Raw genomic sequence first — 115,343 nt, 5'->3', positions numbered from 1 at the left:
CGAAGACGCTCTTATGCGTGAACGCGCTCTGGGTGAGGTAGCCACCGCTGGTGTGCAGAATGCCCTTGGGCTTGCCGGTGGTGCCGGAGGTGTAGAGGATGAAGAGGGGGTTCTCGGCCGGGAACGGCTGGGCGACGTGCTCGTCCGGGGCCGCGGCGAGTTCGTCGTGCCACCACAGGTCGCGCTCGTTCCACTCGACGTCGCCGCCGGTGCGCTTGACGACGAGAACGTTGGTGACCGACGAGTCACCGCTGGCCAGTGCCGCGTCGACGGCCGGCTTGAGGGCGGATGCCTTGCCCTTGCGGAATCCTCCGTCGGCCGTGATGACCAGAGCAGCGTTGGCGTCGTCGATGCGCGAGCGCAGGCTCTCGGCGCTGAACCCGCCGAAGATGACCGAGTGCACGGCGCCGAGGCGGGCCACGGCGAGCATGGCAATGACGGCCTCGGGAATCATCGGCAGGTAGATGGCGACACGATCGCCGGCCTTCACTCCCAATTTAATGAGCACGTTTGCGGCGCGTTTGACCTCGGCGGTCAGCTCGGCATAGGTGATCGAGCGGGAGTCACCCGGTTCGCCTTCCCAGTGGAGGGCGACACGGTCGCCGTTGCCGGCCAGCACGTGGCGGTCGAGACAGTTGTAGGCGACGTTGAGCGCACCGTCTTCGAACCAGGTGGCGAACGGCGGGTTCGTCCAGTCGAGGGTTTTGGTGAACGGGGTGTCCCAGTGCAGCAGGTCGCGGGCCTGGTCGGCCCAGAATTTAAGGCGGTCGGCTGCGGCATCCTCATAGAGCTCGGGCCGTGCAGTGGCCTGCGCGGCGAATTCGGGGGACGGGGCGAATCGCCGGGACTCAGTGAGCAGGTGATCGATTTGGACGCTCATTGTTCTTGGGTCGCTCCTTCGCGATGCGTAAATCCGGGAGTGTGGCCAGCCACAAAAGAACCCTACTCTGCTTGGATTGGGCATTTTTTCACGGTGGTTGCGCATCGTTTCGAACCGAGTCTGAGAAGACAAACAGAATGTCCCCATTTATGAGGACTCAGAAGTTGCGATTTCCGTCAGTACGCGTACACTGGGATTCGTCCGAACGTAAAGTTTTGACCAGTGATGCGTATGGTTCCCCCCAATCTGCGCGTCACCGAGGCGGCACCTGTTCCCCCCAATAGGTGCCGCCCCCCTTTTTTTAACGACTCGGTGGTCGAGCGAGTGCCGTTGGTCGAGCGAGTCGAGACCCGGTCACCGCGAGCGGCGTTTCGCTCCCTCCCGTCGGTCGAGCGTGTCGAGCCTTGGGGGCGCTTCGCGCCAGCACGGGATATGAATATCCAGATCAGGGCGAATTGCGAGTTTCGGGCGTTTTGCATATCCCGAGTAGACCCGGTGAGTCAGTCCCGAAATCCTTGCGCTTCACCGTCGACTTCCCTCCACACCAGCGCGGGTGGCCACGTTATGCACCGGCATGGTTCCTGCGGATGCTGCTCCGCATCGGCCGCGTAGCGTCGCCCCATGATTACGCCGTATGTCGCTTTTCCGTCCTACGCCGATACCGCCGCAGTGCCGCGGCATGCCGTTCCCGATGTTCTCGACCAACCGGAACCGGGGTCGCGGCTGATTGTGTCGTCGCGTGAGCAGCAGTCTGAGGCTCTGCACGTCGGCGTGTCAGCGCCGATACCGCTCAGCGACCACTCCGCGCTTGGGCCGCTGGCTCTGTTCGCCTCCGGCACCGACGTGACCGATCTGCTGGTCAATGGTGAAGCAGGACTCTGGGTCGACGCCGGGCACGGCCTCATCCACGAGCCGACCTGGCGATTCTCCGAAGCCGAGCTCCGCGCTCTCGCGGTGAGATTGATTGCACTCGGCGGTCGACATGTCGACGAGGCTAGCCCGTGCGTCGACGTGAGGCTGGCCGATGGCATTCGGGTGCATGTCGTGCTTCCGCCCGCGTCGAGTTGCGGAACGCTGATCTCGATCAGGCTGCCGCGCGCGCACCGCTTCACCCTCGATGAACTGGCGCGCGCGGGGCTCTGCGGCAGCGGGGTCGAGGGCCACGCGCTGACCGAGAGACTGCGCGACGTGGTTCTCACCCGAATCAATCTGCTGATCACGGGCGCGGCGGGCAGCGGCAAGACCACTCTTCTCGCGGCGATGCTCGCGGAGGCGCCCGGCGATGAACGCATCATCGCGATCGAAGACGTCGCCGAGTTGCGCATCGCGCATCCGCACGTGGTCGGGCTCGAATCACGCCAGGCCAATCTCGAGGGCGCCGGTCGAATCGGGTTGGAGATTCTGTTGCGCGAAGCGCTGCGGATGCGGCCAGACCGTCTGGTGCTGGGCGAATGTCGCGGGGCCGAGATTCGAGAGCTGCTGGCGGCGCTGAACACGGGTCATAGCGGTGGGGCCGGAACTCTTCATGCCAACTCGCTGCACGACGTTCCGGCTCGCCTCGAGGCGCTCGGTGCTCTGGCGGGGATGCCGCCCGAAGCGGTCGCGAGGCAGGCGGTCAGCGCCATTGGCTTGATCCTGCACCTGGAGCGTCGAGCGGGGCAGCGCCGTCTTGCCGAGGTCGGCAGGTTCGCTCTCGACGGCAACGACAGGCTGAGAGTTGTGGCCGCATGATCGGGCGTCGTCGCAGGAAGCCTGGCGGAGTGTCTGCGTTAGAAGAGGTCGCGCAGGTCGCCGAGCGGGTGGCCGTCTTGCTCTCGGCCGGGGTATCGCCAGCGCGCGCGTGGGGTTACCTGCTTCCTGTCGATCACGTCGGGGGCCACCAGGCTGTGGGTGAGTCGAATGAGGGCGAGCGGGATGCGGGTAATCCGGGTATTGGTGAACCGGGCGTGGGCGAATTCGCTGTGGGCGAGCTAGACCTGAGGATGCCGAGTTCCCGCATTCCGGGCCGGCCGCATCGGCAGCGACCGAGTGCGCAGGCCGAAGCCCGCACGGAACGGATCATTCGTGCGGCGGCCTTCGCCGGGCTGCGGGGTGAGAGCGCTGCCGATGCCATCGCCTTCGAGGCTCGCTCACGCGACAACCGCGAGAGGGAAGCCTGGCTGTGCTTGGCCGCGGCCTGGTCGGTGGCAACCGAGGCCGGTGCTCCCTTGGCGGGATGTCTGCGCGATCTGGCTCAGGCCTTTCGGCACATCGGCCAGTTGCACCGCGATCTGGATGTGGCAGTGGCGGGGCCGGCCGCGACGGCGCGCATGGTGATGGTGCTGCCGATCATCGGCATTCTTTTCGGCACGGTGATGGGCTTTGACACCCTGCGCACGCTCTTTCTCACCGTGCCCGGTGTGCTCTGTCTGGGGGTGGGGGCGTTGCTCCTCGTGCTCGCTGCTCGGTGGAACCGCAGGCTACTGCGGTCGGCCCGAGCACAATCTGTCGCTCCCGGCCTGGAACTGGATCTGACCGCGATCGCCCTCGCGGGCGGAGGCTCGATCGACGGCGCTCGCGCGCTCGTCGCGGTGGCCCAACGCCGCTTCCTTTCAGGGAACGATGAGCCGCCGTCGACAGCCACCACCACTACCGACGCTGTCGCGGTGGCGCGCTCCGGCACCGGATCCCGCATCGAGTCCGATTCCGAGCCCGGTTCGGAGTCCGATGGCCTGCGTGACTCAGTTCTTGACCTGGCGGAACGAGCGGGGGTTCCGGCTGCAGAGCTCCTCCGCAGCGAGGCAGAGCAACTGCGCCGGCAGGCGCGCAGCGAGGGGCAGCAGAGGGCCGAAGCTCTCGCCGTGACGCTCATGATTCCGCTTGGAGTCTGCGTGCTTCCGGCGTTCATGCTGGTGGGCGTCATGCCATTGCTGCTGGGGGTTCTCTCCTCCACTCTCTCGACACTCTGAGATTCTGCACGGCTTGCAGGTCTTCTCGCTCTGCGGCGGTTGCTCGCGACACGCTGGAGTCACTCGTGCCACCACCAATCGCGCCAGACGGCGCAGAAGGAGAAGACCGATGTATCGACAACGGCACACAGCATCCGTGCAGACAGCGTCCGTGCAGAGAGCGTCCGCGCACACCGGGGCTGGGCAGGCAGCGCCTGAGCACGCGGCGGTACGGCTTTCCACGGAAGACAGCGAGGCAGCGCTGCGCGGGGCTGCGCAGCTCGCGGCCGACCGAACTGCTGGCGATTCACGCACAGCGTCCCGAATAGCGAGGGCGTGGTGGGAACGCACCGGCATCCGACGGGTGCGGCGTGGCGACGACGCCGGCGCGGCGACCGCTGAATACGCCGTCGCCACGATGGCCGCGGTGGGTTTTGCCGGACTGCTCATCATCATTCTGCGGGGCGACGAGGTGCGCGGCATTCTCACCGAGCTGGTGCGCAATGCACTCACGGTGGGGTGAACGAGCGGGGGAGTCTGACCGCGGGAGGTGCCTGACGCAGCCACACGAGCGAGGCAGCATTACCGCCGAATTCGCGGTGGTCCTTCCCGCCGTCGTGCTCGTGCTCGCCTGCTGTTTGGCTGCGATCCAGGTGGTCGGTCAGCAGGTGCGACTCACCGATGCCGCGGTGGTTGCCGCACGGATGCTCGGTCGTGGTGAGAGTCTCGACAGCGCGGCCGCTGCGGTGCAAGCGTCGATCGCCGGTGCGGAGCTCCGCACCGAGCACCAGGGGGATCTAGTCTGCGCACTCCTGCAGAAGCCGAGCGGTTTTGGTCCCTTCGCCCGTGCCGGCGTGACCGTGACAGCGCGCTCCTGCGCGCCGAGCGGGGGACTCTGATGCGCAGAGCGAGAAAGTCGCGCCGGGACAGGTCGGTTGAGGGTGAGGGAGGATCCGGCTCGCTTCTGGCCGTGGGGGTGCTTGGCGCGACCCTCGCGCTCACCGTGGCGGTCATTCCTCTGTATGCGGTGCTCGCGGTCACGCAGCAGGTGCAGGGCGCCGCGGCTGCGGCGGCGCTTGCTGCCGCCGACACGGCATCCGGACTTCTTCCGGGGATTCCGTGCTCGGTGGCCGCGCGGGTTGCGACGGCCAATGGGGCATCGATCGACTCCTGCGCGATGGATGGCCTGATCGCCTCGGTCGTGGTGAGCCGCGGCTACCTTGGCTTCACCCTCGAGGGACGGGCGCGGGCCGGACCGCCGCCCTCACCACAGTGACGACACGCGGGGTGGCACAAAATGAAGACTACTTAAAGACGGCCTCAAGGTAGCGATAATCCACAGCGGTCGGCCGGTTGGCCTGGCCGCCGGCGTCGAACTCGATTCCGCTGCTGCGCTGATAGATGTAGTGCTTTCCGGAGTCGGCCGGAATCTCGAGGCGCGCCCGGGGATCGCCCGACTCGAGAAACTCGGTTCGAATGGTCTTTCCTTCGAGAGGACCGTCCGTCAGCTTGGCCGTATACGTACCCATCGCTTCAGTAGACATGTCTCAATTCTCACCATCCGAGCAGAACTGACAAGCCCTCAATTCGGCAAGCACCCGTTTCCTGTGTGTATGGTGTGCCATGGCCCACACGACGGGTCCCTACCTATAAGAGGAGTCTGGTGCCAGGCACTAAGAAGCTGGTCATTGTTGAGTCGCCGACCAAGATGAAGTCGATTGCGGGCTATCTGGGCGACGGCTATGAGGTGTTGTCCTCTGTCGGACACATTCGCGACCTGATCGAGCCCAAGAACTTGCCCCCCGAGCTCAAGAAGGGGCCGCTGGGTAAGTTCTCTGTCGACGTCGACAACGGGTTTGAGCCGTATTACGTCGTCTCCGACGCCAAGAAGAAGACCGTCGCCGAGCTCAAGCGGGCGTTGAAGAACGCCGACGAACTCCTCCTCGCAACTGATGAGGACCGCGAGGGCGAGGCCATCGCGTGGCACCTCCTGCAGGTCTTGCAGCCCAAGGTGCCGGTCAAGCGCATGGTGTTCCACGAGATCACCAAAGACGCCATCCTTGCCGCAAAAGACAACACCCGCGACCTCGACACCGCCCTTGTTGACGCGCAGGAAACCCGTCGCATTCTCGACCGGATTTACGGATACGAAATTTCTCCCGTGCTCTGGCGCAAGGTCGGCCCCGGTCTGTCCGCCGGGCGCGTGCAGTCCGCAGCCACCCGTCTCGTGGTCGAGCGTGAGCGGGAACGCCTCGCGTTTGTCGCAGCAGGTTACTGGGACCTGATCGCACAGCTGGCACCGTCGGGCGCGGAGCGCGACAAAGAATTTGCTGCGAAACTCGTGCGTCTGAACGGCGAACGCATCGCCTCCGGCAGCGATTTCGACGACACCGGCACTCTCAAGCCCGGCGTGAAGGCGGCGACCCTCGACGAGGCATCCGCCGTTGCGCTCGCCGCAGCGCTGCGCGAACCGGGCGTTCCGCTCACGGTCAGCAAAGTCGCTTCGAAGCCGTACCGCCGCAGCCCGGCCGCCCCGTTCACGACCTCGACCCTGCAGCAGGAGGCGGCGCGCAAGTTGCGCTTCACCGCACGCCAGACCATGAGCGTCGCGCAGTCGCTGTACGAAAACGGGTACATCACCTATATGCGTACCGACTCGCCGTCGCTCTCACAGCAGGCGATCACCGCTGCGCGCACCCAGGCCACGGCGCTCTACGGCGCCGAAACGATTCCGGACAAACCTCGTGTCTACAAGGGCAAGAGCAAGAACGCCCAGGAAGCCCACGAAGCCATTCGCCCCTCGGGCGATACGTTCCGCACCCCCGCGTCGCTTTCCGGCAGCCTGCGCGGCAACGACTTCAAGCTCTACGACCTCATCTGGAAGCGCACAGTCGCTTCACAAATGGCGGATGCGACGGGTTCGACGGCGTCTGTCACCATCGAGGCCGGCCCGACCGGGCAGGCCGCGCACCCCGCGGCATCCGGTGCCCGGGCCGAATTCTCGGCCAGCGGTACGGTCATCACGTTCCGGGGCTTCCTGCTCGCCTACGAGGAAGGCCGGGACGAGGAGCGCAACGCGCCCACCGATGCGACCGAATCGAAGCTGCCGCCGCTGACCGAAGGCCAGACGCTCACGCTGGCCGATGTCGAGGCCAAGGGCCACGAGACCACCCCGCCGGCGCGTTTCACCGAGGCCAGCCTGGTCAAGAAGCTCGAGGAGCTCGGCATTGGCCGCCCCTCGACCTACGCGTCGATCATCTCGACCATCACCGACCGCGGTTATGTCACGCCGCGCGGCCAGTCGCTCATTCCGAACTGGATCGCGTTCTCGGTGGTGCGCCTGCTCGAAGACTTCTTCGGGGATCTGGTCGAATACGACTTCACCGCTGAAATGGAAAACGACCTCGACCGCATCGCCGACGGCGAGGCCGACCGGGTTGACTGGCTGAACAGCTTCTACTTCGGCTCGGACAAGCACCGCGGCCTCCGCCAGGTCGTCGACAACCTCGGCGAGATCGACCCGCGCGTCATTAACTCGGTGCGGATCTCCGATGACATCACGTTGCGCATCGGCAAGTACGGCCCCTACCTCGAAGTGATCGAGCCGGATGCCGACCCTGATGTGACGCCGCGCCGCGTCAACATTCCGCCGGATCTGGCCCCCGACGAGCTCACCGCGGCGAAGGCCCGCGAGCTCATCGACGCTCCTGTCGTGACCGATCGTGTGATCGGTGTCAATCCGGTCAACGGCAAGAACGTCGTTGCCAAAGATGGCCGCTTCGGACCGTACGTCACCGAGGTCGACCCCGAGCCGGCAGCCGATGCAACGGCGGCAACGGATGCCGCGGCTGCAGCCGCTACGACTGCGACCACGCTCGCCGATGGCAGTGTCGTCGACCCCGCCACCGGCGAAGTGTCAGAGGCTGCCGCGAAACCCAAGAAGAAGGCCCCGGCGAAGAAGGCGGCTACGGCTAAAGCGCGCACGGCATCCATCTTCAAGTCGATGGACCTCGCGACCATTGACCTCGACACCGCGCTGCGCCTGCTCGATCTGCCGCGCGTTGTCGGCAGTGATCCCGAAACCGGCACCGAGATTTTGGCGCAGAACGGTAAATTCGGCCCGTATCTGAAAAAGGGCGTCGACACCCGCTCGCTCACGAGCGAAGACCAGATCTTCGACATCGACCTGGCCGGTGCGATCGAACTCTACGCGCAGCCGAAGTACGGCGCCCGCCGGGCCTCGAGTGCGCTGAAGGAGTTCGAGGCGCCAGACCCCGAGAGCGGCAAGGCCATCAAGATCAAGGACGGCCGGTTCGGCGCCTATGTGACTGACGGCGTGACGAACGCGACGATCCCGAAGGCCGAGACGGTCGAAGACGTCGACTTCGACCGAGCCGTGCAGCTTCTTGCCGATAAGCGAGCCAAGGGCCCGGCGAAGAAGGCGCCGGCGAAGAAGGCCGCTGCGAAGAAGCCGGCCGCCAAGAAGGCACCGGCCAAGAAGGCACCGGCCAAGAAGGCACCGGCCAAGAAGGCTGCTGCAGGGAAGGCAGCGGTGACACGCGCGGCCGTCGTCAAGACTCCGGAAGAGAAGGCGGCGATCGCGGCGAAAGCGGCCGCGACCCGTGCGCGGAACGCCGCGACCAAGGCAGCGGAGGCCGGCGCCGCATCGTGACCGGTTTTTTCATCACTATTGAGGGCGGCGACGGGTCAGGCAAGTCGACCCAGGCTCAGCTGCTGACCGACTGGTTGGAGCAGCACGGGCATACCGTGATGCGCACCCGTGAGCCGGGCGGCACCGAGGTGGGCGTCGAGATCCGTGAGATCGTGCTGCACCACCCCGGCGAAATCGCGCCGCGCGCCGAGGCGTTGCTTTATGCAGCCGACCGCGCTCACCACATCGCGACAAAGGTCCGCCCGGCGCTGGCGCGTGGGGAGATCGTGATTCAAGATCGCTACATCGACTCGTCGGTTGCCTATCAGGGGGCCGGGCGCGTGCTCGGCGCCACCGAGGTGCGCGAGCTCTCGCTCTGGGCGACCGATGGGCTGTTGCCCGATCTGACGATCCTGCTCGACCTGGACGAAACTGTCGCGCGCGCCCGGCTGAACGCTGCGAATAAGCGTTTCGACCGGCTTGAGGCCGAGAAGAATGAGTTCCACGCCCGGGTGCGGGCCGCGTTCCTCGAACTCGCAGCGGCTGAGCCCACCCGGTTTCTGGTCACGGATGCCGCTGCCCCTGTTGACACGATCGCCGCGATTCTGCGGGCTCGCGTCGCCGAACTACTGTCCTAGACCTCGCGGCCCGCGTTGAAGACGCAGGACCATGGTTAATCGTGGGCCTTCTTCCCAAACGCGGGCCGGAGCAGACTGTCGGCGGCGAACGGTAGCCTTGACTCATGGCAGTTTGGGACGACCTGACAGGGCAGGCCGAGGCGATCGCCATTTTTCGTGCCGCAGCGGCTCGCACGACGACCGGCGACGGCGCATCCGGTGCGACGACCGAGTCCGCATCGATGACGCACGCCTGGCTGATTACGGGGCCGCCCGGATCTGGCCGCTCGAACCTCGCGTTTGCATTCGCGACGGCACTGCTCAGCCCCGGCACGCCCGAGGGCGATGAGGCCGCCCGCCGCCAAGTCGACGCCCGCACGCATCCGGACCTCACGATCTTGTCAACCGAGGGCGTCATCATCAAGATGGAGACCGTCAAAGAGGTCGTCGCTCGCTCGCAGTATTCGCCGTCGCTCTCGCGCTACCGGGTGATTGTGGTCGAAGATGCCGACCGCATGGTGGAACGCACATCGAACGTGCTTTTGAAGGCGCTTGAAGAGCCGCCCGAGCGTACCGTGTGGATTCTCTGTGCGCCGAGCGAAGCAGATTTGCTGCCCACAATTCGTTCACGCGTGCGGTCGGTTCGCCTTGGAGTTCCGAGCATCGAGGAGGTCGCCGCCCTGCTGTCGAAGCGCACCGGGGTCGACGCCGACACTGCCGAGCGCTGTGCACGGCAGGCGCAGAGCCACATCGGTATGGCCGTGCGCCTCGCCACCAATGCCGAGGCGCGAGCCCGGCGTGAAGAGACGTTGCGGGCGGCTCTCGGTATTCGGGGGGTGTCGAGCGCGGTCGTGACCGCTGCGCGTCTGCTGGCGATCGCCGGAGACGACGCCAAGTCGTTCACCGCCGAGCAGGATGCCGCCGAGCGTGCCGGCGTGCTGCGTTCGCTGGGCGTCGAGCCGGGTCAGGCCGTTCCACCCGGGCTCCGCGGGCAGTTGAAGGCGCTGGAAGACGATCAGAAACGGCGAGCGACACGCAGCCTACGCGATGGAATCGACCGCATCCTCGTCGATCTCGCCTCGCTCTATCGCGACGTGATGATGGTGCAGCTCGGGCGTGAGAGCACCATCATCAATCGGGAGCTTGCCGCGGAGTTGCGTGTGGCAAGTAGCGCGACCGAGCCGGCCGGAACTTTGGCCACGCTTGACGCGATCGCACTCGCCCGCCACCGAATCGAATCGAATGTTGCCCCGGCACTCGCGTTGGAGGCCATGCTGGTGACGGCGATCCGTCGCTAGAGAAGCGTGTTGGAACAGAGGGTTGGCCGATCGATCGTGCTCACAAGCGCGCAGAAGAAGGAAACGCAATGATCAGACGCCGTCGTGCACTCGTCGCACTGGCCGCAGCCGTGGCTCTCACCGCGGGACTCAGCGGCTGTGTGTCGCTGTTCATGCCCAAACCACCCCCCGCCACCTCGAACCCGACGAGTGAGAACGTCGACCCGGCGCTTCAGCCGTTCTACAGCCAGATACTCCGCTGGAAGGCGTGCGGTTCCGGCATGCAGTGCTCCACCGCGAAAGCGCCCCTGAACTGGAAAGAACCGGCAGCGGGCACCATCGACCTCGCTCTCGTGCGCCACGTGACCACCGATGGCAGCCGGGTCGGCTCACTGCTGGTGAACCCGGGCGGTCCGGGCGGGTCGGGCTACGACTTCGTCAAGGACTCGCTCAGCTACGCCGTCGATAAGCGGCTCGAGAAGAGTTTCGACATCGTCGGTTTCGACCCGCGCGGTGTCGGTCGGTCGTCGGCGGTGGCCTGTTACGACCCGGCGCAGATGGACCAGTACCTGTATTCGCTGACAACCGCGGCGCGCGGGTCGGATGCCTGGATCGCCGAGATGGAGGCGGACGCCACCAAGTTCGGTGCGGCCTGTGACGCGCAAACAGGCCCCCTACTCGGCGAGGTCGACACCGTGAGCGCCGCTCGCGACCTGGACCTACTGCGCGCCGTTCTCGGCGACGCCAAGCTTTACTACCTCGGCTACTCGTACGGCACCTACCTCGGCGCGACCTACGCCGAGCTCTACCCCGAAAAAGTTGGCCGTCTCGCGCTCGATGGCGCGCTTGATCCGGCGGCCAGCAACTTTGACGTGACGCGGGTGCAAGCGCAGGGCTTCGAAAGCGCGCTTCGGGCCTACTTGAAAGAGTGTTTGTCGGGGTCGAGCTGCCCGTTCACGGGCACCGTCGACGACGCGATGGTGACGATCAGGGCGCTGCTGGCATCCGTCGATGTGAGCCCTCTGAACAATGAGGATGGGCGGCAGCTCGGTGCCAGCACTCTGCTCACCGCCATAATTTATCCGCTCTACCAAGCCTCGGCCTGGCCCGCGCTCAGCCAGATGTTTGAGAGCGTGATGCACGGCGATGCGAGCATCGCGTTCGAGTTCGCCGACGCTTATAACGGCCGAAACGCCGACGGAACCTACGCCGACAACTCGACCGAGGCCTTCAACGCCATCAACTGCCTCGACTACAGCTACGACGACGATCCGGCGTCGATGCGCGCACAGGCCGCAGAAATCGAAGCCGCTGCGCCGACGATCGGTACGTATATGAGTTTCGGCGATATCAGCTGTGCCAATTGGCCGTTCACGTCAACAGTAAAGCGCGGTGAAATCCATGCGCCGGGGGCGGCGCCGATCCTCGTGATCGGCACGACGAATGACCCGGCAACCCCGTACAAATGGGCTCAGAGTCTCGCGAAGCAGCTCGACAGCGGGCATCTGGTCACCTATCAGGGCGAGGGCCACACGGCCTACAACAAATCAAATTCCTGCGTCAATGACGCCGTTGATGATTACCTGATCCGGGGCATAGTTCCCGCGAAGGACCCCCTCTGTTGAGCAGTTTTTGAGCCGGGATTCTCGGTTTCACGGTCCCTGTCGGGGCGGAGTGTACAAAACCAGTCGCCGGAGCCGGTAAGCTTTGATGCTGTGTCACCGAGTTCTTCCTCGCGAGGAGCTCGTGGATCAAGCCGCCTTAGCTCAGTCGGTAGAGCGATTCACTCGTAATGAATAGGTCATCAGTTCGATTCTGATAGGCGGCCCCGACAAAACACTGGCCACCAGCCCGATTGGGTTGGTGGCCAATGTTGTCTCAGCCGATTCTCGGCTGCCGCATCGGAGCGTCGGCTCCGGCTTTCGTGAGGATCCAGACATGACGCACACACTTCGCTGGGGGATACTGGCCACCGGTTGGATCGCCCACCTGTTCGCAAGTGACCTGCGTGAGAGTGGCTTCGCGGTTCAGGCCGTCGGGTCCCGCACGCAGGAGGCCGCCGATATCTTTGCGGCCGAGTTTGATATTCCGACGGCTCACAGCAGCTATGACGCACTCGTGGCCGACCCTGAAGTCGACATCATCTACGTGTCGACGCCGCATCCGTTTCACCTGGCGAATGCCAGACTCGCCCTCAACGCGGGCAAGCACGTTCTAATCGAGAAGCCGATCACTCTTAACGCTGCCGAGGCCCGCGAGCTCGTCGACCTGGCCGCAGCCAACGGCGTCGTCATCATGGAAGCGATGTGGACGCGTTTTCTGCCGCACATGGTGCGCATCCGCGAAATTATTGCTGCTGGAACCCTCGGCGACGTGCACAGCCTCATCGTCGATCACACACAGAACCTCTCCGACGACCCGGAACACCGAATCAACTCGTTGGAGCTCGGCGGCGGGGCACTACTCGACCTCGGAATCTACCCGATCTCATTCGCTCACGAGCTCTTCGGACGCCCCGAAACGATTCTGGCCAGCGCCAGCTTCAAGCAGACCGGGGCCGACGCGCAGGTCGCAACAATCTTCCGATACCCGGATGGCCAGATCGCGTCGACCCTGTCGGCCAGCGATACCGCGGGTCCGAACACCGCAATGATTCTGGGCACCGACGGTCGGATCGAAATCGACACGGTGTGGTACTCGCCCACCACCATGCGGGTTCTCGACAGCGACGGCACCGTGCTTGAGACGTTCTCGGCCGACGTGAACGGTCGAGGCATGCAATTCCAGGCTGACGAGATCGAGCAGGTGATTGCGCGCGGCGACCTCGCGAGCACGATCATGTCACCGGAGGAATCCGTCTCGATCATGGAAACGCTTGACACCATTCGCGAGCAGATCGGTCTGCGCTATCCGGGTGAGTAGGCGCGGGCAGTCGGCGGCACGGTGAGTCCGTGCGCTGGGCGCTCTCTCACATGGGTTGGGTAAAGTATGCGGGTGGAAGAATCTGATGCTGAGCTGAACCGTCGTGCCGACTCCGAGAGCCCCGATGCGGGCACCACGGACCACTCCGGCGCAGTGGGATTTGTAAAGCGTCACCGCGTTGCAAGCCTGATCGGCGCTAGCGCCGTGGCATTCGCGCTGCTCGGCACCGGGGCCGTCTTCGCAGGTGCGTCGACTGGATCGACACCGGAACCCGTCGCGATCTCCACGGCCACGGCCTCGGCCACGCCGACCCCGACTCCGACCGCCACGGTTCCGCCGCGAACTGTGCCCGGAACCGAGAGTGTGGCCAGCCGCCTACGCACCTGCAGCGTCGCAGAGCTCGCGACAGACCCGCGGCTCGGCAGTTTTCAGGCTCAAGTCGTCAACGCCAACACCGGCGAGATTCTCTTCGATCGCGGGGGCAGCACGCCGTCGCGCACCGCGAGCGTGCTCAAGGTACTGACCTCGGCTGCGGCGCTGGCCGTACTCGGACCCGACTACCGAGCCACGACGTCAGTCGTCAGGGGAACGGAACCAGGCCAGATCGTTCTCGTCGGCGGGGGAGACCTCACCCTGTCGCGCACGAGCACTGGCGAGGAATCCACGTATGCCGGAGCGGCCCACCTCGACGCACTGGCCGCGCAGGCTCTCGCAGCATGGCAGGCCGACCCGGCCAACGCCGACCAGCGTATCTCGTCGCTCGTGCTTGATTCGTCGATGTTCGGTGACCCCGGCTGGGAGCCGAGTTGGAACCGCAAGGAACTCACCGACGGCTACATGCCAGAGATCACGGCCCTGCAGGTCGACGGCGACCGCGACAACCCTTTCCGCAGCACCTCGGAGCGGAGCGATGACCCAATCGGCCGCGCCGGCGAGGCCTTCCAACGGCTTCTCCCCGGGTCAATCGAGGTCTCGCGCGGCACAGCACCGGCCGGAGCGGCCGTGCTGGCCAGTGTGGAATCACAGCCCGTGTCCACCCTGATTCAGCAGTCCTTGATCGTCTCCGACAACGCACTCGCCGAAATGCTGGCCCGCCTCGTGGCTGTGAAGTCGGGCGCTGGCAACACCTTTGCGGCGCTGAACCAATCGACCATCGCCGGCTTGGCCGGCTACGGCATTGACACCACGGGCATCGTCATAGCCGACGGCTCTGGCCTGAGCGACAACAACGCGGTGCCGCCGAGCTACCTCACGCAGCTGTTCCGCAAGATCAACGCGCGGGAAGGCAACCTGGGCGTCATCTTCGACGGTCTGCCGGTGGCTGGCCGATCAGGTTCACTGTCGTACAGCGACAGGTTCAGCGGCGCCAGTTCGGTCGCCGACGGTGCTGTGTTCGCCAAAACCGGCTGGATCGACACCGGATACACGCTGTCAGGAATCATTCACGCCGCCGACGGCACACCGCTCACCTTCGCCGTTTACGCGCTTGGCGATGTGAGCGACAATGCCAAGCAGGCCATCGACACCATCACCGCCGCATTCTTCACCTGCGGCGACAATCTCTCGAACAACTAGCGCAGCACGCACGAACAGGGCAGTACCGAACCCGAAGGAGTGGACCGTGACTCGAGCACTGTTCATCATTGACGTTCAGAATGACTTCACCGAGGGCGGCGCTCTCGGGGTCGACGGCGGGTCTGCCGTCGCGGCCGGGGTGACCGGCCTGCTGGCGCGGCATCCGGAGCTCTATAGCTCAGTCTTCGCCTCGCGCGACTGGCACGACATCGGCAACGACAACGGCGGTCATTTCGCTCGGGATGCCGCGCCCGACTACGTGTCGACCTGGCCGGTGCATTGCGTGGCCGGTACGTCCGGTGCCGAATATCACCCGGCCTTGGCGACGGATGCCGTGACATTCCACATTCGTAAAGGGCAGGGCAAGCCCGCCTACTCGATCTTCGAGGGAACGACCGAGGCTGGCGAGACGGTGGGTGCGCTGCTCGCCGCGCGGGGTGTGACCGACATCGACATTGTGGGCCTGGCGACGGATCACTGCGTGCGGGCCTCGACGCTTGACGCGCTCGAACACGGCCAGCATGTGCGTGTGTTGACCGATCTCATCGCTGGCGTCGCTGCCGGGCCGAGCGAGGCGGCTCTGGCCGAGATGGCGCACGCCGGCGCGGTGCTGGCGACCTCGCATGCCGTCGCAACGGATGCCGAACGTGCCGATGCCGGCACTGGCACCGATTCGTAGACTGAAATCATGGCAATCACGTTCAACTTCATCGGCCTCGTCGTGGCCGACCTGGGTCGCTCGCTCGACTTCTATCGCCGGCTCGGGCTGGAGATTCCCGAGATTTCGGATGACGAGGGTCACGTTGAGGCCGCATTGCCCGGCGGTCTGCGCCTCGGCTGGGACACGATCGAGACCGTCAGAACCTTCGACCCGACCTGGACGGCGCCGACGGGCAGCCACCGGGTGGCGCTGGCCTTCGACTGCGAGACGCCGGCCGAGGTCGACCGGGTTTTCGCCGAGATGACCGAAGCCGGGTTCGCCGTCCACGTGCAGCCGTGGGATGCCTTCTGGGGTCAGCGCTACGCGACGCTCCTCGACCCCGACGGCAACGCGGTCGACCTGTACGCGCCGCTGCCGGCCTGACACGTACTCCTCGGTTCGGGCGCTGGCACTCTGTGCGCTGTCCCCCGATTCGGAGATTGGCGCGACACGCCATGTTCCGGCGCGGCGACACGCGGCTATGTGCTTGATTCTCCGAATCGGGGGACAGAGAGGACGACACGGGACAGGCACACGGAGGGGGCCTGGGACCGAGGCAGGAACTGGGACGAGGATCGGGAACGCGCTCAGGCGCGCGCCAGGGACGGACGACGCATCCGTTTGCGAGGCGAGGGCTCCGCCACAGACACGGGATGAACCAGTTTCCCACCGAATGAGCGCACTGCCGCGACTCGGAGTGGGGCTCGGGGAGTCTGAGCTCATGACGAATGTCGCGAGTGGATTGCGCCGGATCGGTGGGGTGGCAAGCACCTCGGAGTTGAGACGCCGAGGAATCACCAAACGCATGTTGGCCGAGGCCGTGTTCGGGGGCGAGATCGTGCGACAGCGCATCGGGCACTATTGCCTTCCGGGGACCGCAGAGTTGATTGTCGAGGCGTTACGTGTCGGCGGGCGCGTGTGTTGTGTGAGCGCGGCGCCGTTGCACGGCCTGCGTGTGTTGCACGGCGCCGAACGTCTGCATGTTTCGGTCGATCCTCACGATTCCCGGTTCCGTAGCCGAGTGGATCCGCGGGTGCAATTTGAACCGACTGCGACTGCGCTGCGCCCCGGCGCTCGCGAGCGGGGGACCCGAATCCACCTTCACTGGGATTCCCCGCGCCTCGACCAATCCTCGCGGCACATCGTCTCGATCGAAGACTGCGTGGTGCAGCTCATCAGATGCCTTCCCCCGATCGATGCGATCTGCGCGCTCGATTCAGCCCTCGAGATTCCCCGCATCGGTCGGGAGACGGGCTTGCCGCTGCTTGACGGCGCTGGACTCACTCGAATTCGGGCGAGGGTGTCGAGAGAGCAGGCCGCGATGGTCGTGGACCGCTCGTGCGGGCTCTCGCAAGCAGTGGGAGAATCAGTTGCGCGATGCAATTTTGAGGATGCGGGCATCCCCTCGCAGCCTCAAGCTCCGCTGCCCGGCGGATTCTTCGCGGACCTCCTGATTGGGCGCTGGCTCGTGTTCGAGTGTCTCGGCGAGGGAGTGCACACCGCTCCGGGTGCGTTTGATCGTGACCACGCACGCACTGCCTGGCTGCAGACCCAGGGTTTTCACGTGGTGCAGTTCTCCCACCACCAGATTCTGGGCGACTGGCCGATGGTGCTCGGCACCATGCAGCTGCTGATGCGCCGGGGGCAGCACACGCATCCGTTCTGAGTCGGTGGCTGCCAGGGAAGAGTTGGAGGGCACTCGCGGCATCATTGTGCACGCGACTGCAGCCCCCGGATTCGGAGAATGTGAGCGGATGCCGCGTGTCGCGACGGCGACACGCCGACAAGCTGCCCGATCTCCGAATCCGGGGACAGAAGCGGTGGGGGTAACAGCGGGTGGTGGTAGAGGTGGCGCGTGGGCGGCGTGGGCGGCGTGGGCGGCGTGGGCGGCGTGGCGGTGAGGCGGCGCGGGCGGCAGCAGACGGCAGCAGACGGCGACTGACGGCGGCAGACGGCGACTGACGGCGGCGCGGGCGGCGCGGGCGGCAGCAGACGGCGACGGGCCCGGATGCCGGAGCATCCGGGCCCGTCTGGCAGTCCAGCCGATCAGGCAGGTACCGCGCGTCTGAACAACTGGCCTAGAGTGTGTGGCCGAGCTTGAAGCCCTTCTCGTTGTCGCCCTCACGGGTATACGAGAAGCCGTCCGCGCCGACGGTCACCTCCATCTCGGAGTCGTCGGTGCGCGCGATGAGCGGCTGCGGGTTGCCGTCCAGGTCGAGCACGAGCGAGGCATCCGTGTACCAGCTCGGCACGACGGCATTGCCCCACCAGTCGCGGCGCTGATTGTCGTGCACGTCCCAGGTGACGACGGGGTTGTCGGGGTCGCCGGTGTAGTAGTCCTGCGTGTAGACCTCGACGCGGTGACCGTCGGGGTCGCGCAGGTACAGGTAGAACGCGTTTGAGACACCGTGGCGGCCGGGGCCACGTTCGATGGTGTCACTCTTCCGCAGCGCGCCGAGCTTGTCGCAGATCGCGATGATGTTGTGCTTCTCGTGGGTTGCGAATGCGACGTGGTGCATGCGGGGGCCGTCACCACCGGTCATGGCGGTGTCGTGCACGGTGGGCTTACGGCGCATCCACGCGGCGTAGGTGGTGCCCGCCTCATCCTGAATGTCTTCGGTCACACGGAAGCCGAGGTCCTCCATGTACGCCACGGCGCGGGGAACGTCGGGAGTGACCTGGTTGAAGTGGTCGAGGCGCACGAGGCAGCCCGGAGTCTGCAGGTGGTACGCCCAGGCGAGGCGCTCGACGTGCTCGACGTCGTAGAAGAACTCGTACGGGAATCCCAGCGGGTCTTCGACGCGCACCGAGTCGCCGATGCCCTTCGTGTAGCCCTGGCTGTTGCGTTCGACGCGGCAGCCGAGCTCGGTGTAAAAGGCCACGGCCTTGTCGAGGTCTTCGGGGCTACGCACGCGGTAGGAGAACGCGGCGACCGCGGCGATGGGGCCCTTGCGCAGCACGAGATTGTGGTGGATGAACTCCTCGAACGAACGCAGATAGATCGCGTTCTCGTCCTCTTCGGTGACGACGAGGCCGAGGATGTCGACATAGAACTCACGCGACGCGGCGAGGTCGGTGACGACGATCTCCATGTAGGCGCAGCGCAGGATGTCGGGGGCCGGCGCGGTGGGGGTTGCAATACGGTTCACGGGCACGGCGATGGGGCTGCCGGAGGTGACGACGGGTTCAGTCATGGTGATGCTTTCTCTTCCTTGAAAAATCGGGCTCAATTGCAGGAACGGCCAAGGCCGGGGGGAAACGGGCTACTTCGATGTGCCAAAGCGCGGGGAGTGCGCCTCGCCCAGCGTGATGTGCACAGCCTGCTGGTCGGTGTAGAAGTCGATCGATCGGTAGCCGCCCTCATGGCCCAGACCGGATGCCTTGACTCCGCCGAACGGAGTACGCAGGTCGCGCACGTTGTTGGAGTTGAGCCAGACCATGCCGGCCTCAACGGACTGCGAGAAGTTGTGTGCGCGCTTCAGGTTGTTGGTCCAGATGTAGGCCGCCAGTCCGTAGCGGGTGTTGTTAGCCAGCTCGAGCGCTTCCTCGTCGGTGTCGAACGGGGTGATCGCCACGACCGGGCCGAAGATCTCTTCCTGGAAGATGCGGGCATCCGGTGACACATCGGCGAAGACCGTGGGGGAGACGTAGTTGCCGGTCTCCAGGCCCTCGGGGCGGCCGCCGCCGGCGACGAGACGGGCTTCGGTTTTGCCGATCTCGACGTAACTCATGACCTTGTCGTAGTGCTCGGGGTGTACCAGGGCGCCGACCTCGGTGGCAGGATCGTGCGGGTCGCCGACCACGATGTTCTTCGCACGCTCGGCGTAGCGGGCAACGAAGTCGTCGTAGATCGAACGCTCGACCAAGATACGGCTGCCCGCGGTGCAGCGCTCGCCGTTCAGCGAGAACACGCCGAACACCGTCGCGTCGAGAGCGGCCTCGATGTCGGCGTCGGCGAAGACCACGGCGGGCGACTTGCCGCCGAGCTCCATCGACAGGCCCTTGAGGAAGGGAGCCGCGTTGCCGAAGATGATCTGTCCGGTGCGGCTCTCGCCGGTGAACGAGATGAGGGGAACATCGGGGTGCTTGACGAGCGCGTCCCCGGCTTCCTCGCCGAGGCCGTTCACAAGGTTGAACACGCCGTCGGGCACGCCGGCCTCACGGAAGATCTCGGCCCATAGCGAGGCGGACAGCGGGGTGAATTCGGCCGGCTTCAGCACGACGGTGTTGCCGGTGGCGAGTGCGGGAGCGAGCTTCCACGACTCGAGCATGAACGGGGTGTTCCACGGCGTGATCAGGCCGGCGACGCCGATCGGCTTGCGGTTGACGTAGTTGACCTGGCGGCCGGGCACCTTGTACGTGTCGTCACTCTGGGCGACGATGAGGTCCGCGAAGAAGCGGAAGTTCTCGGCCGCACGATTGGCTTGGCCCAGCGACTGCGTGATCGGCAGGCCGGTGTCGAACGTCTCGAGTTCGGCGAGGCGCTGACCGCGGCTCTCGACGAGGTCAGCGATTGTGTGCAGCACGCGCGAGCGCTGACGCGGCATCATGCGCGGCCAGGGACCGTGCTGGAAGGCGTGCTTGGCCGCGGCGACGGCCAGGTCGATGTCGGCCTTCTGCCCGGCTGCGGCTGTGACGTAGCTCGTGTTCGACACCGGGTCGAGCACATCGAAGGTCTCGCCGCCGACCGAGTCGACGAATTTACCGTTGATGAAGTGCTGGATCGAGGACGGCAGGTCCTCGGGAATGTAATGCGTCATAGTTCTCTGTCCTCCGTTGGTCGAGCGTGTCGAGACCCGGTGATCGTCGCCGGGCTGTCTGATCGGAATGCTGGGGTGGGTGGGGTTAGTAGGCCAACGCGGGGTCGGCATCCGTGACCGCCGGGGTTCGGTCGGACTGCAGGCTGACCGCGCCCGGCTCGCCAAGCGGATGCTTGTGCTCAGCCTGGTAGGCCAGCATCGCGTCGAGCGTCGCAGTGCGGTGAGCCCGCGCCCCCAGCTCGATCTGCAGCGCCGACGCGCGGGCCTCGATCAGTCGCAGCAGTTCTTCATGCTCCAGCACCGAGGCGTGCGAGCGGCCGGGCACGAAGCTGAAGGTGGAGTCGCGCAGCACATTCATGCGGTTCCAGCCACGGTGCACGAGATCGAGGATGTGCGGGTTCGGGCATTCCTCGAACAGGATCGCGTGGAATTCGAGGTTGAGCTCGGTGAAGCGATGCGGGTTGAAATTGTCGAGACAGGCGATCATCTGGGCGTTGACGGCGCGTGCCCGCGCAATGTGCTCGGCCGTGAGGAACGGAGCGGAGAGCGCTGTTGCGGCGCCTTCGACGATGCTCAGTGTCTGCATGGTGTGCAGGTACTCGATCTCTTCGAGCATCGCGACCTGCGCGCCGATGTTGCGCTCGAAGGTGACCAAGCCCTCGGCTTCGAGCAGGCGGATGGCCTCGCGGACGGGCACCACGCTCATGTCGAGTTCCTTGGCGATCTGGCCGAGCACGAGCCGGAATCCGGGCACATAACGACCGTCGTTGATGCGCTCACCGATCCAGCGGTGCGCGATTTGGGCCTTACTCAGAGTGGTCATCAGGCGCCGGTCGATTCGAGGTAGCGCTTCTTCCAGCTGGCGTTCATGGGGAACAATCCGTCGACAGCCTCGCCGTTCGCGACCTGTTCGGCCACGTAGGCGTCCTGCCGTTCCTGTTCGGCAGCCTCGGCCACCACCTCGGCGAGCAACTGCGGCGGAATCACGATCACGCCGTCGCCATCGCCCACGAGAATGTCACCGGGCTGCACGGCAGCGCCGCCGCAGGAGATGGTCACGTCGACCTCCCAGGGCACGTGCTTGCGGCCGAGAACGCTGGGGTGGGCGCCCTGCGAGAAGACGGGAATGTCGAACTGGGCGACAGCGTCGAAGTCGCGCACGCCGCCATCGGTCACGATGCCGGCCGCGCCGCGAACCTGAGCGCGCAGGGCCAGCACATCCCCGACGGTTCCGGTGCCGCGCTCGCCGCGGGCCTCGACCACGAGCACCTCGCCCGGGTTAACGGTGTCGAAGGCGAGCTTCTGGGCGTTGAAGCCGCCGCCGTGACTGGCGAAGAGGTCGGGACGGAACGGGATGAAGCGCAGGGTCTTCGCGGTGCCGATCATGCGGTCGCCCGGGTGGTTGGACGAGACGCCCTCGATGAAGATGTCGTGGTAGCCACGCTTGCGCAGTGCGACCGAGAGGGTTGCGACGGCGACGCCGTTGAGCTGCTGTCTGATCTCGTCGGTCAAGACCGAGGTGACGGATGCCGCGCGCTCGGCGTTCACGCTGCCCGTACCGTCGCTCCCACCCGGGACGCCGTCCAACGTGCTGGCGCGGCCGGCGGCCACAGCGGCTGTGTATTCGGCCTCACTGCCCCAGGCCTCGATGCGCTGCAGGTCGTCGACGGCCGGTGTGCTGCCGAAGTCGCCGAACGGCGTGGTTCCCTGGGCGATCGTGGTGACGAGGCGGCCGGTGCTCGGCGCATCCGGGTGGGTGGGGGCATCCACTTCGACCTCGACGACGTCGCCGGGGAGCACGACCGACGAGCCGGCCGGGGTACCGGTGAGGATCACGTCGCCGGGCTCGAGGGTCATCAGTTGGGAGAGATCGGCGATGAGCTGGCCGAACGGGAAGAGCAGGTCCGCGGTGGTGTCGTCTTGCACGAGCGCGCCGTTGACCCAGGTGCGCACGCGCAGTGCGGCCGGGTCGAGGTCGGCGGCGGGAATGACGATCGGGCCGAGGGGTGTGAAGCCGTCGCCGCCTTTGGAGCGCAGGTTCGAGCCCTTGTCGGCGGTGCGCATGTCGTAGATGCCGAAGTCGTTCGCGGCGGTCACGCCCGAGACGGCCGCCCATCCGTCGGCGGGGGAGACCCGGCGGGTGCTGCGACCGATGATGAGAGCGATCTCACCTTCGAAGGCGAGAAGTTCGGTGCCGGCGGGGCGCTCGAGTGTGCTGCCGGTCGCCGAGACGGATGTCGGGGGCTTCAAAAAGTAGGACGGCTGAGCCGGAACGCGGCCACGCTGCGCGGCGCGAGACGGGTAGTTCAGGTGCACGGCGATGATCGTGCCGGGTGTGTTCAGGGCATCGTTGCTCATTGAGGTCCTCGTCGTCGGTGTTATCTCAAATAATATACGATCCACTCGGCGGCGCAACTGTGAGTATGCGTCCCACCCGGGACAGGCCGCGCTCATCTTCGTAGGCTGGGGAGTATGGACTATCGCTTCTTGGGCGCTTCGGGCCTCAAAATATCTGAAATCACCTACGGCAACTGGCTCACTCACGGCTCTCAGGTGGAGAGCGACACGGCAACCGCGTGCGTCAGAGCCGCCCTGGAGAGCGGAATCAGCACATTTGATACCGCCGATGCCTATGCCAATGGCGCTGCAGAGGAGGTGCTCGGTGCGGCGTTGACCGGCGAGCGCCGGGAATCTCTTGAGATTTTCACCAAGGTGTATTGGCCGATTGGCCCCGCGGGCCCCAACGACACCGGGCTCTCACGCAAGCACATCATGGAGGGCATCAACGGCTCGTTGCGCCGACTTCAGATGGATTACGTCGACCTGTATCAGGCGCACCGCTATGACCACCACACTCCGCTTGAAGAGACAATTCAGGCCTTTGCGGATGTCGTGCGCTCGGGCAAGGCCCTCTACATCGGAGTGTCGGAGTGGAACGCCGAGCAGTTGCGGGCCGGCCAGGCGCTGGCCAAACAGGCGGGGTTCTCAATCGTGTCGAATCAGCCCCAATATTCGGCGCTGTGGCGGGTGATCGAAGTCGAGGTGATTCCGGCGTCGAAGGAACTCGGCATCTCGCAGATCGTCTGGTCGCCGATGGCTCAGGGCGTGCTGTCGGGCAAGTATCAGCCCGGCCAGCCGGCCCCGGAAGGAAGTCGCGCCACCGACGAAAAGGGCGGCAAGAACTTCATCTCGCGGCTGATGGAAGAGCCTGTTCTGACCGCGGTGCAGAGGCTGCGACCGATCGCCGACGAGCTCGGGTTGAAGATGTCGCAACTCGCGATTGCGTGGGTGCTGCAAAACGACAACATTTCGGCCGCGCTCGTCGGAGCATCACGGCCGGAGCAGATCACCGAAAACGTCGCCGCCGGTGGAGTACGGATTCCGGCCGAGCAGATGGCAGAGATCGACGCGGCGCTCGGCGCGGTTGTTGTGCGCGACCCGGCGTTGACGGAGAGCCCGGCGACTCGGGTCGCGTAGCGGGCGGCGGTTCAAGCCCCACCGTTGATCGTGCGAACCCCGCAGGTCGTGCGAACCCCGTTGATCGAGCGTGTCGAGATCTCGTGAGCCAGCGTCGGGACGTCGTTGGAGGGTCTCGACGAGCTCGACCGACGGTGGGGGGCTCTTGCGCATCCGGCTGATCGAGCGGAACCCGCTGATCGAGCGGAACCCGTTGATCGAGCGGAACCCGTTGATCGAGCGTGTCGAGATCTCGTGAGCCAGCGTCGGGACGTCGTTGGAGGGTCTCGACGGGCTCGACCAGCGGTGGGGCGACCAGCGGTGGGGCTCGACCGACGAGCTAGTGCTGGCCCGTCGCGAAGGCGTAGATCTCTTTCTGGTACGGCGCCATGATGCTGCTCGAGATGCGGCAATCCAGCAGGTACACGCCGTCGGCGCCATCCGCCAACCACTGTTCGAACGACGCAAGGTCGTCGAGCGTGTCGATCACATCGCCGCGTCCGCCGAGGGCCCGCGAGAGTGCGGCGAAGTCGGCCTGCTCGATGAGCATCGGGCGCGTGTCGAGGCCCATCAGGCCGTACATGTGTACCTCGGCGCCGTAGGCCGCGTCGTTCCAGACCACGATCACGCCGCGACGGGTGGTGCGGATGACACTGTCCAAATCGGCGAGGGCCATCAGCCCGCCGCCGTCGCCCGTCGTGACCACGAGCAGGGGCTCCGGCAGGGCGACCGTCGCGCCCACAGCGCTCGGGAAACCGAGGCCGATGCTCTGGAATGCCGTGCCGACCATCATCATGCGGTTGGGAGCGGCAACCGGCCAATAGGTGTTGGCCCAACCGATGAAGTGACCGCCGTCGGAGACGACCAGGCGGTCGTCGGGCAGCAGCTCGGCCAAGCGGGCGGCAACCCGGCGCGGGTCGAGCAGGCCGTCGGGCAGGTTCGCCTCGCCGGCATCTCGGGTGCGGAATGCGCCCTCGGTGAGGCCCGGCAACGATTCACGCCAGCCGGATGCCGTTGCGCCCGAGGCCGCCAGGCTCGAAGTCAGCGCTTCCACCGTGAGGCGGGCGTCGCCCACGAGCAGGCTGATCACGGCAGGGTGCGCGGCCGAGGCGACGTCATCGATGCGGATGAGCGTCGTGCCCGGTGCGATGAGGCCGCCAAAGCTCATCGTGAACTGGTTCATGCTGGCGCCGACCACGAGCACGACGTCGGCGGTCTTGACGAGTGCCATGGCGTTGTCCTGGCCGAATCCGCCGGTGACTCCGAGGTCGAACTGCTGCTTCGGGAAGATGCCCCGGCCGAGTGCCGACGTGGCCGTGACGGCACCGAGCGCATCGGCGAGGGCGCCGAGGGCGTCGGCGGCGCCGGCATCCCAGGCGCCGCGGCCGGCCAAGATGAACGGGCGCTCGGCTCCCGCGAGAACGGATGCCGCGGCATCCGTTGCGGTGGAATCCGCGGCGACCGGGGCGGTCAGGCTCAGTTCGGTCGGCAGCGTCTCGTCGGCGGCATCGGCCGCTGCGAGGTCGTAGGGAATTGCGAGGATTACTGCGGTGCGGTTGTTGAGGGCGTGCTCGAGCGCATCGAGGACGGTGCGCCCGGCGTCATCGGCGGCGACGGTGAATGTGGGCGCACCGACCGAGGCGGCGAGTGCGACCTGATCAATGTCCCAGGCGCGCAGGCCGCTGGTGGGGGCTTCACCGGCGACGACGAGCAGAGGGATCTGCGCCCGCACCGCTTCGGCGAGCGAGGTGACCATGTTGGTGAAGCCCGCGCCGTAGGTGACGGTGGCGGCGGCGACCCGGCCCGACGCCCGATAGTACGCGTCGGCCGCGGCGACCGCGGCGGTTTCGTGGCGCACCGCGGTGTAGCTGATCGGGCCAACAGAATCGCCGTAGAGCGCGTTGATGAAGTGGGCATTTCCGTTGCCCATGACGCCGAAGACGTCGGTCACATGGGCAGAAATGGCGTCGGCGACGCGCGTCGAGACAGAGGTCACGAGATGTTCCTTAACAAGTCATATAGCGGTGAGTTTCCGTATATGTCTCGCGAAGCATGCACTTGATCGGTGCGAATGTCGCTCAGCGCCCCTTTTCCGGACGCGACGGCCAAGCCGTCAGACCTGACCACTCTAGGGGATTGGTGCCGTCGTCGTCACTTCAGCACCCCTGGGCGGGTCCGGCGGCGCATTGCCGAGGGGCGACGGGTGTGCGACCACTGCTCGTGTCAGTGGCCGCATACCCGTCGTCCCGATCGTGGGTTAGCGAATACTGCGGGTGCGCCGCGCGGCGACTGCGACGGTTCCGAAGCCGGCGAGCACGAGCAATGCGCAGAGCCACAGGTTTGCGGCGAGCTCGAAGCCTGTGCTGGCCAGCGCGGATTCACTGCCACCTGCCGGCGAGCCGCTTCCCGTGCCCACGGCGGGGGTGACGGTGAACGGCACCTCGGTGACACGCCCTGAGGTCACGCCAACCGCGACGATTCTGTGGCTTCCCGGTGTCACAGTCGGAACGACGAAGGTGAGTGTGCCGGATCCGATGCCATCGGTCTTGATGGTTCCGAGAGAGATGGGATCGGAGTGAAGCGTCACTGCGACATCCTCCCAGGGAAGGAACCCCGAGACAGAAACGCGTGCGGGCCCACCGACAGCGCCCGATTCGGTCGGTGTCGTTGCATCGGGCACTCGCGCTGTCACGACGAGATTCTGGGCCTCAGAATCTGACGCGCTGTAGCTGGCATCGCCGGCGAAATGCGCGACGAGGGAGGTAGTCCCTGCCGGGGGAGCCTGGAACGTTGCCGTTGCCTTCCCGTCGGTGAGCGTGCCGGAGGCGAGTACGTCGCCGGCCGCGGTGGTGAAAGTGTACGGTCCTGTCGCGCCGACTCCTGCGTTTCCTGTCACCGTGAGCGTCGCAGTTGCCGAGCCGCCCTCGATGACCGAGGCTGCACTCAATGCGAATGCCGTGGTGGATGCAGCTGTGGTCGTCGTCTCTGAGCCGGTGGCTGAAATACGGGTTCCGCGCAATGGAGTGAACGATGCAGTGAAGCTGCGCGACCCGACGGGCTGCGCGGTCAGAGTGACGCTGGCTGAGCCCGCTGCGTCCACTGGAGCAGAACCGAGCACGGCGGTCGAGGAATCAGCGAATTCGACGAAACCGGTGATTTTCCTGGCATCCGATCGCGTCAGCGAGGCCTGCATGCTGCTCGGTGAACCAAGCTCAGACGTCGTGGCGTAGGCCGAGAGTGTGACGTCGCTGATCTCAGAGACCGTGCCCTGGCTACCGTTGGGAACATAGAGGGTGCCGCCCGCGCGTGGGTCGAGGATTCCGCCGTTCGCGCCGTAGCCGACGGTAATACCAGTGACGGGGGTCGCCGCCGAAACTACGGGAGGGATGACTGTGACTTGTGAGCGGACTTGATTTGACGGGTACACATTCGCGACGACGAAGGTTGTTCCGTCGGCGCGCACGCTGATCGATTGCAGCTGCGATGTCGAAGATGCTCCGGTCGGCAGTGCAACGAGTGATTCAGTGCGCGTGACGACGGCTGACTGCTGATCGTTGGCGACGGTGAGCCACGACACGGAGTTCGTCGCGCTGCTGGTGATGAGAACCTGCCCGGTTTGAGCATTGACGCCGACGCCGACAGGCGAGGTGGCGAGCGGGATGACGCCGAGCACGGCAGCGGGAACCGCATTCGTATCGATGACGGTGAGCGTGTTCGATACGGGGCTCACAACATAGAGACGGTCGCGGTCGTTGTCGATGGCCATGTAGCCGTCGTGGCTGTTGAGGTCGGTCAGGGTCTGCACGACATTCAGGCGATCCGGGCTCGTTGAAGCTCCAATCACTGAAATTGTGTGCTGGTTGACGTGCAGGGCGTACACGCGACCGTCATTTCCGACGTCAAGCAAATAGGGATTGCCTGTAAGGCCGCTGCTGATCACCGGGGGTAATGAGGCATCCGTGTAGGTCTGCGCTGGATCAAGAACTGAGATTCCCTGCTCGTGGCCGCTGTTGTGGGACACATAGACGGTGCCGTCACGAGGGGAGACTGCCGTGTCGACCGGGGCGAAGGAGCCACCGAGCGGGATCAACGTCGCCACTCCCGAGGAGAGGTCGACTTGAACAACCTGTGACGGCGAGTACGCAACCGCGATATACAGCCGGTTGCGTGAGGCATCGATCGATCCCAAGGCGAGCGACCACTGCCCGGTCTGCGCTCTGATGTCCAGAGTCGACGCGACAGCGGTGGCCGTCGAGCTTGTCAGGAGCGTCGGGCCGGGTGCGGGTGCGGCCACGGCGGTGCCCATGCCCAGCAGACCGAGCGAGAGAGTGGCGGCCGCAGTGAAGGCTGTGAGCCGCCCCGCCGTGGTTGTCTGTGGACGGCGGTGGGCACGCGGCATCAAGGCTCTCTTCAGTTTGGGGGCAACGGCGAGAGTTCACTCACGCAACTCTGAGTTTGACAGTGCGAGTGAGTCTGCGCCGCCCCCATTTCGGGGCGATGCAACGGTTCAGTAGCTGGCGCGCTCGGCCGGCTCGTCGACCACAGCGGGTGCCGGAATGTACCTCGCGGCCAAGGCCTCCGAGCCGCGGGCCAGCAGCGAGACATCGGCGCCGACCAGAACGAAGTTCGCACCAGCCGCCAGATAGCGTTCGGCTGTGGCCGAGGCGAAGGCATTCACGCCGACAGGTTTGCCGAGTGCTGCAACAGTCCGGATACAGTGTTCGACAGCAGCGACGACGTCCGGATGCTCCTGCTGACCGAGCAGGCCCAGGGATGCGGCGAGATCAGACGGTCCGATAAACAGCCCGTCGATTCCCTCGACAGCAGCGATCGACGCCACATTCTCGACGGCCAGCGCGGTCTCGATCTGGACGAAGAGCGAGATGGTGGCGTTGGCGTTGTGCAGGTAGTCGTCGATGCGGTTCCACCGTGCGGCGCGAGCCAGGGCGCTGCCGACACCGCGCACCCCGAGTGGCGGATAGCGCACGGCGGCAACCATCGCGTGCGCCGCATCCGCGTCGTCGATCATGGGAATGAGGAGGTTCTGTGCGCCGAGGTCGAGCAGTTGCTTGACGATGACGCGGTCGCCGATCGGGGCCCGCACGAGCGGCACGATCGGGTAGCCGTGCACGGCCTGCAGCTGGCTGAGCGTCGACTCGAGTCCGTTCGGACTGTGTTCGGTGTCGATGAGTAGCCAGTCCAGGCCGCTGCCCGCGCAGATCTCCGCCACGAGGGGGCTGCCGGAACAGACCCACATGCCGATCTGGGCGCGGGATGCCGTGGCGAGAGCATCGCGGAACGTCGGCTCTGCTGTTACTCGAAGCGACATGTGATGGTTCCCAACTGTCCGTAGTCTGCGTGGATGGTGTCGCCCTGTTCGACCCACATCGGGCGGGTGAATGAGCCGGCCAGGATGATCTCGCCGGCCTCCAGGCGCGAGCCGTGCTGGGACAGCTTATTGGCGAGCCAGTAGACGCCGGCGGCCGGGTGATTGAGCACGGCGGCCGCGACGCCCGACTCCTCGATGGTCTGGTTGCGATAGAGCAAAGCCGAGACCCAGCGCAGATCCACATCGCCGATCTTGACCGGGTTGCCGCCGTAGACCATGCCGCCCATCGCGGCGTTGTCGGAGATGGTGTCGACGATCGTGCGACCGGCCATCTCGATGCGGGAGCTTAGAATCTCGAGTGCGGGAACGACGTAGTCCGTGGCATCCAGCACGTCGAAAATCGTGCAGTTCGGGCCCTCAAGGGGTTTGCCGAGCACGAAGGCGAGTTCGACTTCGATGCGCACATTCGAGAACGAGTCGAACGGAATCGTGGAGCCGTTTTCGTAGACCATGTCATCGAAGATCACGCCGTAGTCGGGTTCGGTGATGCCGGTTGCGACCTGCATGACCTTTGAGGTGAGACCGATTTTTCGGCCGACCAGGCGGCGACCGGCGTCGATGCCGCGCTGCTTCCACAGGCTCTGCACGGCGTACGCGTCTTCCACCGTCATCCCGGGATAGCGTGCGGTGAGCCGGGGGACGGTGGATCGGGAGCGATCCGCGGCGAAGAGTTCGTCGGCGATCTCTTCGATCTGACTGGGCTCGAGCATGATCAGCACCACTTCCTTGTCGATGACACTGCAACGATCGTATACGATGCCAGTGCCTGACGGGGCGTGGGCTGGTGCTCGGGCGTGCCGGCGGGCAGACGTCTGCCCGCGGGCAAACGTCTGCCCGCGGTCTTGTCTGGGTGGGCACGCTCGTTGTCGCAGAGGGAAGCATCCGTGGGGGAAGCGCTGGCGGCGGGGGACTTCGTGAGACTCTCGCATCACACGTTGAGGACTCAGAGGAGAGAACACTCATGCCCGCATTGAAATCTGTCATTGTCGTTGGGGCGGGTACCGCCGGTTCGGTGGTCGCGCGGAGGCTCGTGGATGCGGGGGTTCGTGTGCGCCTGCTCGAGGCGGGCGGCGTCGACACCAACCCGGCGATTCACGACCCAAGCAGGATGGGCGAGCTGTGGCACAGCGCCGACGATTGGGACTACTACACCGTGCCGCAGAAGCACGCGGGATCCCGCCAGTTGCACCTGCCGCGGGGCAAGGTGCTCGGCGGTTCCCATTCACTCAACGCCATGATCTGGGTGCGCTGTGCGCCTCAGGATTTCGATGGCTGGGCGGCCGCGGGCAACGTCGGCTGGTCGTGGGCTGATGTGCTGCCGCTGTACAAAGAGATGGAGACCTATTCCGGTGGCGCGAGCGAACTGCGCGGCGGAAGCGGACCGCTTGACGTCGACGGCTCCTACCCGCTCGAACCGATCCAACAGTCGATCATCGATGCGGCGGTCGAGATCGGCCTCCCGCACAACCTCGACTACAACGGTGACCAGCTCGACGGTGTCTCCCAGCAGCAGGTCAACATTCGTGACGGTGTGCGTCAGAGTGCGTGGGTCGCCTATGCCAAGCCGGTGGAGGGCTCCGATCTTTTCACGGTTGAGACCGGATGCTGGGTGCACCGTCTTCTGATCGAGGGCACCGGGGCAGGCGCTCGCGTCATCGGCGTCGAATTCGAGCAGAACGGTGACCTTCATCAGGCCTTCGCCGATGAGGTGATCCTCGCCGCCGGAGCCCTCGACTCTCCGCGCATCCTGCTGCAGTCGGGTGTGGGCCCGGCCGACGAACTCGCGGTTCTTGGGATCGAGGTCGTGCTCGACCTGCCCGGAGTGGGCAAGAACCTGCACGACCACCTGCTCGCGCCTGTGATCTTCGGCACCGAGCGCGAGGTGGGCGCACCGAAGAAGGGGGTGTCGATCACGCAGTCGCACCTGTTCTGGAAGAGCCTGCCCGAGCTGGACGTGCCTGACACCCAACCGATCCACTTCAGCGTGCCGATGTATCAGCCCGACATGGACGGCCCTTCCGACGGCTTCTCGCTGATGGCCGGAATCGTCACCCCGAAGAGCCGGGGCAGCGTCACGCTCTCGGGCCCCAACCCGCACGATCCTCTGCTGATCGACCTCGCTGCGCTCGAAGATGCCGACGATGTGCGTTCGCTCGTCGCGTCGGTCGCGCAATGCCGTCAGATCGGCCGCGCCGCCGCACTCGCCGTCGGGTGGGGCGCAATCGAGATCTACCCGGGTCCCGAAGTCGACGATTCAGAGCTCGACGAGTACGTGCGGGACCGCGCCGTTACCTACCACCACCAGGTCGGAACCTGTCGCATGGGAGTCGACGACCGAGCCGTCGTCGACCCGCGCCTGCGGGTGCACGGCTTGGCCGGAGTGCGCGTTGCCGACGCGTCGATCATGCCGACCGTGACGACCGGAAACACAAACGCTCCGGCCGCTCTGATCGGCGAGCAGGCCGCTCGCTTCCTGCTGGCCGACGCCGAGTAGTCGCCGGCGGCACGCGCGTTCGAGGCACGCTCCGACGCGCGTGTCACGAAAACCGGCAGGTTGAGGCGACACTCGGCAATCCAGCCTGTTCTGGCTGGCGGATGCCACATCGTCCTGTTTTCGCGACCGTGGCCTGCGCCGCCGCCGACCCAGCCACCGCCGACCCAGCCGCCGCCGACCCAGCCGCCGCCGCGGCGGCCGGGGGCCGGTCGGGGGCGCGGCGGCATCCGTTCAGCGTAAGGAAGCGGAGCTTTCGCGCGTGATCAGGCGAAAGCTGGGTTCGATGTCCGACGCATCGGCCTCGGGGTCGTCGATGAGCTCGAGCAGGCGCGCAACCGCGCTCTCGGCGATCGCCTCTTTGTCGGGCGAAATCGTGGTGAGTGAGGGCACGCAGTAGGCCGAATCGTCGATGTCGTCCATGCCCGTCACGGCGACCTGTTCGGGCACAGAGATGCCCCGGTCGGCGAGCGCCCGCAGTGCGCCGAGGGCGAGTACGTCGTTGAAGCAGACCAGGGCGTCGAAGTCGAGGCCGCGCTCGACGGCCTCGTGCACCGCGCGGTGGCCGGCCTGGCGACTGTACTGGTCGGTGTAGAGAATGCGCGACGCGTCGAACGGGATGCCGGCGGCCGCGAGTGCGCTGCGGTACCCCTCAAGGCGCAGGTCTGCGCTGCGGTAACCGGGCGACGAGTATGCCCCGAGCGCCGCGATGCGGGTGCGCCCCGTGTCGATCAGATGGCCGGTGAGGTCATGCACCGCACGCACATTGTCGATGGCGATGTCGACGAAGGCCTCGCTTGAGATCTGCTCACCGATCAGCACCACTGGCACGCTTGGCCGGTTCGCCATCAGATCGTCAGCCTGCAGAACCATGGGGCTGAGAATGAGCCCATCGACCACATGGGAGCCGAACTCCCGAAGGATGCCGAGCTCGCGCTCGCGCAGACCGCCGGTCTGAGCGGCCATGACGGTGTACCCCCGCCTCTGCGCCGCGCGCTCGATGAGCTCGCTGAGCTCGGAAAAGTAGGGTTGCGACAGCTCAGGCACCGCGAACGCGAGAATTCGGGTCTTGCCCTGGCGCAGGCGGCGGGCGCTGATGTTCGGGCGATAGCCGAGCTTTTCGATGGCGGCCTGAACCCGAACGCGGGTCTCGGGACGGACATGCACGAAGTCGTTGACGACATTCGAGACCGTGCGAGGTGAGACGCCGGCCAGTGCAGCGACGTCGTGGATGTTGGCAGCCATGGCCTAATCGTGGCGTATTGAGGCCTCGGATGCGAAAAGCGCGCCGCGACACGGAGCCAGATTTGACAGCACGGCAACAGATGTGGGTAAATCGATCTGTTCGCAGTTTGCAACGTGGCAATTCAGGAGGAATCAGGTGGCGCGAAGCTCACGTCAAGCCCGCATCGGCTTGAAGCACGGTGTGATGTTCACGGCACCCTTCCTGCTGGTCTATCTTGCTTTCATCATCTACCCGCTGATTCAGGCGGTCGTGATGAGCCTGCACGACTGGGACCTCCTCGGCTTCACCCGCGAATGGATCGGCGTCGAGAACTACGTGCGCATGTTCTGGGGCACGCAGATGACCTGGACCATGGATCACCTGTTTTTCTGGCGCGTGCTGCTTCTGGCCGCAGCTGCCGCTCTCATGGTCCAGCCAATTCGACGCCGCACCCTGACCTGGGGACGCGGAGTCAGCGTGTTCGGCCTCGTCGGGGTCGCCTTCGTGATGGGATTCCATCCGGGTGGCGGCGGCATGTGGAACGACCCGAACTTCTGGGTCTCACTGCAGAACACCCTGCTTTTCACCGCGGTGTCCACCCCGATCATCGCCGGGCTGGGGCTCGCCATGGCGCTTGCGCTTCAGGGAAAACGCCGTGGACGCGCCCTCTACCAGATGGCGTTCTTTCTGCCCTATGTTCTTCCCGTGTCGGTCGTCACGCTCGTCTGGAGCTACTTCTTCTCACCCGACCGAGGCCTGCTCGCCCCGTTCCTCGCCACCTTTGGCATCGGCAAGATCGCCTGGCTCTCGGATCCGAGCTTCGCCATGGCCGCGATCATCATCACCACAGTCTGGTGGACCGTCGGCTTCAACCTCGTGCTCTTCTCGGCCGGTCTGCAAGACGTCGACGGCACGCTCTACGAAGCGGCATCCCTCGACGGCGCCGGTCGGCTGCACACGTTCTGGCACATCACGCTGCCGGGGCTGCGCCACGTGATGATCCTCGTCATCATCACCCAGGTGATCGCGTCGTTCCAGGTCTTCGGGCAGGTTAACATCATGACCGGCGGCGGTCCAGGCGGCTCCACCCGGGTGTTGATCCAGCACATTTACGAGGCCGGCTTCCGCAATCTCGAGTTGGGCTACGCCTCGGCGGTGTCGCTCTTCCTCTTCGCACTGATGCTCATCGTGTCCATCGTGCAATTCAAGGTCTTCGGGCGGGAAAGGTAACCGATCATGGCTCTTCTCACCTCAACAACGGATGCCGCCACAGCGGCCGCACCCAGCGCAACCCCGGCGGGCCCACGCCGACGCAACCCGCGGTTCACCGTCGCGCGCCTGAGTCCCCGGCGAGCATCGGCATCCGTGATTTATCACGTTCTGATGATCATCGCGAGCCTGGTCTGGCTGATTCCCGCACTCTGGATGGTCTCGCTGGCGCTCACCCCCAACGGCATGCTGGCCTCGCAGACCAGCGGCCTCGTGCCGCCGGCAATCACGTTCGACAATTTCGTGGGCGTCTTCACCGTGGGCCTGACCCCGCGCTGGTTTCTGAACAGCATCATCGTGTCGGTCGTGACCACCGTGCTCACGGTATTTCTCTGCGCGATGGCCGGCTATGCATTCGCGAAGATCGACTTTCCGGGCAAGCTCATCATCTACGCGAGCGTGCTTGCCGGACTGATGATTCCGAAAGAGGCAATGTTCATTCCCCTCTTCACTATGTTCGCCGATCTTGACCTGCACAACAGCTATGAGGCGCTGATCCTGCCCCGCATCGCCGCGCCACTCGGCGTCTTCTTGATGACGCAGTTCTTCTCGAAGGTGCCGCACGAGGTCGAGGAGGCCGCCCGCATCGACGGTGCCGGCCCGTGGCGCAACTTCTTCTCGATCATGCTGCCGCTCGCCCGGCCGTCGATGATCGCGCTCGGCATTTTTACTTTCGTGCAGACCTGGAATGACTACCTCTGGCCGCTCGTGTCGGCAACCCAGCGTGAAATGTTCACCATCACCACGGGGCTTGCCTCATTGCAAGGGAACTTCGCGCAGGCCACTGAGCTCGGTTCATTGATGGCCCGTGGCGTGATGGGCAGCCTGCCGCTGCTGATCATCTTCGTGCTCTTCCAGAAACACCTGATTCGAGGCATCGCCTTGACCAGCGGCGACAAATAGCCGCCCCACAGCTGCACCACTCGGCCATCCGGCCATCCTTCCCCCTAAATAAGAGGAGTAACACCTATGCGCACCAAGAGGATCGCAATGACGACGTCGTCGTTTGCGGTGGCGTCACTACTGTTGGCCGGCTGTTCCGCAGGAAACACTGCCGCCAGCTCGGGCGACCTGTCGAAAGACATTGCCGCAGTGACCGCCGAGCAGCTCGACGGAACGACAATTCAGATGTCCCGCATGTTCGGGGACTGCGAAGAGACCACGGCCGGTGTCACCGATACCAGCAAGGCGACGAGCGAGTGTGAGGCGATTCAGATCCTCACCAACAAGTTCAACGCCGAGAACGAGTTCGGCATCACCGTTGAGCGCCTCGGCGGCAGCGAATGGGCGTCGTACTATGACGCGTTCAACGCCAGCCTCGCCGGTGGCGCCCCCGCCGACATCGCCAACCTGCACGCCCACGCGTTGCCGGACTACGCCGCTCGCAACAGTGTGATCCCGATCGACACGGATGCCATGGGCATTGATCTGGCCGACGCGAGCGATGCTGCCCGCGGTGGCGTCGAGTGGGACGGCGCGACCTACGCTGTTCCGTTCGACCTGCACGCCATCCTCGCTCACGTCAACGTCGACCTCTTCACGCAGGCCGGCCTCGTCAACGCGGACGGCACCCCGAAGCTGCCGACGAGCGCCGAGGAGTTCCTCGCCGATGCAAAAATCGTCAAGGAGAAGACTGGAAAGTTCTTCATCTCGATCGCCTATGCCAACGACCCGATGGGCTTCCGCCTGTTCTCGATGCTGGTCAACCAGCAGGGCGGCGAACTGATCTCGGACGACGGTAAGACCGTGAACATCGATACCCCCGAGGCACAGAACGCACTCGAGTTCATCAACACACTCGTCGACGAAGGCTACGCCGACCGCACCGTCGACTACGCCGGTTCAACGGCGCAGTTCCTGGCCGGCGACTCCGCAGTGCTGATGAACGGCACCTGGGCTGTCAACGAATACGCCAACACGGCACCGTTCACCTATCAGGTTGCTGACTTCCCGACGCTGTACGAGCAGCCGGCCACCTGGGCCGCCTCGCACACCTGGGTGATCCCGCGTCAGAAGAGCGGCGACGTCGTGAAGTATCGCGCGGCAGAGGAGTTTGCGAAGTTCCTTTACAACAACACCGACACCTGGGCCATCGCAACCGGCCACATGTCACCGCGCGTGTCGGTGCTCGAATCGGATGCCTACCTCAACGCCGTACAGCGCTCGAACTACGTCGAAACCGCAAAGAACAACGCTCACCTGGTTCCGCACATCAAGAACTGGCAGCCCGCAGAAGACGCCATCCTCGAGCAGATTTCGTCGACCTGGCTGAATGACAAGGACATCGCTGCAGCGTTGACCGAAGCACAGGCGCGCGTCGAACAGGCTCTGTCCAAGTAGTAGTCCCTTCCCCGCATGACCGGGGCCTGCGGTGCGTTCCCGCGCCGCAGGCCCCATTTTCACAGGAGCACAGTCACCATGATCGACGCCCGCATCGATTCCAGCCGCCCGACGCTCGACCTTGACGGCGAGTGGTCTCTGTCCTACGACGGAGGGAACGACACCGGCACCGAGATGGCAACGGTGATCGTGCCCGGTCCGTGGACGACGCAGGTCGACGGGCAGGGTGACTCCCACGCGAGTGTCGTCTACAACCGCACGTTCGACGTGGCTGAGGGGTGGGCGCGGGACCGCACCACGCACCTCATGTTTGGGGGAGTGAACCGCACGGCATCCGTGACACTCAACGGCCACCACCTCGGAACGCACGTCGGCGCCTGGACCCCGTTCGAGTTCGAACTCGGCGAGGCACTGCGCGCGGGAAGCAACGATCTGCGCGTCGAGGTGTCGTACCCGCCGCGCATGGGCACGGCCGATGAGGCCGGTTTCACCGAAGTGCCGCACGGTAAGCAGACCTGGTACGGCACGAGCGCCGGCATCTGGCAGTCGGTGAGCATCGAAGCGCGGGTGCCGCAGCACCTCGGCGAGCTGATCGTGCGCGCCGACGCCGCGACCGGCACGGTGCGCGCAGCGGTGACGCTGGCCCGGCCGGCGCAGGCGGGCGAGAGCCTCACGATCACCGCGACCCGTGTCGGCGAGACGGATGCCGTAGCAACAGCCGTTCGGCTGCCGCTCGACGGTGCTGCCACCACAGCCGAGCTGAGCGTCGGCGTCGACGCACCCCAGCTGTGGTCACCCGACGACCCTCAGCGCTACGCCGTGACGGTGAGCGTGCACAGTGCGGACGGCACCGATTCCCAAACCCGCACGACAGGTTTTCGCACCATCTCGACGCAGGGCGGCGAGGTGCTCTTCAATGGCAAACCGATCGAGATCCGTGCCGTGCTCGACCAGGACTACCATCTCGGCAGCTCGACGATTCCAGAATCGGACGAAGCCCTTGAGGCGCTGTTCGCCGAGACCAAACGGCTCGGCTTCAACATGCTGCGCTGCCACATCAAGCGGCCGGACCAGCGCTACTACGACCTGGCCGACCGCTTAGGCCTGCTGGTCTGGGCCGAGCTTCCGAGCTGGTTGACGATGACCACGCGCGGTGCGGCAGAGGGCGCCCAGCTGTTGGCCGACCTCATCGCCCTCGACGGGCACCACCCGTCGATCGTGATCTGGACGGTCATCAACGAGTCGTGGGGAATTGACCTGCGCGATGCCGCTCAGCGCGCCTGGCTGCGAGAGACGTTCGACGCCGTCAAGGCGCTCGCTCCCGAATCGCTCATCGTCGACAACTCGGCCTGCGAACCCAACTTTCACCTCAAAAGTGATCTCGACGACTTCCATGTCTACCGCGGTATCCCAGAAAGCCGGGTGTCGTGGGACGAGAAAATCGCCGACTTCGCGACCCGGCCCGACTGGACCTACAGCCCCTACGGCGACGCCGAACGCGTCGGCGATGAGCCGCTGCTGCTCTCGGAGTACGGCAACTGGGCGTTGCCGCACGCCCTCGACCAGTACGGCCCGGATGGCGCCGAACCCTGGTGGTTCGCCAACGGCGCGCACTGGGCGTTCGGTGCGGCAGAGGGAACAGGTCTCGCGCAGCGTTTCATCGATCTCGGCCTGGACGAGGTGTTCGGCACGTGGGACAACCTGGTCGACGCCCTGCACCACGCGCAGATGGTGGCCAACCGCTACCAGACCGGTTCGATTCGCAGCCACGCGAGCATCTCGGGCTACGTGCTCACCCAACTCAGTGACGTGCAGTGGGAAGCCAACGGCCTGTTCGACATGATGCGCAGCCCCAAGAAGTACAACGAGGACTTCCGCCTCGTCAACGGCGAGTTCGCCGTCGTCTTCCGGCCCGACGTCTATTCGGCTGAGTCCGGTGAGGTGATCGGTGCGACCAGTTCGATCGTGCCGCCGCGGCCGCTCGGAAACCTGGCCGGCGTCATCGCCGAACTGCGTCTGAGCGTTGCCGGTCAGCCGGTGCAGAGTGTCCCGGTGCGGCTTGACGAGCGGGCGGCGATCGACGCGTCGCTCACTCTGCCGGGCGTCGCCGGTGAGATTGAGCTCGCCGCCGAGCTGTGGGTCGATGGCGAGCTGCGTGCCCGGGATGCGGCGACGATCGTGGTGATCGCTGCGGAATCGGCCAGAGTCGCCGCACCCGGGGCGGCGGCCGAATCGAGCGAATCGAGCGGACCGGCCGAATCGAGCGCACCGGGCGCACCGCCGCGCACCGTGCGTGCGGCAGACGCGGAGCTCGAGGTCTGGCTGCGCACGCTCGGCATCGCGACGCAACCCGGTTCGGGCTCGAACCTGGCCGACGCCGACGATCTCATCGTGACGCGGGCGTTCGACGCGGCGGCGCAGGCGCATGCGCGCCGCGGCGGGCGCGTGCTCGTTCTGGCCGAGGACTCCGACGCGCTCTCGGATGCGTTCGACTACCTGCCGGTCGCGAAGCTCGGCCGCCGTGACGGCGACGGCGACTGGGTGCCGCGCCAGGAATGGTTGCGTCGCGACGGTGCCTTCGCGGCGCTGCCGGGCGGCCCCCTGCTTGGAATCGCCTACGAAGACCTACTCGGAGACCTCGTGATCAACGGCATCCCGGCGGCGATGCGCCCGGCGCAGGTGCACTCGGCGATCTTCTCTGGCTGGCTGCGTCATGCCGCGACGACGACAGCGACTGTTGCCTGGAGCGACGGCGAGGTCACGATCACGACATTCAAGGTGCGTACTCAAGCGGATGCGACGCCCCTCGCCCGTGCGCTCGGCCGCGCGCTGGTCGCGCACGCCGCTCGGACCTAACCGTCCCACCCACCCGTCGCGTTCTGTCCCCGGATTCGGAGATCCAAGACGTGTGCGGCGTGTCGCTGAGGCGACACGCCGCACATCCGTCGAAACTCCGAATCCGGGGACAAGGGAGTGGGTAGGGGGAGTGGGTAGGGGGAGTGGGTAGGGGGCAGGGACTGGTTAAGGGGAGTGGGTAGGGGGCAGGGACTGGTCAAGGGGAGTGGTCAAGGGGAGTGGTTAGGGGTGTCGCGCGAAGACCGCGCGGCCCGCAAACCAGGTTTCGTCAATTCTGGTCTGCACGAGCGCCGATTCGGCTGACTCGAACGGATTCCGGTCGAGCACAAGGAAGTCGGCAGATTTGCCCGGTTCGAGTGTGCCGATCGTATCGTCGAGGCCCATCGCCGTTGCCGCGTTGATCGTGAAGACCGCGATGGCCTCCGCGAGGGTGATGGCCTCGGCCGCCCCGAGCGTCCCTGGGCGGTTTCCGCTCGGGTCGGCCCGCGTGACCAGGCCCTGGATGCCTTCCCATGCGTTGGGCGTCTCGCTGACGGGCCAGTCCGACCCGCCGGCGACGAGCGCACCAGAGTCGATCAGGCTGCGGTTCGGCTGCATCGCCTCGACCTGGTCGGCCGGGCGCACGGCGCCCAGTGCATCCGCAATCACACCGGGAAACCAGAGGAACGGTGAAATGTCGGCCGAGACGTCGAGCTCGGCCAGCCGGGGCAGGTCGACGTTGCTGATGAACTGGCCGTGTGCGATTTGAAACCGCACGTCGGTGAAGCCGTCGCCACGCAGCGTCTCGACGGCGTCGAGAACCAGGCGTACCGCGGCGTCACCGGTGCAGTGGATCTTCGCCGACAGGCCCTTCTCGGCGCACCGGCGTAGCCAGTCCATGAGTTCGTCGGCCGACATCGTGGTGCCGCCACAGAAGTGTGCGCCGTGCTCGGCCGTCTCGATATACGGCTCGAGGAACGCGCCGGTGTGCGCGGGCGGCACTCCGTCGAGAAAGATCTTCACGAAGTCGGGGCGGTGGTGCTCGCTGCGGTTCTCTTCACCGTGCGCAATGAGTTCGTCGCCGACCTCGGCATAGCCGAAGATCTGGTCGTTGATCGTCATCGACGAGACGACCCAGGCGGCCAGTCGGCCCTGGTCGTCGAGCGACTTGAGGGCGCGCATGCCGGGGAGCGAGATCGCGGCATCCTGAAACGCGGTGATGCCATAGCTGTGTGCGATCGCGATGCCGCGCTCGGAACTGCGCTCGTGCTGCTCGGCCGTGAACGTCAGGGTGCGTGTGACGGCCTCCTCCACGGGCAGGCACGCCGCCTCGAGCAGCACGCCGCTCGGCGCGCCCGTGGCGGGATCGCGCACGATCACGCCGCCCGGCGGGTTCGTCGACGCGGTCGTGATGCCGGCCAGTTCGAGTGCCCGAGTGCTGACCCACCGGTTGTGGTGGCTGTCGTCGGTGAGAATGACCGGGCGCCCGCCCGCGGCCTCATCGAGTCGGTGCCGGGCCGACTCGTGCGAGAGCTGCCCGAGCAGGCCGGTTCCCCAACTACTGCCGATGATCCAGTCGTCGGCATCCCGCCCCGCCGCGTATGTGCGGACGATCTCGAGCACCTCGTCGAGTGAGGCCTCCAGGCTAAAGCTGAGCTCATAGAGGTCGGATTTGCCGGCGAGCGCGTGGTGGTTATGCACGTCGACGAAGCCCGGCATCACGAAAGCGCCAGCCAGGTCGCGCACCGCGACAGGTTCGCTCACTCCGCTTGGGCTCACAGCAGCCGCAACGGATGCCGCGACGTCCGCGGCATCGCCGACGGCGAGAACGCGGCCATCCTGAACCGCCATGTCACGTGCCCACGGGTTCGCGGGGTCGCCGGTGTAGATTCTCGCGTTTGTGATGAGGAGGTCAGCGCGCGTCAGGGCCGCATTCTCAGACATGTCAGAGCGCCGGGTCGTACTCGGCCGGGTGCACGGTGGTTGAGATGAGACGGCCGTACGCGCCGAACGTGAAGTGCGTGGGAATCTCACCGGTCTCATCGAGCCCGAACAGCACACCGTGCGAACGGATGTTGCGGGCGTCACGGTGGTCGGCAATGGTGACCGACGCGCACGGGATCACCTTTTCGCGCCAGGCGAAAACGTAGATGCCCGGCCGAATCTCGTACGCCGAATTCTCGTCGGTATCGGCCAGGCCGCGCTCGGGGCCGGCCAGGCACTGCCAGGTGTACCACTGCGGGCTGAGGTAGACGTGCTCGTAGGCGTGCTCGGGACTGTAGACCCACTGCACCCGTCGCCCGATGAGCGTCGTGGTCGGTGCCGCCTCGCGGCCACTGGTCGCCACCTCCTCGATGAGGCCAGGCGCAAAGAACTGCTGCACGGCCGTGGTTCCGGGGTCGGCCGCGCCGATGAGGCTGATCACGGCCAGGGCCCGGCCGGAGTGCAGGTCAAGCACGAGCGAGACGGCTTCGTTCGGCAGGTAGTTGTGGTGGAACTGCACGAAGTAAAGTCCATCGTCGACGAGGAATGCTTCGTAATCGTCGGTCTCGGCTGCCGGAGCGGTCGGGTCCCCGACCCCGGGTGTGTACTCCCACGCCACGGTCGTCTCGGCGAAGACGTGACGGATGCGGGTTCCGCGCCCATCGACGACGGTGAACTCCCGGCCGACGAGGTCGAGCGAGTGCGGCGCCTTATTGGCGTCGAAGCCGGGGGCGAGTCCGTCGAGCGGTAGCCACTGCGATGTGTCGGACAGATTGACGGCGGTGTCAGTCATTGGTTCTCCTTGAATTGATCGGGGTGTGTCCGATGGTTGAGGAGGCCCGCCAGGGCCTCCTCGAAACCTCGCGAGCCGTTCTGCGGGCGGGAGGGTCTCGAGATCGGCTCACCGGGTTTCGAGACACTCGCTGGCGCTCGTTCCTCAACCAGCGGGAGGGAAAAGCGAATGCCGGGTCAGTGCCCGCAGGTGCAGGCGTCGCCGCAGCCGGCCGTGGCATCCGTGCTGCAGCAGCCGCCCTCGGTCATCCGTCCGTCGGGCAGATCCAGTGCCGGGTTGCGGTCGAAGAAGCCGTACGGTTTGAACAGGAAGCCCGAGTAGTCGACGGGCATGATCGGCCAGTCTTCCGTGCGCGGAATGTGGGTGGGGCCGAACACGTGCCAGAGCACAATGTCGGTGCCGTCCAGGTCGCGGTCCGCCGCTGTCCAGGCGGGCAGGCCCGCGCCACCGGCGTGCGCGTTCGGGTAGTCGCCGGCCGGGTAGAGCTCGGTCGGCTCGTAGGCGGTGCCCCACAGGTGCTTGGTGGCGAAGGTTGCCCGGCCGTACACGGTCGACTCGGGCTGAGCCATCAGGGTCGGCCCGCCCTGCGGCAGCAGGTGGAACGAGGTGGGCTTGCCAACGTGGTTGGTACGTGAGGCGCTCGCCACTTCCCAGACCCGAGCGGATGCCGGGGCGGCCAGACGCTTCGCCTCGGACTCGGTCGAGAGCTGGGTGCTGGTCCAGGTGAACGCGTTGCCGTGAGGGTTCGCCTCGCCGATCGGCATGCCGACCACGTCGATCTCATGCAGCGTGTTGTCTTCGCCGTCGATGGCCACGTCGAGACGCGCGCAGAACAGGTGCTGGTGCACGGGGGCGAAGAGGCCGGGGGAGATCTCGTTGGCGTGCGGGTTGTCGGTGCCTGGGATCCCGGCGCCGACGAAGACGATGCCCGTCGCCTTGGCCTCGACCTGGATGGTGCCATCCGGGTAGAAGTACCAGAAGAAGCCGTAGTCGTAGTTGCCGATTGTGCTGAAGTACGACACCACGAGGCGGCGCGAGCGACGCACCTCGGCCTTCCCGTTCAAATCGGTGTGCTTCCAGAGCACGCCGTAGTCCTCTTCGTGCATGCAGACGACCTGGGGAATCTTGACCGGGTTGCCGTGGTCGTCGGCCACGAAGCCGTCGAAGTAGTGGATGACGCCCAGGCAATCGCAGCCGAGCGCGAGCGGGTTGGCGTTCTTGCCGAGCAGGTACTCGCCGGCGTCGAAGTAGCTGATCCAGAACCGGGTCGACGTCGTGTCACCGTAGGGCACGACCATCTCGGGCACGCTGGCCCGGTAAAGCACCGAGCGGTCTTCGGCGCCGTCGCGGAAGCTGACCTGGTTGAGCACGAGACCCTCACGGGCGTTGAAGCCCACGCGGAATTTCCAGTTCTCCCACTCGACGTGCGAGCCGTCAACGGTGAAGCTCGTGCCCTGCGGCTGGCTGATCTCAATGGGTTTCGTGCTCGTGCGGGCCGGGCCGACGACGGCGACGTCATAGTTGCCATGCAGGGTCGGCGTGGGAATATCGCCCTCATCTTCGACCCGAATGATGCGGTTCGAGGTGAGGTCGATGTGCACGATCAGACCCTCGACAGGGTGCGCCCACGGGCTGTCGTTGGGGGAATCGCGCAGAAACGTCAGAGAACGGATGACGCGGCGCCCGACCTCGTCGGCACGGCCGAAATAGCCGGGCGCGAGCGGGGCGCAGAACGCGAGTTCCATCTTCGCGGCGAGCCCGCGGCGGGTCATCGCTGCCTGCCACAAGGCGGAGGCCTTCGAGATCGCCTCGGCGCGCTCGTACTCCTCAAACAGATACTGCGGCTGGCCGTATGGCGCCTCCGTCGTGTTGAGCGGGGTGTGCGAGATGACCTCGGCCGAGGTGACCGAGACGACGGCCTCCGCGCTCAGGCCGGTGGCGACATCCAGCAGCACGAGCAGCAGGCGACGCTCCAGCGCGTCTCCGGACTTGAACGCCGCGACGGATTCCTTGCTTGCGTCGACGGGCAGCACCGAGGCGAACCGCGTGGTCTCGCCGACAAGGCCGGCCGCGACGAGCACTGCGCGGGCCGCGGCGATCTCATCGCCGGTCAGCGGGTCGAGCGGATGCACCGGAGCCTGCGGCTCGGTGACGGTACTGGTGTGCGGGTGCGAGTACGCGGCAGATGACATGGCAGGTTCCTTCGTGGCAGGGATGCCTCCAGTATCGGGTGCGGCGACCCCGGTCAGCTTGTCTGCCAGTGTGAGTCAGTTGTCGCAAAGCGTAGAACGGCGCCGTAGCGCTGTGCCGGATCGGTCAAGTGCTGTGCAGCGAAGGAACAGAGTCGGCCGCGCATCTGCGCCACCATCGAAGATCACCACCCTGCTGCCCGGCGGGGCTGCGCCCGTTGTCTGATGCGTGAATCGAAGGAGATTCCATGAGTACGTCCACCCGAACGACGCCCTCGACGGGAGCCGCCACGACCGTGGCCCCTCGCCGCAAACTGGGCGTCATCGCCGTCGCGTTCCTGATCGTGGCGGCATCCGCCCCGCTTACCGTGATCGCCGGTGGCGTCACCTCGACGTTCGCCGTCACGCACATCGCTGGCGTGCCGCTGTCGTTCCTGCTGCTCGCCGCAGCCCTGGCGATCTTCGCGATCGGCTACGCCGCAATGAGTCGGTTCATCACCAACGCCGGCGCGTTCTACTCGTATGTGGCGCAGGGCATCGGCCGCCCGGCCGGTGTGGGTGCGTCGATGCTCGCGCTCGTCGCCTACAACATGATGCAAATGGGTATCTACGGCATGTTCGGCTTCCAAATGTCGATGCTGATCTCGGAGAAAACCGGGCTCGACGTGCCGTGGTGGATCCCGGTGCTCGTCTGCATCGCCATCGTCGGTGTGATGGGCGTCAACCGCGTCGACCTCTCGGCCAAGGTGCTCGGGGTGCTCGTCGCGCTCGAGTTCCTCGTGGTGATCGTGTTCGACGTGGTGGCGTTCACCGTTCCCACTGCCGGCTTCTCGACCGCTCCGCTCGACCCGGCCATGCTGTTCGTGCCGGGTGTGGGCGCTGTCTTCGCCTTCGGCATCGCCGCGTTCATGGGGTTCGAATCCGCAGCGATCTACGGCGAAGAGTCGAAGGATCCGCGCCGCACCATCCCGCGTGCGACCTTCCTTGCCGTCGCCGTCATCGGTGTTTTCTATTCGGTCTCGGCCTGGGCGCTCTCGCTCGCCGTCGGCATCGACAAGATCGTCGACCCGGCCGGCATCACGGCCGACGAGGCGGGCCCGCCCCTGTTCTTCGGATTCGTCGCCGAGCACATGGGCACGATGTGGGTCGACCTGATGTCGGTGCTGTTCATCACGAGCATTTTCGCGGCCCTGGTCAGCTTTCACAACGCCGTCGCCCGCTACCTCTTCTCGCTGGGTCGTGAAGGTGTGCTGCCCGCGAAGCTCGCTGCGGTGCGCACGACGAGTGGTGCTCCATGGGCGGGGTCGCTCGCGCAGACCAGCGTCGCCGCCCTCGTGATCGTCGCCTTCGCCATTGGCGAGACCGGATGGAACCCCGACAACGGCCCCTACCCGGTGCTCACCCTCTTCACCTGGCTGACCAACTCGGGTGCCCTCGGCCTGGTGTTGCTCATGGCCGTCGTCTCGGTCGCCGTGATCGGCTACTTCCGGCGTGACGGCCGCGGCGTTGGAGTCGGTAGCCGCCTTGTCGCGCCGATCATTTCGGCTCTGGCCCTCGCGGTGGTGTTTGTGCTCATTCTGATGAACTTCGACGTGCTGCTCGGTCAGGCGGAGCCTGACTTCACCACGTTCCTGCTGCCGGCCCTCGTGATTCTGCCGGGCATCATCGGCGTGATCTGGGGCTTCCGACTGCGTGCCACCAAGCCGAACGTCTACCGCCAGATCGGGCACGGCACCGATTCTGGCGCGTCGCTCGGAAGCGCGACGGCAGCCGACGACGCCACAGCGGGTCGCGTCGGCTAACGAATGGATCTGCAGCTGCGAGGTCGCGCCGTTGTCATCACCGGCGCGGCCTCCGGCATCGGCCGGGCTTGCGCCCGCGCGTTCGCCGCGGAGGGCGCCCGGCTCGGGCTGATCGATCGTGACGCCGACGCACTCGCTGAGCTGAGCGGCGGCCTGCGCGCCGAGCTGCAGGCCGAAACGGATGCCGCGGGCCCGACTGGCGCATCCGTTGCCTCGACCGTGTTCACGGTCACTGCCGACGTCGCCGACGAGGCCGCGATGACCGCGGCGGTCGGCCAGATCGCCGCCCACTTCGGCGGCATCGATTCGGTGGTCGGCTGCGCGGGAATCTCCGGGCCGTTCGGGCAGGACCTCAGCGAAATCTCGCTGGCCGACTGGAACGCCGTGCTTGGCGTGAACCTGACCGGCCAGTTTCTGATGGCGCGCGCCGCGCTCGCCCACCTGCGTCGCGCGGAGTCGCCGACGATCGTGTTCATCGCGAGCGACTCGGCGTTCGTCTCGGCGCCCGGCATGGTGCCGTATTGCGCGTCGAAGGGCGCGCTTGTGCAGTTCGGCAAAGCGCTGGCCGTGGACCTCGCCGCCGACGGCATCCGGGTGAACAGCGTCTGCCCGTCGATCGTCGACACCCCCATGTCACGCACAGATCTGGGCCTCGTCGAGCAGGGCTTCGGCGGGGCCGACTACCCGGTGCAAAGCGCCGACGAGGTGGCCCAGCACGCGCTCTACCTGAGTTCGGTGCGCTCGCGCCCTGTCAACGGCACCGCACTCGTTTCGGACTTCGGCTACCTGGCCAAGTCGTCATTTCCCGCCTAGATTCCCGCGCGGTTTTTCCCCGCACCGGTTTCCCGCACCGGTTTCCCCGTACAGGTTTCCCCGTACAGTCAGGACCCGTCTCATGAATTCATACCCCTCGTCGGTCGCCGGCAAAGTTGTTGTCATCACGGGCGGCGGCACCGGAATCGGTGCCGCGATCGCGCGCCGCTACGCCGCCGAGGGCGCGCACGTGGCAGTGCTCGGCCGACGTGCCGAGCCGATCGAGGCCGTCGCCGCCGAGATCGGTGGCTTCGCCGTGGTCGCCGACGCGAGCGAGTCGGCATCCGCTCAGGCCGCAATCTCGGCGGTCGTCGAACGCTTCGGCGCCGTCGACGTGCTCGTAGCCAACGCGGGTGGGTACGGCATGGGTACGGTGCTCGACACCGACGATGCCGCCTGGGCGCTCAGCCTGCAGGCCAACGTGACGAGTGCGTTCGTGATTGCCAGGGAGACCCTGCCGGAGCTCATCAAAACTCGCGGGCAGATCGTGATCGTCTCGTCGCTGGCCGGACTGTTCGCCGGACCCAGCGTCGCCGGTTACACGGTCGGCAAACACGCCCTGATCGGCCTGACTCGCACGCTGGCCCGCGACTACGGCACACAGGGTGTGCGCGTGAATGCGATCTGCCCCGGCTGGGTGCAGACCCCCATGGCGGATGCCGAGATGGACGAGTTCGCTCGTCACGCCGGGTTCGAGGGGCACGAAGCCGGCTACACACTTGTCACGGCGGATGTTCCGCTTGGCCGCCAGGGACAGCCTGAAGAGATCGCTGCTGTCGCCCGGTTCCTCGGCTCGGCGGAATCGTCATACGTGACCGGTGCGGTCATCGTCGCCGACGGCGGCGCGCACATCGTCGACGTGCCGACGCTGGCGCTGGATCACGCCGGGATGTAGCTGCCCGGCGCCGGGCGCCGACTTTCCCCGTTGCGGTCGAGTTCGCCTGGCACGCCTGCGTAACTCGACCGTAACGGCTTAACTCGGCGAAACCTTGGGCTCGCTTCCCTGCTCAAATCGTTGCGCTCTTGATTCGCACGTGCTCAACACTCGGCCATCGAGATGGGGCCAATACTGTTCCGATCCGCGTAGCGCCGTCAACTGCTGCGCAACTACCGAAAGGCCGGCCCCGCGAAACGCGAGGGCCGGCCAGTCGAGCAGAAGCGAAGACGAGAGACTACGCCGCCTCGCCCCCGAGATACGCCCTGTGCAGCAGCTCGGGCGAGTCGAGGAGCGCCTGCGCACCACCCTGATAGCTGACGCGTCCGCTGGCGACGACGAGGGCGTCATCCGCCACCCCCAGCGCCAGGTGCGTGAACTGTTCGACGAGCAGCACACCGACCCCCTGCTCGGCAAAACGCTGCACCAGGGGCAGCAGGCGCATGAACACGACGGGAGCGAGGCCGAGCGACATCTCGTCGATCAGCAGGAACTTCGGCCGTGCCGCGAACGAGCGCGCCAACACCACCATCTGCTGCTCGCCACCCGAGAGCAACGCGGTCGGGCTGTTGCGACGCTTCTCGAGCTCGGGGAACATCGCCAACGCCTCGTCGACCTCTGTCGTGTTGCGCGCGGTCAGACGCAGATTCTCGGCCACCGTGAGCGAGGGGAACACGGCGCGGCCCTGCTCGATGTGGATGACTCCAGCGCGGGCCCTGCCCACCCGTGACACCTTCGCCAGCGGGGTGCCGGCGAGCGTGATGCTGCCTGAGCTCGGCGCGATGACGCCCGAGACCGCCTCGAGCAGACTTGTCTTGCCGGCGCCGTTCGGGCCGACGAGTGCCGTGATGGTGCCGGCGGTGACCGTGAGGCTCACGTTGCTGATCACCGGGCCCGCACCGCGGCTGACTGTCACATCGGTCAGTTCGAGCGTGCTCATATCATCTCCGTTTCGCCCATGTAGGCCTTCAAGACAGCGGGGTCGGCAAGAACATCGTTCTGGTCGCCACTGGCCAGCACCTCACCGAAGTTCAGCACGGTCATTGTCGAACACACCGTGCGCACGAGGTCGAGGTCGTGCTCGATCAGCAGAATCGACATGCCGAACCGGGCCGGTACCTGTAGGAGCCGCTGCGCGAATGCCAGGTGTTCGTCGTGCGACAGGCCGGCGGCCGGCTCGTCGAGCAGCAGGATGCGCGGCTTCGCCACGATCTGTGCCGCGACCTCGACGAGGCGGCGCGTGCCGACATCCACCTGACGCAGGTGCGTTCTGGCGGGCGGGCAGCCGAAGAAGGCGAGCGTCTGCTCGATCTCGGCCAGGCTCACACTGCGACGGGCCACGAAGCGCACGTAGGCCTCGATCGTGAGGCTGGGCGGCACGCGGTCCTGCTGGAACGTGCGACGGATGCCGAGGCGCGCGATCCGCACCGGGGTCTGCCCCGTCACGCTCTCGCCGGCGAGAGTCACGGTGCCGGTGTGCTGGGGGAGGAACCCGGTCAGCGCGTCGATCATTGTCGACTTGCCGGCGCCGTTCGGACCGATCAGGCCCATGATCGAGTTCTCGGCGACGGTGAAGCTCACGTCGGTCAACGCCTTGACCTGGCCGAAACTCACCGAGAGATTACTCACCTCGAGCAGTGGGGCTCCGGTCGACGCGTCAGGTGCAATCGCGGCCGACGGGTGGCCGAGGGCATGCGCGAGCGAACCGTGAGCCAGGGTGCCGGTGCGCTTCTGCACGCGCTTGGCCCAGAGGTTGCGCAGATCCTGGCCCAGGTTCGAGTTCGTGGTCAGCGCCTGAATTCCGAGCAGACCGAAGACGACGAAACCCCAGTCCTGCGGCACGCCGAACTTCTTGAGTAGCTCGGGGATGAGCACCCAGAGGATGCCGCCGAACACGGCCATCTCGATCAGATACGACCCCGCGACGATGGCGAGCACGTAGAGTGCGAGCGACTGCAGCGGCGCGAAGGTCGAGGGTGAGGCGATACCGACCTGCAGGGTGACCAGACCGCCGCTGACGCCGGCGAGGGCGGCGCTGACCGCGAATGCAGTGAGCTTGGTGGTGCGCACGCTCCCGCCGGCGCTGGCCGTGCCGCGTTCCGAGAACGCAACCGAGCGCCATCCGCTGCCCACCCGGCTGTGTTGCAGCGCGTAGACGACAATGCCGCAGGCCACCAAGAACAGCACGGCGAGGAAGAAGAACGAGCGGTCGGTGCTGAAGAGTTCTGGTTTCAGCACCCGCACGTTCGTTGTCGAACCGGGAAACTGGAACTTGGTCAGCGTCAAGTGCATCGCTGCGGCGAAGCCGAGCGTGACGACAGCCAGGTTCACGCCGCGCAGGCGCAGGGCCGGTAGGCCGACGAGAATGCCGACCACCCCGGCCGCGAGGCCTCCGACGACGATCCAGAGCACGCCGTCGCCGGGGGCCTTGATGAAGTTCAGGCCAGAGACCACCCAGGCGCCGATCACGGCAAACGACAGCTGGCAGAGCGCGATCATTCCGGCGCTGCCGGTGACGACGCCGAGGCCGAGCAGCGAGATCGCGGCGACGATGGCGCTCGTGCCGAGAAACACGTAGTAGCCGGGCAGGGCGAGGCTGAGAATCAGCCCGGCCACAATGGCCAGGGTGCCGGCCACGATCGGCATTCCGATTCGAGACGTGGCGAAGGTTTTAGCGTGCAGCATCCCACACCTCCTTGCGCTGAGTCCACAGCAAAAGTCCGACAATAATTAGGAACGGCAAGAAGTAGCGCAGCACCGTGAGCTGGTCGAACTGGGCGAGCGCCCCGTCGAGCATGCCGAGGGTGAGACCACCGATGACGGCCAGGTCGAGGCGGCGGAACCCGCCCACGAGGGCCGCAGCGGCGGCGGGCACGATGATCATTGACAGCGACATGGCGTCATTCGACTGAGTCGGCGCCACGATGCTGACGACAATCGTGCAGATCACGCCGGTCGTCACCCAGACGGCGATGCTGAGCGGCTTCGACGGAATGCCGATGAGTTCGGCCGTGGTGGGGCGCTCCGAGAGGGCGCGCAGACGGATGCCGATGGTTGTCTTGGTCAGCATCAGTTTGGCGGCGATGGCCACGACGATCGACAGGACCACGAGGGTGACGGTCACCTGGCTGATCACGACGTTGCCGAGGGTGAACGCCGGACCGGCCAGCAGCGGTTTGAACGACTGCGGCTTGGTACCGAAGAGAAGGAAGGACAGCGCGATGAGCATGAGCAGCGAACCGACCGTGACGGCGGACCGGTTGTTGATGCTCGACTCAGAGAGCCAGGTCGCGATGATCCAGCCGAGAGCGGCCGAGAGGGCGGCTCCAACAAGCACACCGCCCAGAGTGGCCAGCCAGATCGGCACCCCCAGTCCGGCGAAGGCGACGGCGCTGAACGCGCCGAACATGCCGATGGCGACCTGGGAGAAATTGACGACACGCACGAGGCGTGCCATCAGGGTGAGGCAGACGGCGATGATTGCGTAGAGGCCACCGGCTGCGAGGCCGGCGAGTGCGCCTTGGAGCATGGTCCGCTCCTTTCTGGGTTTCGGGTTCCGCGGTAGCGGTGATGCGAGGTGAACCGCCGCGGCGGCGACTGCCAGTAGGACAGCCGCCGCCGGGACGTCAGAGCTGTTCCGGTGCGGGCCCGCTCGGTATCGGGCTACTCGGGAATGATGATCCATTCCTTGGCGGCCAGCTCCCAGGCGCCGGTGCCGCTCGTGAGCGTGATCGGCCAGCCGCCACGGCTCGAGTTGTGACGATCGGCCGTGCCGAAGACGTACGGCGTTCCGACCATCGGGTTCTCGATCGGGGCCATGGTGTGCAGGGCCTCGTTGACGGATTCGCGGGTGATGTCACCCGTGATGCCCTTGAGCACCTCGACGAAGTAGGTGGCTGCAAGGTAGCCGCCCTGACCGAACGAGGTCAGCGGAATCTTGTTCGCTTCCATCAGAGCACGCCAGTCCGTGTTGGCCTCGGTGTCGGCGTTCGTGTACGGAGCGAACTCGGCCGGAACGTAGACGCCGGCACCGGTTGCACCGGCGGCCTTGGCGAAGCTCTCGCTGTAGGTGCTGGTGAGGTAGAGGAACGTGACGTCATCCCACCCCTGAGCTTCGGCAGCTTTCAGCTGGCCGATCGCATCAGGCTCGACGGCGTTGCTGTAGACAGCGTCGCAGCCGGCTTGCTTGGCCTTGACGATGTACGGCGTGTAGTCGCTTCCGCCGTAGGGAACGCTGTCATCGGTGTAGTGCATCTTCTGGCCGGTGGCGGCAGTCCAGTTTTCGATGGCCTCCGCGTAGGCGGGGCCGGTCGATCCGACGATCTCGAGCAGGGCACAGATCTTCTTGAGGCCGAGCACCTCTGAACCGTAGGTCAAAGTCATCTGGGTGTCGAGGAACGGGCCGACGTTGACCGGTGAGACGGCGGGGCTGTCGAAGCACACCTGGTCGACGCCCGTGCCCTGAATCGACAGGATGCCCTGCTGCTCGTAGTAGGCCGCGTTGACCTCGCAGTCGAGCAGGCTGGCCGAGCCGACGAGTGCGACGGCGTTGTCGCTTTCGACGACCTCACGGGCTGCGGCGCTCGCGGTGGCCGGGTCGGCCTTGTCATCGAGCACCTTGTACTCGATCATGCGGCCGTTGATGCCGCCCTCTTTGTTGACGCGGTCGAACACGGACTTCGCCGCAGCGGATGCTTCGGGGAACGTGGCCGGGCCGCTCAACGCATTGACGGAGCCGACGACGATCGCGTCGGCGGTTCCGCCGGCGCTGTCCCCGGAGCATCCGCTCAGAATCAAGACGCTCGCAGCTGCGAGTGCCGTTGCTGTGTAGATAAGTTTCTTCATGCGCTTCCCTGTCTGATGGGTTGCACGACGACCTCTTCGTCGTGGCACCGTGCCCTCGATCGGGCGAAAATCGGTGTCTGGATTTACAGAGCCTATGAGCGGCGTCATGGCCCGAATTGTTTACTTCGGCACAGCTCTTGTGTCTGGGGGCAGCGGATGCGGCTGCGCGGGTTGAGCGCAGTTGCGCGCGGTGAAATCAACCCGAGCAACTGCGTTCGACCCGCGCGGCACCCAGCGCGGGTTAGACGGGCTGCGCGTCGGGGTAGGCGACCGAGCCGATCGGGTAGATGTGACCGCCCGCCCGCGAGTGCTCTGATTCGCCGGACCCGTTCAGGCCGAGGAAGATCCCCGTGGTGCGCAGGTCGTAGCCGAGGTCGTGCAGCCAGACGCTGGCCACGGCGATGCGGAACTCGCGGAAACAGAACAGGTACAGTCCGTCGTCGAACTTCCAGACGGTCGAAAGGTCCATGTCGCCGTGCCCGCGTTGCACCCCCTCGAGGCATTGCCAGGCGTAACGCTGGCTTGAGACGTAGATGTGCTCGTACAGGTGCTCGGGGCTGTACCGGTAGAGGTTGCGTTTGCCGATCAGGTCGCGTGACGGGCCGGGCTCCGACCCTGAAACGCTCTGGCCATCGATCGTGCCCGCCCAGAACGTCTGCTTCACGCGCGGTGTGCCAGAGGAGTCCTGCTCGCCGATCACCGAGTGCACGACGCTCACGCGCTGGGTGGCTGTCGAGTAGACGAGAGTGAGGGCTTCACCTTCGATGCTGGTGAGCGGCAGATTGACGAAGACCACCGAATCGCGCACGGCAACAGCGTCGTAGGGGTCGCGTGTTCCAGTCGCGGTGGTGATCGCGCCGGCGGCGCTCCAGGTCACGGCATCCGTGCCGAAGGCGAAGTCGAGCGTCGTGCCGTCACTGAGCGTGACGCCGAGGCGCGTACCGGCCAGGGCAAGATTCGGCAGTCGGAACGTGTCGATGCCGGCGGCGAACTCGTCGTAGGTGCGCCATTCCTCGTCGTCGGTGGTTGCGGGGGTCAGGGGGGCGTCGGTCATAGCAATCGGTCCTTTGAAAAAAAGTGATGAGAGGGGGAAAGGAGAGGAAAAGCGGGAGGGGCTGAATCCCTGTCAGGCGGAGGGCGGATTCGTGCCTCAGCGCAGCGAATAGCCGCCATCGATGAGCAGGTCGGTGCCGGCCAGCCATTGCTCGTGCAAGCTGACATCGCCGTCGAGAAATGGGGTCGCGACGAAGCCGGGCGAGAGCGTGTTCACGCGCACACCGCGGCCGCCCCATTCGGCGGCCAACAAACGCACCAGTGCGGTGACTCCGGCTTTCGCTGTGTTGTAGTGCACGGTGCGCTGCGGCACATTGACCACCCGAGTGCCTGACATCGAGGCGATCGCGACGATGCTTCCACTGCCCGCGGTGAGCATGGGCTTCGCGAAGGCCTGGATGCTGAGGAATACGCCGCGCAGAATCACCGCAAGCACGTCGTCGAATTCGACGGGGTCGAGGTCTTCGGCTGGAGTGTCCGAGCCGCGGATGCCGGCGTTCGCGACCACATGATCGATCCGGCCGTCGGTGGCGGCGAGCACGTTAGCGGCGGCAGCCCGCACCGAGTCGACGGTGCGCACATCGCAGTGTACGTACTCGCCGATACGGCCCGGGGCGACATCGAGCCCGAAGACCCGGGCGCCCTCGCACTGCAGGGTTTCGGCGATGCCGCGGCCAATCCTGCTCGTGGTGCCGGTCACCACGGCCACGCGGCCGCGGAATCGTTGGGACGTGCTCATGCTGATGCTCCTGTCGGGGCTGCGGGCGAGGGGCGGGGGAGTGTGGGGTCGAGTACGACCTTCAGCACCTCGCCCTCGCGGCGGCTGATCGTGTCGAATGCCTCGGAAACGTCGTCGAGGGCGAACCGATGCGTGACGGGGTCGGCGAACGGGAAGTCGCCGCGCGTGGCAGCGCGATCGCCGATGCGGGCGACTTCGCCGACGAACTCATGGCCGGGCACGAGTGGGAACGGATGTCATGGGTGGCTCTCGGCTCTGGCCCCGGCGACGGTGCAGGGGGTAGAGCCATCGTGCTGAAGCGCTCTGGCCTGATCAAGCGCGCGCGACCGTTTGTTCCCGGCCCGTCAATCCACCTGCTCAGTGCGACAAGAGGGCATCCGTCTCACCGTCGTTCGAGAACCTCTACCGTCGCAACCCCGCGAGACGGGAGTCGTTGTCGTTGTGAGTGCGTTATGACGACAACAACTCCGGTCTCGAGGGAAAGGACAGGCGAGACTCAACACGCGACACCAATCAGGCGAAGGGCGTCAGCCGAGGCTCTGGCTGCGCAACTCGCGCGGCGCCATTCCGTAGGCCGCCTTGAACACGCGGCTGAAGTGCGCGGCATCGACGAAGCCCCAGCGGGCTGCGATCGCGGCGACCTGGTGGTCGGCGAAGACCGGGTTGATCAGGTCGCGGCGGCAGCGTTCGAGACGACGGGTGCGAATCCAGGTCGACACCGTCGTGCCCTGCTCCTGAAAGATTCCGTGCAGGTGACGCGTCGAGATGAAATGCGCCGCCGCGATCTGACTGGGACCGAGGTCGGTCGACGCGAGGTTGGCATCGATGTAGCTGCGCACGCGTTGCATGAGGGCCTGGTGCGGCGAGCCACCGCCCTTTTCCAAATCGAGCTCGTTCGCAAAGAGAGTTGTGACGAGGTCGAGGGCGCTGTGTGCCAAACGCACTCCGGTGCTGCCGGTGAGCTGATCGAGGTTGCCGACAAGCTGGGCGAGGAACGGCACGATCATGCTGCCGACACCCTCGCGGCCCGACATCCGCACGGCGGTGAGCTGGCCGACGACATCAGACGGCAGGTTGATCAGGTGCTTCGGGAACATGACGACCATGGTCTTGAACCGTTCGTCAAAGACGAGAGTGTACGGCCGGTCGGTGTCGTAGACAGCCAGGTCGCCCGGCTGCAACACCGCCTCGCGGTTGTCTTGAATGAGCAGGCCAGAACCCGAGAGCAACAGGCTGAGCTTGAAGTAGTGGCGTGTGCTGCGTGCGATGAGTTCGGGAGTGCGCTCGACCATGTGATCGCTGGCGCTGACTTCGCTCACGTGAATCTCGTCGACGAAGGCCGAACGAATCTTGCCGAAGAATGGTTCCGGATGCTCACTCGTCACGTGCAGGGGAACAAACGACTCCGAGACCGCGGTGCGAAATTCGCTGAAATTGCGCGCGATGGCCGTCGTGACATGGTTGGCCGGCACTGCAGCGGCGGCCATTCGCGGGGACGCGGCGCGACGGGACACGGCTTGCGGGACATCGGGAGCGATGCTCACGGGGACCACCTCGACTCTCTGCGAACGCGACGACACTGTATACGATCCGTAATCTTGGATGCTATCAGGTGGCGCGCGCCCCGGGAGTCAGGTGCGCAGATGGGCGGCTGGGCGGGGCACGCCTCCGCACCATAACCGTGGATAGTCCCCGGTAAAAAGTCTTTGACGACCCCCCGGGGGCCACACGTAACGTGGATCAATCATCGTTTCGCCTCGGAGTCGATGATGACAAAGGAGTCTTGGATGTCTGCAGTTCTGGTCGACCGCCCGCCGGTCAAGTCCGCCACGGATCTTCGACGGGTGGCTCTGGCCACTGTGATCGGCACGACAATCGAGTGGTACGACTTCTTCCTGTATGCCAGTGCCGCGGGCTTGGTTTTCGCGAATCTCTTCTTCGAGCCGGCGGGCGCCCAAATCGGCCTCATGCTCGCGTTCGCGTCAGTCGGCGTGAGCTTTCTGTTCCGCCCGTTCGGCGCATTCCTGGCCGGTCACTTCGGAGACCGCTTCGGTCGCCGGGCCGTGCTGGCCACAACCCTCATCTTGATGGGCGCGTCGACGATGCTCATCGGTCTGCTTCCCGGCTACGCCCAGATCGGTGTCGCGGCTCCCGTGCTGCTTCTGCTTCTGCGCATCCTGCAGGGAATCTCGACCGGCGGTGAGTGGGGCGGTGCCGTGCTCATGGCCGTTGAGCATGCGCCCGAGGGCAAGCGGGGCCGTTACGGCGCGTTCCCACAGATCGGTGTGCCCATCGGCCTGCTGTTGGCCTCCGGAATCCTCGCCCTGATGACCGGCGTGATTGCTCCCGGTGAGGCGTTCCTCGAGTGGGGCTGGCGTGTGCCGTTCTTGCTCAGTTTCGTGCTCGTGATCGTCGGCTTCGTGGTGCGCCGCAGCGTCGAAGAGAGCCCGGTCTTCGAAGAGATCGCCGCCCGCAAGCAGCAGACCAAGATGCCGATCGTCGTGCTGTTCCGCAAGCACTGGCTGCTGGTGCTTCTCGCCGCGCTCACGTTCGCCGGCAACAACGCAGCCGGTTACATGACCACCGGTGGCTACATTCAGAACTACGCCACGAACCCTGATGGCCTGGTCGGCATGGAGCGTACGCCCGTGCTGCTGGCCGTCGCCGGCTCGGCGGTGGTCTGGCTGATCATGACCTGGACCGCCGGCGGCGTCTCCGACAGGATCGGCCGCCGCAACACGTACATCATCGGCTGGTGCGTGCAGCTCGTGACGGTCTTCATGCTCTTCCCGCTCGTGAACACCGGAAACGTCTGGTTGCTTTTTCTCGGGCTGTCGCTGTTCACCATCGGAAACGGCTTCACCTACGGCCAGCAGGCGGCGTTCTTCGCCGAGTTGTTCCCGGCCTCGATCCGGTTCTCGGGAGTTTCGATCACCTACGCGCTCGGTGCGATCCTCGGTGGGGCTTTCGCTCCGCTGATCGCCACCTGGCTGGTGGCCCAGACGGGCACCGCCGTATCGGTCGCCGTCTACATCGCCATCCTCTCGGTGATCGCGTTCGGTGCGACGCTGCTGCTGCGGGACCGCACGGGCATCCCGCTCGGCCCTGACCACGAGGCTGAGCAGGCTCGCGGGCAGATCTACGGCATGAAGCGCTAGCTCTCTCGCTTCAACTCAGAGCCGTTACTGTGCGTTGCGTCGTGTGCGACGGCGCAGCCACAGCACGGCCGAGAACCCGGCGAATCCCAGCCACAGCACCGCGGCGATAGTGCCCCAGATGCTGTGGGTGAAACCCGCCAGCGCAGCCCACAGGCTGTGGGGCTGTGCGGCGGGTGCGACGGATGCCTCGTGGCTCGCGACAGTCTCTTCCCACTGGGCGTAGAGTGCCGCGGGCACGACGGTCGTCGCTTCGGGCTGCCAGACCGTGCCACCGGTCGGCTCGTCGAACCAGCCGACGAAGCTGAAGCCGGCGCGCGTCGGCGCGGCTGGTGCCTCGGCGAGGTCCTCGAGATTCACGGTGAGGGTCGTCGGAGTGTCACCGTTTTGGTTGCGGAACGTCACCGCGTACGCGACGGGCGCGGCAGCTGCGGCAGTCGGCGCGGCATCCGTGACCGAGTACACCGCAAACGGCACCGCAAGACTGTCGAACGACCAGTGGGCGTAGAGCGTGACGGGGGCGGTGATACCGGTTCCAAAGCTCCAGGCCATTCCGCCGAAGGGCTGGTCAAACCACCCGATGAAGCTATAGCCCGCGCGGGTCGGCGCGGTCGGTTCGGCGGCGGGGGAGTCGACGTCGAAGCTCTGGTCGGACGCGATGGTGCCATTTTGGCTGTCGAACGTGACCGCGTGGGCGACTCGTGCCCATTGGGCGTAGAGCGTGGTCGGACCGGTGATCGCCGTGTCGAAGTCCCACCAGAGACCGCAGTTCGAGCTATCGGCCCACCCGACGAAGCTGAAGTCGGCCCGGCTAGGCACGGGAGGGATCGGCACAGGCGAGCCGTATGCCACATTCGCCACGGTGGATTCATCGTCGTGTTGCGCGTCGAAGGTGACCGGGAAGCTCACGGGCGCCCACTGCGCGTACAGCGTCATCGCGCCGGTGACGCCGTCGGCGAAGTCCCAAGCGGATCCGCCGGATGCCTGATCAAACCAGCCCAGGAACGTGTGATTGGGGCGGGTCGGTGCCAGCGGCTGGAGCGCGGGCGAGGCATAGTCGAGGGTCTGTGTGGCAGGGGTCTGCCCGTTTCGGGCGTCGAACGTGACCGCGTAGCTGTTCAATGACCACATTGCAGAGAGGGAAACGGGGCCGGTGATGCCGGTCGTGAAATTCCACGCGGTCCCACCGGATGCAGCATCGAACCAGCCGAGGAACGTGTAGCCGGCTCGAACCGGGTCGGCGGGCGCGATGGAGGGCGAGCCATGCTGCACGGTAGTGGCCGTGCTGGCGTCGCCATTATGACTATCGAACGTGACCGGATAGGTCAGCGGGGACCAGCGGGCATACAACGTGGTCTGCCGGATGACGCCGGCGCTAAAATCCCAGAGGGGGCCGCTCATCGGCCACTCTGACCAGCCGAGCAAGGTATTTCCCGGCCGGAGCGGGGCGGGGGGTTCAGTGGCGGGAGAGCCATGATCGGCCGTCTGCGAGAACGACGTTTCGCTGCCCCACCACGGCTCGAACGTCACCACGTGGGTCGCAATCTGCCACTGCGCGTAGAGGGTGACCGGTTGCGTGATCGGAGTTGCGAAGTTCCATTCGGTTCCCCCGGATTCCGCATCAAACCAACCGAGGAACGCGTGGTTGGCGCGGATCGGAGTGCTCGGCTCGACGGCGGATGCGCCGTAGTCCAGGGTCTGAGTGGCTGGAACGCCGCTGTTTCGAGAATCAAAGGTCACGACATGGGTCGTGATCTCCCATTGGGCAAAGAGATCGGTGGGTTGGCTGATCACCGTGGAGGTATCCCAGGGAGCTCCACTTATCGGGGTCGTCGACCAACCGACGGGGGAGAATCCCTGGCGCGTCAGAGTGGTGACGGATTCCGGTAGCGCCGCAGCATCCATGCTCGCTGCGTACACTTCGACGATCTTGCCGGCCGCCACCCCATCGTTGGCGAAGAAGGAGAACGGGGATACCGCCCCTGTGACCGATGCTGTGAGGCTATTCGTGTTCCGAATCGTGCCCGCATTGTCGATTACGCCCGCACCCGCGACAACGCCCGTGTTATCGAACACGCCCTGATTCTCGATGAGTCCGGAATGCGTCAGCGCGGCCCTGTTCTCGATGGTGCCCGTGTTGGTGATCACCTGGCCCGGTTGCGTGGACCATCGGTTGCTCATAATGATTCGGCCTGCCGAATTCATGGAACCAAAAGGATGCGCGCCACCGACTTCATCCCATCCTCGACCGAACGCGATGTAGGACGGCGCCACCGTGATCGCTGTCACTGTGGCATCCGCGCCGATCGTGAGGTCGGCGCCGGGCGTCATCGTGATGCCGCCGATTGCTGCACCATAATTGGAGCCCGTCGCACGGACGGTTCCGGCTGCGATGGTGATCGCCAAGGGGACAGGAGTGTTTCCGCTCCCGATTCCTGCGGCAAACGCGCCGGCAATGGCGTCGACCACTCCGCCGAGGATCGACACCGTACCGCCGGACGTTTGCTGCGAGCCGCCGAGGCCGGCGCCGCCATATCCACCGGTTGCGGTGATGGTGCCGCCGGCGATGATGATCGTCGGGTCATTTCCGTATTCCCCGGCCCCGATGCCCGCGCCGCCCTGGCCGCCCTGTGCAGTGACCTGCCCGCCGCGGATCTCAACTGTGCCGCCGGTCCCGTATGGTCCCCCTTCCCCATGCCCGCCCGCACCGATTCCAGCGGCACCGGGGACCCCGGCCTGGCCGGGGGCAAAGGCATCGATGGTTCCACCGAGAATGCGGATCGTCCCCGGGCTCGGGGTGAACATTGATCCACCGATTCCGGCTGATCCGTGGCTGCCGCGGGTCGTGAGCTTTCCTGGGCCGTCGACGATGAACTCTGAGGTCGCCCCGACCTCGATGCCGGCCTTTTGGTAGTCACCCGTGACAGTCAGCTCATGGCCGTTCAATTCGAGACTGACCGTTGCTCCCGCCGGAACGAGAAGCCCGGCACCGGCGATGTCTGCGCCCAGGTGAATCACGTTGTCGGGGCCGGATGCCGCGTTGAACGCGGCCTGGATCTCGGCCCAGTCGCCGACCGTCGTGGTCGCCGCCGAGGCGGGGGCCGAGGGAAGCACGATGGTGCCAGCGGTGATGATGAGCGTGGTCAGAAGTGCCGAGACGAGAGAAGGCCGCAAGCTGGAGCCGGGAGCCACGTCTGCTCGATGGGGTCGAGTGGGGGCAGAAGGAAGCATGGAACTCCAGAGCAGAGGCGAAGCTTCAATGCTACGTGACGTTCAGGAAATTCTGTGACTCAACGAGGGGGCGAATTTCAGGATTCTCGACCGGTCATTTCAGAGCGGCGTTCTTCTGCGCGCGCCGGCCAGGGCACGTCACGCGCGCAGTCGACGACGGCCTGCGCTCGCGGAGTCAGCGTCACGTCCTCGGGCCAGACCAGATAGACCCCGACGAGCGGTGCGGCGGGCGAGATCGGCAGAGAAACAACGGGCCGGCCCTCGTAGCTAAACGGTTGCGCCGGACGCTGAACGAGCACGCTCCAGCCCTGCCCCCGCGCGACGAGCGCCCGCACCATCTCGTAACTTGAGGTGCGGTGCGCCACCTCGGGGTGCAGGCCGCGGGCCTCGAGCAGCCCGAGCGTGTACTCCCGGCTCGGTGCGGCGTCGAAGAGCACGAATGGCTCGTCGATGAGGTCGGCCAGGTCGACGCCGGCTTCGGCCGGGGCATCCGTGCCTGGCGCGTCGGCCGGGGCATCCACACCTGTCGGCGGACAGAGACGATGCCCGGCGGGGAGCAGCACATGCAGGCGCACCTCATAGAGCAGCACGCGGTTCAGCCCACCCGGCAGGTGCATGTCGTAGACGACGGCCAGGTCGATGTCGCCGTCGAACAGCCCGCGCAGCAGGCCGTCTTGGGCAGACTCGACGAGCGTGAAGGTGAGGCCCGGGTGCACCGCACTTGTGGCCTCGAGAAGTGCGGGCACCACGGTGGGGGCGAGTGTGACGTAGCAGCCGAGCGTGATTGGGCCCCGCAGCTCACCCGCGGGGGAGCCGTGCGTGTGCCGAATCTCATCGGCGGCACGCAACACCCGGCGAGCCTTGTCGAGAACGTCCACGCCGTTCGGAGTGAGAGTCACACCGTGGGCTTTGCGGCGGATGCAGAGTTGCATGCCGACGCTGGCCTCGAGATCGGTCAGGGCCGCCGAGAGAGCGGACGCCGACACGTGCAGCCGGGCCGCGGCATCCGAAATGCTGCCGGCCTCGGCGATGCCGACGAAGTAGGCGAGTTGGCGCAGGGTGAAGTCGGCCACGGCTAGCCCAGTTCGGAAACGATCGCGGCGGCCGCTGTGTGCAGGCGTGCGGCAATCTGCTCGGCGCTCGCCGCGGCACCGACGTACACCACGGCCAGCGCCGCCGGTGCCTGGCCAGCCGGACGCAACGGGACGGCGACCGAGGAGAGCCCGGGAATGACCTCGTCGTGACTCGTAGCGAAACCGCTCTCCCGCACTACGGCGAGCGTGTCTGCGAGTGTGGGCCCGTCCGCTGAGTCATTCGATGCGGTTCCGGGGGCTAGGGCGGCACGCTCGGCCGGGGAGAGTGATGCCTGGATTGCATGGCCGGGTGCGCCGCGCTCAAGCGCGTGCCGAGTGCCGGGGCGTTGCGCGACGCTCACGTGGGCGTGCCGCGGTTCGACGCTGACCAGGGTGATCACTTCGCCGCGATCGAGCACGGCAATAAACACCGTCATCGCCAGGTCGTTGGCAACGGAGGTCAGCTCGGGCAGGGCCGCAGACTGCAGATCACGCGAGACGCCGCGGGCCAGTGCGGCCATGCGCGGGCCGAGCGCGATACGACCGGATTCGCCGCGCACGACGAGTCCGTGATCCTCGAGCGTGCGCAGAATTCGATAGGCGATCGAACGGTGCACGCCGAGGGCATCGGCCAGTTCGGCGATGGTGAGTGGTGCCGGCGCCTCCGCGAGAACTTCCAGCGCACGGATGCCACGCGACAGCGTCTGCGAGCCGGCCGCTGCCTGCGGTGAGTGGCCGGGGGCATCCGTCGTGGTGGTCATCGTCTCATTCTGTCACTGCGTGTGGCGATGTTCGGAGTGAGCGCGAGCGGAGCCCTCTCGCTGTGAGCCGTCTGCGTCGTGGGTCCTGCCTCGGCAGAGTGTTCGCGCCTGCACCGAGGGAGCGCGCTGTGAGTCAAGGAGCTCGCCGCTTCACTGAATACGGTGTGAAACATGGAATCGTTCTGGCCGCTCCTCTGCCTCGCGTTGGCTCTCGGCGGCACCGGCCTGTCGATGATCTGCGCGCTCGCCGCGCTGCGTGGACCGACTCCGCGGCCGCTCGCGGTTGTCGGCGCGGCGGTCATGGTGGTGTCGACGGTCGATATGGTTCTGCCGGGGGTATCCCTGCTGCCCGCGCTCGGCTGGGCTGCGGTGCTGCTCGGCACAGTGCTGGTGAGCGTGCTCGTGTCCTTTCGCGTTCGGCAGGAGGGCGGCGGTCGGCTGGCTACCGCTCAACACTCCGCCGGGCTGCTGCTCATGGTGGTGATGTGGCTGGCGATGGTGCCGACGTCGCTGCCGACGCGGGCGTTAGCGGGTCTCGCACAGGCGGCCACGTCGACGGATGCCGGCCATGCTGCGCACCTGGCATACGTCGGCGGGGGAGCGGTGCCGCTGGGCTGGGGGATGCTGGCGGCATCCGTCGCCTTAATTCTTGTGGCCGTCCGTGCTGCCCCGCGGATTCGTGTGGCCGTTCATCGGAGCCCGCGCGCCGCGCGGAGTTCGACCCGCCCGTCGAATGTGGTCCAGCGCCTCGGCCACGACACACACGGGGCAGGCCGGTCGTCGATCGCACGCCGACTCGGGGCCCTGCAGCACGCGAGCATGGCGTGGGCGATGGGAGCGATGACGGCCGGAATGGTCGTTCCGGGCCTGCAGGTGCCGGGGATCGTTGGCTGAGCGTGCCCCGGGAGAATCCGCTGAAAAGGGCGCGGTATCCGCACTGTCTTAGCTAGGATCTGAGGGTTGAGATCAAATCGTATACGAAAGAGGTACGCCATGAGTGAGTCCCGCGAAACCGAGCTTTTGGCCCGCGTTCCGAGCCAGCTGTACATCAACGGTCAGTGGGTCGACGGCAGCTCGGGCCGCACGATTGCGGTGACTGACCCCGCGACCGGCGTCACGATTCGCTCGATCGCCGACGCCAGTGTCGAAGACGGCGCCCGCGCTCTGGATGCCGCGGTGGCGGCTCAGGACAGCTGGGCTGCGACGGCCCCGCGTGTGCGTGGCGAGATTCTGCGCCGGGCCTTCGACTTGCTGCAGGAGCGCAAGGAAGACTTCGCACTGTTGATGACACTGGAAATGGGTAAGCCGCTGGCCGAGGCCCGCGGCGAGGTCGGTTACGGCGGCGAGTTCCTGCGGTGGTTCAGCGAGGAAGCCGTGCGCATCAGCGGTCGGTATGGGTCAAACCCCGAGGGCACCGGTCACATGGTGGTGACGCAGCGCCCGGTCGGACCCTGCTTCCTGATCACGCCCTGGAACTTCCCGCTGGCCATGGCCACCCGCAAGATCGCCCCGGCGCTCGCCGCAGGCTGCACCGTGGTCGTCAAACCGGCTGCGCTCACCCCGCTCACGACGTTGCTCTTCGTTCAGCTCCTCGAAGATGCCGGGCTGCCGGCCGGCGTCGTCAACGTGATCACCACGTCGACATCCGGTGCGGTCTCCGACCCCATCATCGCGGACCCCCGACTGCGCAAGCTCAGCTTCACCGGTTCGACGCCGGTCGGCCAGGCCCTGCTCCGTCAGAGTGCCGAGGGCGTGCTGCGCACCTCGATGGAGCTCGGCGGCAATGCCCCGTTCGTCGTCTTTGCTGACGCCGACCTCGACAAGGCCGTCGACGGTGCGATCATCGCCAAGTTCCGCAACATCGGCCAGGCCTGCACGGCGGCCAACCGCTTTATTGTTCACGCCTCGGTCGCCGACGAGTTCGCCCGTCGTATCACCGAGCGGGTCAACGCGTTCCCGATCGGTCGCGGCACCGACGAGGGCATTGTGATCGGTCCGCTGATCAATGACAAGGCCGTCGCGAAGGCCGACGAGCTGGTTCAGGATGCGCTCACTCGCGGTGCGACGCTGCTTACCGGCGGCGCGGCTATTGCGGGCGACGGCTCGTTCTACCAGCCGACGGTGATCAGCGGAGTGACCGCGGGCAGCGAGATCCTGCGTGAAGAGATCTTCGGGCCGGTGTTGGCAATTGCGACGTTCACCGACGAAGACGAGGCCGTGCGCCTGGCCAACGACACCGAGTATGGCCTGGTCAGCTACGTCTTCACCGAGGATTTGGCGCGTGGCCACCGCATGATCGATCGCCTCGAGACAGGCATGATGGGCCTGAACGTGGGCGTCGTCTCGAACGCCGCGGCACCGTTCGGCGGGGTGAAGCAGTCGGGGCTCGGCCGCGAAGGTGGGCTCGAGGGCATCCACGAGTACCTCTCGACCAAGTACACGCTGATTCCGAACTAGCCCTGCGAAGCGCACCTCGAGCGCGGATCGTCGCTTACGGTGAGCCCTGGCGCGGCGGTCCGAGCCGACGTAGCGTAGTCCCGAGGGCCGGATCTGGCACCGGCCCCGCGCAGAAGGGTGTGAAGCAGATGAGCGTTGGACGATTAATCGTACGCGTGGTGATCGGATCCTTGTTCGTCGGACACGGCGCCCAGAAGCTTTTCGGTTGGTTCGGCGGCTCGGGTCTTGACGGCACAGACAGGGTAATGGCGGCAACCCAGATGTATCCGGTGCGTCCCAATTCCATCGCAGCCGGCCTCACCGAGGCCGGCTGTGGTGCACTGCTCGTGGCCGGGATCGCGACGCCAGCCGCTGCGGCTGGCCTGATTGGTGTGATGACCACGGCGATACGCACGGTGCACGGCAAGAATGGGCCGTGGAACTCCAACAGCGGCTGGGAGTACAACGCGGTGATCATCGCAGCGCTCACCGCCCTCGTCGACAGCGGTCCGGGCTCGCCCTCATTCGATGCGGCGCGGGGACGCGTGCGGTCCGGTCCCGGTTGGGCGCTCGGTGCGCTGATTGCAGGGATGGCCGCCTCGACACTCGCGACCCAGCTCGGCCGTCGGAATGCGCCACGCTCTGGCGAGGCGGACGAGGCGGTCCCGTCTGACGCCGCAGCCTGAGCAGGCGGCACGATTCAGTAGACTCCACGAGTGCCCGTCATCGAGATAACCGACCTCAGCGACCCGCGTCTAAGTGACTATTCCCATCTCACCGATGTCGCCCTGAAAAAGGCGCGGGGCACCGAACACGGTCTCTACCTGGCAGAGTCGGCGCTCGTGCTGGAGCGGGCGCTCGGGGCCGGCCATCGACCGCGTTCCGTTCTTGCCCTCGGGGGCACCGTCGACGAGGCGGTGGCGCTTGTCGGCGGTGACGTGCCGGTGTTCTCGGGGCCGGGTGAGCTCCTCGCCGACCTGACCGGCTACATCCTGCACCGCGGACTGATCGCCTCGATGAACCGGCCCGCTCTGCCCGACCCTGACGACCTGCTGGCCAGTGCCCGCCGCATCGTCATTCTGGAAAACGTGGCCGACCCCACCAACGTCGGCGCCATCTTTCGCTCGGCCGGAGCCATCGGCGCCGACGCGATTCTCGTGACGCCGCGTTGCTCCGACCCGTTCTACCGCCGCGCCATCCGGGTCTCAATGGGCACCGTGCTGCAGGTGCCCTGGACGCGCATCGGTGACTGGACCTCGACCCGCGAACTGCTCACCCGGCACGGCTTTCATGTCGCGGCGCTGGCGCTCACCCCGGATGCCGTGAGCCTGCGCGATGTCGACGGCACCTCTCACGACCGGCTGGCTCTGGTGCTCGGTGCAGAGGGTCCCGGCCTCACCGATGAGGCGTTGGCCGCCTCGGATACCGTCGTTCAAATTCCGATGATGCACGGCATCGACTCGCTCAACGTGGCGGCCGCCAGCGCTGTGGCGATGTGGGCGCTCTCGGCCTGATCGAGCGCCGACGATTGGGGAGTTAACTCCCTCGTCGCCGAACCCGTTTCGGAGGAAACTAACGGGCATTGCTCCTGCGTACGTCCACCGGGAGTCCCCCTACCCAGGAGATTTTGTGAAGAAACCACTCCGTCCACTCGTGTCGGCGACGGTCGTTGCAACGATGGCCCTGAGCGCAGCGGGACTCGCCCTCGCGGCACCCGCGTCGGCAGCGCCCGGTCAGTACCACGATGTCCACACGTCGAGTGTGTTCTGGGAAGGCGTCAATGATCACACCGGCTACATCAATGACGCGAACCCTCACAACTTCGCCGGCGACATCCGCGGCTGGTCTGACGATGCCTTCGACAGCATCCCTGACCCGTTCTATCTGCGCGATGGCGTGAACTCCTGGGATTTCGTCGCAGATGATGCTTCCTCGGTGATCAACGAGGGCGGCCGCTCCGTCTTCACGATGACGGGCAACACGGGGGGTGCGTTCTTAACCGCGACCTACGACGTCACGCTTGTTCTCACCCTGGACGGTAACTACGCGCAGTGGTCATACACGATCACCGACGTATCCGTGGTGGTCGATCCCGCTCATCTCGCCGCCCTGACCGTTGGATTTGAGGGAAACCTGGGTTCAGACAACGATTCATTCTTTAGTGTCAACGGCAGCACGATGGTCAGTGACGATAATGCGGTGGGGCCTTTTGCCAACGATCCGGTGATCGGCTACAACATCGTCACCAACGGAACGTTCAACGGCTGGAACGTTGAGGACGGTACCGGCTACGTTCAGCCCACTGTGACCGGAGCGTCGCAGTTCGATCTCACGCTGGTGATCGTGGACTATGAGGTGTGCAACGGGCTTGAAAAGGCACGCGCCTTCGTGCAGTCGATTGTCGCAACCCTGCCATCGACCATGGGCGCCAGCTACGACGCGGTCGGCTCGTGCGTGACCGCGGCTCCGCTCAGCCTGGCCGTCGGAACGCCGGTGAACCAGGATCTGGTCCTGACGCTCGACGCCGGCCTCGAGGTGAACGATGGCTACTTCAACCCCGCTAATCCCGTGGTCGCTTCAATCGATGGCCTTCCCGCCGGACTCACCGACGCCGCCGTTCGCCAGGCCGATGGAACGTTCCTCGTCACTGTGACCGGAACTCCCACCGAAGCAGGCACGTTTCTGTCGACGCTGCGCTTTCACATGACGTCCGCAGGCGGCGGCGATGCCCCAGAAGGCAGCCCGGCAAACGCCCTCCCGTTGACCGCGCCGTTCACGGTGACGGTAACTGCTGCAGCTACTCCGCCCGCTGTTCCGCCCGCTTCCACTCCGGCTGCCGGCGTCGATGTTCCGAAGGTCGAACTTGCCGCAACGGGCTTCGACGGCCAGACTGCCGGACTGCTCGGCCTGTTTGTCATGTTGGCCGGCGTCACGCTGCAGGGAATGCGTCGCATCCGTCGGACCTAACCGAACCGATCGCCCCACGAGCCGGTCTGCAGAATCTCAGTTCTGCGGGCCGGCTCTGTTCGTCTGTGCTCGGGAGTCACGTTGCGCGCCGCTCGATCGCGGGACGTGTGCCGGTGGGCGCTTCTTCGCAGGCAGAACGAAGCCGTCCCGGCCTAGGCTGGCCTCATGAGCAACGATGCCGTCATTGTCGATGTTGTGCGCACGCCGTCTGGTCGGGGTAAACCGGGCGGCGCGCTCTCGTGCGTGCATCCGGCCGATCTGCTGGCTGGCGTGCTGGCCGAGTTGGTCGCCCGCTCCGATCTTGACCCGGCTCTGGTCGACGACGTGATCGGCGGATGCGTCAGTCAGGTGGGCGAGCAGAGCTCCAACATCACGCGCACCGCGCTGCTGTCGGCAGGCTTCCCCGACTCAGTGCCGGGAACCACAATCGACCGGCAGTGCGGCTCGAGCCAGCAGGCCGCCACCTTCGCCGCACAGGGCGTGATCGCCGGACACTATGACGTGGTGATCGCCTGCGGCGTCGAGTCGATGAGCCGAATGCCACTCGGCTCAGCGACGACGGGTCAGGACCCGTTCGGAATTCTCATGCACGAGCGTTACCCGAACGGGCTCGTGAGTCAGGGGGTCTCGGCCGAGTTGATCAACGCGCAGTGGGGCCTGGGCCGTGACGAGCTCGACGAGTTCGCGGCGCGGTCGCATCGGCTCGCGGCATCCGCGGGCGAGAAGGGGCGCTTCGCCCGAGAGCTGATCTCTGTGACGACCCCCGATGGAACCCTCGTGAGCGTCGACGAGACCATCAGGGCCGGCACCACGATCGAGACGCTCGCGGGGCTGAAACCGGCGTTCTACAGTGAGAAGCTCGCGGTACGGTTCCCGGACCTTGACTGGAAGGTCACCGCAGGGAACTCGTCACCGCTGACCGATGGCGCCTCGGCTGCGTTGATCATGAGCGCGTCGCGCGCCGCCACGCTGGGGCTTACCCCGCGTGCCCGGTTCCATAGTTTTGCGGTCACAGGCAGCGACCCCCTGCTGATGCTCACCGGGGTGATTCCGGCGACCCGGCGCATCCTGGGTCGGGCTGGCCTCAGCCTCGACGAGATCGACGTTTACGAGGTCAACGAGGCGTTCGCTTCGGTGCCGTTGGCCTGGCTGCGTGAGCTCGGAGCCGATCCGGGAAAGCTCAATCCGTGGGGTGGGGCGATTGCCCTCGGCCACGCCCTGGGCTCCACCGGCACGCGCCTGCTCGGCACGCTGCTGAACGAACTTGAATCCGGCGGAGGCCGCTTCGGCTTGCAAACCATGTGCGAGGGCGGCGGAATGGCCAACGCGACAATCATCGAAAGGCTGTAGAAATGCTCATTCACGGATGCTCCGCACTGATCACCGGCGCGGCCTCGGGCCTCGGCCTGGCCACGGCCACCGCCCTCCATGATGCCGGTGCCTCAGTCGTGCTGTTCGACCTGCCGGGGGCACCGGGCGAGCAAATCGTCTCGGCCCTCGCCGACCGCGCGCGATTCGTTGCCGGTGACGTGACCCGGGCGGCCGATGTGCAGCAGGCCGTCGACGCGGCGGTGGACCTCGGCCCGCTGCGGATCGTCGTGAACTGTGCCGGAATCGTCTCCGGGGCGCGCACGGTCGGGCGGGAAGGCCCGCTGCCGCTCGAGGAATTCGAGCGTGTGATTCGGGTGAATCTGATCGGAACGTTCAATGTGATTCGACTCGCGGCTGCAGCCCTGCAACAGACCGAGCCAATTGGTGAAACCCCTGAGCGCGGTGTGATCGTGAACACCGCCTCCGTCGCCGCGTTCGACGGGCAGATCGGGCAAGCCGCTTACTCTGCCTCGAAAGGGGGAGTGGCTGCGATGACGCTCCCGCTGGCGCGTGAGTTCGCCTCGTCGCTCATCCGGGTGATGACGATCGCACCCGGTACCTTCGACACCCCCATGCTGCGGCAGCTGCCGCAGGCGACGAGGGATTCTCTCGGGGCCCAGGTGCCGCATCCGTCGCGTCTCGGCGACCCGTCAGAGTTTGCCGCACTGGTGCAGCACATCGTTGAGAATCCGATGCTGAACGGCGAGGTGATCCGTCTCGACGGGGCAATCCGGATGCAGCCGCGGTAGGCCACCGTGCTCTCAGAAAAGGCCCCATGAATGTGATTCATGGGGCCTTTTCGTGGAGCGTGTTGGGTGCGGTGGTTAGCAGCGGCCTCGCTTGAGGACGGTGTCTGAGAGCGCTGATGTGCCGCCGATGAGGGTGATCGTGGTCGGTGTGAATGACGTCAGATCGGTGTGGATGCCGGCGGGGATGCAGGTGGGTTGCACGACGTAGAGCGGTGCTCCCTTCGCTCCGGCCAGTGCGGCGCCGGCGAGGGCGTCGGGGAACTGGAAGCCGGTGGCGAGGTAGGCGCTCTTGATCGTGGTGAACGCTGCTTTGTTGACTTTCTGTGAGGTGTCGAATCGGTCGGTGCCTGAGATTCGGGTGACCTTTCCGATGCTCTTCAGCGAGGAGACGATCTCGTTAGAGACGGCGGCTTTTCCGCCGACGACCGTCACGTTCTTCACGTTGAGTTTCGTCAACAGGGTCTTGGTTGCCGTGTCGGCGCTGGTCGCGCCGCCGTTGACGAGTAGAACGGGGATGCCGTTGGCGCCCGCTGCGGCGGAAGCCGACAGTGCGTCGGGGTAGTTCAGTCCTGTCGCGAGGTACGCGGACGCGACCGAACTGCCAAATGCCTGCGTGACGACCTGTCGGGCGGTGTCGAAGCGGTCGGAACCGGCCACACGTTTCACGGTGGGGGCGAGTTTCTTGAGCTCGGCCAGTACGGTGTCCGAGACGGCGGCGGTGCCGCCGACGACGATGATCTTGCCGGGCTTCAACCGTGCAATCTCGGTTTTCACGACGGCGGGAAGTGCGGCCGGCGGGGTGAGGAGCAGGGGTCCGCCTTCCTTGGTTGCGGCCGGGGCTGCGCCGAGGGCGTCGGGGTAGTTGGTGCCGGTGGCGATGTAGACGACCGGGGCGGTCTTGGCGAAGCCGGCCTTCGACAGTGCGACCGAGGTCGCGTAGCGGTCGGTGCCCGAGATGCGCTTCATGGTCGGCTTCCACGGAGCCGGCGGCTTCGGTGTCGTAGTCGGCGTCGGCGTCGGTGTCGGGGTGGGCGTGGGCGTCGGTGTGACGGCGGTGGACTTCCAGCCGGCGTAGACCGTGGTGGCCACGGTGATCGGTGCCTCGAAGTTGAACGGCGTCTTCAGTGCGGCATCCGTGAACCAGCCGGTGAACGTGAAACCTGTGCGGGCAGGCTCCACGGGTTCGGTGGCTAGGGAGCCGTAGTCCACCGTCTGGACTGTCGACGGGTCATTGTTTCCCGGCTCGAAGGTGACGACGTGGGTGTCAAGGGCCCACTGCGCGTAGACGGTGGTCGCCGTGGTGATTCCGGTGCCGAAGTCCCATTGCAGTCCGCCGACGGGCTGATCGAACCAGCCGAGGAAACTGTGGTGGGCCCGGGTCGGAGCACTGGGTTCGCTGGGGGCGGTGTCGTATTCGACGCTCTGTGTGGTCGGGCCCTGGCCGTTCTGAGCGTCAAACGTGACGACCCTCATCGCGATCTCCCACTGGGCGTAGAGGCTGGTGGGCATGGTGGCCGCCGTAGCGGTGTTCCATGGCGCGCCGCCGCTGGGCGCAGTTGACCAGCCGTGCTGGTCGAAGCCCAGGCGAGCCAGGTGTGAAACGGATGTCGGCAGCTCCGCGGCATCCATGCTCTTCGAGTAGACCGCGACGAGTGGCGTAGCCGGCCCGCCATCATTGGCATGCAAGGTAAAGGGGAACGCATCGCCCGAGACAGGGGTCGAGAGCGTCTTTGTGTTGCGAATCGTTCCTGAGTTCTCGATGCTGCCGCTACCGATCAGGTATCCGGAGTTATCGAGCACACCGGAGTTTTTGATGAGACCGGCATGGTCCAGCCTCTCCAGGTTCTCGATCAGTCCGGTGTTTGTGATGACCTGACCGGGCTGAGTCGTCCAACGGGCGGGAAGGATGATGTGGCCGGCCGAATTCATAGAACCAAACGACGGCGAGGCTCCGATTCCATCGAATCCCCGGCCGAATGCGAGCATCCCCGGCGCCACCGCTATCGCTGTCACCGTGGCATCCGCACCGATCGTGAGATTGGCTCCGGGACTTTGGCTTGCCCCACCGATCGCTGCGCCGTAGTTGGAACCTGTCGCACGAACGGTTCCGGCCGCGATGGTGATCGTCATGGGGGGAGAAATGTTTCCGCTGCCAATTCCCGCGCCGAACGCGCCGGCGATTGCGTTGATCTCGCCGCCGAGGATGGACACGACACCTCCCGAGGTTTGACTCGAACCGCCGAGGCCAGCGGCGGCATATCCACCGGTTGCAGTGACCGCACCGCCCGAGATGATGATCGTCGGGTTGGTTCCCAGCTCCCCTGCTCCGATGCCGGCGCCGCCCGTACCACCCTGTGCGGTCACAACGCCGCCGCGAATCTCGACTATGCCGCCGTCCCCGTAAACGCGGTAATCGGATGCGTACCCACCACCGCCGATTCCGGCAGCGCCGCCGAAATCGTTCTTGCTGGATGCGGCCGCATCAATTGTTCCGCCGAGTATTCGAATGGTCCCTGCGCTCGGATTGACCATTGATCCACCAATTCCGGCAGAACCATAGCTTCCACGAGCCTTGAGATTTCCGGGGCCGTCGATAAGGAGCTCCGAGGTCGGACCGACTGCGATGCCGGGATTTTGGTGTTCGCCCGTGACTGAGAGGCTGTAACCGCCAAGATTGAGCGAGACGGTTGCACCGGCAGGAACAACCAATCCTTCACCGGATTCTGGACCGGCGATGTTCTCGCCCAGCGTCACGACATTTCCCACACCAGATGCCGCAGTGAATGCTGCCTTCACCTCGGTCCACGTGGTAACCAAGGTCGTGTTCGCCGAGGCGGGGAGGGGGGACGCGACGACTGAGCCGGCAGTGACGAGCAGAATCGTCATGAGGGCTGCGGTGAGAAGAGGCAGGCGTCTGGGGCCGGGCCCCGCTTCTGCTCGATTTGGTCGGGTGAAAGACGGGGCAGGCATAGAACTCCAGTCACGTGGGCGAAACTTCAATGATACGCAACGTTTCGGAAATTCCGTGACTCATTGCGGGGGCATATTTGGGCCGTTTGTCACCCAGCGGGCTGATGTTCGGCGTTTGGACTTGCAGCGGAAACTGTTGTGGTGTGGCATTCGGCGTAAATCGTCGATTCGGCTGTGATCGGTTGGCTGAAATCGAACGCTGAGGTCGTCAGGTGCGTGGGCTGTCGTGCTGATGACGACAGTCTGCGGTGTGCGCGCGCCGCGACCACTCATCCGTCTCGACGGGGCAATCCGGATGCAGCCGCGGTAGGCCACTGTGCTCTCAGAAAAGGCCCCATGAATGTGATTCATGGGGCCTTTTCGTGGAGCGTGTTGGGTGTGGTGGTTAGCAGCGGCCTCGCTTGAGGACGGTGTCTGAGAGCGCTGATGTGCCGCCGATGAGGGTGATCGTGGTCGGTGTGAATGACGTCAGATCGGTGTGGATGCCGGCGGGGATGCAGGTGGGTTGCACGACGTAGAGCGGTGCTCCCTTCGCTCCGGCCAGTGCGGCGCCGGCGAGGGCGTCGGGGAACTGGAAGCCGGTGGCGAGGTAGGCGCTCTTGATCGTGGTGAACGCTGCTTTGTTGACTTTCTGTGAGGTGTCGAATCGGTCGGTGCCTGAGATTCGGGTGACCTTTCCGATGCTCTTCAGCGAGGAGACGATCTCGTTAGAGACGGCGGCTTTTCCGCCGACGACCGTCACGTTCTTCACGTTGAGTTTCGTCAACAGGGTCTTGGTTGCCGTGTCGGCGCTGGTCGCGCCGCCGTTGACGAGTAGAACGGGGATGCCGTTGGCGCCCGCTGCGGCGGAAGCCGACAGTGCGTCGGGGTAGTTCAGTCCTGTCGCGAGGTACGCGGACGCGACCGAACTGCCAAATGCCTGCGTGACGACCTGTCGGGCGGTGTCGAAGCGGTCGGAACCGGCCACACGTTTCACGGTGGGGGCGAGTTGCTTCAGCTCGGCCAGTACGGTGTCCGAGACGGCGGCGGTGCCGCCGACGACGATGATCTTGCCGGGCTTCAACCGTGCAATCTCGGTTTTCACGACGGCGGGAAGTGCGGCCGGCGGGGTGAGGAGCAGGGGTCCGCCTTCCTTGGTTGCGGCCGGGGCTGCGCCGAGGGCGTCGGGGTAGTTGGTGCCGGTGGCGATGTAGACGACCGGGGCGGTCTTGGCGAAGCCGGCCTTCGACAGTGCGACCGAGGTCGCGTAGCGGTCGGTGCCCGAGATGCGCTTCATGGTCGGCTTCCACGGAGCCGGCGGCTTCGGTGTCGTAGTCGGCGTCGGCGTCGGTGTCGGGGTGGGCGTGGGCGTCGGTGTGACGGCGGTGGACTTCCAGCCGGCGTAGACCGTGGTGGCCACGGTGATCGGTGCCTCGAAGTTGAACGGCGTCTTCAGTGCGGCATCCGTGAACCAGCCGGTGAAGGTGAAGCCTGCCGCTGTCGGGGCGGCCGGTTCCGGGAGGAGATCGCCGAGCGGTACGGTCAGGGTTGAATCGGCTCCATTACCGGTGAGAGCGATTGTCACGGCGATGATGGTGCGCTCCCAGCCCGCAAAGATCGAGGTCGCGCTGGTGATGGGGGTGTCGAAGTCAAACGCGGTTGTCAGCGCAGCTGTCGTGTACCAGCCGGTGAAGGTCCAGCCGGTTTCAGCAGGCGGTGCCGGCTCGTCGGCGGTGAGTCCGTAGTTGATGGTCTGGGCGTCGATCGCGGTGCCGTGTCCGCCCAGGTTGAAGGTCACGGTCGAGGGTGCGACTGCGGTCCATTTGGCGAAGATCGTGGTGTTCGCGTTGATCGGGGTGGCGAAGTCGAATGCGGCGGTGAGGCCGGCGGTGGTGTGCCAGCCGCCGAAGTCGAAGCCGGGTGCGGTCGGTGCGGGCGGCTGGGTTGCCGTCTGTCCGTAGTTGATGGTCTGGGCGTCGATCGCGGTGCCGTGTCCGCCCAGGTTGAAGGTCACGGTCGAGGGTGCGACTGCGGTCCATTTGGCGAAGATCGTGGTGTTCGCGTTGATCGGGGTGGCGAAGTCGAATGCGGCGGTGAGGCCGGCGGTGGTGTGCCAGCCGCCGAAGTCGAAGCCGGGTGCGGTCGGTGCGGGCGGCTGGGTTGCCGTCTGTCCGTAGTTGATGGTCTGGGCGTCGATCGCGGTGCCGTGTCCGCCCATGTTGAAGGTCACGGCCGAGGTGTTGATCGACCAGCCGGCGTAGAGGGTGGTGTGAGCGTTGATGGCGGAGCCGAAGTTGAACGGGGTGGTGCGGCCGGGATTAGAGAACCAGTTGGTGAAAGTCCAACCGGTCGCCGTTGGCGTCGGCGGCTTGACGGCTTGTTTGCCTAGGTGCACGGTCTGATCGGCGACGGCGCCACCGTGTCCGCCGAGGTCGAAGTTCACGGTGGAACCCCATCCGGCGTGCAGCGTTGTGTCGGCGTTGATCGGGGTCGAGAAGACAAACGGTGCGGTGAGAGCTGCATCCGTGTACCAGCCGGTGAACACGCGACCCGCAGCAATGGGCGTGGGGGGTATGGCTGTGGTCAGGCCCGCGTTGACTTCTCGTGAGGGAATTGCGGCGCCGTTGCCGTTCATGTTGAAGTCCACCACGGCGTACGCCTGGGCCGTGTAACCGGCAAAAGGAGAGCCGTAGCCGCCGCTGTAACGCACGGGGTATCGCACAGTGACGCCGGCGGGGCCGAACGAACCACTTGCACCTGCGGCGGTGACAGTGGGACGTGGGCCGGTCATTTTGACTGTGGTGAGGGTGTTCCCGGCGAAGGCCGATGCGCCGATGCTGGTCACCTTGGCGGGGATTGTGATGCTCGAGATTCTGTTGTTCGCGAAGGCCGATGAGCCGATGTCGGTGATGGTCGATGGAAGGTTGACGCTGTAGAGCTTGTTTCCGCTGAATGCGCCGTTGCCGATCGTGCGGAGATTCTCGGAGAGGCTGAGATAGTTGATGCCCTCGCTCTGGAAACCGTTAACCGAGACCGCCGTGACGTTGTAGTGGGTGTCTGAGATATACGTTTCCGCGGGAATTTGAATCTGTCCGGAGAGTCGGTCGTAATGCTCATCTGCAGAGTTGAAGCTGGCGACTGCTTCGGAGCCGTTAAACGGCGTGAGCGTCACGCCGGGAGGCGAAGGCCAACTCTCGGCACTGGCCGGTGTGGCGCGCAGCAGCTGCCCGCTACCGAGAAGAAGCGCGATGGTCAGCGCGGCGATGAACCGGCCAGCGATTCGACGGATGCGCCCCTGCGGGCGTTCGTAATTGAAGCCAGTGTCGAGCATTCCCGAACCCCTACGTGAATCGAATGTGTATGAGAACGGTGCCCCCAGTGCGCAGCTCGCGCGCAACTATCCTATGCCAAACGCGCATACCAATTCCCCCATTGAAGGGGCATTTTCCGGCCGAATCGGCGCCGGTTAACTGTTGACGCTCCAGCGGGCGTATACGGTGGTGTTATCGGTGAGGCGGGCGCCTGTGCTTTCTTGCTGACGACGACAGACTGCGTGGCGATCGTGCCGTGACCGCCGAGATTGAAACTGACCGTTGATTCCCATCCCGCATAGACGGTGACGTCTGCGGTGATCGCGTTGTTGAAGGTGAACGGCGTGGTGAGCGCGGCATCCGCGTACCACGTGGTGAATTCCAGGCCCGTGGCGGTGGGCGGCGTCGGCACGGACGCTTTCGCGCCGACAATGACACTCTGGTCGGGACCCGTGCCCTGGGCGTTCATTACGAAATCCACGGTGGCAATCGGTGGGCTCTTATAGCCGTTCCAGTTGCCCGTTCCGTCGATTTCGTATCCACCTGCGTAGAGCGTGCTCTGGTATTTCCAGGGTTAGTACACGGTGAGGCCGGCACCCGTGCGAAGGCGTTATCGCCGACCTGTGTGAAGCCCGCATTCAGGGTGACTGAGGCGATCCCCAGGGTGGTGAAGCCTCCAGCCGCAAAGCCGCCGACGCTGTAGAGCGGGCCACCATTGAGGATGTTTACCTCGCCCAGCCGTTGAAGACCGCGCCGGGCGCGGTGGGCTCACCCGGCCGTGCTGCCTTCTGGCCGACAACGACGTCTTGCGCGGTGGGGGAGCCATGGCCCGACATATCGAAAGTTACGGTCGCAAGCGCTGCGGTCTTGTACTGATTCCACGCACCGCCCGTATACCCGTTGGTGTACCGGTCGCGATCGAATTTCCACGGGTAGTAGACCGTGGGGGCATCGCCGGGGCCGAGCGAGCCGGTGCCCGGAACGTAATCTGTTGAATCTTGTTCCCGGCGAGCCCGTAGCCACGGATCGTTCTCAGTCGGGCAGGGAGCGTGACTGAGGTGTGGCTCCTGTCCACGAAGCCAGAGCCAGAGACATCAAGGGTGTCGAGGCGCTTGCCCCGATCAGGGCGCTGTCCGGCAGCACCAGCGGTTGGTTCGCCGGTGGGCCTGAAGTTCCTGCGCGGACGCCAAGTTCATTATCCATCAGGTAAGAAGTCCAGGCCGGGGTGCGCGGGATCTGCCTCCGCGAATGCCGGGGCTGCAGAACTCAGTTGCCCGCCGGCGGCCAACGCCGCGAAGGTCACCGCTCCGATGATCTGCAGAATTCTGCGTGCCGGCTGGCGGGTGCACTGTAATCGAGGCGTGTCTCACGCACTGCTGAAACTCCCACTGACGTAGACCGGCAGGAGGATATTGCTCCGTGCATGCGTGAGCAAACCGCGCACCATTCGCAGAGTGGTGCACGCACCAGTGACGGCTACTCCCGCGGGATGAGCTGTCTGTGCAGTCGGTGCGGTGAGTGTTAGCTAAGCCTGGCGGCGGCGCGCAAGCAACAGCCCGCCGAGCGTGAGCGCGGCGAGTGCGGCGAGCAGAGCGCCCGAACCGTCGGTACCGGTCGACGCGAGCCCGCCGACAGAGCTGCCGGGCCCGTTGGCGCTGCCGGGCGACGTTGAGCCGCCTGGGTCGGCTGGCACGCCGGGGCTCGGCGGGGGTAACGTTCCGGCCTTCCATCCTGCGTGCAGTGTGGTCGCGGCCGTGACCGGGATGTTGAACTCGAACGGAATCGTGAGTTCCGCATCCGCGAACCAGCCAATAAAGATGAACCCGCTGGCCGTGGGAGGTGCAGGGGGAATTATGATGTCGCCGACCTGCACCCTCAGAGCCGAGTTGGTGCCCCGATCGCCGAGGTCGAGCGTGAGAGCAACGGTGTCGGCGGTGCCGACGCGAGGGTTCTCAGACCAGCCGGCGTACATGGAAATGTCGCCCACGCCTTCGAGGTCTTCAGGGAACGGAATCGAGAGGGCCGGATCCATAAACCAATTAGTGAAGGTGTAACCGGGGGAGACCGGTGGCTCGGGGCGGTACAGGGGCTGACCTGCCGAGGAGAGATACGAGGTATTCACGCCATGGCCGCCCATTTCGATCGTCACGATGATGAGGCGCGGTCCAATCAGCTCCTCCCAGCCTGCATATGCGGTGGCGCTGGTGGTCAGAGCAGAGGTGAAGTCGAGAAGTGTCGTCAGCGCGGCATCCGTATACCAACCGGTGAAGATCAAATGGCGATCGATCTGATCGATTGGATCGATCGGCGGGAGGGCCTGTTGTCCAGCGGGCACGATCTGCTCTTTTACGGCGTCGCCGTGGCCGTTCATCTCGAACGATAATGTCACGGTGGCCACGGCCCAGCTGGCGTAGATCGTGGTGTTGACGAAGATTCCGGTCTCGAAGTTGAACGGTGTCGTCAGCTCGGCATCGGCATACCATCCGACGAAACGCCAACACGGGTCAGTGGGTGGGGCCGGTTCGGCCACGACGGTGCCGGGTGTGACGACGAGGGGTACGAAACCCGTGCCTCGGCCGTTCATCTCGAACGCCACAATTGAGGTGTTGACCGACCAGCTCGCGTGGGCGACCGCACTCGTTTGGACCGCGGACGTGAAGTTGAACGGTGTCGTGAGCGACGCATCCGCGTACCATCCGGTGAAGGTGTAGCCGGCGGAGATGGGGGAGACCGGCTCCGCAGCAACCTCACCAGGAGCGAGTCGCTGAGGCGCGATCTGCTCGCCGCGACCGCCCATCGCAAAACTCAGGGTGGCGAAAGGGCGCGTCGTGTATCCCCGCCAGGTGGGAGCGGTGAAACCGGGGGCGGCGGGGGCGTCGGCGAACTCCATCGGAAAGTAGACCGTCAGAGACGCTTCGTGGCCGAATGACGGCTGGTCTTCGTTGGGGACATCGTCAGAGACGAAGGGGGCGTCGACGAAATTCGCCGGTGGGGCGCCAAGGAATTCGACACGGGTCAAGAGTGACGGCGTGTTTGCGGCGTTCGGCCAGATTCCGGCTTCGCTGTAGTCGTCGTAGTCGAGCCCAAAGCTACGGCCGAAAGCGTCGCCGCCGATCGACGTGACGGATGCGGGGATGGTCACACTGGTGAGAGAGTTCCAGAGGAACGCACTCGCGCCGATGCTCGTGACGCTGCTGCCCAAAGTGAGCGAACTCAGCGCACTGCCGACGAACGCACCGTTCCCGATCGACATGACGGTGTTGGGGATGGTTACTTCGGTCAACGGGTTGTAAGCGAAGGCGAACGCGCTGATTTCGGTGAGGCCGGCCGGGAGCCGGAGGGCGGCAAGCCTGTTGTTTGCATACGCCGCCTCGCCGATGCTGGTGACGTGATCGGCGAGCTCGGCGGCGGTAAGGGAGTTGCGATACAGGGCGTAATCGCCCATCGAGGTGAGCGAGCTGGGCAGGGTGACGGAGGTCAATCCTCGACCAGACAACCCGAACGAGCCGATGCTGGTCACCGGGTAACTCACCGAGTCGATGACTGCGGCAGCCGGAATGATCAGTGCAGGCGTTCCGGAGCGGTACCCGATCACGCTCGCCCCGGCTTCCGGGTGAGCGGGGTCGATCGCGAAGACGAGGCCGCTGGAGCCAATCGAGGAATCAGTCTGACTCCTCCAACCTGCAAAAACCGTCGTGCTTTCGGTCAGGCCCTCGCGAAACACGAGTGGCTCCTGCGCCGCTGCCTCGAGGAACCACCCGGTGAAGGTCATGCCGTTGGCGCTCGGATCCGTGGGCTCCAGGATGGGAGCACCCGGATCCACGGTGACGGGGGCGATCGGAGCGCCGTAGCCGTTCATGTCGAACGTCAGAATGACGGGAGGGAGGGCCCAGCCGGCGTAGAGGGTGGTGTCGGTCGTGATGGGGGTACCGAAGAGGAACGGACTCGACAGTCCCGCATCCGTGAACCAGCCGGAGAACATCCAACCGCTGGCGCTCGGTGGAGTCGGCTCGATCGCGAAATCCTCGAATGGAACCTGTTGACTGCCGATGGCCACCCCATGGCCTCGCAGATCGAAATCAACGGTGTAGCTGTTGATCGTCCAGCCTGCATACAGCGTGGTATCCACGGTCAGCGGCGTGCTGAAACTGAACGGCGACGTGAGCCCCGCATCACCGAACCAGCCGTCGAACGTCCAGCCCATGGCTGTGGGGGGCGTCGGCGGCGTCACGGTCTGACCCGGCATCACGAATTCGGGTGCGAGGGCACCACCTCTGCCACCGAGGTCAAAGCTGACGGTGAGAGTTCCCTGCGTGGCGTAGCCACGCCAGGTTGGCAGAGTGAAACCAGGGTTGCCAGGCGCGTCGGCGAATTCGGGCGTGAAGTGCACGGTCAGCCCGAGTTCTGAGCCCAGCGAGGAGCGCACAGTCGGGTCGTCGCCGGCGGTGAGCGGCGCGTCGACGAACGTCGTGGGTGGGGCGCCGAGAAAATCCACGCCCGTCAGCGTTGAGGGCGTGGTGAGAGGATCAGGTGTATCGGCGACGGAGTAGTACCCATCGAGGAAGTCACGGTAATTCGCGTCGATGTTGAGCCCGAATGCGTCGCCCTCGATTGACGTGACGGATGGCGGAATGGTCACTCTGGTGAGGGAATTGAAGTAAAACGCCGACGAGCCGATGGTCTCTACCGACGTGCCGAGGTCAATCGAGATGAGACGGTTCCCCGCGAATGCGCCACGCTGCACCGCCGTGACGGAGTCAGGAATTGTCACCGCCAGCAACAGATTGTAGCCGAACGCAAACTCGTCGATCATCGTCAGCCCCTGTGGGAGTGAGACGGCGGTCAAATCGTTCCAACCGAACGCACCCCCGCCGATCGTCGTCACGCTGTCAGGAATCTCGATGGTCGTGAGCTTGTTGCCCACGAACGACGAGACTCCGATTGTGGCGAGGGAGCTCGGGAGGGTGACCGCCGTGAGGCCGAAGTTCGCGAGACTATCCGGGGCGATCGCGGTGACAGAATAGGTCACCGAATCGATGACGACGCTGCTCGGAATGTCGATGGCGAGCGGCCCTGGACGATAGTTGACGACACTCGCACCGGCCCCGGGGTCGGCCGGATCGATCAGGTAGATCAGGCCGTCGACGACAGCAGACTCCTCGACAGGGTGCCACCGGGCGAAGACGGTGGTGTCGACGCTCACGCCATCGGTGAACGTGACGGGGTGGCTGAAGTCGGCGTAGTGGTACCAGCCGATGAAGTTCCACCCTGGTTCGCTTGGCGTGGCCGGCGGCGCGATGGGCTCAAGGAGTGTGAGCTCCTGGTCGGGAACGGGGGAGCCATGGCCGTTCATCTCGAAACTCACGGTGAACGACTTCTCGGTCCAGAGCGCGTAGAGCGCGAGATCCCCGGTGATGGGCGTGCCGTAGAACTCGAACGGGGTCGCGAACGCGGCATCCCGGTACCAGCCGTTGAAAGACCAGCCGGGATCATTCGGAGCAATCGGGCCGGATGACTGCTCTCCGGTGTTCACGGTCATCGGGCTGATCGGCTCGCCGTGACCGTTCAGCACGAATGTCAGGGTCGACGTGGCGATTGACCAGCCGGCATGAACGGTGGTGTCGATGGTGATCGGGGTGCCGAAGTCAAACGGAGTCGTGAGTGAGGCATCCGTGTACCAGCCGGTGAACACGAATCCAGCGGCGCTCGGGGTGGGAGGGGCGGAAGCAGTGGAGCCGGTATTGACGCTCTGCGCGGGAACCTCGTCACCCTGGCCGCCGAGGTCAAAATTCACGGTGGCGACAGCTTGGGAGGCATAGCCGACCAAGAGCGGAACGTAGCTGCTGGCGTATCGAACCGGGTAGTACACGGTGAGGCCGGTACCGGTGCCGAGTGAGCCGGTGGGGCCGGCTGCGGTGAAGGTGGTGGGGGCTGGGCCGGTGAACTCCACGGTGGTGAGGGTGTCGTTCAGGGCGAATGCGCGGGTGCCGATGCTCGTCACGGTGGCGGGAATACGAACCGTCGTCAGGAAGTTTTCCGTGAAGGCAGAATTCCCAATCGTACGGAGTGACGTCCCGAGGTCGACGTCGTTGAGCAGAGCGTGGGTGAATCCGCTGTCTTCGACCGAGGTGACGGGATAGGCCAGCCCGTCGAGTGGGATCTGAATCGGGTCAACGATGGTGAGCGATGAAACGCTGACTGAGCCGTCCGAGCGCACCGAGGCCTCGGTGCCGTTCAGCGTATAGATCGCACCGGGGCCCAAGGTTTCAAGTGCAGAGGCTGGCGCCGCCGAGAGGAGCTGGCCGGTGCCGACAAGCAGACTGACGATCACAGCGGCAGTGACACGGCTGCCGACGCGGCGGAGGCGAGTGTGCCGTCGCGCCTGATCTGACCCCAGCATGTGCGAGCTCCAACTATCTATGAGATGCAAGAGAACCCGTGCCCCCAGCGTGCGATTATCGCTCTTTTCAGCTTAGGCGACTGAAAACAGAAGAATACCCCTCATCAGAGGGTGTTTTGTTTCGACTTTGATCCACGTGGGGACCTGCGCGACGCGTATCGCCGAATGATGGCGGGCTTGTTTGCTCGTGAACCCCACATACGGAATGAGCAATCGAGCGGTGGTGCGCGGTCGCCCATCGGGGTGAAGATGATCGCACCCGATGTCGTCGGCACCGTGCTCCACGAAGGGGCCCCATGAATGTGATTCATGGGGCCTTTTCGTGGAGCGTGTTGGGTGTGGTGGTTAGCAGCGGCCTCGCTTGAGGACGGTGTCTGAGAGCGCTGATGTGCCGCCGATGAGGGTGATCGTGGTCGGTGTGAATGACGTCAGATCGGTGTGGATGCCGGCGGGGATGCAGGTGGGTTGCACGACGTAGAGCGGTGCTCCCTTCGCTCCGGCCAGTGCGGCGCCGGCGAGGGCGTCGGGGAACTGGAAGCCGGTGGCGAGGTAGGCGCTCTTGATCGTGGTGAACGCTGCTTTGTTGACTTTCTGTGAGGTGTCGAATCGGTCGGTGCCTGAGATTCGGGTGACCTTTCCGATGCTCTTCAGCGAGGAGACGATCTCGTTAGAGACGGCGGCTTTTCCGCCGACGACCGTCACGTTCTTCACGTTGAGTTTCGTCAACAGGGTCTTGGTTGCCGTGTCGGCGCTGGTCGCGCCGCCGTTGACGAGTAGAACGGGGATGCCGTTGGCGCCCGCTGCGGCGGAAGCCGACAGTGCGTCGGGGTAGTTCAGTCCTGTCGCGAGGTACGCGGACGCGACCGAACTGCCAAATGCCTGCGTGACGACCTGTCGGGCGGTGTCGAAGCGGTCGGAACCGGCCACACGTTTCACGGTGGGGGCGAGTTTCTTGAGCTCGGCCAGTACGGTGTCCGAGACGGCGGCGGTGCCGCCGACGACGATGATCTTGCCGGGCTTCAACCGTGCAATCTCGGTTTTCACGACGGCGGGAAGTGCGGCCGGCGGGGTGAGGAGCAGGGGTCCGCCTTCCTTGGTTGCGGCCGGGGCTGCGCCGAGGGCGTCGGGGTAGTTGGTGCCGGTGGCGATGTAGACGACCGGGGCGGTCTTGGCGAAGCCGGCCTTCGACAGTGCGACCGAGGTCGCGTAGCGGTCGGTGCCCGAGATGCGCTTCATGGTCGGTTTCCATGAGGCCGGCGGCGTGACGGCGTTGGCCTTCCAGCCGGCGTAGAGGGTGAGGTCGGTGCTGATCGCGGTGCTGAAGGCGAACGGCTGGGTCAGCCCCGGGTCGCTATACCAGCCGGTGAAAGTCCAACCGGCGGCGGTGGGCTTCGGATCGGTGGCGCGCGCGCCGGGAACGACACGCTGAGCCGCGGCTGAGCCGTGGCCGTTCAGTGAGAAATTGACGGTTGCGACGGCCTGGCTGGCATAGCCCTGCCAGCTGCCGGCGGTGAAGTGCGTGGCGGGGTCTGTGCCCTCGAAGCCCAAGGAGTAGAACACCGTGAGGAGTCCCTCGTGGCCGAGAGAGGGTTGGTCGTCCCAGGGTTCCTCGCCCAGATATGGACCGGGCACCAAGTGCGCCGGTGCGGCACCCAAGAAGTCCACACGCGTCAACGTCGAGGGGGTATCGACGGCGGTCGGCATGTTCTCAAAATCGGGGTAGTCGCGCCAATCGACATCGAAATTGCTGCCGAAGGCGTTGGCGCCGATGGCGGTCACGGCTGCGGGGATGGTCACGCTCGTGAGCGAATTCCACATGAAGGCGTCGCTTTCGATGTTCTGAACCGACGCGCCAATGTTCACCGATGTCAGACGGTTCACCGCGAAGGCTCCCGAACCGATGGTGGTGACGGAGTCGGGAATGGTGACCGTTGAGAGGGCGTTGTAGCCGAATGCGATGCCCAAGATCGTGGTCAGTCCGTTCGGAATGCGCACCGAGGTCAGCGCATTGAAGGCAAAAGCACCCTCTCCGATGTGTGTCACTGAATCGGCGAGGCTCAGCGTGGTGATCTTGTTCTCCAAGAAGGCGTACGCGCCGATCGTGGTGACGCTCGGCGGCAGGGAGAGCGACGTGAGCGTGTTGCTCGCGAACGCCATGAAACCAATGCTGGTGAGGGAATTCGGGAGGGTGACTGCGCTCAGCCCATTGTTGCGAAAAGCCGCAGCGCCAACAGTGGTGACCGGGTATGTCTGGCCATTGATCACTGTGGCGGCCGGGATGGTCACGGCGAGCGGCCCCGGCTGGTTGTGGACGACGCTGGCACCACTGGTGAAATCGAGCGGGTCAACCGCAAGGACGAGGCCGTCGACGACCACGGATTCGGTGATGCTCCTCCAGCCGGCGTACAGAGTGGCGGCGCCGTAGATGTCGGTAGGAAGGTAGGCCTTTTCGGTCGCTGCGGCATCGTCATACCAGCCGGTGAAGTTCCATCCGGGCGCGCTGGGCGCGGCAGGTTCACTGAGTCTTTCGCTCCGCGGCACCTGCACGGAATAGTCGTCGCCGTGACCATTCAGGTCGATGTCCACGGTGTAGGTCTCGGGGAGCGGATCGGCGCTGGCCGGTGTGGCCAGCAGGAGCTGCCCGGTGCCGAGCAGCAGCGTCACGGTCAGAGCCGCGGTGGCCCGGCCAGCCAGACGGTGGATGCGCCCCTGCGAGCGCGCATGAGTGAAACCGGTTTCGAACACGGTCGAATTTCCCCCTACAACGTTGTCTCTGAACGAGAGCCGCGCCCCCAAGCGCGAACCGCGCATCAAAACACTACCGGTCAGGCTGAGTTTTCCATCACTCATTCGGGGGAGCTTTTTGTGGCCGTTACCCGGATGCGACACGATCCCGACGCAATCACCGGGGGAAGACGGGGAAGCTGGGGTCGACGTGGTTACAGAGGGTGGCGTCCTGGCTGGGGCCGCCCAGGGCGAAGCGACGGTGCCCACAGCGCGTGAACTGCGCGCACCAATCCTACGCGACGTCCTATAAATTAATGCCCCCCTTTGAAGGACAAAGACACGGACCAAAGCTCTGACGGTGCGAAAGTCGAGCGCTTACTTCTACACGCGACGGATGCGACGGCGCACGAGCATGAGCATGCAACCGATTGTGAGAGTCGCGAGGGCCGCGAGCGCGGCGCCTGCACTGCTGTTTCCGGTACCGGCGAGGTGGCTCGCAGTGCCGGGCTTGTCTGACTGGCCCAGCAACACGGGGTTGTTTCCCTGATCTGAGCCGCCGGGTTGCGAGCCCGTGCCTGCGCCAGGTGTGCCGTCCGATCCGTCGCCGGATCCGTCTGGAGCTGGGGCAGTGACCGGCGGCTTCGGCGTGACAGCGTCTGCCTGCCATCCGGCGTAAATCGTGGCCTCGGCGGTGATCGGTTTGGAGAAGTCGAACGGAATCGTAAGTGCGGCATCCGCGAACCAACCAGTGAAGGTGAAGCCAATTGCGATGGGTGCGGTGGGCGGGCGGAGGAGTTCGCCGATGGCGATGATGATGTGGGTGTTGCTGCCGTGCTCGCCAAGCACGAGTTTCACCACGACGGCGTCCGGCGTCGGGGGAACGGCGGTCCAGCCTGCGTAGACCGTCGTGTCGGTCTCTATCTTGCTGTCGAAGAGGAAAGGCGTACTGAGATCGGTGTCGGTGAACCAGCCGGCGAAGGTGTGGTCGGTTTTGGTCGGGTCGGCTGGTTTGGTGGCGGTGCTGTTGTGGTCGACGGTGGCGGGGGTGAGGGTGGTGCCGCCGTTGCTGTCGAAGGTGATGGTGTGTGTGTTGAGCGTCCACTTCGCGTAGAGGGTGGTGTTTGCGGTGATTGGGGTGGTGCTGAAGGCGAAGGGTGAGGTGTGCTCGGTGTCGGTGAACCAGCCGGCGAAGGTGTGGTCGGTTTTGGTCGGGTCGGCTGGTTTGGTGGCGGTGCTGTTGTGGTCGACGGTGGCGGGGGTGAGGGTGGTGCCGCCGTTGCTGTCGAAGGTGATGGTGTGTGTGTTGAGCGTCCACTTCGCGTAGAGGGTGGTGTTTGCGGTGATTGGGGTGGTGCTGAAGGCGAAGGGTGAGGTGTGCTCGGTGTCGGTGAACCAGCCGGCGAAGGTGTGGTCGGTTTTGGTCGGGTCGGCTGGTTTGGTGGCGGTGCTGTTGTGGTCGACGGTGGCGGGGGTGAGGGTGGTGCCGCCGTTGCTGTCGAAGGTGATGGTGTGTGTGTTGAGCGTCCACTTCGCGTAGAGGGTGGTGTTTGCGGTGATTGGGGTGGTGCTGAAGGCGAAGGGTGAGGTGTGCTCGGTGTCGGTGAACCAGCCGGCGAAGGTGTGGTCGGTTTTGGTCGGGTCGGCTGGTTTGGTGGCGGTGCTGTTGTGGTCGACGGTGGCGGGGGTGAGGGTGGTGCCGCCGTTGCTGTCGAAGGTGATGGTGTGTGTGTTGAGCGTCCACTTCGCGTAGAGGGTGGTGTTTGCGGTGATTGGGGTGGTGCTGAAGGCGAAGGGTGAGGTGTGCTCGGTGTCGGTGAACCAGCCGGCGAAGGTGTGGTCGGTTTTGGTCGGGTCGGCTGGTTTGGTGGCGGTGCTGTTGTGGTCGACGGTGGCGGGGGTGAGGGTGGTGCCGCCGTTGCTGTCGAAGGTGATGGTGTGTGTGTTGAGCGTCCACTTCGCGTAGAGGGTGGTGTTTGCGGTGATTGGGGTGGTGCTGAAGGCGAAGGGTGAGGTGTGCTCGGTGTCGGTGAACCAGCCGGCGAAGGTGTGGTCGGTTTTGGTCGGGTCGGCTGGTTTGGTGGCGGTGCTGTTGTGGTCGACGGTGGCGGGGGTGAGGGTGGTGCCGCCGTTGCTGTCGAAGGTGATGGTGTGTGTGTTGAGCGTCCACTTCGCGTAGAGGGTGGTGTCGCCGGTGACGGGAGTCGAAGAGAACGCGAACACACTGGTGAGGCCGACATCCGAATACCAATTGGTGAACGTATAGCCGACTGACGTGGGTACTGACGGAACCATGGACATCTGGTTTATCACGACGTCGGGGACGGAGGGCGGAGTGCCGTGACCGTTCATGTTGAAGGTCATTCTGGCGACGGCCTGGGACCTGTAGCCTCGCCACTTTCCAACGGTGAACCCGCCACCGTAACGTTTGTCTTCATATCTCCACGGGTAGTACACGGTGATGTCGGCATTGGGACCGAGCGAGCCATTGGCGGCTGCAGGGGAGAAATCACCCGTCGAAGGCGGGGGCCCCGTGAACGTCACATCGTTGAGCGTTGGGTTGCCCGCGAAAACGCTATCGGCCAGATAGCTCATGGACTCGGACAGCGTCACCGATGTCAGTCTGTTGTTTGCGAAAGATCGGGCCTGGAGTTGAGTCACCGAATTGGGCATCGTCACGCTCATAAGGCCACTGCCGTTGAAGGCGTGTCCTCCGACCAATTGCAGACGCGCGGGCAGTTTGAGCGTGGTGTACTTGAGGCCGACGAACCCGGAACCGGCGACGTGAATGATGTCCTTCTGCGACCCCTCGACGAACGCGGTATCCGGAAGATTCAGCGGGCCGTTCTGCGGTGGGGGAGTTGTGCCCTGCAGGATCCCTGCCCCGCCGCCTGAACGGTAAAAGCACAGGTTGGGGTAGGCGGGATCTTCAATCTGAGTACATACGGCCGCCGAGGCCGGCTCCGCGGCGATCAGCTGCCCGCTGCAGAGCAGCAGTACAACGACAAGCGCGGCGACAAGCCGGGTTGCGTGATTGCGAATGCGGCTCTGCGGGCATGGCCAAACGATGCCGGTCTCGTTCACTCGTGAACTCCAATTACTGAATGAGGGTGGGAACGGTGTCCACCGCGTGTCTATCTCCGAGGAGTGGCGTGCGCGTTTTTTACGATGTTCCTGCCCCGTGTGATGGGCAAAATCGGAGGCAACGCGCGGCGGATGCCCTGGCGCACGGAACGGTCGTGAGCATGCCGCCGAGCGCAAGGATCGCGCTCGGCGGATGTGTTAGCAGCGGCCTCGCTTGAGGACGGTGTCTGAGAGCGCTGATGTGCCGCCGATGAGGGTGATCGTGGTCGGTGTGAATGACGTCAGATCGGTGTGGATGCCGGCGGGGATGCAGGTGGGTTGCACGACGTAGAGCGGTGCTCCCTTCGCTCCGGCCAGTGCGGCGCCGGCGAGGGCGTCGGGGAACTGGAAGCCGGTGGCGAGGTAGGCGCTCTTGATCGTGGTGAACGCTGCTTTGTTGACTTTCTGTGAGGTGTCGAATCGGTCGGTGCCTGAGATTCGGGTGACCTTTCCGATGCTCTTCAGCGAGGAGACGATCTCGTTAGAGACGGCGGCTTTTCCGCCGACGACCGTCACGTTCTTCACGTTGAGTTTCGTCAACAGGGTCTTGGTTGCCGTGTCGGCGCTGGTCGCGCCGCCGTTGACGAGTAGAACGGGGATGCCGTTGGCGCCCGCTGCGGCGGATGCCGACAGTGCGTCGGGGTAGTTCAGTCCTGTCGCGAGGTACGCGGACGCGACCGAACTGCCAAATGCCTGCGTGACGACCTGTCGGGCGGTGTCGAAGCGGTCGGAACCGGCCACACGTTTCACGGTGGGGGCGAGTTGCTTCAGCTCGGCCAGTACGGTGTCCGAGACGGCGGCGGTGCCGCCGACGACGATGATCTTGCCGGGCTTCAACCGTGAGATCTCGGTTTTCACGACGGCGGGAAGTGCGGCCGGCGGGGTGAGGAGCAGGGGTCCGCCTTCCTTGGTTGCGGCCGGGGCTGCGCCGAGGGCGTCGGGGTAGTTGGTGCCGGTGGCGATGTAGACGACCGGGGCGGTCTTGGCGAAGCCGGCCTTCGACAGTGCGACCGAGGTCGCGTAGCGGTCGGTGCCCGAGATGCGCTTCATGGTCGGTTTCCATGGAGCCGGCGGCGTGACGGCGTTGGCCTTCCAGCCGGCGTAGACCGTGGTGGTCGCGGTGATCGGTGCCCCGAAGTTGAACGGGGTCTTCAGGTTGGCAGCGGTGAACCAGCCGGTGAAGGTGAAACCGGATGCGGTCGGTGCAGCCGGTGCTGTCGTCGGTGTGCCGTAGTCGACCATACGAGCCGCGATCGGAGCACCGTGGCCACCCATCACAAAGCTCACCGTTGCAAACGCCGCAGCCATGTAGCCACGCCAGGTGGGCGAGGTATAGCCCGGTGTCTCAGGAGTGTCAGAGAATTCGATGGGGAAGCGTACCGTGAGGCCCAGCTCGGAACCGAGCGACGGCGAGGAATCGTCCGTGGCCGGGGCCGCGACGAACTCCGTGGGTGGGGCGCCGAGGAATCTCACCAGGGTGAGTGTCGACGGCGTATCCGACGCGGTCGGTTGGTTGTCCCCGTCCTCGATGTAGTCGAGGTAGTCAATATCGAAATTGTCGCCGAAAGCGTTGTCTCCGATTGTGATGACGGATGCCGGAATGGTGACCTCGACGAGCGAATTATGAGAGAAAGCGTAATCGCCGATGGCTGTCACCGAGTTGCCAAGCGAGACGCTCGTCAACCGGTTCAACGTAAAAGCGCTGCCGCCGATGCTGGTGACGGAGTCGGGGATAGTCACAGACGTCAATCGGTTGTAATAGAACACCCCCTCGCCGATGGAGGTGACACCGTCGGGGATGCTCACCACAGACAACCGGTTGAAATAAAACGCCAGGTCGCCGATTGACGTCACGCCGGTCGGGATCGTAATCGAGGTGAGCTGATTGTCCGCGAAAGCGTATTGCTTGATGACCGTGACCTGCGCCGGAATGGTGACCGCGGTCAGACCCTTGAGAAAGAAGGCGAAGTCTCCGATCGCGGTGACCGGGAAACTCGTTCCGTTGATCGTGACGGTGGCCGGGATCGCCAGGTCGAGCGCGCTACCTCGGTAGCCGATCACACTGGCGCCCGCGGTCAGATCGTTCGGGTCGATCACCGAGATGAATCCGTCGAGGACGCTGGACTCCGTGACCGGCCTCCAGCCGGCATGGAAGATGGTGGGGTTGATGGTTGAATCGTTGCTGAAGTTGGCCGGAACGAGCAGCTCGGCGTCGTCGAACCAGCCCGTGAAATTCCATCCGTCGGCTGTCGGCACGGGCGGTTCGGTCACGAGCTGCTGGGGGGCTATGTTCTGCTCGGGAACCTGAGCGCCGTGGCCGTTCATCTCGAAGCTCACCGTCGGGAACTCTTCCGCGATGTAATCGGACCACTTCGGCTTCGTGAATCCGGGGCTCCCCGGGGCATCGGTGAAGTGAGAGTAGTGCTTGATCCAGACATTGATGCCGAGTGACGGGCGCTCTTCGCGCGGCAGGCTCAGAGTGTCATATCCGCCGTACCCGACGAATGTCGTCGGCGGAAGGCCGAGAAAAGAGGCTCTCGTCAACGATTGCGGCGGGAAGGATGTACCGATCCCGGCCACCAGATCCGGATAGTCGAGGTAATCGGCGGAGAAGTTTTCGCCGAAGCCGTTTCCTTCGATTGAGGTGACCGAGGCGGGAATGATGACGTCACGAAGAGAATTCCAGGCGAATGCCGACACGCCGATGTGGGTGACGGAGCTGCCGAGGCTGAGCGTGGAGAGCCGGTTCGTGAAAAATGCGGATGCGCCGATCTCGGTGACCGCATTGGGGATGGTCAGCGCGGTGAGGCGGTTGGTCTGGAAAGCGCCCGCACCGATTGCCGTCAGGGAAGCGGGGAGGGTGACTGCGGTGAGCCCTGCGTCGGCGAACGCACCCTCTCCGATCGTCGTGACGGCGTAATCCTGGCCGTCAATTGTGACGCTGGCTGGGATGGTGACGCTGGCAGGACCGGCATAGCCGACGGCCGCGGCACCGGCTGCGACACTCTCGCTGTCAGCCTCGAAGGTGATCCCATCGATGACGACGGTGCCGGTGGCGGCCGAAGCGGGGGCAGCGAGCACCAGCTGGCCCGTGCCGAGCAGGAGCGCAACGGTCACTGCTGCGGTGACGCGGCCGGCGACGCGGCGAATGGGCGCTTGTGGACGTACCTGAGTAAAACTGGTTTCGAACACCGTCGAAGTCCCCCTACTGCTCTGAATATGACTGAGAGCAGTGCCCCCGCGCGACCCGCGCCCCCACAGACTACAAGTACAACGCCCGTCTGCACCTATTCGGGGGTAGAGGGAGTGGCCGTTCGCGGTTCTTATGCCAGCGGCTCCAACAGGAAGACCGGGATCCGACGGTCGGTCTTCAGCTGGTAGTCGGCATAGTCGGGCCACGCTGCGACAGCCCGCGCCCACCATTCATCCCGCTCGGCACCGAGCGTTTCGTGGGCGAGATAGTCGAGTGTGACGTCTCCGTCTTGCAGCAGAACGTGGGGCTCGGCCACCATGTTGAAGTACCAGGCCGGATTCTCGGGGGTTCCTCCCTTGGAGGCGATGACGGCGTACCGACCCTCGTGCTCCACTCGCATCAGCGCGGTTTTACGCAGTGCCCCGGTCTTGGCGCCCCGGGTGGTTAAGACGATGATCGGCTTGGAGCGCAGCTCGTTCGCCTCCTGCCCGCCGGAACTCTCGAATAATTCGGCCTGCTTGCGCGCCCACTCGGCAGTACTCGGCGCATATTCTCCCTGTAATGGCATGGCAGATACAACGCGCGACGGGCCGCACTCTATTCCCGCACCACCCACGCGCTACGGGAAGATTCCTCAAAAAGAGTGGGGCGCGTAGCCTCCGTTTGGAGCTCTCACAACGCTGTCGCGCCGTTCGCGATGGCCTGCAGCGCGGCGACATGGATGCGCATCGCGGCCTTGCCTGTCGCGGTCGCCCGAAGCCAGGTGCGCGGGCGGGTGGAAACGTAGCCCTTCCGCACGTCGAGATAGCCTGCCGCCTTGAGGTGCGTGATGGCCTTGCTCAGTGCGGAATCCTCGGTCTCGAGCAGGTCCCGCAGCGCTGCAAAGTCAATCTCGGCATCCGTCGCCAAGGCAGCCATCACCGAGAAGCGCAGCGGAGTGAGCAGAGCATCGTCAAGACTGTGCCGCGGGTGCATCCGGGGATCCCTCCGATCCCTCTCGAGACGCGGATCCCCGGATTGCTGAAAGAGCCAGGGGAGCGGCTACGGTCAGGCCGCCGGCGATTCCGATTAGCGGGGCGTCGAAGGGTGTGCGGACCAGAATGACCGTGACCCCCACGAGCAGTCCAAACGAGGCGGCGAAGCCGAGCCACTGCGCTCGGCCCCACTCTGCACCGACCGCGGACAGTCCCCACCGGGTTGTGGAAAGCGCAAGCATCACCAGCAGAAGCACCATGACGAACGCGCCGACGATCGCGCCATATCTGAAGGCGCCGGATGCCGCGGCCAACCCGAAAAGCACGCCGACCGCCACGGTGACAGTGAGCGCCTGTGTGCTGAGCGCAACCCGAGTGCCGGCCGGGACCGACGGCGCGGGGTGCGTGCGCGCGTTCCGGGCGCTTCGAAGTGCGAGTGTCGCAGGTTGAGCCGCCGCGCAGAGGGTGGCCAATGGGTTCACCCACCAGGAATAGTGCGCGCCGAAGATGCTCGCCGCTGCGACCACCATGAAGGGGATGATGCCGACGAGCCCCGCTGTGATCGACAGCGATGGATGGCGGCTGAGCAGGGTGGCCCGCAGGGTGTCGCGCACACCGAGGGTCAGGAAGCTCAGAACAAGAATCGGAAGGAGCAGGGTCGTGCTGAACGAGTAGCCGCCCGCCGCCGCGTTCGTGACGGCAGTGGCATCCTGGCCGCCGAACAGAAACAGAAAGGCGCTGACGTAAACAAAAATGGCGAGGGCGGTTCCCGCTTGCACGAGCGCTTGCGTGCGGAAGTCGATCGTCGCGTAGACGCGTTGACCGACCTGCTGGCCGCTGTGCAGCAGCCGCGCGGCGTCGGCCGCATCGAGGGGGTGCTCAGTCATGGGCGGGTGTCCTCTACAGGGAATCGGTGACAGCGTCGGCTAAACAGTGGGCGCATCCCAGAACTCCTCGGGTCGTTCGCGAATGACGGATCCTCGAAACGCCGAGAACACCAGTGGGGCGGCCACGGCTACCCCGCCCACGATGCCGACCACTTCGCCGAGCGGGGAACCCAACGGCGTGCAGGCCAACACGACGGTCACCAGCACGAGGAGGCCGAAGGACGAAGCGAAGCCCACCCACTGTGCGCTGCCCCACTCCGCTCCGACATGGATGATGCCCCATCTGGCCTTCTGAAAGAGGAAGTAGGTCAGCAGGATTCCGAGCAATATAAAGCCGGCCGTTCTGCCCCATGGGAATGTGCTCGTTGCCGCCGCAAGGCCGAAGAGCATGCCCATCGCGAGGGTAACGGCGATCACCCAACCGCTGAGTGCTTCGCGCGGGCCATCGGGCATCGGGTGTATCGAGCTCGCGCGAGCCTTGAGCGCGCTGGACATCGCGAGCGCGAGCGGAGGTGCCGCAGCGCAGAGTGCGATGAGAGGGAAGACCCACCAGCCGACGGATGCTCCGAAGATCGTGGCGAAGAGTGCAATGAGGAACGGGACCCAACATGCGATTCCAACGAGAATCCAGAGCGACGGGAAGCGGCTCGGCAGGGTGGCACGCAGGCGCTCCCGGCTGGCCAGCGTGAGCGAGGTCAGCGCGAAGAACGGCAGAAGTAGGTTGGTGATGAAACCGTTCTCGCTGGGCGCCCCGTCATTCCCTGCTGCATCCGTCGATTGCCCCGCAGCGATGAGCAGCGCGGCCCAAATATAGAGGAACGTTCCGGCGGCCAGGCCTGCCTGAACGAGGGCCTGGGTGCGGAGGTCGAACGAGACCACGACGCGCGCACCGATCTGCTGGCCGCTGTGCAGGAGCCGTGCCGCGGCCGTCGCATTATGGGGGTGATCGGTCATCATGTGCCCTCCCGCGCGGTCCGTCCGGCGCCATTGCTGTCAATCTAGCATTAACTTTCTATTTGGAAAGTTAATCTCCCCCCGACCACGTGCCCGCTATTCCGCGGCGTGCGATTCCAGAAATTCGTAGACCTCGGTGTCGTCCACGCCGGGGAATGTTCCCGACGGAAGCGGCGACAGCACATGCGAGTGCAGGCGTGCGCTCGGCCAGGCCTGACCGGCCCAGCGCGTCGCGACGTCAGACTTCGGTCGGCGGCAGCAGCTTTCGTCGGGGCAGCGGGAGACCGCACGTTGCGTGGTTTCTCGCCCGCGGAACCATTTTGCATCCGCGAATGGCACCCCGACACTGATCGAGAACTCGCCCGCCGACGTCGACCCAGTCTGCGTGGCGCACCAGTACGTGCCGGCCGGGGTGTCGGTGTACTGGTAAAACTCGGTCGTGCGATTCGCGTGGGTGAAAGCGTTTCTGGCGCTCCACTGTTTGCAGACGTACTGACCTTCGATCGATCCCGTCACATCGGTGGGCAACGGCAGGCCGTCATTCTCGTAGCCTTTCTGCAGCGCACCGTCGCCATTGACCCGCAGAAAGTGCAGCGTCATGTCGAGGTGCGAGGTGGCCAGATTCGTCAGGCGCAGGGCTGCGGCCTCGTGGGTGACCCCGAAGGCGTCGCGCAGGTCTTCGACCGCGAGTTCGCGGGCGTTCTTGGCCTCACGCAGAAACTTGACGGCGGCGTCCCTCGGCATGAGGCAGGATGCCGCGAAGTAGTTGATCTCGAGCCGTTGCCAGAGAAACTCGGCGTAACTGTCGGGTCGCTCGTGGCCCAGCAAGCGGTGGGCCATCGCCTGCAGGGCCATCGAGCGCAGGCCGTGCCCGCCCGGGATGGAGGCAGGCGGCAGGTAGATGCGGCCGTTGGCCAGATCGGTGACCGACCGCGTGGAATTGGGCAGATCATTCACGTAGATGAGGTCGAAGCCGAGCTGCTCGGCCATGAGGCTCACCTCGCGGTGGGTGAGGGCGCCCGAGACGTGGCCGGAGGCGCGCACCCGTTCTTCGGCCAGCGCCTCGATCTCGGGCATGTAATTTCCGCGTTCGCGCATCCGCTCACGCAGCTCGGTGTTCGCGCGGCGTGCTTCTTCGGGGGTGGCAATCGCTTCGCTGGCTCGCCGGGCGAGCTCCCGGTGCAGGCCGACGAGCGACTCGATCGCCGTGGTCGGTGTGCCCTTCGTCACCTTGACCGTGGGCAGGCCGAGGGCGCCGTACAGCGCGTTCTTCTGGCTGCGCGCGAGCTCGATCTCGAGGGCGGCGCGGGTGTTCGGGGCCTCCCGGCTGAGCAGGTCAGTGAGTTCGACGCCCAGCGCGGTTGCGACATCCTGCAGCGTGGAGAGCTTCGGCTCACGACGCCCATTTTCGATCAACGACAGCTGGCTGCCGGCCAATCCCACCCTTTCGCCCAGCTGGTCGAGGGTCAGTGCGCGTTCACCGCGAAAGTGACGGATGCGGTGGCCAAGAGTGACGAGATCCGATGAGGGGAGAGCCATTCCTTAACAATAGCGAAAGAATCGCACTTCTTAACGGCTAAATCTTGGTCGACGCGTGATTTTGTGGCGCATTCTTGAAGAACACGATGAGGTTTCACTGCTCCTGACACTGATCTCGTGTGTTCCCGAACGACAACGAAAGGCCAGAAGATGACCATCGCAGCTCTCTCCGTACACACCGGTGGGGATGAAACCCCCAAGAAGTATGGAACGACCGACCCGCAGCTGCAGGCGTGGGTCGACGAGGTTGCGCGGCTCACTCAGCCCAGCGACATCGTGTGGTGCGACGGGTCGATGCAGGAGGCAGATCTGCTCACCAAGCAGCTCGTCACCGAGGGCAAGCTGATTCGGCTGAACCCCGAATGGCGCCCCAATAGCTTTCTCGCCCGCACGAGCCCGTCCGACGTGGCGCGCGTCGAGGACCGCACCTTCATCTGCTCGGTGAACGAAGAAGACGCCGGCCCCACCAACAACTGGGCCGATCCCGTCGCCATGCGTTCCGAGCTCGACGGGGTCTTCGCGGGCAGCATGCGCGGTCGCACGATGTACGTCGTGCCGTTCTCGATGGGACCGCTCGGTGGCCCCATCTCGCAGCTCGGTGTTGAGATCACCGACTCGCCCTACGTCGTGGTCAACATGGGCATCATGACCCGCATGGGCGCCGCCGTTCAACAGCTGATCGAAGACGGGGCCAGCTGGGTGCGCACCGTGCACAGCGTGGGCTACCCGCTCATTGACGCCGCGGGCCTGCGTCGTGATGACGTCGAATGGCCGTGCAGCGACACCAAGTACATCGTGCAATACCCCGAGACTCGTGAGGTTTGGTCGTTCGGTTCCGGCTACGGCGGAAACGCCCTGCTGTCGAAGAAGACGTTTGCGCTGCGCATCGCGTCGGTGATGGCGCGCGATGAAGGCTGGCTGGCCGAGCACATGCTGCTCATCAAGGTCACGTCGCCCGAGGGCGCCGTCTCGCACCTCGCCGCGGCTTTTCCGTCGGCCTGTGGCAAGACGAACCTCTCCATGCTGCGCCCCACAATTCCCGGCTGGACCGTCGAGACCATCGGCGACGACATCGCCTGGTTGCGCCAGGGTGACGACGGACGCCTCTGGGCGATCAACCCGGAGGCCGGCTTCTTCGGCGTGGCTCCGGGCACTGGCGAACTGACCAACCCGACGGCCGTGCAGACGCTGTGGGGCAACACGATCTTCACGAACGTGGCGCTGCGCGACGACGGAGACGTCTGGTGGGAGGGGCTGACAGAGACCGCCCCCGATCACCTCATCGACTGGCAGGGCAACGACTGGACGCCCGACTCCGGTCGGCCCGCCGCCCACCCGAACTCGCGCTTCACCGTCGCTGCCGCGCAGTGTCCGTCGATCGCCGACGACTGGGAGGATGCCGGCGGCGTGCCGATCGACGCCATCCTGTTCGGTGGCCGCCGCGCCACGAACGTGCCACTCGTGGCCGAGGCGCGCAGTTGGAAGCACGGTGTCTTCATGGGCGCCACCATCTCGTCGGAAAAGACCGCGGCCGCCGAGGGAACCGTGGGCGAGCTGCGCCGCGATCCGTTCGCCATGCTGCCGTTTTGCGGCTACAACATGGCTGACTACTGGTCGCACTGGCTCGCTGTCGGTAAGGAGCTTGGTCAGAAGGCCCCGGCGATCTTCCAGGTGAACTGGTTCCGCAAGGGCGACGACGGCAGCTTCCTGTGGCCTGGTTTCGGTGAAAACTCGCGGGTGATCGAATGGATTGTTCGCCGGGTTCAGGGTGACGCGGATGCCGTCACCACGCCGATCGGTCTGCTGCCGGCCGAGGGGGCACTCAACCTCGACGGCCTCGATCTGACCCCCGAGGCCACCGCCGCGCTGTTCGAGATCGACCCGCAGTCCTGGTTGGCTGAGTGCGACCTCACCGAAGAGTACTTCGGCCTCTTCGGCGACAAGGTCTCACCGGCGCTGCAGGCCGAGCTGGCCAGCCTGCGCTACCAGCTCAAGCAGTAACTCCACGACCCCGACGGGCCCCGATCGCGCACCGCGCGGCCGGGGCCTGTCTTGTATGTGCGCCGTTCGTTGGGGCGCTGCCCGGCCGAGCGGTTCCGGCGCGCTCACCTCTTTCGGTGCGCTCACCGCTTTCGGCCCGTTCACCTTTTTCAGCGACGGGACGGGCATGGAGTGCGCCCGACGGCAATGGTTGCGCGCCCTCACACAAGACGAGCCGCGGCTCGGCACTTACTGTTGCATAAACGCCGGACTCACCGTGGAGGATTCCCATGCACACCTTCGACAGCCTTCTCGCTTCGATCACCCCAACGACCGGACCGACCAGGGACATCTATGACCCCGCAACCGGCGCTGTGGTGGGCTCCGCCCCCGTGCACACCGTCGACGATCTCGAGACCGCTGTCGTTGCGGCCGTCGACGCACAGACCGCCTGGGCCGCTCTCGGGCATGCCGGCCGGAGCGAGGTCATGCTGCGCGCCGCCGACGCGATCGACGCGGCCGCCGAGCCGCTGGCCGAACTGCTCTCGCGGGAACAGGGCAAGCCGTTGAACGGCCCGAACGCGCGTTTCGAGGTGGGTGGGGCATCCGCCTGGCTGCGTACCGCGGCCGCAACCCCGCTCGAGCCCGAGGTCGTCGTCGACGACGGCGAAACCTTTGCGTCGATTCACTACCGTCCGATTGGCGTCGTGGGCGCAATCGGCCCCTGGAACTGGCCCATGATGATCTCGATCTGGCAGATCGCCCCGGCGCTGCGCATGGGCAACGCGGTCGTCGTGAAGCCGTCGGAGTACACGCCGCTGTCGGTGCTCGCACTCGTCGCTGTCATGAACCAGGTTCTTCCCGCCGGCTTGCTCACCGTGGTCTCCGGGGGACGCGATGTCGGCGCCGCTCTGTCGACGCACCCGGCCATCGGCAAGGTCATGTTCACCGGTTCGACGGCGACGGGCAAGGCGATCATTCGCAGCTCGGCTGACACCGTCAAGCGCCTCACCCTTGAGCTCGGCGGCAATGACGCCGGAATTGTGCTTCCGGATGCCGACCCCCAGGCGATCGCAGAGGGCCTCTTCTGGGGCGCGTTCATCAACACCGGCCAGACCTGTGCCGCGCTCAAGCGCCTCTACGTGCACGACGACATCTACGAGGAGGTCTGCACCGCGCTCACCGCGTTCGCCGCGGCCGTACCGATGGGTATCGGACTCGACGAGAACAACGTGCTCGGGCCACTGCAGAACAAGGCCCAGTTCGACATCGTCGCAGACCTTGTCGACAAGGCGAAGGCATCCGGTGCCCGAGTGCTGCTCGGGGGCACCCCCGACGCCGACCAGCCCGGCTACTTCTATCCGACCACACTCATCGCCGACATCGACCCGTTGAACCCGCTCGTGGTCGAGGAACAGTTCGGCCCGGCGCTGCCGATCATTCGCTACACCGACCTCGACGAGGTCATCGCGTTGGCCAACGGCGTCGATGTGGGCCTCGGCGGTTCGGTCTGGTCTGCGGATGTCGCCACGGCCCGTGAGGTCGCCGCGCGTCTGGAGACCGGTACCGTCTGGATCAACTCGCACGGTGGCGTGCACCCGATGATTCCGTTCGGCGGGGCGAAGCAGTCCGGCTACGGCCTCGAGTTCGGTGTCGAAGGGCTGAAGGCGCTCGGAACCCCGCAGGTGATCAACGGCTAGTTCGTCGGCGCTCGATCGAGTCGTTCCCACGCGCGTTCGGTTTCGGGGGTTTTTCCCCTCGACCCGGCATCCGAGAACTCATAGTCTGGACGCATGAGCGAGAATCCGGCAGGCCCGCCGTCGGCCCCGAAGCGCGTGGGTGCCGCGCTCGGACGCGCGGCGGGCAGCGCGGCGCGCGGAACTCGAGAGGCAATTCGACGCAACCCCACGGTTGACACGGTCTACCGCACGAGCGTCGGCATCGTTGGCGGCGGCACCGTGGCGCTCGGCGTCGTGCTCATTCCGTTGCCCGGGCCGGGTTCGCTGATCGCGCTCGGTGGTCTCGGCATCCTGGCGACGGAGTTCCACGGTGCAAAGAAGGTGAGCGTCGCGGCGAATTCTGCGGCGAAGAAGGCGTTCGACGCAGCGCGAGAGGCGCGGGCGCGCAAGAAAGCCGCGGCTGCGCAACCACGCACCGGGCCAACGCCGACCTCCTCCGCCTCGCTCTGACTCTTTCCTGCGAGCGGCGGTGCATCTCTTGAGAAAGTGATGCGGCCGACCTAGGGTGGCGTCACGTCAACGGCTGGCGCGATTACGCTCGAGGAGCGAGCTCTCATGCACGATGACAGCACCACGATCCAGGCCCGCCTTGACCGGTTTCTGCGGGAACGCATTCCGTCTGCGCTCTCCCGAGCGGTTGCACCACTCGTGATCGAAGCCTGGGAAGTACCGGATGAGCCGGTCCCGTTCGCCGAGGCCGTCACGCAGCAGTTCGGCCCGTTCACCCTCGGCGACCGGTTCGGAAAACCGTGGGGAACGACCTGGTTTCATCTCACCGGGGCGGTGCCGGGCGACTGGGCAGACGAACCGGATGCACGGATCGAACTCGTCATCGATCTCGGTTTCACCGCCACAACCCCCGGCTTTCAAGTGGAAGGAATCGCCTACACGCCCGACGGCACGATTCTCACAGCGATCGAGTCGCGCAACCGCTCGGTGCCGGTCAGCGCATTGCCCGGCGATCCGATCGATGTCTACATCGAGGCCGCATCCAACCCTGATCTCTCGGAGAACTGGAGCTTCGCCCCGTCGCCGCTGGGGGAGAAGAGTACCGCCGGGGGTGACCCGATCTACACCTTCCGTCACGCCGACGTGGTGCTTGGCGATCTGACGGTCTGGGAGTTGAGCCAAGACCTGTGGATGCTCGCCGGCCTCGCGCAGGAACTCTCGCCGGCGCTGCCCCGACGAGCAGAGATCGTGCGGGCACTCGAGCGGTGCCTCGACGTCGTCGACCCCGACGCGGTGGCCGCGACGGCCGCCGCCGGGCGCGCCGAGTTGGCCGGTGTGCTCGCCAGCCCCGCGTCGGCCAGCGCCCATCGACTCCATGCCGTCGGGCACGCGCACATCGACAGCGCCTGGCTCTGGCCGGTACGCGAGACCGTGCGCAAAGTCGCCCGCACGTTTTCGAACGCCTTGGATCTCATTGAGCAGAATCCGGACTTCGCGTTTGCCGCGTCATCCGCTGCGCAATACTCCTGGCTGAAACAGCACTATCCCGAGCTGTTCGAGCGGGTGCGGGTCGCCGTGGCGCGCGGCAACTTCGTGCCGGTCGGTGGCATGTGGGTGGAGTCCGACACCAATCTGCCGGGCGGAGAGGCGCTCGCCCGGCAGTTCGTGGCCGGCAAACGATTCTTTATGGAGGAGTTCGGCCTGGAACCGCTGGAAGTGTGGCTGCCTGACTCCTTCGGCTACTCGGCGGCGTTGCCGCAGATCGCACTCGCCGCCGGTTCCCGCTGGTTTCTCACCCAAAAGATGTCGTGGAATGACACCAACGTCTTTCCGCACCACACCTTCCGCTGGGAGGGCATCGACGGCAGCCGCATCTTCACCCACTTTCCGCCCGTCGCGGACTACAACACGCAACTCTCGGCTGCCGAACTCGCCCGCGCGGAACGTCACTATGCCGAGAAGGGCAGGGCCAATACCTCGCTGATTCCGTTCGGCTGGGGAGACGGCGGGGGAGGGCCGACCCGCGAGATGATCGCGGCAGCCCGGCGCGCCGCCTCGCTCGAGGGCTCCCCGACGGTCGAGTTGTCGACCCCGCGGCATTTCTTCGAGGTCGCCGAAGCCGAGTATCCCGAGCCGCCGGTCTGGTCGGGTGAGCTGTATCTCGAGTTTCATCGCGGCACCTACACCTCGCAGGCGCGCACCAAACAGGGCAACCGGCGCAGCGAGCATCTGCTGCGTGAGGCCGAGCTGTGGGCGACCACTGCGCTGGTACGCACCGGCGAACCCTACCCGTACGCCGCGCTCACCGACGCCTGGCACACGGTGTTGGTGCAGCAGTTCCACGACATTCTGCCTGGCTCGTCGATCGCCTGGGTGCACCGTGAGGCCGAACGCAATTATGCGGCCCTGGCCGTAGCGGTGACCGACGTGATCGAGGCATCCGTGCGCGCGCTCGCCGGTGCGGGCACGGGGGAGTTGCTGCTGAACGCCGGCCCGTATGCGCTAAATGGCGTGCCCGCGCTGGGCGCTGCATCCGTCTCGCCAGTCCCCTCATCCCCCTCATCCCCCTCCGGCACCTCCGTCCCCTCCGGAGCGGCATCCGTCTCGCGTACGCCGGCCGGCCTGGTGCTGCAAAACGGCCGGGTCGCGGTGACGATCGACGACGAGGGGCTGTTCAGCTCGATGCGCGACCTGGCCGCCGACCGCGAGCTGATCCCCGCTGGCGCCCGGGGAAATCTGCTGCAGCTTCACCGGGACACCCCGAACCAGTGGGACGCCTGGGACCTTGACGCGAACTACCGAAACACGCTCACCGAGCTGCGCCAGGTCGACAGTATCGAGTTGCTTGAGGGAAGCGACCGGGACGACAGCCCAGCGGGCGGCGTGGGAGTGCGTCTCACGCGTTCGTTCGGGGCCTCCCGCATCGTGCAAGAGATCACCCTGCGTGCGGGCTCGGCGGCGGTCGACCTCGCGTTCACAATTGACTGGCAGGAGCGGCAGAAGCTGCTCAAGCTTGCCTTCCCGCTCGATCTGCACGCCGAACGCGCTACCTCCGAGATTCAGTTCGGGCATGTGCATCGGCCCACCCACAGCAATACTTCCTGGGACACCGCGCGCTTCGAGACCGTCGCCCACCGCTGGGTGCACGTGGGCGAGACCGGCTACGGCGTCGCCGTCTCCAACGATTCAACCTATGGCTACGACATCGGCCGCACCAGCGCCGCCGACGGGCACACCGTGACGATGGTACGGCTGTCGTTGTTGCGTGCTCCGCTCTACCCCGACCCGCATGCCGATCGCGGCATACATCAGCTCCGTGCCGCGCTCGTGGTCGGCGCTGACATTCCGGCGGCGATCGCCGACGGATACCGGCTCAACCTTCCCCTGCGGCGGGTAGCCAGAGTCGTGGCCGCGCCGGTGCGCCCCCTGTTCGAGATCGACAATCCGGCCGTCGTGGTCGAGGCCGTGAAAGCGGCCGAGGACGGCAGCGGCGATGTCATCGTCAGGCTCTATGAGGCGCACGGCTCGCGGGCCCGGGCGCGCCTTGTGCGGCATTTCGAAGCGACAGATGTCACCGAAACCGACCTGCTCGAACGTGCGCTGGCAACGCCGGACGCGTTGCGATCGACCAACGAGACGGCGGCCGACAACCCCGTGAGCGTGCTGGAATTGCGACCGTTTCATCTGCTCACACTGCGCTTTCGTCGTCGGTAGCGGGCGGAACGAATCGGGGTCGCCCGGCTTTGGACAGCCCCGGTTGGCCACGGCTCTCGGTGATTTCAGGCAGTCGAGTGGCGGCCCCTAGACTGCGCGCATGGGGAAAAATTGGAGCGAGGCCGCCGCGCAGCTCGTCGATTGGCTGCACTGCCCGCGCTGTGAGGCCGTACTGGGTGCTGCCGGGTGGTGCTCCCGGTGCGGAGCCGACCTCACTGGGCCGATCGGTGCCGAGCTGGTCACGGCGTCGACAGCGGCCGCCGAGGCACTTGCGAGACGCGAGACGATCATGGGTCGTATTCCCACGGTGTGGCCTGCCACGCACACGGCTGTGCCGGTTACCGGTGCGGCTATGTCGGCATCCGCCGCGAATGCTGCCGTGCGACTCCCCGCCGGGCCGTCCGTCAGTACCGTCGACCGGCACGTGCCGGTTCCGGCTGAGGCCCAGTCCGTCGCCGCCGCCGCCTCAGGTTCGCAGATCAGCGTGCAGTCTGTGCTCGCCGTGGCTGGCGCCGGGTTGCTCGCGGTGGCGGCTCTCGTCTTCACTTTCCTGAACCCCGAGCTCACGAGCTTCGCAACGCGCACTACGATCATCGCCGTGATCACCGTGGCGTTCGTCGCCGGAGCCTGGCTCTTCGCTCGCCGTGGTCTGCAGTTCTCGGCCGAAGCCGTGGGCGCTCTGGCCGCGGTCTTCGCCGCGCTTGACGTGTGGGCCTTCAGCCAAACCGCTCCCGACGGGGTGAGTGTGTTCGTTTACGCCGCTCTCGGATTGTTCGTGGGTTCGGCCGTGTTCCTCGGGCTGGGGGCGCGCCGGCGCATCCGCACCTGGCTGTGGGCCGCAGTGGTGGGCTTCGCGCTCACCCCCGGTTTCCTGGGCGCAGCCGGCGGAGGCGAGTGGGCGCCGGTGCTCGGCAGCCTTTTCGTCGCGATCGTCGTGTTGGTGTTGCACCGTGTGCTCGCGGCGTTGGAGCCGGGCTTCGGAGCCCTGCTGAGAACCGAGCGCACGACGGCGACGACGCTGCAGATTGTCGCCGTGGTCGTCGCCGTGGTTCAGTTGCTGCTGCTGTGGTTCGGCCTGCCTGACCTGGGGCCGGGTCGCATCCTCGGAGTGGCGACCATTCTGCTCACGCTGTCGGCGGTCGCGACGATCGGCAGCTGGAACGGCCTGAAACGCTTCTGGAGTTTCGTGGCCGGCATCTTCGCCGTCGCCGCGATCGGCCTGCTGCCGTTTGCGCTGCGTCTCACCGACGAAGTCTGGTACCTCGCACTCGTGCCGCTGGCCACCGGCATGGCGCTGGTCGCGGTGTCGGCGCTGCGCCCTGCGGTCGCGGCACGCCGGGACAGCCTGCAGCAGGGTGCGCGCACCCTCGCCCTGCTCAGCGCCGTGCCGACGGTCTTTGTTGCCGTCCAACTGTTGTTCTGGCAGCTCTCTCCGATTCGACTGATCGCCGTGTTCGGCGACATCGAGAGTGTCGGCTCCGACCTGCTGCCGCGTGACGCCGGGCTCGCGGTCATCCTTGGCGTGGCGGCCGTGTCACTCACCTCGGGCGCACAATCCTGGGTGCTGCGTCGGGCGGATGCCGCCGGCCGATTCGCCGATCGCGGCGCGCAGGGCCCTCTCCCGCATGTGGTCGAGAAGGCCCGACCCGCCTCGATCGACCGCGGAGCCCGCAGTCAAGCCCTCTGGATGGGCGTACTCACACTGCTCACAATCACGGGTTGGAGCGGCTTCGAGCGTGGTGTTCAGTCGGCGATCGGCCTCGCTCTCGCCGCTGGACTCAGTCTGCTGCTCGTCGGGGCGCGTTCGTGGGCCGGCCGGCGCCCAGAGGCATCCGTGGGTGTCGGGGCGCTCACCGAAACAGCGGTGCGTCGCCCGCTCATCATCGGCGCGCACCTTCTGCTCGGACTCGCGGCACTGATCGGCTGGCTGCAGCAGCACACCATGGTTGGGGTGGGCGCCGCCACCGTGCTGGTGCTCGGCGTGGTGGCGCTGGCCATGCCCGCGCGCTGGAACCCGCTATACCTGGGCATCGGTTATGGCTATGCCCTCATCGTGTTCGCGACGGCGCTCACCCGTGCCGACGTCGAGGGAATCGCGGTGCTCTGCCTCACGACCACGCTCGCCCTGGTCGTGGCCCTCGGCGTGACGCTCGCACGCTGGCTCTCTCCGCGGAGCTGGTACGCGATTTTGATCGTGACGGCCGTGCCGTTCCTGTTGGGCATCGCCGCCGTTCTGATGGTGCGCAGTGGCTGGACCGCGCTCTCCACAGGCATCGCCTTCGCTCTCGCTGTGACGCTCATGGTGACGCGGCGCCCGGGCATGACGCTGCTGCTGCGGGCGGCCTCCGCTGCGCTGCTGGTACCGGCGCTGTCGGTCGTGGTCGTGTGCCTCGGAGCCTGGCTGTTCGAGTCGAGTGGGTCGCCCATCGTTCTGCCGATCGTCGCCGCAATCGTGGCCTGCACGGCGCCGACCGCCGGTCTGATCGCGGCGGCGCTCCGGCGGCGCGGGATCCCCGCTCGAGAATCGGATGCCGCCCGGCTGTGGATCGAGATCTCGGCCATTGTCACGGGCGTGCTTGCCGTCCTGCTCGCGCTGGTGCGTGCAGCGGCTGGCCTGCAGACGACATTCCTGGTTCTCGTCATTCTGGGAGCGGGTGCGGCGGCCACTGCATTCACGACTCGACGGCGCCGCGCCTGGTGGGCTGCGGCCGCCAGCTGGACCGGAGCGCTCTGGTGTGTGTGGGCGCTGCAGGGCGTCGATGTGCTCGAGCCGTACGTGTTGCCGCCGGCCTTGACAGCCGTACTCGTCGGCGCGCTCATCGTGGCACGAGGTGCAGAGAGTTCGCGCTCGTTCGCCACCGCACTCTTCGCCACGGGCCTGGCCGTCGCCGTGATACCCAGCCTCCTCGCCTTGGCGCTGAGCGGGACGACTTCCGAATTCGACGGCACCGGGCAATCCGTGTTGGTCGTCCCCTGGCGCACGTACGGGTTGATCTTCGCGTCTGTGATTCTCGTGCTGCTGGGCGCTTTTGTCATGAGAGCCCAGGCTTCGGCACGGCTGCGGCCGCTCCGCGTGTTGCGTCGGCCCACCCTCGTCGTTGCAACGATCGCCGCGGGTGCGGGGGCGGTGCAGGCCGTGCGCTGGGGGCTGGCCGTCGACCCGCTCTCCTTCGTCACTCCCACGATCCTCATGCTGCAGGTGCTCGGATTCAGTGTCATTGCAGCGGTCTTGGCTGCCGCGTCCGGCGCTGTGTTCGCCCGGCGCCTCGCCGCGATCAGCGGGGCCGCTCGGCTCGCACTGTCAAACGACGCTGTGTCGGAGGGCGCAGGGGCGGGCCGTGCCGCAGCCTCACCGGAAACAGATTCGACGTCGACTGCACCCTCGCGCTGGCGGTATGCGGCAGCGACAGCGTTCCTGGTGGTCGGGCCGATCACGGCCATCCGCTTCGATGCGTTCTCAATCGGCACGTTGATGGTGCTCACCCTCGCGCTGTTGACCTTCATGCTCGTCATCGTGGCGCTCGCTCGCGGTCGGGCCGTGTCGCTGCCTCCGGTCTGGTTCATCTTTGGCCTCGCTTGGTGCACGGCCGTCGCGGGTTGGAGCCCACGCGAGCTGCGGGTCGAGGCCTTTTCGCTGCCACTCGGCCTCGCCCTGCTCGGCGCGGGAATCATTGCGCTGCGCCCGGTGCGTGGCGTGGCCGACGGGGCACCCGATGGTCAGGCGATGCCGCGCGCCACGGTGACGTCGTGGCCCAACGGCTTCGTCGGATCCTGGCGGGTGCTTGCACCCGGCATCATCGTGACGTTCCTTCCGTCGGTGCTCGCCACGGGGACCGACCCGCAAACCTGGCGGGCCATTCTTGTGATGAGTTTCGCCCTCGCGGCGATCCTGATTGGTTCGGTGAAGCGCCTCGCCGCACCCTTCGTGCTCGGGCTGGCCGTGTTGCCGATCGAGGTGATCGTGGTGTTCACCGTGCAGATCGGTCAGACCATCAACCCGTTGCTCTGGTGGATCACGCTCGCAGCCGTCGGAGCGGTTCTGCTCGTGATCGCCATCACCTCGGAGCGCAAGGGCACCGGCGTCGACGGTGGATTCACGGCGCGCATGCGCGACCTGGGATAGCGACAACACTCCGATGATCGAGCGCGTCGAACAGAGTTAGACGAGCAGCTGGTGCTTGGCCAGGTCGCGGTAGAGGGGGGTCGACACCACGAGCTCGGAGTGCGTTCCCGTTCCCACGACCTGGCCATGCTCGAGCACCACGATCTGATCGGAATCAACAACAGTCGAGAGCCGGTGTGCGATCACAATCAGCGTGCGATCTTTGGCGACGGCGTCGATCGCGGCGCGCATCTTCTGCTCGTTTACACCGTCGAGGCTCGACGTCGACTCGTCAAGAAGCAGAATCGGCGGGGCCGCCAGCAGCGCCCGACCGATCGCGAGGCGCTGGCGTTCGCCGCCCGAGAGCATGACGCCGTCCTCGCCGACAGCTGCGTCGAGTCCGGCGGGGTCGCGCTCGAGCACCTCGGTGAGGTTGACCGCGTGCAAGACGGCGATGCACTCGTCGTCGGTTGCGTCGGGGGTTGCGAGCGTGAGGTTGTCGCGCAATGAGCCGGCCAGCACCGGGGCATCCTGCTCGACATAGCCGATCTGCGAGCGCAGGGCGGTGCGGTCGAGGCCGCGAATGTCGATGCCGCCAAGGCTGACGGTGCCGGCTTTGGGGTCGTAGAACCGCTCGATCAGTGCCAGGATCGTGCTCTTGCCCGCGCCCGACGGGCCGACCAGGGCGGTGCGCAGCCCACGCGGGGCACTGAATGAGACCCCGCGCAGCACCGGCTGGCGCGCCGATTCGGCGGTTGAGACGGATTCCAGATCGGATGCGGGGTCGGCGCCGGCCGACGAACCGGCGCGCCCGGTCACTTCGGTTTCGGCATCGACCGGCGCCACCGCTGAGGCATAGGTGAAGTGCACGTTGTCGAATGCGATGGCTGCGGAATCCGGGTTCACCAGCTCATTCGCTGCCCCGACGGTGATGGCCAGCGGAGCGATCTCGCGATCGAACTGGTCTTCACTCGGCAGCGCGATGATCTCTTCGATGCGGCCAAGCGCGCCGAGCGCCGAGTTCACCGACGTGACGGCGCCGAATGCCTGGCCGAGCGGCATGATCATCAGGAACAGGAAAAGGATGAAGGCGACGAGGTCTGCGACGCTGATCGCGCCGCTCGCGACGCGGTAGCCGCCCACGCCGAGCACGACGAGGAACGACACCTGCATGGCGATGCCCGCGATCGGGACGACCAACGCCGAAATCTTGGCGACCTGGATGCCCATCCGCCAGGCACCCTCGGCTTCCTTCTCGACGGCAGCGATTTCACGCACGGTGGCGTTTGAGGCGCGCACGGTGCGCACGGCGCTGATGGCCCGTTCGACGCTCGAGGCCAGATCGCCGACCTTGGCTTGTGCGGCCTGGCTTGCGGTGCGGATGCGGGCCGACAGCAACACGACGCTCACGGCCGACACGGCGATGACGAGCACGGTCAAGCCGAGCAGCACCGGGTCGATGACGAGCATCGCGATGAGCGCGCCAACGAAGGTGAGCGTGCCGCCGATCGCCTCGACGAGGCCCTGCGTGAGTACCGCCCGCAGCAGCGTCGTATCCGAGCCGACCCGTGAGACGAGATCGCCCGTGCGCCGGGTGTCGAACTCCGAGATCGGAAGATGCAGCATCCGAGTGATGAGTTTGCGTCGGCTCGAAAGCACGACGCCCTCACCGGTGCGTTGCAGCAGGTAATGCTGGTAGCCGCTGATCAACCCGGAGATGACGACGAGGGCGATGAGCGCCCAGACGAGCGAGCCGAGCGGGTTGCCCTTTTGGACGATGTCGATGACCTGGCTGACGAGCAGCGGCTGGGCCAGGCTGGCTGCGGCGCCGAGCACACTCAGTACCGTCACGAAGGCGAGCACCTTCTTGTGCTCAAGTAGGTACGGCAAGAGGTGGCTGAACTTTGCGCGCGGCCCGGTTTCGGGGCCAGAGCGGCGGCCGAATCGGGATCGCCCGCCGGGGCGTGGCGTGTCGACGGATGCCGCGGCTGCAGCGGATGTGGAGGGGGACGTCGCAGGGGTGCTCGTGGAGGTGCTCACCGAATGAGCCTAGTCGCTGGCGCTGAGTGCTCCGCTGAGTGCTCCGCTGAGTGCTCCGCTGAGCGCGGGACGATCACTGTGCGCAGGTTATGGCAGTGCGCGCACGCTAGAGCGTGCGCGCACTGCCAGAAGGTGCGCATTGTGCGGGAGGGCGCGGGAGGGTGTGCGATGCGAGCGGTTAGAGCTCGATGTCGACATCCTTCGTTTCCTTGCCCAGGAGCAGGGCGATCAGCGTGAGCAGACCCATTGCGGCCAGGTAGATTCCGACCAGGAACGGGCTGCCCTCGCCGAGTCCCCAGAGCCAGACGGCAATGAACGGCGCGACGGCAGCACCGAGAATCGAACTCACGTTGTAAGAGATTCCCGAACCGGTATATCTCACATTGGTCGGGAACAGTTCGGGCAGCAATGCGCCCATCGGACCGAACGTCATTCCCATCAGGCTGAATCCGATGACCAGCCAGAGCATGACGCCTGCGAAACCGGCGCCGAGCAACGGCACCCAGAGCAGACCAAAGACGATGATGCCGAGCGTGACCCAGATGAGTGTCTTGCGACGACCGAACTTGTCGGCCCACGGGCCGGAGAGCAGCGTGAAGATTCCGAAGAAGACCACGCCGGCGATCAACATCAGCACGAAGGTGGTGTAGCTGTAGCCGAGGCCGGGCAGCGCTGCAGAATCGCCCGGGGCGATCGGGGCTCGGCCGTAGCTGAGCGAGAACGTGGTCATCAGGTAGAAGAGAACATAGGTGGCCAACATGAAGAATGTGCCGAGAATCAGTTGGCGCCAGTGCGACCTGAACACGGCCACCAACGGGGTCTTGACGACGGTGCCGGTCTTGACTGCCTTCGAGAACGCGTCGCTCTCGACGAGCTTCAAGCGCACCCACAGGCCGACGATCACCATGACGGCGCTGAACAGGAACGGGATGCGCCAGCCCCAGTCGAGGAAGGCATCCGATGGGCGCGACGGGTCGGTCGACGGCAGCACCGCGGCAATGATCAGGAAGAGTCCGTTGGCAATGATGAAACCGATCGGCGCACCCATCTGCGGGAACGTTCCGTACCAGGCCCGTTTGCCCTTCGGTGCGTTCTCGGTTGCGACGAGTGCCGCGCCCGACCATTCGCCGCCCAGCGCGAAGCCCTGCGCGAGACGCAGAATCACCAGAAGCAGCGGAGCAAACCAGCCGATCAAGGCATAGGTAGGCAGCAGACCGATCAGGAATGTTGCGATTCCCATGGTGAGCAGAGCCGCGACGAGCGTGGTTTTACGGCCGACCCGGTCGCCAAGGTGGCCGAAGAACACGGCGCCCAAGGGGCGAGCGACCATGGCAGCGCCGAACACCGCGAACGAGGCGAGCAGTGCCGTCGTGTCATTCCCGGAGGGAAAGAAGAGGTGCGGAAAAACGAGAACCGCTGCGGTGGCATAGACATAGAAGTCGTAGAACTCGATCGTGGTGCCGATGAGGCTGGCGAGGATGACGCGACTGCGCGGGTTCCGCGGCGCGGCCGTGTCGGATCCGGTGAGGGATGTGGCGGGTGCAGACATAGAAGTGCGATGCTCCGAAATACAGGTGAGGGGGCGTCCCGTGCTGGCGTCGATCAGGCACCGGATGCAGCGGGGGAGCTCGGCAGATTGGGGGGTGGCGGCTTATGGCATCCTCTAGTACCCTATGCCTGCCCGCGCGTCGATGCGAATTCGCCCGGTATGACGCGGGGCCGTATCACCCTGCGGCTGCGGGGGCCGAGAGCTATGCTGGCCCCATGGAAACAGTCATGAGCATCCTGCACGTTGTCGCTGCCGTCTTTATCGTCGGGCCGATGGCCATTCTGCCGATGAGCGCCATGCGCGCCGTCCGGGCTGGGAACGGCAGCCAGGTCGCCGCGCTGGCGAAGTCCACCAACCTCTTCAGCCTGCTGTCGCTGCTCGTCGTTGTCTTCGGCTTCGGCGTGCTCGGCATGGCCGACGAGAAATACAATCTGTCGGTGACCACCCCCTGGGTTCTCTGGTCGATCATCCTCTATGTCATTGCGCTGGCCGTGAGTTTGTTCCTCGTCGTTCCGACCATGCGCAAGGCTGCGGAAGCCCTCGAAACGTCGGCGAATGCGTCGGCGGGTGCTTCTGGCGGGGCCGCAGCCGCTCGGTACCCTGCCATCGCGGCCGGCAGCGGAGTCGCCACTCTGCTGCTTATTGCTGTCGTCGTTCTGATGGTCTGGAAGCCGTAACTCCGGTTTCTACGACGAAGGCGCCCCGGGTTTCCGGGGCGCCTTCGTCGTTCATGGCCGGCACACGGCGCGAGAGCTGGCTATCCGCGCAGCTCCGCCAGCACGCGGGCCAGCTGGAGCGCAGCGGTCGCCGCCTCTTCGCCTTTGTCTTCCTTCGAGCCGGGGAGCCCGGCCCGGTCGAGTCCCTGCTGCTCGTCGTCGAGGGTGAGTACCCCGAAACCGACTGGCTTGCCGGTGTCCAGTGCCACTCGGGTGAGGCCATCCGTCGCAGCAGCCGAGACGTATTCGAAGTGCGGTGTGCCACCTCGAATGATCACGCCGAGAGCGACGACGGCATCCGCCCCGTTTTCAAGGGCGACCTTGCTGGCCACCGGTAATTCGAAGCTGCCGGGTACTCGGAAAAGTGACCAGGTTGCCCCCGAGTTCTCGAGCACCCGGCTGGCACCGGCGATCAATCCGTCGGTGATCACGTCGTGCCATTGGCCGGCGATGATCACCACGTTCAGTCCGGTGCCGTCGACGGCGATGGTGGGGGAGCCTGCTCCGCTCATGATGCGTGTCCTTTCACAGTCTCGGCCTCGATGTCGTCTCGAGCAGCGTCGAGGTCGAGGTTGAGGTCGGTTGATGGTGTTCCGGCAACGCCGGCGATGTGGTGCCCCATGCGGTCGCGCTTGGTGGCCAGGTAGGACGCGTTGAAGCTGGTCTCGCCCACCAGGAGGGGCACCCGTTCGGTGACGGTGATGCCGTGAGCTGTCAGCTGGCGCACCTTCTCGGGGTTGTTGGTGAGCAGGCGGATCGACGAGATCCCCATCTCGCCAAGGATTGCCGTGGCCGCGCTGAAGTCGCGCGCGTCGATGGGCAAGCCGAGGGCGAGGTTGGCGTCGAGAGTGTCGAATCCGTCTTCCTGCAGCTTGTACGCGCGCAACTTGTTGATGAGGCCGATGCCGCGCCCTTCATGCCCGCGCAGGTAGACGACGATGCCGCCCTCGGCGTCGATCGTGTCGAGCGCCGTCTGCAACTGGGGGCCGCATTCACATTTGAGCGAGCCGAACGCCTCACCGGTCAAACACTCGGAATGCACGCGCACGAGTGCTCCGTCGATCGGAGTGCCGGCGACGATCGCCACATGGTCGGCTCCGGTCATGCGGTCGCGGTAGGCACGCAGCTTGAACTCGCCGTGTGCAGTCGGCACCGTCGTCTCGACCTCGAAGTCGACGCGCGGTGTTTCCACGATAGGCGCTGCGGCCAGAATCGGAGAGTCGCGGGGCGCCTCCTGCAGATAGCTGATCAGGTCGGCGATCGTGATCACCGCGATGCCCTCACGCTCGCCGAGCAGAAGAAGCCCGGGCAGCCGCATCATCTCGCCGTCATCCGCCACGATCTCCGAGATCGCTGCAACCGGGCTCAACCCCGCGAGTTTCATCAGGTCGACCGCCGCTTCGGTGTGGCCGTCACGCTCACGCACGCCGCCGTCCACGGCGCGTAGCGGCAGAATGTGACCGGGCCGGTGCAGACTCGTCGGAGTCGAGGCGGGGTCGGCGAGCACACGCAGAGTGTGAGCGCGATCGGCCGCGCTGATTCCCGTGCTCAACCGGTCCGCCGCATCGACGGAGACCGTGTAATTCGTGCCACGCGGGTCTTCGTTGTTCGGCACCATCACCGGCAGCTCGAGCGCGTCGGCAATCTCGTTCGTCATCGGAGCACAGATGAAGCCCGAGGTGTAGCGCACCATCCAGGCAAGCCACTCCTGGCTGGCGAGTTCGGCCGAGATAATCACGTCGCCCTCATTCTCGCGGCCCTCATCGTCGGCAACGATGATCGGCTTCCCGAGGCGTAAGGCCAGAAGTGCGGTGGGAATGTCGGCGAGGCTCATGATGCGCTCCCTGCGGTTGGTGCGTACGTGTCGAATGGGGCGGATGGTGTCGGGGCGACCGACGACGGGGGAACGGATGCCGGGGCACCCGCGAACGGAATCTTTCCTGCGGCGGCGAGCGCCAGCATCCGTTCGAGGTGGCGGGCCAGGATGTCGGTTTCGACGTTGACGACGTCGCCGACGACGCGTTCACCCAGCGTGGTGGCGGCGAGCGTTTCCGGGATCAGCGAGACCTCGAACCACTGCTCGTCCTCGGTGGCCGCGCTGACGGCGCTCACCGTGAGTGAGACGCCGTCAAGCGCGATCGACCCCTTGTCGACGACGAGTGGGGCCATTGCAGCGGTGAGGCTGAATCGCAGCACACGCCAGGCGTCGCCCGGCAGCACTGAGAGTAGCTGGCTCGTGCCGTCGATGTGGCCCTGCACGATGTGCCCGCCCAGTCGGTCGCCGACCAGCGCCGCGCGTTCGAGATTGACGGCCAGTCCGGCCTCGGCGGACGAGAGGGTCGACATCTGCAGCGTCTGAGCCATCACGTCGGCGGTGAAGCTGTCGGGGGTCTGGGCGACGACGGTGAGGCACACACCGCTGACCGAGATCGAGTCACCGTGCGCGGCACCCCTGACGGCGAGCGGGCCACGAATCGTCAGGCGCGCCGCATCTGCTGAGCGGTCGACCCGCACGATATGGCCGAGTTCCTCGATGATTCCGGTGAACATGTCAGTTCCTTGTCTGTGCGGGGGTCTTGGCGTTGGTAGGGGTCTCGTCCGTGCTGGCGTCCAGCGTGCCGGGGGTCGCATTCGGCGCGATCTCGGGGTGGGCGACGACGAGAAGATCGGTGCCGATCTGCTCGACTCGGGTGAGGGTGAGGCGGCGTTGCTCGACGATGGTGCCGACACCGATGTCGACAAGCGCGGCGCGGGGGCCGCCGAGCAGGGTCGGTGCGAGGTAGATGACGTATTCATCGACGAGCCCGGCCTCGACGAATGCGCTGGCCAGCGTCGGGCCGCCCTCGATGAAGACGCGGCGAAATCCCCGCGCCCAGAGGTCGCGCACGAGTGCGGTCAGGTCGGTGCCATCGACGAAGAGGGGTTCGTGCGGATGGCTTCGCACCGCGGCATCCGTCGGGATCGGGCGGGCGCCGATCACGACCGGAACGGGCTGGCTCGGCAGCAGTGTGCCGTCGGGGTCGCGGGCCGTGAGCGAGGGATCGTCGGCCAAAACCGTGCCGGTGCCGACGAGAATCGCGTCGCTGGCCGCGCGTCGGCGGTGCACGTCGGCTCGGGCATTGGGTCCGGTGATCCATTGGCTTGTGCCGTCGGATGCCGCGGCTCGCCCGTCGAGGCTGGACGCCCATTTGAGGGTGACGAACGGTCGCCCGCGGTGCGTGGTGGTGAGCCAATCGGACAGAAGAGCCTCGGCCTCCGCGGCGAGAAGGCCCGCGTGCACCTCCACTCCCGC

The 115,343-nt window shown here is 65.7% G+C and carries 81 protein-coding genes and 1 tRNA gene (2 of these 82 cut by a window edge); 38 read left to right on the top strand and 44 right to left on the bottom strand.

Going from position 1 to position 115,343, the window contains the following annotated elements; translation table 11 throughout:
• Window positions 1-880 carry the 5' end (the start) of an acetate--CoA ligase gene (gene acs / locus HNR05_RS10790; RefSeq protein ID WP_179579013.1) on the bottom strand. It extends 1,067 nt beyond the left edge of the window, so only the first 880 of its 1,947 coding nucleotides appear in the window; the start codon lies at window positions 878-880; the stop codon falls past the left edge of the window.
• Between the two features lie 621 nt (window positions 881-1,501).
• On the opposite strand from acs, the gene HNR05_RS10785 reads away from it, so the two are divergent.
• From HNR05_RS10785 to HNR05_RS10765, 5 genes are all read left to right on the top strand, one after another.
• Window positions 1,502-2,611 (top strand): TadA family conjugal transfer-associated ATPase, encoded by a 1,110-nt coding sequence (locus tag HNR05_RS10785; RefSeq protein WP_179579012.1) that lies wholly within the window; start codon window positions 1,502-1,504, stop codon window positions 2,609-2,611.
• A gap of 29 nt (window positions 2,612-2,640) precedes the next feature.
• On the top strand, window positions 2,641-3,828 hold the full coding sequence (locus tag HNR05_RS10780) for a hypothetical protein (protein WP_343062554.1): 1,188 nt from the start codon (window positions 2,641-2,643) through the stop codon (window positions 3,826-3,828).
• A gap of 304 nt (window positions 3,829-4,132) precedes the next feature.
• Window positions 4,133-4,330 (top strand): DUF4244 domain-containing protein, encoded by a 198-nt coding sequence (locus tag HNR05_RS10775; RefSeq protein ID WP_179580832.1) that lies wholly within the window; start codon window positions 4,133-4,135, stop codon window positions 4,328-4,330.
• Between the two features lie 76 nt (window positions 4,331-4,406).
• Window positions 4,407-4,706 (top strand): TadE family type IV pilus minor pilin, encoded by a 300-nt coding sequence (locus HNR05_RS10770; protein ID WP_343062553.1) that lies wholly within the window; start codon window positions 4,407-4,409, stop codon window positions 4,704-4,706.
• Window positions 4,706-5,083: an Rv3654c family TadE-like protein gene (locus tag HNR05_RS10765; RefSeq protein WP_179579011.1), complete on the top strand. Its 378-nt coding sequence runs from the start codon at window positions 4,706-4,708 to the stop codon at window positions 5,081-5,083. Before HNR05_RS10770 ends, HNR05_RS10765 begins: the two co-directional genes overlap by 1 nt.
• A 28-nt stretch (window positions 5,084-5,111) precedes the next feature.
• Here the strand turns inward: HNR05_RS10765 and HNR05_RS10760 are convergent, their stop codons facing one another.
• Window positions 5,112-5,351, bottom strand: a complete 240-nt coding sequence (locus HNR05_RS10760) for a hypothetical protein (RefSeq protein ID WP_179579010.1) — start codon at window positions 5,349-5,351, stop codon at window positions 5,112-5,114.
• Window positions 5,352-5,470: 119 nt separating this feature from the next.
• Here HNR05_RS10760 and topA point away from each other — a divergent pair, with 119 nt between their 5' ends.
• From topA to HNR05_RS10710, 10 genes are all read left to right on the top strand, one after another.
• Window positions 5,471-8,479, top strand: coding sequence for a type I DNA topoisomerase (gene topA / locus HNR05_RS10755; RefSeq protein ID WP_179579009.1), 3,009 nt, complete (start codon window positions 5,471-5,473; stop codon window positions 8,477-8,479).
• A complete protein-coding gene (tmk, locus tag HNR05_RS10750; protein WP_179580828.1) occupies window positions 8,473-9,096 on the top strand; it encodes a dTMP kinase in 624 nt (207 codons plus the stop codon). The genes topA and tmk overlap by 7 nt, the downstream gene beginning before the upstream one ends.
• A gap of 104 nt (window positions 9,097-9,200) precedes the next feature.
• On the top strand, window positions 9,201-10,373 hold the full coding sequence (locus HNR05_RS10745) for a DNA polymerase III subunit delta' (RefSeq protein ID WP_179579008.1): 1,173 nt from the start codon (window positions 9,201-9,203) through the stop codon (window positions 10,371-10,373).
• A gap of 68 nt (window positions 10,374-10,441) precedes the next feature.
• Window positions 10,442-11,977: an alpha/beta hydrolase gene (locus HNR05_RS10740; protein ID WP_179579007.1), complete on the top strand. Its 1,536-nt coding sequence runs from the start codon at window positions 10,442-10,444 to the stop codon at window positions 11,975-11,977.
• 130 nt (window positions 11,978-12,107) lie between these two features.
• A tRNA-Thr gene (locus HNR05_RS10735) sits at window positions 12,108-12,180 on the top strand.
• Between the two features lie 110 nt (window positions 12,181-12,290).
• Window positions 12,291-13,274, top strand: coding sequence for a Gfo/Idh/MocA family protein (locus tag HNR05_RS10730; RefSeq protein ID WP_179579006.1), 984 nt, complete (start codon window positions 12,291-12,293; stop codon window positions 13,272-13,274).
• 72 nt (window positions 13,275-13,346) lie between these two features.
• Window positions 13,347-14,849, top strand: coding sequence for a D-alanyl-D-alanine carboxypeptidase/D-alanyl-D-alanine endopeptidase (gene dacB, locus HNR05_RS10725; protein ID WP_343062552.1), 1,503 nt, complete (start codon window positions 13,347-13,349; stop codon window positions 14,847-14,849).
• A 46-nt stretch (window positions 14,850-14,895) separates the two neighbouring features.
• Complete coding sequence (locus tag HNR05_RS10720; protein WP_343062551.1) at window positions 14,896-15,528, top strand: isochorismatase family protein; 633 nt, start codon at window positions 14,896-14,898, stop codon at window positions 15,526-15,528.
• Between the two features lie 9 nt (window positions 15,529-15,537).
• Window positions 15,538-15,933, top strand: a complete 396-nt coding sequence (locus HNR05_RS10715) for a VOC family protein (RefSeq protein ID WP_179579003.1) — start codon at window positions 15,538-15,540, stop codon at window positions 15,931-15,933.
• A gap of 337 nt (window positions 15,934-16,270) precedes the next feature.
• Entirely contained in the window at window positions 16,271-17,215 is a 945-nt protein-coding gene (locus HNR05_RS10710) for a DUF559 domain-containing protein (protein WP_179579002.1), read from the top strand.
• A gap of 412 nt (window positions 17,216-17,627) precedes the next feature.
• On the opposite strand, the gene hpaD is transcribed toward HNR05_RS10710, so the two are convergent.
• The 4 genes from hpaD to HNR05_RS10690 form a co-directional block, all read right to left on the bottom strand.
• A complete protein-coding gene (gene hpaD / locus HNR05_RS10705) occupies window positions 17,628-18,743 on the bottom strand; it encodes a 3,4-dihydroxyphenylacetate 2,3-dioxygenase (protein WP_179579001.1) in 1,116 nt (371 codons plus the stop codon).
• 69 nt (window positions 18,744-18,812) lie between these two features.
• On the bottom strand, window positions 18,813-20,309 hold the full coding sequence (gene hpaE / locus HNR05_RS10700) for a 5-carboxymethyl-2-hydroxymuconate semialdehyde dehydrogenase (RefSeq protein ID WP_179579000.1): 1,497 nt from the start codon (window positions 20,307-20,309) through the stop codon (window positions 18,813-18,815).
• 85 nt (window positions 20,310-20,394) lie between these two features.
• Window positions 20,395-21,132 carry a GntR family transcriptional regulator gene (locus HNR05_RS10695; RefSeq protein WP_179578999.1) on the bottom strand — a complete coding sequence of 246 codons (738 nt, stop codon included), beginning with the start codon at window positions 21,130-21,132 and terminating at the stop codon, window positions 20,395-20,397.
• Window positions 21,132-22,667, bottom strand: a complete 1,536-nt coding sequence (locus tag HNR05_RS10690; protein ID WP_246318387.1) for a fumarylacetoacetate hydrolase family protein — start codon at window positions 22,665-22,667, stop codon at window positions 21,132-21,134. The genes HNR05_RS10695 and HNR05_RS10690 overlap by 1 nt, the downstream gene beginning before the upstream one ends.
• A 114-nt stretch (window positions 22,668-22,781) precedes the next feature.
• Between HNR05_RS10690 and HNR05_RS10685 the strand changes: the two genes are divergently transcribed.
• Window positions 22,782-23,786 (top strand): aldo/keto reductase family protein, encoded by a 1,005-nt coding sequence (locus HNR05_RS10685; RefSeq protein ID WP_179578997.1) that lies wholly within the window; start codon window positions 22,782-22,784, stop codon window positions 23,784-23,786.
• A gap of 319 nt (window positions 23,787-24,105) precedes the next feature.
• Here the strand turns inward: HNR05_RS10685 and HNR05_RS10680 are convergent, their stop codons facing one another.
• The 4 genes from HNR05_RS10680 to hpaH all read right to left on the bottom strand — a co-directional run bounded on the left by HNR05_RS10680 (window position 24,106) and on the right by hpaH (window position 29,864).
• Window positions 24,106-25,761 (bottom strand): thiamine pyrophosphate-binding protein, encoded by a 1,656-nt coding sequence (locus tag HNR05_RS10680; RefSeq protein WP_179578996.1) that lies wholly within the window; start codon window positions 25,759-25,761, stop codon window positions 24,106-24,108.
• Window positions 25,762-26,022: 261 nt separating this feature from the next.
• On the bottom strand, window positions 26,023-28,164 hold the full coding sequence (locus HNR05_RS10675; RefSeq protein WP_179578995.1) for an Ig-like domain repeat protein: 2,142 nt from the start codon (window positions 28,162-28,164) through the stop codon (window positions 26,023-26,025).
• A gap of 108 nt (window positions 28,165-28,272) precedes the next feature.
• Window positions 28,273-29,094, bottom strand: coding sequence for an aldolase/citrate lyase family protein (locus HNR05_RS10670; protein ID WP_179578994.1), 822 nt, complete (start codon window positions 29,092-29,094; stop codon window positions 28,273-28,275).
• The gene (gene hpaH / locus HNR05_RS10665; RefSeq protein ID WP_179578993.1) at window positions 29,079-29,864 is read right to left on the bottom strand and encodes a 2-oxo-hept-4-ene-1,7-dioate hydratase; all 786 of its coding nucleotides are present in this window, start codon (window positions 29,862-29,864) and stop codon (window positions 29,079-29,081) included. Before hpaH ends, HNR05_RS10670 begins: the two co-directional genes overlap by 16 nt.
• Before the next feature lie 251 nt (window positions 29,865-30,115).
• Here hpaH and HNR05_RS10660 point away from each other — a divergent pair, with 251 nt between their 5' ends.
• A complete protein-coding gene (locus HNR05_RS10660; protein WP_179578992.1) occupies window positions 30,116-31,648 on the top strand; it encodes a GMC family oxidoreductase in 1,533 nt (510 codons plus the stop codon).
• A 231-nt stretch (window positions 31,649-31,879) separates the two neighbouring features.
• On the opposite strand, the gene HNR05_RS10655 is transcribed toward HNR05_RS10660, so the two are convergent.
• The gene (locus HNR05_RS10655; RefSeq protein ID WP_179578991.1) at window positions 31,880-32,890 is read right to left on the bottom strand and encodes a LacI family DNA-binding transcriptional regulator; all 1,011 of its coding nucleotides are present in this window, start codon (window positions 32,888-32,890) and stop codon (window positions 31,880-31,882) included.
• A 136-nt stretch (window positions 32,891-33,026) separates the two neighbouring features.
• On the opposite strand from HNR05_RS10655, the gene HNR05_RS17965 reads away from it, so the two are divergent.
• The 4 genes from HNR05_RS17965 to HNR05_RS10635 all read left to right on the top strand — a co-directional run bounded on the left by HNR05_RS17965 (window position 33,027) and on the right by HNR05_RS10635 (window position 39,335).
• On the top strand, window positions 33,027-34,100 hold the full coding sequence (locus HNR05_RS17965) for an ABC transporter permease subunit (protein ID WP_218868868.1): 1,074 nt from the start codon (window positions 33,027-33,029) through the stop codon (window positions 34,098-34,100).
• A gap of 6 nt (window positions 34,101-34,106) precedes the next feature.
• The gene (locus HNR05_RS10645) at window positions 34,107-35,042 is read left to right on the top strand and encodes a carbohydrate ABC transporter permease (RefSeq protein WP_218868867.1); all 936 of its coding nucleotides are present in this window, start codon (window positions 34,107-34,109) and stop codon (window positions 35,040-35,042) included.
• 66 nt (window positions 35,043-35,108) lie between these two features.
• Window positions 35,109-36,479 carry an extracellular solute-binding protein gene (locus HNR05_RS10640; protein WP_179578990.1) on the top strand — a complete coding sequence of 457 codons (1,371 nt, stop codon included), beginning with the start codon at window positions 35,109-35,111 and terminating at the stop codon, window positions 36,477-36,479.
• A gap of 78 nt (window positions 36,480-36,557) precedes the next feature.
• A complete protein-coding gene (locus HNR05_RS10635) occupies window positions 36,558-39,335 on the top strand; it encodes a glycoside hydrolase family 2 protein (RefSeq protein WP_179578989.1) in 2,778 nt (925 codons plus the stop codon).
• 222 nt (window positions 39,336-39,557) lie between these two features.
• On the opposite strand, the gene HNR05_RS10630 is transcribed toward HNR05_RS10635, so the two are convergent.
• The 3 genes from HNR05_RS10630 to HNR05_RS10620 form a co-directional block, all read right to left on the bottom strand.
• Window positions 39,558-41,258, bottom strand: a complete 1,701-nt coding sequence (locus tag HNR05_RS10630) for an amidohydrolase (protein ID WP_179578988.1) — start codon at window positions 41,256-41,258, stop codon at window positions 39,558-39,560.
• A 1-nt stretch (window position 41,259) separates the two neighbouring features.
• A complete protein-coding gene (locus tag HNR05_RS10625) occupies window positions 41,260-42,090 on the bottom strand; it encodes a molybdenum cofactor biosynthesis F family protein (RefSeq protein WP_179578987.1) in 831 nt (276 codons plus the stop codon).
• Window positions 42,091-42,266: 176 nt separating this feature from the next.
• Window positions 42,267-44,282: a primary-amine oxidase gene (locus HNR05_RS10620; RefSeq protein ID WP_179578986.1), complete on the bottom strand. Its 2,016-nt coding sequence runs from the start codon at window positions 44,280-44,282 to the stop codon at window positions 42,267-42,269.
• Window positions 44,283-44,527: 245 nt separating this feature from the next.
• Here HNR05_RS10620 and HNR05_RS10615 point away from each other — a divergent pair, with 245 nt between their 5' ends.
• The 3 genes from HNR05_RS10615 to HNR05_RS10605 all read left to right on the top strand — a co-directional run bounded on the left by HNR05_RS10615 (window position 44,528) and on the right by HNR05_RS10605 (window position 47,789).
• Window positions 44,528-46,081 carry an APC family permease gene (locus tag HNR05_RS10615; protein WP_179578985.1) on the top strand — a complete coding sequence of 518 codons (1,554 nt, stop codon included), beginning with the start codon at window positions 44,528-44,530 and terminating at the stop codon, window positions 46,079-46,081.
• A gap of 3 nt (window positions 46,082-46,084) precedes the next feature.
• Complete coding sequence (locus tag HNR05_RS10610) at window positions 46,085-46,894, top strand: SDR family NAD(P)-dependent oxidoreductase (RefSeq protein WP_179578984.1); 810 nt, start codon at window positions 46,085-46,087, stop codon at window positions 46,892-46,894.
• Window positions 46,895-46,976: 82 nt separating this feature from the next.
• Window positions 46,977-47,789, top strand: a complete 813-nt coding sequence (locus HNR05_RS10605) for an SDR family NAD(P)-dependent oxidoreductase (protein ID WP_179578983.1) — start codon at window positions 46,977-46,979, stop codon at window positions 47,787-47,789.
• Between the two features lie 277 nt (window positions 47,790-48,066).
• Here the strand turns inward: HNR05_RS10605 and HNR05_RS10600 are convergent, their stop codons facing one another.
• The 8 genes from HNR05_RS10600 to HNR05_RS10565 form a co-directional block, all read right to left on the bottom strand.
• Window positions 48,067-48,768 (bottom strand): ABC transporter ATP-binding protein, encoded by a 702-nt coding sequence (locus HNR05_RS10600; RefSeq protein ID WP_179578982.1) that lies wholly within the window; start codon window positions 48,766-48,768, stop codon window positions 48,067-48,069.
• Window positions 48,765-50,513: a branched-chain amino acid ABC transporter ATP-binding protein/permease gene (locus tag HNR05_RS10595; RefSeq protein ID WP_179578981.1), complete on the bottom strand. Its 1,749-nt coding sequence runs from the start codon at window positions 50,511-50,513 to the stop codon at window positions 48,765-48,767. The genes HNR05_RS10600 and HNR05_RS10595 overlap by 4 nt, the downstream gene beginning before the upstream one ends.
• Window positions 50,500-51,357: a branched-chain amino acid ABC transporter permease gene (locus HNR05_RS10590; RefSeq protein WP_179578980.1), complete on the bottom strand. Its 858-nt coding sequence runs from the start codon at window positions 51,355-51,357 to the stop codon at window positions 50,500-50,502. Before HNR05_RS10590 ends, HNR05_RS10595 begins: the two co-directional genes overlap by 14 nt.
• 134 nt (window positions 51,358-51,491) lie before the next feature.
• Window positions 51,492-52,673 (bottom strand): ABC transporter substrate-binding protein, encoded by a 1,182-nt coding sequence (locus HNR05_RS10585; RefSeq protein ID WP_179578979.1) that lies wholly within the window; start codon window positions 52,671-52,673, stop codon window positions 51,492-51,494.
• Window positions 52,674-52,914: 241 nt separating this feature from the next.
• A complete protein-coding gene (locus HNR05_RS10580; RefSeq protein WP_179578978.1) occupies window positions 52,915-53,727 on the bottom strand; it encodes a MoaF C-terminal domain-containing protein in 813 nt (270 codons plus the stop codon).
• A 96-nt stretch (window positions 53,728-53,823) separates the two neighbouring features.
• On the bottom strand, window positions 53,824-54,465 hold the full coding sequence (locus HNR05_RS10575) for an SDR family NAD(P)-dependent oxidoreductase (protein WP_179578977.1): 642 nt from the start codon (window positions 54,463-54,465) through the stop codon (window positions 53,824-53,826).
• A complete protein-coding gene (locus tag HNR05_RS10570) occupies window positions 54,462-54,686 on the bottom strand; it encodes a hypothetical protein (protein WP_179578976.1) in 225 nt (74 codons plus the stop codon). Before HNR05_RS10570 ends, HNR05_RS10575 begins: the two co-directional genes overlap by 4 nt.
• A 306-nt stretch (window positions 54,687-54,992) precedes the next feature.
• Entirely contained in the window at window positions 54,993-55,952 is a 960-nt protein-coding gene (locus HNR05_RS10565; protein WP_179580822.1) for an AraC-like ligand-binding domain-containing protein, read from the bottom strand.
• A gap of 300 nt (window positions 55,953-56,252) precedes the next feature.
• On the opposite strand from HNR05_RS10565, the gene HNR05_RS10560 reads away from it, so the two are divergent.
• The gene (locus HNR05_RS10560; protein ID WP_179578975.1) at window positions 56,253-57,623 is read left to right on the top strand and encodes an MFS transporter; all 1,371 of its coding nucleotides are present in this window, start codon (window positions 56,253-56,255) and stop codon (window positions 57,621-57,623) included.
• 24 nt (window positions 57,624-57,647) lie between these two features.
• On the opposite strand, the gene HNR05_RS17960 is transcribed toward HNR05_RS10560, so the two are convergent.
• The 3 genes from HNR05_RS17960 to HNR05_RS10545 all read right to left on the bottom strand — a co-directional run bounded on the left by HNR05_RS17960 (window position 57,648) and on the right by HNR05_RS10545 (window position 62,685).
• Window positions 57,648-60,812 (bottom strand): InlB B-repeat-containing protein, encoded by a 3,165-nt coding sequence (locus HNR05_RS17960; protein ID WP_179578974.1) that lies wholly within the window; start codon window positions 60,810-60,812, stop codon window positions 57,648-57,650.
• Window positions 60,813-60,928: 116 nt separating this feature from the next.
• Window positions 60,929-61,924, bottom strand: coding sequence for a LysR substrate-binding domain-containing protein (locus HNR05_RS10550; RefSeq protein WP_343062550.1), 996 nt, complete (start codon window positions 61,922-61,924; stop codon window positions 60,929-60,931).
• 2 nt (window positions 61,925-61,926) lie between these two features.
• Window positions 61,927-62,685, bottom strand: a complete 759-nt coding sequence (locus HNR05_RS10545) for an IclR family transcriptional regulator (protein ID WP_179578973.1) — start codon at window positions 62,683-62,685, stop codon at window positions 61,927-61,929.
• Window positions 62,686-62,856: 171 nt separating this feature from the next.
• On the opposite strand from HNR05_RS10545, the gene HNR05_RS10540 reads away from it, so the two are divergent.
• The 7 genes from HNR05_RS10540 to HNR05_RS10510 all read left to right on the top strand — a co-directional run bounded on the left by HNR05_RS10540 (window position 62,857) and on the right by HNR05_RS10510 (window position 70,208).
• Window positions 62,857-63,579 (top strand): hypothetical protein, encoded by a 723-nt coding sequence (locus HNR05_RS10540; RefSeq protein ID WP_179578972.1) that lies wholly within the window; start codon window positions 62,857-62,859, stop codon window positions 63,577-63,579.
• 99 nt (window positions 63,580-63,678) lie between these two features.
• Window positions 63,679-65,142, top strand: coding sequence for an NAD-dependent succinate-semialdehyde dehydrogenase (locus HNR05_RS10535; RefSeq protein ID WP_179578971.1), 1,464 nt, complete (start codon window positions 63,679-63,681; stop codon window positions 65,140-65,142).
• Window positions 65,143-65,270: 128 nt separating this feature from the next.
• Window positions 65,271-65,807, top strand: coding sequence for a DoxX family protein (locus HNR05_RS10530; RefSeq protein WP_179578970.1), 537 nt, complete (start codon window positions 65,271-65,273; stop codon window positions 65,805-65,807).
• A 30-nt stretch (window positions 65,808-65,837) separates the two neighbouring features.
• Window positions 65,838-66,635, top strand: coding sequence for a TrmH family RNA methyltransferase (locus HNR05_RS10525; RefSeq protein ID WP_179578969.1), 798 nt, complete (start codon window positions 65,838-65,840; stop codon window positions 66,633-66,635).
• A gap of 115 nt (window positions 66,636-66,750) precedes the next feature.
• A complete protein-coding gene (locus HNR05_RS10520; RefSeq protein ID WP_179578968.1) occupies window positions 66,751-68,088 on the top strand; it encodes a hypothetical protein in 1,338 nt (445 codons plus the stop codon).
• Window positions 68,089-68,253: 165 nt separating this feature from the next.
• The gene (locus HNR05_RS10515) at window positions 68,254-69,438 is read left to right on the top strand and encodes a thiolase family protein (RefSeq protein ID WP_179578967.1); all 1,185 of its coding nucleotides are present in this window, start codon (window positions 68,254-68,256) and stop codon (window positions 69,436-69,438) included.
• Window positions 69,439-69,440: 2 nt separating this feature from the next.
• Entirely contained in the window at window positions 69,441-70,208 is a 768-nt protein-coding gene (locus HNR05_RS10510) for a 3-hydroxyacyl-CoA dehydrogenase (RefSeq protein WP_179578966.1), read from the top strand.
• 75 nt (window positions 70,209-70,283) lie between these two features.
• On the opposite strand, the gene HNR05_RS10505 is transcribed toward HNR05_RS10510, so the two are convergent.
• From HNR05_RS10505 to HNR05_RS10450, 13 genes are all read right to left on the bottom strand, one after another.
• Window positions 70,284-73,094 carry a cell wall-binding repeat-containing protein gene (locus tag HNR05_RS10505; protein WP_179578965.1) on the bottom strand — a complete coding sequence of 937 codons (2,811 nt, stop codon included), beginning with the start codon at window positions 73,092-73,094 and terminating at the stop codon, window positions 70,284-70,286.
• A 469-nt stretch (window positions 73,095-73,563) separates the two neighbouring features.
• Window positions 73,564-76,488, bottom strand: a complete 2,925-nt coding sequence (locus tag HNR05_RS10500; protein WP_179578964.1) for an InlB B-repeat-containing protein — start codon at window positions 76,486-76,488, stop codon at window positions 73,564-73,566.
• A 71-nt stretch (window positions 76,489-76,559) separates the two neighbouring features.
• Window positions 76,560-76,949, bottom strand: a complete 390-nt coding sequence (locus tag HNR05_RS10495; RefSeq protein ID WP_179578963.1) for an InlB B-repeat-containing protein — start codon at window positions 76,947-76,949, stop codon at window positions 76,560-76,562.
• A 244-nt stretch (window positions 76,950-77,193) separates the two neighbouring features.
• Window positions 77,194-77,304, bottom strand: a complete 111-nt coding sequence (locus HNR05_RS17380) for an InlB B-repeat-containing protein (protein WP_218868866.1) — start codon at window positions 77,302-77,304, stop codon at window positions 77,194-77,196.
• A gap of 689 nt (window positions 77,305-77,993) precedes the next feature.
• Window positions 77,994-82,868 carry an InlB B-repeat-containing protein gene (locus HNR05_RS10490; protein ID WP_179578962.1) on the bottom strand — a complete coding sequence of 1,625 codons (4,875 nt, stop codon included), beginning with the start codon at window positions 82,866-82,868 and terminating at the stop codon, window positions 77,994-77,996.
• 345 nt (window positions 82,869-83,213) lie between these two features.
• Window positions 83,214-85,718 (bottom strand): leucine-rich repeat protein, encoded by a 2,505-nt coding sequence (locus HNR05_RS10485; RefSeq protein ID WP_218868865.1) that lies wholly within the window; start codon window positions 85,716-85,718, stop codon window positions 83,214-83,216.
• 258 nt (window positions 85,719-85,976) lie between these two features.
• On the bottom strand, window positions 85,977-88,676 hold the full coding sequence (locus HNR05_RS10480) for an InlB B-repeat-containing protein (RefSeq protein ID WP_179578960.1): 2,700 nt from the start codon (window positions 88,674-88,676) through the stop codon (window positions 85,977-85,979).
• Between the two features lie 198 nt (window positions 88,677-88,874).
• Window positions 88,875-91,907 carry a leucine-rich repeat protein gene (locus tag HNR05_RS10475; RefSeq protein ID WP_179578959.1) on the bottom strand — a complete coding sequence of 1,011 codons (3,033 nt, stop codon included), beginning with the start codon at window positions 91,905-91,907 and terminating at the stop codon, window positions 88,875-88,877.
• 131 nt (window positions 91,908-92,038) lie between these two features.
• Window positions 92,039-92,476 (bottom strand): nitroreductase family deazaflavin-dependent oxidoreductase, encoded by a 438-nt coding sequence (locus HNR05_RS10470; protein WP_179578958.1) that lies wholly within the window; start codon window positions 92,474-92,476, stop codon window positions 92,039-92,041.
• Window positions 92,477-92,580: 104 nt separating this feature from the next.
• On the bottom strand, window positions 92,581-92,883 hold the full coding sequence (locus tag HNR05_RS10465) for a transcriptional regulator (protein WP_179578957.1): 303 nt from the start codon (window positions 92,881-92,883) through the stop codon (window positions 92,581-92,583).
• Window positions 92,861-93,769 (bottom strand): hypothetical protein, encoded by a 909-nt coding sequence (locus HNR05_RS10460; protein ID WP_179578956.1) that lies wholly within the window; start codon window positions 93,767-93,769, stop codon window positions 92,861-92,863. The genes HNR05_RS10465 and HNR05_RS10460 overlap by 23 nt, the downstream gene beginning before the upstream one ends.
• 39 nt (window positions 93,770-93,808) lie before the next feature.
• A complete protein-coding gene (locus HNR05_RS10455) occupies window positions 93,809-94,723 on the bottom strand; it encodes a hypothetical protein (protein ID WP_218868864.1) in 915 nt (304 codons plus the stop codon).
• Between the two features lie 96 nt (window positions 94,724-94,819).
• Window positions 94,820-96,262, bottom strand: coding sequence for a helix-turn-helix transcriptional regulator (locus tag HNR05_RS10450; protein WP_179578954.1), 1,443 nt, complete (start codon window positions 96,260-96,262; stop codon window positions 94,820-94,822).
• A gap of 150 nt (window positions 96,263-96,412) precedes the next feature.
• Here HNR05_RS10450 and HNR05_RS10445 point away from each other — a divergent pair, with 150 nt between their 5' ends.
• From HNR05_RS10445 to HNR05_RS10425, 5 genes are all read left to right on the top strand, one after another.
• The gene (locus HNR05_RS10445) at window positions 96,413-98,263 is read left to right on the top strand and encodes a phosphoenolpyruvate carboxykinase (GTP) (RefSeq protein ID WP_179578953.1); all 1,851 of its coding nucleotides are present in this window, start codon (window positions 96,413-96,415) and stop codon (window positions 98,261-98,263) included.
• A 269-nt stretch (window positions 98,264-98,532) separates the two neighbouring features.
• Window positions 98,533-99,942 carry an aldehyde dehydrogenase family protein gene (locus tag HNR05_RS10440; protein ID WP_179578952.1) on the top strand — a complete coding sequence of 470 codons (1,410 nt, stop codon included), beginning with the start codon at window positions 98,533-98,535 and terminating at the stop codon, window positions 99,940-99,942.
• 93 nt (window positions 99,943-100,035) lie between these two features.
• Complete coding sequence (locus HNR05_RS10435; protein WP_179578951.1) at window positions 100,036-100,431, top strand: PGPGW domain-containing protein; 396 nt, start codon at window positions 100,036-100,038, stop codon at window positions 100,429-100,431.
• Window positions 100,432-100,536: 105 nt separating this feature from the next.
• Window positions 100,537-103,644: an alpha-mannosidase gene (locus tag HNR05_RS10430; RefSeq protein WP_179578950.1), complete on the top strand. Its 3,108-nt coding sequence runs from the start codon at window positions 100,537-100,539 to the stop codon at window positions 103,642-103,644.
• A gap of 100 nt (window positions 103,645-103,744) precedes the next feature.
• Entirely contained in the window at window positions 103,745-107,767 is a 4,023-nt protein-coding gene (locus HNR05_RS10425; RefSeq protein WP_179578949.1) for an SCO7613 C-terminal domain-containing membrane protein, read from the top strand.
• Between the two features lie 36 nt (window positions 107,768-107,803).
• Here HNR05_RS10425 and HNR05_RS10420 read toward each other — a convergent pair whose 3' ends face one another.
• The gene (locus HNR05_RS10420) at window positions 107,804-109,786 is read right to left on the bottom strand and encodes an ABC transporter transmembrane domain-containing protein (RefSeq protein ID WP_179578948.1); all 1,983 of its coding nucleotides are present in this window, start codon (window positions 109,784-109,786) and stop codon (window positions 107,804-107,806) included.
• Between the two features lie 178 nt (window positions 109,787-109,964).
• The gene (locus HNR05_RS10415) at window positions 109,965-111,335 is read right to left on the bottom strand and encodes an MFS transporter (protein ID WP_179578947.1); all 1,371 of its coding nucleotides are present in this window, start codon (window positions 111,333-111,335) and stop codon (window positions 109,965-109,967) included.
• Window positions 111,336-111,550: 215 nt separating this feature from the next.
• Here HNR05_RS10415 and HNR05_RS10410 point away from each other — a divergent pair, with 215 nt between their 5' ends.
• A complete protein-coding gene (locus HNR05_RS10410; protein WP_179578946.1) occupies window positions 111,551-112,012 on the top strand; it encodes a DUF2269 family protein in 462 nt (153 codons plus the stop codon).
• Between the two features lie 80 nt (window positions 112,013-112,092).
• Here HNR05_RS10410 and ribH read toward each other — a convergent pair whose 3' ends face one another.
• The 4 genes in view from ribH to ribD are tightly spaced (at most 1 nt apart) and all read right to left on the bottom strand, a layout consistent with a single transcriptional unit that may run on beyond the window.
• Entirely contained in the window at window positions 112,093-112,563 is a 471-nt protein-coding gene (ribH, locus tag HNR05_RS10405) for a 6,7-dimethyl-8-ribityllumazine synthase (protein WP_179578945.1), read from the bottom strand.
• Window positions 112,560-113,885, bottom strand: coding sequence for a GTP cyclohydrolase II (gene ribA / locus HNR05_RS10400; RefSeq protein WP_179578944.1), 1,326 nt, complete (start codon window positions 113,883-113,885; stop codon window positions 112,560-112,562). Before ribA ends, ribH begins: the two co-directional genes overlap by 4 nt.
• Window positions 113,882-114,601 carry a riboflavin synthase gene (locus tag HNR05_RS10395; RefSeq protein WP_179578943.1) on the bottom strand — a complete coding sequence of 240 codons (720 nt, stop codon included), beginning with the start codon at window positions 114,599-114,601 and terminating at the stop codon, window positions 113,882-113,884. Before HNR05_RS10395 ends, ribA begins: the two co-directional genes overlap by 4 nt.
• A gap of 1 nt (window position 114,602) precedes the next feature.
• Window positions 114,603-115,343: the 3' portion of a bifunctional diaminohydroxyphosphoribosylaminopyrimidine deaminase/5-amino-6-(5-phosphoribosylamino)uracil reductase RibD gene (ribD, locus tag HNR05_RS10390; protein ID WP_179578942.1), read on the bottom strand. It continues 363 nt past the right edge of the window; 741 of the gene's 1,104 nt are visible here — the last part of the coding sequence; the start codon falls outside the window, past its right edge — the gene reads right to left on this strand; it ends in the stop codon at window positions 114,603-114,605.

Source organism: Leifsonia psychrotolerans (assembly GCF_013410665.1).
In the GTDB taxonomy this organism is placed as follows: domain Bacteria; phylum Actinomycetota; class Actinomycetes; order Actinomycetales; family Microbacteriaceae; genus Cryobacterium; species Cryobacterium psychrotolerans_A.
This window is presented reverse-complemented; position numbering and strand designations above follow the sequence as displayed.

What these genes read in the sequence shown, in the direction of transcription:
- HNR05_RS10785 (WP_179579012.1), top strand. Translation starts at nt 1,502, where the DNA reads ATGATTACGCCGTATGTCGCTTTTCCGTCCTACGCCGATACCGCCGCA.
- HNR05_RS10765 (WP_179579011.1), top strand. Translation starts at nt 4,706, where the DNA reads ATGCGCAGAGCGAGAAAGTCGCGCCGGGACAGGTCGGTTGAGGGTGAG.
- HNR05_RS10760 (WP_179579010.1), bottom strand. Translation starts at nt 5,351, where the DNA reads ATGTCTACTGAAGCGATGGGTACGTATACGGCCAAGCTGACGGACGGT.
- HNR05_RS10745 (WP_179579008.1), top strand. Translation starts at nt 9,201, where the DNA reads ATGGCAGTTTGGGACGACCTGACAGGGCAGGCCGAGGCGATCGCCATT.
- HNR05_RS10740 (WP_179579007.1), top strand. Translation starts at nt 10,442, where the DNA reads ATGATCAGACGCCGTCGTGCACTCGTCGCACTGGCCGCAGCCGTGGCT.
- HNR05_RS10730 (WP_179579006.1), top strand. Translation starts at nt 12,291, where the DNA reads ATGACGCACACACTTCGCTGGGGGATACTGGCCACCGGTTGGATCGCC.
- HNR05_RS10715 (WP_179579003.1), top strand. Translation starts at nt 15,538, where the DNA reads ATGGCAATCACGTTCAACTTCATCGGCCTCGTCGTGGCCGACCTGGGT.
- HNR05_RS10710 (WP_179579002.1), top strand. Translation starts at nt 16,271, where the DNA reads ATGACGAATGTCGCGAGTGGATTGCGCCGGATCGGTGGGGTGGCAAGC.
- hpaD (WP_179579001.1), bottom strand. Translation starts at nt 18,743, where the DNA reads ATGACTGAACCCGTCGTCACCTCCGGCAGCCCCATCGCCGTGCCCGTG.
- hpaE (WP_179579000.1), bottom strand. Translation starts at nt 20,309, where the DNA reads ATGACGCATTACATTCCCGAGGACCTGCCGTCCTCGATCCAGCACTTC.
- HNR05_RS10695 (WP_179578999.1), bottom strand. Translation starts at nt 21,132, where the DNA reads ATGACCACTCTGAGTAAGGCCCAAATCGCGCACCGCTGGATCGGTGAG.
- HNR05_RS10690 (WP_246318387.1), bottom strand. Translation starts at nt 22,667, where the DNA reads ATGAGCAACGATGCCCTGAACACACCCGGCACGATCATCGCCGTGCAC.
- HNR05_RS10685 (WP_179578997.1), top strand. Translation starts at nt 22,782, where the DNA reads ATGGACTATCGCTTCTTGGGCGCTTCGGGCCTCAAAATATCTGAAATC.
- HNR05_RS10675 (WP_179578995.1), bottom strand. Translation starts at nt 28,164, where the DNA reads ATGCCGCGTGCCCACCGCCGTCCACAGACAACCACGGCGGGGCGGCTC.
- HNR05_RS10670 (WP_179578994.1), bottom strand. Translation starts at nt 29,094, where the DNA reads ATGTCGCTTCGAGTAACAGCAGAGCCGACGTTCCGCGATGCTCTCGCC.
- hpaH (WP_179578993.1), bottom strand. Translation starts at nt 29,864, where the DNA reads ATGCTCGAGCCCAGTCAGATCGAAGAGATCGCCGACGAACTCTTCGCC.
- HNR05_RS10660 (WP_179578992.1), top strand. Translation starts at nt 30,116, where the DNA reads ATGCCCGCATTGAAATCTGTCATTGTCGTTGGGGCGGGTACCGCCGGT.
- HNR05_RS10655 (WP_179578991.1), bottom strand. Translation starts at nt 32,890, where the DNA reads ATGGCTGCCAACATCCACGACGTCGCTGCACTGGCCGGCGTCTCACCT.
- HNR05_RS10645 (WP_218868867.1), top strand. Translation starts at nt 34,107, where the DNA reads ATGGCTCTTCTCACCTCAACAACGGATGCCGCCACAGCGGCCGCACCC.
- HNR05_RS10640 (WP_179578990.1), top strand. Translation starts at nt 35,109, where the DNA reads ATGCGCACCAAGAGGATCGCAATGACGACGTCGTCGTTTGCGGTGGCG.
- HNR05_RS10635 (WP_179578989.1), top strand. Translation starts at nt 36,558, where the DNA reads ATGATCGACGCCCGCATCGATTCCAGCCGCCCGACGCTCGACCTTGAC.
- HNR05_RS10630 (WP_179578988.1), bottom strand. Translation starts at nt 41,258, where the DNA reads ATGTCTGAGAATGCGGCCCTGACGCGCGCTGACCTCCTCATCACAAAC.
- HNR05_RS10625 (WP_179578987.1), bottom strand. Translation starts at nt 42,090, where the DNA reads ATGACTGACACCGCCGTCAATCTGTCCGACACATCGCAGTGGCTACCG.
- HNR05_RS10620 (WP_179578986.1), bottom strand. Translation starts at nt 44,282, where the DNA reads ATGTCATCTGCCGCGTACTCGCACCCGCACACCAGTACCGTCACCGAG.
- HNR05_RS10615 (WP_179578985.1), top strand. Translation starts at nt 44,528, where the DNA reads ATGAGTACGTCCACCCGAACGACGCCCTCGACGGGAGCCGCCACGACC.
- HNR05_RS10610 (WP_179578984.1), top strand. Translation starts at nt 46,085, where the DNA reads ATGGATCTGCAGCTGCGAGGTCGCGCCGTTGTCATCACCGGCGCGGCC.
- HNR05_RS10605 (WP_179578983.1), top strand. Translation starts at nt 46,977, where the DNA reads ATGAATTCATACCCCTCGTCGGTCGCCGGCAAAGTTGTTGTCATCACG.
- HNR05_RS10600 (WP_179578982.1), bottom strand. Translation starts at nt 48,768, where the DNA reads ATGAGCACGCTCGAACTGACCGATGTGACAGTCAGCCGCGGTGCGGGC.
- HNR05_RS10595 (WP_179578981.1), bottom strand. Translation starts at nt 50,513, where the DNA reads ATGCTGCACGCTAAAACCTTCGCCACGTCTCGAATCGGAATGCCGATC.
- HNR05_RS10590 (WP_179578980.1), bottom strand. Translation starts at nt 51,357, where the DNA reads ATGCTCCAAGGCGCACTCGCCGGCCTCGCAGCCGGTGGCCTCTACGCA.
- HNR05_RS10585 (WP_179578979.1), bottom strand. Translation starts at nt 52,673, where the DNA reads ATGAAGAAACTTATCTACACAGCAACGGCACTCGCAGCTGCGAGCGTC.
- HNR05_RS10580 (WP_179578978.1), bottom strand. Translation starts at nt 53,727, where the DNA reads ATGACCGACGCCCCCCTGACCCCCGCAACCACCGACGACGAGGAATGG.
- HNR05_RS10575 (WP_179578977.1), bottom strand. Translation starts at nt 54,465, where the DNA reads ATGAGCACGTCCCAACGATTCCGCGGCCGCGTGGCCGTGGTGACCGGC.
- HNR05_RS10565 (WP_179580822.1), bottom strand. Translation starts at nt 55,952, where the DNA reads ATGGCCGCCGCTGCAGTGCCGGCCAACCATGTCACGACGGCCATCGCG.
- HNR05_RS10560 (WP_179578975.1), top strand. Translation starts at nt 56,253, where the DNA reads ATGTCTGCAGTTCTGGTCGACCGCCCGCCGGTCAAGTCCGCCACGGAT.
- HNR05_RS10545 (WP_179578973.1), bottom strand. Translation starts at nt 62,685, where the DNA reads ATGACCACCACGACGGATGCCCCCGGCCACTCACCGCAGGCAGCGGCC.
- HNR05_RS10540 (WP_179578972.1), top strand. Translation starts at nt 62,857, where the DNA reads ATGGAATCGTTCTGGCCGCTCCTCTGCCTCGCGTTGGCTCTCGGCGGC.
- HNR05_RS10535 (WP_179578971.1), top strand. Translation starts at nt 63,679, where the DNA reads ATGAGTGAGTCCCGCGAAACCGAGCTTTTGGCCCGCGTTCCGAGCCAG.
- HNR05_RS10530 (WP_179578970.1), top strand. Translation starts at nt 65,271, where the DNA reads ATGAGCGTTGGACGATTAATCGTACGCGTGGTGATCGGATCCTTGTTC.
- HNR05_RS10515 (WP_179578967.1), top strand. Translation starts at nt 68,254, where the DNA reads ATGAGCAACGATGCCGTCATTGTCGATGTTGTGCGCACGCCGTCTGGT.
- HNR05_RS10510 (WP_179578966.1), top strand. Translation starts at nt 69,441, where the DNA reads ATGCTCATTCACGGATGCTCCGCACTGATCACCGGCGCGGCCTCGGGC.
- HNR05_RS10505 (WP_179578965.1), bottom strand. Translation starts at nt 73,094, where the DNA reads ATGACGATTCTGCTCGTCACTGCCGGCTCAGTCGTCGCGTCCCCCCTC.
- HNR05_RS10500 (WP_179578964.1), bottom strand. Translation starts at nt 76,488, where the DNA reads ATGCTCGACACTGGCTTCAATTACGAACGCCCGCAGGGGCGCATCCGT.
- HNR05_RS17380 (WP_218868866.1), bottom strand. Translation starts at nt 77,304, where the DNA reads ATGTCGGGCCATGGCTCCCCCACCGCGCAAGACGTCGTTGTCGGCCAG.
- HNR05_RS10490 (WP_179578962.1), bottom strand. Translation starts at nt 82,868, where the DNA reads ATGCTGGGGTCAGATCAGGCGCGACGGCACACTCGCCTCCGCCGCGTC.
- HNR05_RS10485 (WP_218868865.1), bottom strand. Translation starts at nt 85,718, where the DNA reads ATGAGTGATGGAAAACTCAGCCTGACCGGTAGTGTTTTGATGCGCGGT.
- HNR05_RS10470 (WP_179578958.1), bottom strand. Translation starts at nt 92,476, where the DNA reads ATGCCATTACAGGGAGAATATGCGCCGAGTACTGCCGAGTGGGCGCGC.
- HNR05_RS10465 (WP_179578957.1), bottom strand. Translation starts at nt 92,883, where the DNA reads ATGCACCCGCGGCACAGTCTTGACGATGCTCTGCTCACTCCGCTGCGC.
- HNR05_RS10460 (WP_179578956.1), bottom strand. Translation starts at nt 93,769, where the DNA reads ATGACTGAGCACCCCCTCGATGCGGCCGACGCCGCGCGGCTGCTGCAC.
- HNR05_RS10455 (WP_218868864.1), bottom strand. Translation starts at nt 94,723, where the DNA reads ATGACCGATCACCCCCATAATGCGACGGCCGCGGCACGGCTCCTGCAC.
- HNR05_RS10450 (WP_179578954.1), bottom strand. Translation starts at nt 96,262, where the DNA reads ATGGCTCTCCCCTCATCGGATCTCGTCACTCTTGGCCACCGCATCCGT.
- HNR05_RS10445 (WP_179578953.1), top strand. Translation starts at nt 96,413, where the DNA reads ATGACCATCGCAGCTCTCTCCGTACACACCGGTGGGGATGAAACCCCC.
- HNR05_RS10440 (WP_179578952.1), top strand. Translation starts at nt 98,533, where the DNA reads ATGCACACCTTCGACAGCCTTCTCGCTTCGATCACCCCAACGACCGGA.
- HNR05_RS10435 (WP_179578951.1), top strand. Translation starts at nt 100,036, where the DNA reads ATGAGCGAGAATCCGGCAGGCCCGCCGTCGGCCCCGAAGCGCGTGGGT.
- HNR05_RS10430 (WP_179578950.1), top strand. Translation starts at nt 100,537, where the DNA reads ATGCACGATGACAGCACCACGATCCAGGCCCGCCTTGACCGGTTTCTG.
- HNR05_RS10425 (WP_179578949.1), top strand. Translation starts at nt 103,745, where the DNA reads ATGGGGAAAAATTGGAGCGAGGCCGCCGCGCAGCTCGTCGATTGGCTG.
- HNR05_RS10415 (WP_179578947.1), bottom strand. Translation starts at nt 111,335, where the DNA reads ATGTCTGCACCCGCCACATCCCTCACCGGATCCGACACGGCCGCGCCG.
- HNR05_RS10410 (WP_179578946.1), top strand. Translation starts at nt 111,551, where the DNA reads ATGGAAACAGTCATGAGCATCCTGCACGTTGTCGCTGCCGTCTTTATC.
- ribH (WP_179578945.1), bottom strand. Translation starts at nt 112,563, where the DNA reads ATGAGCGGAGCAGGCTCCCCCACCATCGCCGTCGACGGCACCGGACTG.
- ribA (WP_179578944.1), bottom strand. Translation starts at nt 113,885, where the DNA reads ATGAGCCTCGCCGACATTCCCACCGCACTTCTGGCCTTACGCCTCGGG.
- HNR05_RS10395 (WP_179578943.1), bottom strand. Translation starts at nt 114,601, where the DNA reads ATGTTCACCGGAATCATCGAGGAACTCGGCCATATCGTGCGGGTCGAC.